This window comes from Enterobacter genomosp. O, assembly GCF_001022965.1.
Lineage (GTDB): Bacteria > Pseudomonadota > Gammaproteobacteria > Enterobacterales > Enterobacteriaceae > Enterobacter > Enterobacter cloacae_L.
In genome coordinates this window covers 1-115343 of the sequence record NZ_LECZ01000021.1, presented here as the reverse complement: position 1 = coordinate 115343, position 115343 = coordinate 1, and the positions used below count along the sequence as shown (strand labels likewise).

The following is a 115343-nucleotide window of genomic DNA, read 5'->3' as shown; positions in this document are numbered from 1 at the left end:
GCCCGAGCGCCTTGTAGGTGCCGCGCATCTCTTTGGGGATCGACGGGTGCAGGTACGTCAGCCCTTTGACGTGAGCTTCATAAATGACGGTATTTCCCCACGGCGTGCGCGGCGGGGCATCGTCTTCCCAGTCGTAGAGATCGTTCACCACCACGCTTTTTGGCACGACGGGCGCGCTGTCGCGGTGGTCAGGCTCGCCGTAGCCCACGTGGAACAGCAGGTCGTCTTTAAACTCGCCGTCCACGCGGTGCGCGCACGGGTCAATCAGCAGCTTCGCCGGGTTAAACCAGTGGCCCTGCGCGGGGTCCCAGGGACCGTGAACGCGAAAACCGTAGTGCATTCCCGGCCGTCCTCCGGCCAGGTAGCCGTGCCAGGTATCCCCCGTGCGCGCCGGTAAGTCGTAACGGTGCTCGTTACCTTCCCCGTCAAACACGCACAGTTCCACCCGCTCCGCGTGAGCGGAAAAGAGGGTGAAGTTCACCCCCTTTCCGTCAAAGCTCGCCCCGAGCGGTTCGGGTTTACCTGCCGTGAGCTGCGTCATTCTCCCTCCCGCACCAGCCAGATAGTGCTAAGCGGCGGCAGCGTCAGGCTCAGGGAGTTGGGCCGCCCGTGGCTTTCGACGGCATCGCTCTGTACCAGCCCGCCGTTACCGGCGTTGCTGCCGTGGTAATGCATGGAGTCGGTATTGAGGATTTCGCGCCATTTACCCGGCTGGTTAATGCCAAAGCGATAGTGCTGGCGCGGCACCGGCGTGAAGTTGCTGGCGACGATAATCTCGTTACCCGCTTTGTCACGACGCACAAAGACAAACACCGAGCGCTCGTGGTCATCCACCACCAGCCACTCAAAGCCGTACGGGTCGAAGTCCAGCTCGTGCAGCGCTTTGTGATGGCGATAGGTCAGGTTCAGGTCCCGGACCAGACGCTGCACCCCGTGGTGCCAGTTGTCGCCGCCTTCCAGCAGATGCCAGTCGAGGCTGGTGTCGTGGTTCCACTCGCGTCCCTGGGCGAACTCATTGCCCATAAACAGCAGTTTTTTGCCCGGGAAAGCAAACATCCAGCCGTAGTAGGCGCGCAGGTTGGCAAACTTCTGCCACGCGTCGCCCGGCATGCGGTCGAGTATGGATTTCTTGCCGTGCACCACTTCGTCGTGCGATAGCGGCAGCATGAAGTTTTCGGTGTAGTTATAGAGCAGCCCGAACGTAAGTTTGTCGTGATGGTACTGGCGATAAACCGGATCGAGCTTCATGTAGTCAAGCGTGTCGTGCATCCAGCCGAGGTTCCACTTGTACCAGAAGCCCAGTCCCCCCATTGACGGCGGACGGGAGACGCCCGGGAAATCAGTGGACTCTTCCGCCATGGTGACGGCACCGTCGACCTGCTCACCGATAATGCGGTTGGTGCTGCGCAGAAACTCAATCGCTTCCAGGTTTTCACGGCCGCCAAACTCGTTCGGGATCCACTCGCCCTCTTTGCGGCTGTAGTCGCGGTAGATCATCGACGCCACCGCATCGACGCGCAGGGCATCAATGCCGAAGCGCTCGATCCAGTACAGCGCGTTCCCGACCAGGTAGTTCGACACTTCACGGCGACCGTAGTTGTAGATCAGCGTATTCCAGTCCTGGTGATAGCCTTCGCGCGGGTCGCTGTGCTCGTACAGCTTCGTGCCGTCAAACTCTGCCAGCGCAAAATCATCCGACGGGAAGTGACCCGGCACCCAGTCGAGGATCACGTTCAGCCCGGCGGCGTGCGCGGCATCAATGAAGTAGCGGAAGTCATCGCGCGTGCCGAAGCGGCGCGTTGGCGCATACAGCCCGGTGGGCTGATAGCCCCAGCTGCCGTCGAACGGGTGTTCATTGACCGGCAGCAGCTCCAGGTGGGTAAAGCCCATCCATTTGGCGTACGGAACAAGCTGGTCGGCCAGCTCCCGGTAGCTCAGCCAGAAGTTGTTATCGGTGTGGCGACGCCATGAGCCGAGATGGACCTCATAAACGGAGATCGGCGCATCAAAGCGGTTGGCCTGCTTGCGTTCCTCCGTCTGGACGACTTTCTCCGGCAGGCCGCAGATTAGCGATGCGGTCTCCGGGCGCATCTGCGCTTCAAAGGCATAAGGGTCGGATTTAATGCGCAGCTTGCCGTTGGCGTCGATCATCTCGAACTTATAGAGCTGCCCGTTGTGCGCCCCGGGGATAAACAGCTCCCAGATGCCGGTTTCGCGGCGCAGGCGCATCGGGTGACGGCGCCCGTCCCAGTAGTTGAACTGTCCGACAACGGAGACGCGCTGGGCATTTGGCGCCCACACGGCAAACCGCGTGCCGGTGATACCGTCCATCGTGTCCGCATGGGCACCCAGCGTTTCATAAGGTCGCAGGTGGGTCCCTTCAGACAGCAGCCAGGCGTCCATCTCTTTTAAGAGCGGGCCAAAACTATAGGGGTCGTCAATCAGGTTCTGCTGGCCGTGCCAGATGACGGCGAGCTGGTAACGAAAGGGGTTTTTACGACGGGGCATTACCCCGGAGAAGAAGCCACGTGAATCGAGGCATTCCAGATTACCCACCTTGCGGCCGGTTTTGGGTTCAATGACCCACACTTCGGTGGCATCCGGTAACAATGCCCGAACTTCCAGACCAGCCTCAGTATGATGCATCCCAAGCACGGAAAAGGGGTCGGCAAAATGACCCGCAATAAGCGCATTAATCACGTCTCTATCCACACGATCGGACATGGTATTCATCCTGTTTTTTTATGTCGTCCTTTTATAGCGCCTGGGACGACTTTAATGTGACCTGAACGGGCATCCTGTCAGCCCGTCCTAACCTCAGGTAAGAAATGACTCTTCCTTAAAGCATAGCCAACGCTCTACACGACTCCTGATAAAAATAAGACATATGCGTTTTACTCCATGTAGTACGCAAAAAAAGGGGGTGAAAATCACCCCCTTGTCGTTAACAAATTATTACGCTAGCTGGCGCAGCATGCGGCGCAGCGGTTCTGCCGCGCCCCATAAGAGCTGGTCACCCACGGTGAACGCGGAGAGATACTCCGGCCCCATGTTCAGCTTACGCAGACGGCCAACCGGCGTGGTCAGCGTGCCGGTAACCGCCGCAGGCGTCAGTTCACGCATGGTGATATCGCGATCGTTTGGCACCACTTTCGCCCACGGGTTGTGCGCAGCCAGCAGCTCTTCCACGGTCGGAATAGACACATCTTTTTTCAGTTTAATGGTGAAGGCCTGGCTGTGGCAGCGCAGCGCGCCGATGCGCACGCACAGACCGTCAACCGGAATGGTGTTCGCGGTCGCGAGAATTTTGTTGGTCTCGGCCTGGCCCTTCCACTCTTCGCGGGTCTGGCCGTTATCCAGCTGTTTGTCGATCCACGGGATCAGGCCACCGGCCAGCGGTACGCCAAAGTTATCCACCGGCAGCTCGCCGCTGCGGGTCAGTTGAGTGACTTTACGTTCAATATCCAGAATCGCGGACGCCGGGTTTGCCAGCTCGGTCGCAACGCTCTGGTGCAGCTGGCCCATCTGGGTCAGCAGCTCGCGCATATGACGCGCGCCGCCGCCGGACGCCGCCTGGTAGGTCGCCACGGAGACCCACTCCACCAGGTCCTGCGCGAACAGGCCGCCGAGGGACATCAGCATCAGGCTAACGGTACAGTTGCCGCCAACAAAGGTTTTCACGCCGTTGTTCAGGCCATCGGTGATCACGCCCTGGTTAACCGGGTCGAGAATAATGATGGCATCGTCTTTCATACGCAGCGAAGAAGCCGCGTCAATCCAGTAGCCCTGCCAGCCGCTTTCACGCAGCTTTGGATAGATTTCGTTGGTATAATCGCCGCCCTGGCACGTGACAATAATGTCGAGTGCCTTCAGCGCTTCCAGATCGTAAGCATCCTGCAACGTGCCTGTGGTACCACCAAAGGACGGAGCAGCCTGGCCGAGCTGGGAAGTGGAGAAGAAGACCGGGCGGATAGCGTCGAAATCGCGCTCTTCAACCATGCGTTGCATGAGTACAGAGCCGACCATACCGCGCCAGCCGATAAAACCAACGTTTTTCATAGCATTTTTTTCCTGCTGAGGGTGTGTGCTGTTTGTGCAAGCCAGTATTGAACTGGGATATGCTTCACATTACAAAATGCTGCCAAAGTCGCAAGCGAAATTAATCGATGATTGCCGGGCAATCAGAAAAAGAGCTAATCATCATAATAACCATAGAGAGTTTCAGGGATAATTTACATGAGTGAAATCATTTCCGCCGCGGTTTTATTGATCCTGATAATGGATCCGCTGGGCAACCTGCCGATCTTCATGTCGGTGCTGAAGCACACCGAGCCGAAGCGACGCCGGGCGATCATGATCCGCGAGCTGCTTATCGCCCTGCTGGTGATGTTTATCTTCCTGTTTGCGGGAGAAAAAATCCTCGCGTTCCTGAACCTGCGCGCCGAAACCGTGTCGATTTCCGGCGGGATTATTCTGTTCCTAATTGCCATTAAGATGATTTTCCCGAGCGCGGAAGGCAGCAGCAGCGGCCTGCCTGCGGGTGAAGAGCCGTTTATTGTGCCGCTGGCGATTCCCCTCGTTGCCGGGCCAACTATTCTGGCCACGCTGATGCTGCTGTCGCATCAGTATCCGAATCAGATGAGCCATCTGGTGATTGCCCTGCTGATTGCCTGGGGCGGGACATTTATTATCCTGCTGCAGTCGTCGCTGTTCCTGCGCCTGCTGGGCGAAAAAGGGGTGAACGCGCTGGAGCGTCTGATGGGGCTGATTCTGGTGATGATGGCGACGCAGATGTTCCTGGACGGGATCAGGGCGTGGATGAAAGGCTAGGTAAACGCAAAACGGCAATCAAAGATTGCCGTTTTTAGTGTTTGCTCCCTCTCCCCGTGGGAGAGGGCCGGGGTGAGGGCATCAGGCCGCAGAGGACTAACCCTTACGAATCAAATACCGGTACGGCAGCGCGTCGGTTTGCTGGGCCACCAGCTCATGCTCCATAAAGGTACAAAAACCGGGGATATCGCGCGTGGTGGCCGGGTCGTCGGCGACGATCAGCAGCGTTTCACCGGTCTGCATGTTGCGCACGGTTTTACGTACCATCATTACCGGCTCCGGGCAGCGAAGGCCCTGGGCATCAAGGGTGTGGTCTGGGCTGGAAAACAGGTCGGTCATGATCTTCTCGGTCAGGTAAAAACGGCTGTAGTTTACGCCCCGTTGCAGTCAATGCAAACCAGGTTAACGATTGCGTAAAAACTAACCATTGCAATGTCCTGCCAAAGCAGTATCATGCTGCGGTTTTTATTGGGTTCCCTCACCCCAACGTATAAAAAGGTCACAATATGACGCAGTTTTCTGAATCGCAGCGCGTAAAAGCGTTGTTCTGGCTTTCCCTTTTTCACCTGCTGGTGATTACCTCCAGTAACTATCTGGTGCAGCTCCCCATCTCCATTTTTGGTTTTCACACCACCTGGGGCGCGTTCAGTTTTCCGTTTATTTTCCTCGCCACGGATTTAACCGTACGTATTTTTGGCGCACCGCTGGCCCGCCGCATTATTTTTGCCGTCATGCTTCCGGCGCTATTCATCTCGTACGTGGTGTCCTCCCTGTTTTATATGGGAAGCTGGCAGGGCTTTGAGGCATTAACCCACTTCAACCTGTTTGTTGCCCGTATCGCCGCGGCGAGCTTTATGGCCTACGCGCTGGGGCAGATCCTCGACGTGCACGTGTTTAACCGCCTGCGTCAGAATCATCGCTGGTGGATGGCGCCCACTGCCTCGACGCTGTTCGGTAACGTGAGCGATACGCTGGCCTTCTTCTTCATCGCCTTCTGGCGCAGCCCGGATGCGTTTATGGCCGAGCACTGGATGGAAATCGCGCTGGTGGACTACTGCTTCAAGGTGCTCATCAGCATTGTCTTCTTCCTGCCTATGTACGGCGTACTGCTGAATATGCTGCTGAAAAGGCTGGCAGATAAATCTGAAATCACGGCATTGCAGGCTGGTTAAGGGTTCGCTTTATCAGTTGTGATAAGATGATCGAATGAGCCGTTATGGCCGTTTATCGAAAGGAAGAAGTCAATGCGCAATCTGGTTAAATATGTCGGGATTGGCCTGCTGGTTGTGGGTCTTGCAGCCTGTGATAACAGCGACACGAAAACGCCTGCTCAGGGCGCATCCGCAGAGAGCAATGCGACCGGCCAGCCGGTGAATCTGATGGATGGCAAACTCAGCTTCTCTCTGCCAGCCGATATGACTGACCAGAGCGGCAAGCTGGGCACCCAGGCGAACAATATGCACGTTTACTCCGACGCAACCGGGCAGAAAGCGGTCATTGTGATTGTGGGCGACGACACCAGCGAAGACCTGGCCGTACTGTCCAAACGTCTGGAAGACCAGCAGCGCGGCCGCGATCCGCAGCTGCAGGTGGTTACCAATAAGTCCATCGAACTGAAAGGCCACACGCTGCAGCAGCTGGACAGCATCATCTCCGCTAAAGGCCAGACCGCCTACTCTTCCGTGGTGCTGGGCAAGGTTGATAACAAACTGCTGACCCTGCAGATCACCCTGCCTGCGGAAAACCAGCAGAAAGCGCAGACGGCTGCTGAAAATATCATTAACACCATCGTGATCCAGTAAGTCTTCACGATGATGACGTGGCCTCCGGTGCCTGCACCGGGGGCCATTTTTTTAGCCGCCACGTCAGCATCAGGGCGATAACCACCAGGCCCGCCGCAGCAAGATAGATAACCGGAACCCCTGCCCAGCTCATCACCAGCCCCGCCAGCGGGCCGGTAATCCCTAAAGACATATCCATAAAGACCGTATAGGTCGCCAGCGCCGCCCCCTGGTTCTGCTGCGGCACGGCTTTGACCGCCACCACGCCCAGCGCCGGGAAGACCAGTGAAAAACCCGCCCCCGCGAGGAATACGCCCACTTTCGCGACCCACGGCACCATGGCGATGCCGGTCAACAGCAGCCCGACGATTTCGACCGCAAAACAGATCATCGCCACATTCAGCCCGCCCAGGCGGTTGATACCGTTAGGGAAAAGTAAACGCGCGCCCACAAACGCGCAGCTGAACAGGGTTAGCGCAAAGGCTGCGCCGTCCCAGCCTTTGGCGTCATAGAACAGGGTAATGAAGGTCGCAATGACACCGAAGCCGGTGGTCGCCAGCGCCAGCGCCATGCCGTACGGCCAGACGCGCCCCAGCACCGCCCGAAACGGCAGCGGCTTGCCCTTGCTGGCCTTCACCTTCGGGCGCGGCAGCGCAAAGAGGATTGCCAGAAGTGCGACCGCCATAATGGTGATGGCCAGCCCGTACAGGCCGCCAAACGCATAGCAGGCCACGCCGAGCGGTGCACCGAGCGCCATCGCGCCGTAGGTAACAATACCGTTCCAGGAGATCACCCGGCCAATGTGCGGCGCGCCGACCACCCCCACTCCCCACAGCGTCGAGCCGGTTCCCGCCAGGCTTTGCCCAATGCCCAGGATAACGCGCCCTAGGCAGAGCAGCACCAGGCTGACCAGCGGCCAGTGGCTGGTTGTGGCAGCCAGCAGGTAGCTCAGGCCGCTCAGGAAACAGCCGCACAACCCGACCACCACGATGCTTTTTGGACCGAACGCGTCCGCGTAGCGCCCGGCATGCGGGCGGCTCAGGAGCGTAGCGAAATACTGCAGGCTAATCACCAGCCCCGCCCAGAAGGCGCTAAAGCCCATGACGTCATGGACATAGCCCGGCAGGACCGCCAGCGGCAGGCCAATGGTCAGATAGCTGGCAAAGTTGAAAATAACGACGGAAACGATGCGCAGATTGAGGCGCAGTCCGCTCAGTGCCGGTTCAGCGGCAGGTTCGGGCATGGGGTTCTACCTGATTTTTTGCAACAGTGTTTCACTATTACCACGCCACAATAAGAAAATCAGCACCGACTTTCAGATTAACGGATCCAGACGAAGCGAAGCCCGGGCACTACACTTACCGGGTCATCACACTAAGGAACGCGCATGACTCCTAATCCGTCCGACAAAGCAGGACTCCACATCTTATTAAAACTCGCCTGTCTGGTGGTTATCCTTGCGGGTATCCATTCTGCCGCCGACATTATTGTTCAGCTCCTGCTGGCGCTCTTTTTTGCCATTGTGCTTAATCCGCTGGTTACCTGGTTTTTACGCCGGGGCGTCAGCCGACCGGTGGCGATCACCATCGTAGTTATCGTCATGCTGATTGCCCTGACGGCGCTTTTCGGCGTACTGGCGGCCTCGCTGAGCGAGTTCTCAACGATGCTGCCGCAGTACAACAAAGAGCTGACGCGGAAGATCGTGGCGCTGCAGGAGATGGTACCTTTCCTTAATCTGCATATCTCACCCGAACGGATGCTGCGCCGGATGGATTCAGAGAAAGTCATGACCTACGCCACTACCTTGATGACAGGGCTTTCCGGCGCGATGGCCAGCATTCTGCTGCTGGTCATGACGGTGGTGTTTATGCTGTTCGAAGTGCGCCACGTTCCCTACAAGCTGCGCTTTGCGCTGAATAATCCTCAGATTCACATTGCCGGCTTGCACCGGGCGCTAAAGGGCGTCTCCAAATATCTGGCGCTGAAAACGCTCCTGAGCGTATGGACCGGGGTCATTGTCTGGCTGGGGCTGATGCTGATGGACGTGCAGTTCGCGCTGATGTGGGGCGTACTGGCCTTTCTGCTGAACTACGTGCCGAATATTGGCGCGGTGCTCTCTGCCGTACCGCCGATGATTCAGGCGTTTCTGTTTAACGGTTTCTACGAATGCATGCTAGTCGGCGCGCTGTTCCTCGTGGTGCACATGGTGCTGGGCAATATTCTTGAGCCGCGCATGATGGGGCACCGGCTCGGCATGTCGACGCTGGTGGTATTTTTATCCTTACTGGTTTGGGGATGGCTGCTGGGCCCGGTCGGCATGCTGCTCTCGGTCCCTCTGACAAGCGTGTGTAAGATCTGGATGGAGACCACCAAAGGCGGCAGCAAGCTGGCCATTCTGCTGGGGCCTGGCAGACCTAAAAGCCGGCTTCCGGGTTAAGCGTCTGGGGTAGAACGGAACATTACTCTACGGGAAATTTTTAGGAGAAACGTTATTCGCAAGCCTGCGACAACACTGTACGATGTACGCTGAAACATCGCGCTTGCGAAGAAAACATTACAGAAACAGGTTTATCGCGGACGCGCTTAGATGAAATTCACACTCTCTATTATCGACTGGCAGGCAAGAGCGCCAGGACTCAGCGATGCCGACGCATGGCAGGCATGGTCGCGCCAGTCCGAAGCCATCGATCCCGCCGCGCCGCTTGCGAAACCGACCGAACTGCCGATGATGACCGCCCGCCGCCTCAATTCTGGCAGCAAGCTGGCGGTCGATATCGGCCTTGCGATGCTTCGCAAACATCGTATTGATGCCGTGGTCTACAGCAGTCGCCATGGCGAACTTGAACGCAACTATCGTATTCTGCACGCGCTGGCGACGGAGCAGCCCGTCTCCCCCACCGATTTTGCGATGTCCGTCCACAATGCCGCGGTCGGCAACCTCACGATTACCGCGGGTCAGCCGATTGTCTCATCCTCGGTCTCCGCCGGTATGGACACTTTCCAGCAAAGTTTGTGCGAAGTGTTGAGTTTGCTCCACGCGGGCTACGCCCGCATTTTGCTGGTAGATTTTGACGGCGTACTGCCCGAGTTTTATCAAACCGCACTCCCGCCGCAGATGCCCGTCTGGCCTTACGCCCTTGCGCTGGTGATTGAAGCCGGAGACACGCTCTGCTGTGAAACCCGGCCCGCAAGCGCAGGTGAAGAGCCGGCGCTGCCGCAAAGCCTTCAGTTCCTGCGACATTATCTGAGCGACGCGCAGCGATTTGCCCTTGCGGGCGAACGTATGCAGTGGCAGTGGACGCGCTAATGAGCCGGTTCCTGTCCCGTCTCGATCGGTTATGGCGCATGCTGATGACCGGATTCTGCTTCGCGCTGTTTGGCCTCGGCGGGCTGCTGCTGTCGCTGGTCTGGTTTAACCTGCTGCTGGTTTTCCAGCGCGATCGCGCGAAGCGCCGCCGGCTGGCGCGACGCAGCATTTCCGCCAGCTTTCGGCTGTTCCTGGCGGTCGTTCGCGGGACTGGCGTACTGGATTACCGCTTTACCAACCTGGACGTTCTGCGCGCCGAGCGCGGCTGCCTGGTGATCGCGAACCACCCTTCGCTGCTGGACTATGTGATCCTCGCGTCGGTCATGAACGAAACCGACTGTCTGGTGAAAAGCGCGCTGCTGCGTAACCCCTTTGTCAGCGGCGTGATTCGCGCAGCCGACTACCTGATCAACAGCGAAGCAGAAACGCTGCTTCGTGCCAGCCAGCAGCGCCTGGCGCAAGGGGAGACTCTGCTTATCTTTCCGGAAGGCACCCGCACCCGCGTGGGCGAAGCCATTACCCTGCAGCGGGGAGCGGCGAATATCGCCGTTCGTTGCAACCGATCCCTGCGCGTGGTGGTGATCCACTGCAGCGAACGCATGCTGGATAAACAGAGTCGCTGGTACAATGTGCCGCCCAAAAAACCTGTTTTTACCGTGGATGTTCGTGAACGCATCAACATTCATGATTTTTACGATGCAAGCCAGCATGAACCTGCGCTGGCGGCAAGGCAGTTAAACCGGCATATGCAGCAGCAATTAACATCCGGTCTTCAATCTTTGTCAGGAATGAAAGATGCAAGCGCTCTACCTTGAAGTTAAGAATCTCATTATCTCTACGCTGAATCTGGAAGAACTTACCCCAGAGGATATCGATACCGACGCTCCGCTGTTTGGCGACGGGCTGGGTCTGGACTCTATTGATGCCCTGGAGCTGGGGCTGGCCGTGAAAAATCAGTACGGCGTAGTGCTTTCTGCCGAAAGTGACGAGATGCGTCAGCACTTCTATTCCGTTGCCACGCTCGCTGCTTTTATCCATCAACAACGCGCCTGAGAATGACCCGCTATGACAGAACAAGAAACGATTTATCAGGAAGTCTCTGCGCTTCTTATTAAGCTGTTTGAACTCAACCCTGAGGACATCACGCCACAAGCCCGTCTTTACGAAGATCTGGATCTCGACAGCATTGATGCCGTGGACATGGTGGTTAACCTGCAGAAGAAAACGGGTCATAAAATTAAACCTGAAACCTTCAAAGCGGTGCGTACCGTTCAGGACATCGTGGACGTTGTGGAACAACTCCAGCGCGAAGCCTGACGTGCCTTCCCTACCGCTCATCCCGATACTGACGGGCCTGATGCTGCTGGCATGGCCGTTTTTGATTGGCTATGGCCTTGCAAGCCACCGTTTGCAGTGGATATTGCCCGTCATGGTGCTGCTGTTATTGCTGCGTTTATATCAGGCGCGCCGGCATCGCGGTCCCCTGCGCTACGTGTTCCTGAGCGTGACCCTGGCCGGGGTGGTGCTGTGCATGGCGAGCGCGCTTCTGCACGCTCACCAGTGGGTACTGTTTTATCCGGTGGTCGTCAATCTGGTAATGCTGTTGGTGTTTGGGGGGTCACTATGGACAACCATGCCGATGGTAGAACGGCTGGCGCGGATACGTGAACCCCATCTGTCGCCGGCAGGGGTTCGCTACACGCGCAAGGTCACTCAAGTCTGGTGCGGCTTTTTTATCGGCAACGGGGCAATCGCGCTGTTTACCGTGCTGTACGCCGACATGCGCCTGTGGACGCTGTGGAACGGGGTCATTGCCTACATCCTGATGGGAACGCTGATGGCCTCCGAGTGGCTGGTGCGCCAGCGGGTGATGAAAAGAGAGAACGATGCGTAAACCCCTTCCTCTTAGCCAGTGGCTAAATGCCCCGCGTCCTGATGACGCGCCGATCGCCTGGCTCGACGAACGAGTCTGGACGCTCGGCGACCTGCGCCACGATGTGACGCGGCTGGTCGACATGCTGCGTCAGGAGGAGGGCGAGCGCTGGGCGCTCTGTTTTGAAAACGGCTATCTTTTTATCGTCGCCCTGCTGGCGACGCTGCATGCGGGTAAAACGCCCGTGCTCCCCGGCCACAGCCGGGCTGCGCAGCTCAATGAACAGCGGGCCATGTTCAGCGGCGTTCTGAGCGACACCACGCTCGACTTTTCGGGGCGACAGCGGCTGGTGGTTTCCACGCCGCGGACAGACAACGCCTTTTCTCCCCTGCCCGCCATTGACGATACGCGCGCTATCGAGCTTTTCACCTCTGGCTCCACCGGCTCGCCGCAGCGGGTCATTAAGCCGATTATCAGTCTGGATCGTGAAGCCTGTTTACTCGCTGAGCGGTTTGGCGAGCGGCTGGCGGGCTGTAGCGTCGTGGCTTCCGTGGTGCTCCATCACCTGTATGGCCTGACGTTTCGCGTCGTCTTACCCATGGCGCTCGGCCTGCCGGTGCATGCCCGCCTGCTCAACTATGCCGAGCAGCTCTCGGCCCTGCCCCACGGCAAACGCTATCTTTTCATCAGCAGCCCGGCGTTCCTCAGGCGGCTGGATACGACGCTGACGCCACCCCCTGTTGCCCTGCTCTTCTCCGCAGGGGGCGTGCTGCCCTGGCGGGATATCACCGCGTTTCAGGGCTGGCTCAACGTCTGGCCGGATGAAATCTACGGCAGCACCGAAACGGGAGTGATGGGCTGGCGTCACCGTCAGGAAGAGACGACGCTCTGGCAGCCGTTCCCCGGAGTGACGTTCCACGGCGATCGCGTGACGTCGCCGCTGATCCACGAGCCGGAGGGGGAAGTGCTAAATGATATTCTCCATTTCACGGCGGACGGGCAGTTTACCCTCGTCGGGCGCCGCGATCGGATAGTCAAAATTGAAGATAAACGCGTTTCGCTCGATGAGATTGAGCAGCGGCTGCTGGCGCTGGATGGCATCTGCGACGCCGTCGCGCTGGCGGTCACGCGCGGGGGACGCCAGAGTATTGGCGTGCTGCTGGTGCTCAGCGACGCGGCGCGTTTGCACAGAGATAACGTGGGTAAAAATGCGCAGGAATCCGCCTGGCGTCGCGCGCTTCGCCCCTGCCTTGAACCGGTTGCCGTGCCCCGCTACTGGCGGGTCGTCGATGAAATCCCGGTCAACAGCATGAACAAGCGTGTTTATGCTCAGCTACAGGAGTTGTTTCATGAAACCCCATGAAATTGAACGCCACCAGACCCATCCGGAGCATCTGGAGATAACCCTTTATCTCGATCCTGACCTGCTCTGGTTTAAGGGGCATTTTGCCGTCCAGCCGCTGCTTCCGGGCGTTGCACAACTCGACTGGGTGATGCATTACGCCACCACCCTGCTGGCACCGGGCTACCGCTTTCACAGCATCCAGAATGTGAAGTTTGCTGCCCCGCTTTTGCCGGACAACACGGTGACGCTGATCCTTGACTGGCTCCCCACCCGCCAGATGCTGAGCTTCAGCTACCAGCGCCATGCGGGCAGCGAGCGCCATACCGCCAGCAGCGGGAAGATTCGCCTATGTCAGTAACCTTCCGTCCCTGCGTGCTGATCCCGTGCTACAACCACGGTGCGATGATGGCCTCGGTGCTGGCGCGCCTCGCGCCCTTCGATCTACCCTGTCTGGTGGTGGACGACGGCAGCGATGAACCCACGCGCCACACGCTTGACGATCTCGCTGCGCGCCATCCACAGGTCACGCTGCTGCGGCTGGCAGAAAACAGCGGGAAAGGCGCGGCGGTGATGGCGGGACTGCAAGCCTGCGCAGGGCGCGGCTTCACCCATGCGATCCAGGTGGACGCCGATGGCCAGCACGCCATTGAAGATATCCCCCGCTTTCTGGCGCTGGCGCAGCGTCACCCTGATGCACTGATTTCCGGTCAGCCCGTTTACGATGACTCCATTCCACGCGCGCGCCTGTACGGACGCTGGATAACGCACGTCTGGGTCTGGATTGAAACCCTGTCCCTAGAGCTGAAAGACAGCATGTGCGGCTTTCGGGTCTACCCGATTGCGCCAGTCATGCAGCTTGCCGCACGGACGCCGCTCGGCAAGCGGATGGACTTTGATACGGAAGTGATGGTCCGTCTCTACTGGCAGGGCAATCCGAGCTATTTTCTGCCCACCCGCGTTACCTACCCGCCAGACGGTTTATCCCACTTCGATGCGCTAAAAGATAACGTGCGCATCTCGCTGATGCATACCCGCCTGTTCCTGGGGATGCTGCCGCGCATCCCTTCCCTACTGATGCGCCGTCACCCGCAGCACTGGGCGCAACAGCAGGAGGTCAAAGGACTGTGGGGAATGCGCCTGATGTTACGCGTCTGGCAGCTGCTTGGGCGCAGGGCCTTCACCCTCCTGCTGTGGCCGGTCACGGCCGTTTACTGGCTGACCGCCCGTTCGGCGCGTCAGGCGTCGCGGCAATGGCTGAGGCGCGTTAAGCAGGTTATGGCCCAGCGGCAGATCCCTCAGCCGCCCCGGCTGCACAGCTTTTTCCACTTCCAGCGTTTTGGCCAGGCCATGCTGAATAAAGTGGCCAGCTGGCGCGGGGAGATGCACCTTCATCGCGATCTGGCGTTTGCGCCGGGCGCCAGCGAGGCGCTGGGGCTGGACGATCCTCAGGGCAAACTGCTGCTGGCTTCGCATCTTGGCGACGTGGAAGCCTGCCGGGCGCTGGCCCAGCGTGAAGGGGGGAAAACTATCAACGCGCTGGTCTTTAGCGATAACGCCCAGCGCTTTAAGCAGATCATGGAGGAGATGGCTCCGCAGGCGGGCATTCACCTGATGCCCGTCACCGACATCGGCCCGGAGACCGCTATCCTGATCAAAGAAAAACTGGATCGCGGAGAGTGGGTAGCCATTGTGGGCGATCGTATTGCCGTCACGCCACAGCGCGGCGGCAGCTGGCGCGTGATCTGGAGCGATTTTATGGGCCAGCCCGCGCCGTTCCCGCAGGGGCCATTTATCCTGGCCTCCATTTTACGCTGTCCGGTGGTGCTGATTTTTGCCCTCAGCCAGCAGGGGAAGCTTACTCTGCACTGCGAACCGTTTGCCGACCCGCTGCTCCTGCCGCGCGGTGAACGCCAGCAGGCGCTGCAGCAGACCGTCGATCGCTACGCGCAGCGGCTGGAGCATTACGCCCTGCTGTCGCCGCTCGACTGGTTTAATTTTTTCGATTTCTGGCAGCTGCCCGAGATCGCCGAGAAGGAGTAAAGGGTGCTGACCGATCCCCGCTTTACGACGGAAGTTGAGTTAACCGTTCCGTTCCACGACGTCGACATGATGGGCGTGGTCTGGCACGGCAACTATTTCCGCTACTTTGAGATCGCCCGCGAGGCGCTGCTCAATCAGTTTGACTATGGCTATCGCCAGATGAAGGCCTCGGGCTACGTCTGGCCGGTTGTCGATACGCGTGTGAAATACCGCGATGCGGTGACGTTTGAGCAACGCATTCGCGTCCGCGCGCACGTTGAAGAGTATGAAAACCGCCTGCGCATTGCCTATCAAATTTTCGACGCGCAGACCGGTAAACGGACCACCACCGGCTACACCATCCAGGTGGCGGTAGATGAAGCCACCCGTGAGATGTGCTTCGTAAGCCCGGCAATACTGTTTGAACGAATGGGAGTGACGCCATGAAATGGTTGCTTTTGCTGGCTCTGACGATCAGCCCGCTGGTCAGCGCCGTAACGCTGAATGAACTACAGCAGCGGTTCACAGAGCAACCCGTGGTGCGCGCGCACTTCGAGCAGGTTCGCACCATTAAAGATATGCCGCAGCCGCTGCGTTCGCAGGGCGAGATGCTGATCGCCCGCGATAGCGGCCTGCTGTGGGATCAAAAAGCCCCGTTCCCCATGACGCTGCTGCTGGACGACAAACGGATGGTTCAGGCGATCAACGGCCAGCCACCGCAGACCATTACCGCCGACAATAATCCGCAGATGTTCCAGTTCAACCACCTGCTGCGGGCGTTATTCCAGGCCGACCGCAAGGTGCTGGAAGACAACTTCCGCATCGATTTTAAAGACCTGGGAGAAGGCCGCTGGTCGCTGGTGCTCACACCTAAAACGACGCCGCTGGACAAGATTTTCGCTACCCTCGATTTGGGCGGTGCAACGTATCTGGAATCTGTTCGTCTCAACGACAAGCAGGGCGACCGCACGGATATCACCCTCACCCGCCACCAGCTAACGCCCGCCAGCCTGACCGATGAAGAACGCCAACGCTTTGCCGCACCGTAAATCCCTCCGCCCGGCGCTGCTGTGGGCCACGGTATGCCTGATTCTGCTGGGCGTGCTGCTGTCGCTGCTGCCCGGCGCGCGCCTGAACAGCAGCGTGCTGGCCATGCTGCCGAAACATACGCTGGGGGCCATTCCTCCGGCGCTTAACGACGGATTTATGCAGCGGCTAGACCGCCAGCTGGTCTGGCTGGTCAGCCCCGGCAAAGATCCGGACCCGCGCGTGGCGCAGCAATGGCTGGAACTGCTGCAAAGTAGCGGCTCGCTCAGCGAGGTCAAAGGCCCGATGGACGCCGCCGGGCAAAAGGCCTGGGGAGAATTCTTCTGGCAGCACCGCAACGGCCTGATCGATCCGGCCACCCGCGCCCGCCTGCAAAACGGCGGCGAAGCGCAGGCGCAGTGGATTTTATCCCAGCTCTACTCGGCCTTTTCCGGCGTGAGCGGCAAGGAGCTGCAAAACGATCCGCTGATGCTGATGCGCGGCTCGCAGCTCGCCCTCGCGCAAAACGGCCAGAAAATGCGGCTGATGGACGGCTGGCTGGTCACTAAAGATGAGGCGGGGAACACCTGGTATCTGCTGCACGGCGAGCTGGCGGGCTCGTCGTTCGATATGCAGCAAACTCACCGGCTGGTAACCACCCTTAAGGCGCTGGAGGGGAAGCTAAAAGCGCGCTATCCGCAGGCGCAGCTGCTGTCTCGCGGCACCGTCTTTTACAGCGATTACGCCAGCCAGCAGGCCAAACGAGATATCTCAACGCTCGGCGTCACCACCCTTCTGGGCGTGCTCCTGCTAATTGTGGCGACGTTTCGCTCCCTTCGGCCGCTGCTGCTGTGCGCCATCTCGATTGCCGTCGGCGCGCTGGCGGGCACGGTCGCCACCCTGCTGCTGTATGGAGAGCTGCACCTGATGACGCTGGTGATGAGCATGAGCATCATCGGTATTTCGGCAGATTACACCCTCTACTACCTGACCGAGCGGATGGTGCACGGTCGCGAAAGTTCGCCGTGGCAAAGCCTGGACAAAGTGCGTCATGCCCTGCTGCTGGCGCTCCTGACGACCGTCGTGGCATACCTGATCATGATGCTCGCCCCCTTCCCTGGGATCCGCCAGATGGCGCTGTTTGCCGCCGTGGGGCTGAGCGCGTCCTGTCTGACGGTGATCTTCTGGCACCCCTGGCTGTGCCGCGGTTTGCCGGTGCGCCCGGTTCCGGCCAGGAGATTGATGTCGCGCTGGCTGGTCGCCTGGCAACGTAAAAAGACGCTGGCTGTTGGCCTGCCCATCACGCTGGCGCTCCTTTCCGCCGCAGGGATTAGCACCCTGAGGGTAGACGACGATATTGCCCAGCTACAGGCGCTCCCGAAAGCGATTCTGGCGCAGGAGAAGGCCATTACCGCCCTGACCGGCCAGAGCGTCGATCAGAAGTGGTTTGTGGTTTACGGCGCGTCGGCCCAGCAAACGCTGGAGCGGCTGGAGGCCTTCACCCCGGCGCTGGCGCAGGCGCAAAAAATGGGTGAGCTTGCAGGCTGGCGAACCCTGCCGCTGAACTCGCTGGCGCGTCAAAAAAGCGATCTTGCGCTGTTGCACAACGCCGCGCCTGCGGTCACGAACGTGCTGCGCAATGCGGGGCTTAATGCCGTCTCACCGAATCTGGATGCCATGCCGGTCAGCGTGGACGCATGGCTTGCCAGCCCTGCCAGCGAAGGCTGGCGTCTGCTCTGGCTGACCCTGCCAGGCGGGGAAAGTGGCGTGCTCGTCCCGGTGGACGGCGTCAAAAACAGCGCGGCACTCAGCGAGCTGGCCGCCCGCCATAACGGGGTTGTCTGGGTCGATCGCAAGGCCAGCTTTGACAGCCTGTTTGCCCTCTACCGCACCCTGCTGACGGGGCTACTGTGCGTGGCGCTGGCGGTGATTGCCTGCGGCGCGATAATTCGTCTTGGCTGGCGCCGGGGGCTTATTAGCCTCGTGCCCTCGGTGCTGTCGCTCAGCTGCGGGCTGGCGGCGCTGGCCGTCGCCGGGCATTCGGTTAATCTGTTTTCACTGCTGGCGCTGGTGCTAGTCCTCGGCATTGGCATCAACTACACGCTGTTTTTCAGCAACCCGCGCGGCACGCCGCTGACGTCGATGCTGGCCATCACCCTGGCGATGATGACCACGCTGCTGACGCTGGGCATGCTGGTGTTCAGCGCGACGCAGGCCATCAGCAGCTTTGGTATCGTGCTGGTAAGCGGTATTTTTACTGCCTTCCTGCTGGCTCCGCTGGCGATGCCGGTTAAGAACGAGAGAAAAGGATAATGAACGCTTTATACCGCGCCGCCGCGCTGGCCGCGACGCTGCTGCTGGCAGGCTGCAGCCATTCGACCGATACTGAAGGGACGCGCCCGCAGGCCTGGCTCCAGCCGGGAACCAAAGTCACGCTGCCGCCGCCCGGCATTACCCCGGCTATCCGCTCACAGCAGTTACTGACCGGCCGATTTAACGGTCAGACCCAGTCGCTGCTGGTTCTGCTGAACGCTGACGGGCAAAAGGTGACGCTGGCCGGGCTCTCCTCGGTTGGGATCCGTCTGTTCCTCGCGACCTATGACAGCACCGGGATCCATACCGAGCAGTCTGTCGCTATGCCGCAGCTGCCGCCAGCCAGCCAGGTGCTGGCGGATGTGATGCTCAGCCACTGGCCGCTCAGCGCCTGGCAGCCGCAGTTGCCGAAAGGCTGGACGCTAAACGATACTGACACCCGACGCGAACTGCGTAACCCCGACGGCAAGCTGGTGACCGAGATTGTCTATCTACAGCGCAAAGGGAAGCGCGAGCCGATCGGCATCGAGCAGCACGTTTTTAAATACCACATCACCATTCAATATCTGGGTGACTGAGATGATTTACATTTCCGCGGTTGGCATGGTCAACGCGCTGGGCAACTCGGCCGACGAGATTGCGGCAAACCTGAACGCCGGGGTAGCTCCCGGTATGCGTCCCCGCGCCGGGTGGCTACAGGGGATGCCCGACGCCGTGCTAGGCGGCGTTGAGGGTGAACTGCCGCCAATACCGGATAGCCTGTCAGCGCACCGCAGCCGTAACAATCAGCTTTTGCTGGCCGCGCTGGCGCAGATTCAGCCCGCCGTCGAGGCAGCCATTGCGCGCGTGGGGCGCGACCGTGTGGCGGTGGTGCTTGGCACCAGCACCTCGGGGCTGGATGAAGGCGATGAGTACGTGCGCCTTTCCCTGAACGGAGAACCCAGCCCACAATGGCAGTATCCGCAACAGGAGCTGGGTGACCCCTCCCGCTTCCTGGCCAACTGGCTGCAGCTGGACGGTCCGGCGTATACCATCTCGACAGCATGCTCCTCCAGCGCCCGGGCGATTATCAGCGGACAGCGTCTGATCGACGCCGGACTGGTGGACGTGGCGATTGTTGGCGGCGCAGATAGCTTAAGTCGGATGCCGGTCAACGGATTCAACAGCCTTGAGTCGCTCTCGCCCACGCGGTGCGAACCGTTTGGCCGCGACCGCCGGGGGATCACCATCGGTGAAGCGGCGGCGTTGATGGTGCTGACCCGCGAACCGGATCGGGTTGCGCTGCTGGGTGCGGGGGAATCGAGCGATGCTTACCATATCTCTGCCCCACATCCGCAGGGGGAAGGCGCCCTTCGCGCCATTACCCAGGCGCTGAATGAGGCGGGCATGACGGCGGATGACGTGGGCTATATCAACCTGCACGGCACCGCGACCCCTCTTAACGATCGGATAGAGGCGACCGTGATTAACGCCCTCTTTGGCGACCGGGTACCGTGCAGCTCCACCAAACATCTTACCGGCCATACGCTTGGCGCGGCCGGGATCACCGAAGCGGCGTTAAGCTGGCTAATCCTGACCCGCGACCTGCCGCTGCCGCCGCAGGATTTTGCCCGCTACGCGCCAGACGACACGCTGCCTCCCTGCGGCTTACTGCATAAGAGCGTCGCGCTGAAAAAGCCGGTGATTTTATCGAACTCATTCGCCTTCGGCGGTAACAACGCCAGCCTGCTGCTGGGGAGAGTGTCATGAGCTATTTATCCCCCAGCGACTACCTTCCTCACGACGCGCCGATGATGCTGCTGGAGCGCGTTGAGAATATTACCGACAGCGGCGCGGCGTGCAGCGTCACGGTCGACGGGCACGGTGTGCTTGCCCCCTTCCTGAACGCTGACGGCGATCTGCCTGGCTGGTTTGCGCTGGAACTGATGGCCCAGACCGTGGGCGTCTGGTCGGAATGGCAACGTCTGCAGAAAGGCCTGCCCCACAGCGCGCTTGGCATGGTGCTGGGTGCGCGCGAGCTGGTCTGCGGCGCAGGACGCTTTGCCGCAGGCACCACGTTAACCATTTCCATCGAACGCCTGATGCAGGATGAACGCTTTGGCAGCTTTGAATGCATCATCCAGGCAGATAACGTCCCTCTTGCCACGGGCCGCGTGAATACCTTCCAGCCCAGCGAGGAAGAATTAACCTCACTTTTCACTCAGGGAGCTCCATCATGACACGTTCCGTACTGGTCACCGGTGCCAGCAAAGGCATTGGCCGCGCCATCGCCCGTCAGCTTGCGGCCGACGGTTTCACCGTGGGCGTGCATTACCATCGTGATGCTGACGGCGCCAGGGAGACGCTGGATGATATTGTTCAGGCCGGTGGAACGGGCCGTTTGCTTACGTTTGACGTGGGCAATCGCGAGCAGTGCCGTGAGGTTCTGGAACAGGAAATCAGTACGTTTGGCGCGTGGTATGGCGTGGTCAGTAATGCCGGAATTACCCGCGATGGCGCGTTTCCGGCGCTCAGCGAAGAGGACTGGGATAGCGTCATCCATACCAACCTCGACAGTTTTTATAACGTCATTCACCCCTGCATTATGCCGATGATAAGAACCCGCAAAGGCGGGCGAATTATCACCCTGTCATCCGTTTCAGGCGTGATGGGCAACCGTGGCCAGGTGAACTACAGCGCCGCCAAAGCCGGTATTATCGGCGCCACCAAGGCCCTGGCCATTGAGCTAGCAAAGCGCAAAATCACCGTGAACTGCATCGCACCCGGGCTGATTGATACCGGCATGATCGAGATGGAAGAGGCCGCGCTGAAGGAGGCCATGTCCATGATCCCTATGCAACGCTTGGGCCAGGCCGACGAGGTGGCCGGGCTGGCGAGCTATCTGATGTCGGACCGGGCAGGCTACGTGACTCGCCAGGTTATCTCGATCAACGGAGGGATGCTATGACGCGTCGGGTGGTGATTACGGGGATGGGGGGCGTGACCGCCTTTGGCGAGCACTGGCTGACCATTTCACAGCGGCTGCTCGGCTACGAAAATGCCGTGCGCACCATGAATGAGTGGCGGGAGTATGACGGCCTGCAAACGCTGCTGGCTGCGCCCATCGAGGATTTCACCCTCCCGGCACACTATACCCGTAAGCGCATTCGCGCCATGGGCCGCGTGTCGCTGCTCTCAACCCGCGCCACCGAGCTGGCGCTTGAGCAGGCGGGATTGATCGATGACGCGGTGCTGACCCAGGGTCAAACCGGCATCGCCTACGGATCGTCGACGGGCAGCACGGGGCCGGTCAGCGACTTCGCCTCCATGCTTATGGAAAAACACACCAATAACATCACCGGCACCACCTATGTGCAGATGATGCCGCACACTACTGCGGTCAATACCGGGCTGTTCTTTGGTCTGCGGGGGCGCGTCATTCCCACGTCGAGCGCCTGTACCTCCGGCAGCCAGGCAATTGGTTACGCCTGGGAAGCCATTCGCCACGGCTATCAAACCGTCATGGTCGCCGGGGGAGCCGAGGAGCTTTGTCCGTCAGAAGCGGCGGTATTTGATACGTTGTTCGCCACCAGCCAGCGCAACGACGCGCCGAAAACCACGCCGTCACCGTTCGATACAGAGCGCGATGGCTTGGTCATCGGTGAAGGGGCCGGCACGCTGATTCTGGAAGAGCTGGAGCACGCCAAAGCGCGCGGGGCGACCATCTATGGCGAAATCGTGGGCTTTGCCACCAACTGCGATGCGGCGCATATCACCCAGCCACAGCGTGAAACCATGCAGATTTGCATGGAGCAATCGCTGGAGATGGCGGGCTTAAGCGCCACGGACATAGGGTATATTTCCGCCCATGGTACCGCCACCGATCGCGGCGATATTGCCGAAAGCCAGGCCACGGCAGCCATCTATGGCGACAGGGTGGCCATCTCTTCGCTGAAGAGCTATTTTGGCCACACGTTAGGGGCCTGCGGCGCGCTGGAAGCGTGGATGAGCGTGCAGATGATGCGTGAAGGCTGGTTTGCCCCGACGCTCAATTTAAAGCAACCGGATGAGCAATGCGGTGCTTTAGATTATATTATGGGAGAAGCCCGCCAGATCGACTGCGAGTATCTGCAAAGCAATAACTTCGCGTTTGGCGGCATCAACACCTCGATTATCATTAAACGCTGGGCGTAACTATGTACCAGTTTGTACTGGGAAAAATCTCCACCCTTTGCGCGGACCCGCTGGCGTCAACGCTCGCAGACAGAGCACCTCAGGGTGCCCGACGTGCCTCCTGGCTGGCGGGCAGGACGCTGCTCGCCAGAACGTTATCCCCTCTCCCGCTCCCCGACATCATCTACGGCGAGCAAGGAAAACCGGCCTTTGCGAAGGGGGATCCGCTGTGGTTTAACCTGAGCCACAGCGGTGACGATATCGCCTTACTGATGAGCGATGAAGGCGAAGTCGGTTGCGATATTGAAGTGATTCGTCCCCGGCAAAACTGGCAGGCGCTGGCGAATGCCGTTTTCAGCATGACAGAGCACGATGAGCTGGAGCGAGCCGCCCCGGAGGAACAGCTTTCCGCGTTCTGGCGTATCTGGACACGGAAAGAAGCGATTGTGAAGCAGCGTGGCGGCAGTGCCTGGCAGATTGTCAGCATTGACAGCACGGCGCAGACACACGCGGTCAGCCAGTTACAGGTAGGCTCGCTGAGCCTGGCCGTCTGTACGTCGACCCCTTATACCCTGACCACCGAGTCAATTATTCACTTTGGGACGTTCGGGGCAGAAAAATCACCAGCACACCCAGAATAATAAACCCGACGCCTACCAGCCCGTGCCAGGAGAAGCGCTCCCCCCAGCCTGGCAGCAGGATCGCGGCGCCCCACACCAGAATATAGCTGAGGCTCAGCAGGGCGTACGCTTTGCTGAGCGCCATTCGATGCAGCGCCAGATACCAGCAGCCCATCGAGGCCACATACCCCATCAACCCCAGCAGCAGCGCCCCGGTGCCGGACGAGAAGTGCCACAGTGCAGAGATAAACGCCAGGATATCGTTTACGGGCGGCAGTGCCTGCATGGCGCTTCGCAGCAGCAGCTGCGCGGCGCTGACTAACAGCACGCTGCATAACGCCCAGAACGCTCCTTTCACAGGCTCCCTCCCAGCACAATAATCCCAATGATGATGAACCCAACCCCCAGCCAGTGGTGCGGCGCGACGTTCTCACGCCAGAATGCCTTCGCCGCCAGCGTCACCCAGACAAAATTGAGGCTCAGCATAGGGTAGGCTATGCCAACGGGCAGGCGTTGCAGCACCACCAGCCAGACCAGCATCCCGCTGCCCAGCGCCAGCAGTGCGAGTCCAAGCCACAGCGCGATATGCGCGCCACGCCGCCCGGCTTTCGCCGGACGGGTGGCTTGCTTCTGGCACAGTTGCCCCGCGCAGCTCAGCAGGCTTGCCAGTATCAGCCAAATCCAGGTCATCACTTCGGCAGATACTGCAGGTAGGCCAGACGACCCTGGATATACAGGCTGTCCGGTTCAGGCAGATTCGCCCGCGAAAGGTCATCGCGTTTTGACAGCAGGATAACCAGCGATACGCGTCCCTGCTGACGATGCTCCGCCAGCCACTGCGCGAAGTCATCTTTACCGACAAAACGATCTTTCACATCGGGATAATCCAGCCCGTAGCGCAGTTCGCCACTCTGACCAAACAGCGTGATGTCATTACGCTTCAGCTCCCACGCCAGGCCAGCGGCCAGGCCAACGTTATTGGCCAGCACAAATCGGCTGTCCTGAAGCGGCTCGCGCACGGTATCGACCAGCGACTGCGGCTGTTTGGAATCCACCACCAGGTTAGGAATGGCAAAGCCAATCAGCAACGCCAGGCCCGCAGGACACAAGGCAGCCAGCCACCAGCGCTGCTGGCTCTGCCTGAACGTAAACCAGCCCACCGCGGCCCAGATGAGGAACGCCACCACCGCACAGAAGACTTTATACAGTTCCACCGACGTCCAGACCGGGTGCTTAGACAGTCCCCACGGCGAGACCACCAGCGCCGCTATCACGCCGATGACGCCAAACGCCAGGTTAATCCCGCCGTTAATGCGCAACGCTCTGGCGCCTTTTTCCGCCGCGAGGCAGGCATAGCGCGCCATCAGGATAGCCAGCGGGGCAAAGCACGGCAGGATATAGGTCGGCAGCTTGCCTTTGGCGATGCTGAAGAACAGCAGCGGCATCACCACCCATCCCAGCAGGTAGAACCCGCCACCGGCGTTTTGCCTGTCATTCCAGCCGAGACGAAACGCGCCGGGCAGCAGCGCCAGCCACGGCAGGCTGCCCGCAATCAGGAACGGCAGGTAATACCAGAACGGTGCTTTATGCTGCGCGTCGCTCTGGGCAAAACGCTGAATATGCTCAACCCAGAAGAAGTAACGCCAGAAGTCAGGCTCACGCTGCGCAATGGCCAGCGCCCACGGCAGGACAATCAGCACGCAGCTCAGGATCGCGAGCCAGCCAAATATCAGCACCTCTTTCCAGCGCTTCTGGGCAATCACCCACGGCAGCACGCCAATCACCGGTACCGCCAGTGCCAGGAAGCCTTTGGTCATCACCCCCATCCCGCACGCCAGCCCAAGCAGCACATAGCCACCCGCTTTTCCGGCAACGGTTTGGGCCTGTGAGGCCAGCCAGAAGCTGCACATCGCCGCCACCAGCCACAGGGTGATGATGGGATCCAGCACCGCATAGGTCCCAATGCCATACACCAGGAACAGGGTCAGGAAGATAAGGCCGGAGAAAATGGCCGTCCGCTTATCCCGCCAGAGACGCCAGGCCATCCAGATAACCAGCAGCGCCGTTAACCCGGTCGAGAATATGGACCCGGCGCGCACGGCAAGGTTCGTATGCCCAAACAGGAGTTGCCCGATACTGTTGATCCAGTAGCCGGCAATCGGTTTTTCAAAGTAACGCAGCCCCATAAAATGCGGGACCACCCAGTCTCCGGACGCCAGCATTTCGCGACTGATTTCCGCATAGCGCGTTTCATCAGGCTGCCACAGCAGGCGAATATCGACAGGAATAAGGTAGTAAACGATAAACAGTGCGAGAAGCGCTAAGCCATAACGGGCTGTTTTCATGGGGCCGAACTCACGGTTTGTTGATAGCCAAGCCAGCCTTCCCGGCCAGCCAGTTCATTACGTACCACCTTGCCCACGGGCAGGGTGCTGAGGTCGTCTGGCAGCAGCTCGCTCAACGGACAGAATTCAATACCCTCCTGAGCGGCCATCGTCAGCAGCGCATCAAAATCGTGCTGATACGCAATTCCTTCCACCTCTGCATGGATGGTATAGACCGGCGTACCGGCGTCACGATGGATGCAGTCCAGAATATAGCGATTGAAACCCTCAGCGTTCACCTCGCGCCCGACGACTTCATCCCAGGTAGGAAGCGTGACAGGAATTTGCACCGTACCGTAGCGATTGTCTCCTAAAAGCGGCAAAAAGGGTCCGGTTCCGCGGCAATCGCTGTTGTAGCGAAACGCGAACGCTTCTTTGGCTTTCACGACGCGTTGATCCGCACGCCATCCTGCCACGGCGGAGCAGCGCACGGGCTGGCCGGTAATGGCCTCCAGCTCAAGCATCCCGCGCTCGACCTCACGGGACAGGCGCGGGATGTCCCAGACGCCAGCCCAGGCCTGCCAGGCATGGTGATCCCAGGCATGCAGGCCAATCTCATGGTGCTGCGCCGCCTCACGGATAACGGCCTCATTACCCGCGCCGATGCGCCTGCCGGGCCATGCGGTGCCGGCCAGCAAAATATCCCAGCCGTAGAGGGATGCTGCGCGCGAGCGCAGCATTTTGAACAGAAACGCCGGTTTAACCAGACGCCATAAATGGCGTCCCATGTTGTCAGGCCCCACGCTGAAGAAAATGCTGGAACGCACACCGTGCTTGCTCAGCAGTTCCAGCAGTTTGGGTACGCCGTCACGCGTTCCCCTGAAGGTATCGACATCAATGCGTAAACCGACTTTTCTCATGAGGCCTGATCCGAGAGCTCCACGGTGCGCAGGAAGAAATCGAGCGTTTCATCAATGGTCTGCTCCATCTTCACCGTCGGCGTCCAGTTCAGGCAGCGCTTCGCATTGCGAATGCTTGGCTTACGGTGCTCAACGTCCTGATACCCTTTGCCGTAGTAGCTGCTGCTTTCCACTTCGCGGAAACCGGCAAACGGCGGGAACTTATCGCGCAGCGGATGGCGCTCAAAGCTGGCCAGCAGCATCTCTGCCAGCTCGCGAATGCTCGCTTCGTTTTCCGGGTTACCGATGTTGATGATTTCACCGTTGCAGCGGTTATCTTTGTTTTCGATGATGCGGAACAGGGCTTCGATACCATCGCTGATATCCGTAAAGCAGCGTTTCTGTTTACCGCCTTCGATAAGCTTAATAGGTGAGCCTTCTACCAGGTTCAGGATCAGCTGGGTGATTGCGCGGGAGCTACCGATACGCGCCGCGTTCAGGTTATCCAGACGTGGCCCCATCCAGTTGAACGGACGGAACAGGGTAAAGCGCAGCCCTTCTTTCTCGCCGTAGGCCCAAATCACGCGGTCCAGCAGCTGTTTGGAGACCGAGTAAATCCAGCGCTGTTTGTTGATCGGCCCGACCACCAGGTTGGAGGTGTCTTCATCGAAGTTTTTATCGGTACACATGCCGTACACTTCAGAGGTGGACGGGAAGATGATGCGCTTGTCGTATTTCACGCAGTCGCGGATGATCTTCAGGTTCTCTTCGAAGTCCAGCTCGAACACGCGCAGCGGGTTGCGGGTGTACTCGATTGGCGTCGCAATGGCGACCAGCGGCAGCACCACGTCACATTTTTTAATGTGGTACTCGATCCACTCTGAGTGGATGCTGATGTCCCCTTCCACGAAGTGGAAACGCGGGTTGTCGAGGAAACGGCTGATGGCATCCGCGCCGATATCCAGACCATAGATTTCATAGTTATCGTCTTTAAGCAGGCGTTCGGTCAGGTGGTTACCGATAAAGCCGTTCACGCCGAGGATCAGCACGCGGGTGCGGCGTTTGATGGCAACCACCGGCGCGCTGGTGATCAATGCCCCGGCCACCAGACCCAGAGACTGTGCCAGCTGGGTACCCTGAACGTACAGGCCGTTGTCGGTTTGCCCGGTGACGATCTCCAGCGCCTGCTCGCCGCAGCTCACAATCAGCGGAGAGACAGAGACGACGGTGCCCGGTTTAGCGGTCGGGATGTCATCACGCACGCGAGATTTCCAGACGATAAACTTGCTAACGCCCGCAAAGCTGTACGCGCCCGGCCACGGATCGGTCACGGCACGCACCAGGTTGTGCAGCTGGCGAGCCGGCTTGTTCCAGTCCAGACGGCCATCTTCCGGCGTGCGGCGGCCAAAGCAGCTTGCCTTGCTCTCATCCTGCGCGGCTTCGCTGAAGGTGCCGCTGAGGATGGAGGGAAGCGCATCACGCAGCAGCGTCTGCGCCGTCGCATTCAGCTTTTGATGCAGCTGCAGCGCGGTTTCGTCTGCCTCAATAGCGACCTTCTGCTGTGCCACGATAGCGCCCGCATCCGCGCGGCGCACCATGCGGTGCAACGTCACGCCCGTTTCCGCTTCACCGTTTACCAGCACCCAGTTCAGCGGGGCGCGGCCACGGTAGGCAGGCAGCAGAGAGCCATGAAGATTAAAGGCCCCTTTTGCGGCCAGACCTAAGATCTCGTCGGAAAGCAGGTTGCGATAGTAGAACGAGAAGATCACATCCGGCGCGAGCGCGCGGATGCGCTCCACCCACAGCGGGTGGTTGACGTCGTCCGGCGCATAAACCGGAATCCCGCGCTCGGCGGCGATACGCGCCACGGAGCCGAAAAAGTTATTTTCTCCGGCCGTGTCCGGATGGGTAAAGATTGCAGCAATATCATAGCCCGCTTCCAGCAGGGCCAGCGTGCCCGTGCACCCCATATCGTGATACGCAAATACGACAGCTTTCATGGGTGAATTTCCTCTTGAGATGCTTTGTGTTCCTGACGGACAACACGTTGAATAAAGTAGCGCGGACGCGCGCGAACATCGTTATAAATTCGGCCTATGTATTCACCGAGGAGCCCCATCCCGACAAACTGGGCGCCGATGAACATAAACAGCACGGCAAACAGCATAAAGACCCCTTCCGCCGCCCACTGCGGGCCAAAGACCAGTCGCAGCACGACCAGCAGGACGGACAGCGCAAACCCGGCCACGGCGATGATGCTGCCGAAAACGCTCAGCAGACGCAGCGGCGTGGTGGTCAGGCAGGTGATGAGGTCGTACATCAGGTTGATGAGACGCATAAAGCTGTACTTCGACTCCCCGTGCTCGCGCTCGGCGTGCAGAACCGGAATTTCCGTTGCCTTACGGGCAAAGGTGTTGGCGAGGATCGGAATAAAGGTGCTGCGTTCATGGCAGTGAAGCATGGCGTCGATAATATGGCGGCGGTAGGCGCGCAGCATGCAGCCGTAATCGCCCATCGCTTTACCGGTTGTACGCTGGATGAGTCGGTTGATGGTCCGCGAAGCCAGCTTACGGAACAGACTGTCCTGACGGTTTTGACGCACCGTGCCGACCACGTCGTAGCCTTCATCGGCTTTGGCAACCAGGCGCGGGATCTCTTCCGGCGGGTTTTGCAGGTCAGCGTCCAGGGTGATGACCAGATCGCCCGTGACGTGGCTAAAGCCCGCCATAATCGCCGAGTGTTGGCCGTAGTTACGGTTGAGCAGCACGGCAACAATATGGCTGCCTTCGGCCTGTGCGGCTTCGGTCAGCATCAGCGCAGAATCATCGCTGCTGCCGTCATCCACCAGCAGAATTTCGTAGGCCTTGCCCATCGTGTCGCAGGCGGCCGTAGTACGACGGATCAGTTCGGGCAGGCTCTCCTGCTCGTTATAAACCGGGATGACCACGGAAACTTTTTGTACGGGCGGTGCACTGAACATATCAATGTCCTGCAAGCTGATGGAGTGCGGTAATGACGCGGGTTGTGTCGTCATGAGTCATGTCCGGGAAAAGAGGGAGAGAACAAATACGCGCGCTATTCCATTCAGAATTCGGGAGCGATACATCAGGAAAACGCTCGCGGTAGTATTTTTGCGTGTGGGCCGCGCGGAAATGGAGGCCGGTGCCGATGCCTTTCTCTTTCAGGGCCGCCATCAGGCTGTCGCGGGAAATCCCACAACGAGCTTCATCCACGCGAATAATAAACAGGTGCCAGGCGTGAACGTGCGGCCATGACGGAATAGTCAGCGGCTGGAACGGCGTATCGGCAAGCTCACGCAGGTAGCGTTCAGCAATGTCCTGGCGGCGCTTGTTGGCCTCTTTCAGCTTGCCCAGCTGCACCAGCGCCAGCGCGGCATTGATATCCGCCAGGTTGTATTTATAGCCCGGCGCGATCACTTCCGCCTGCGGCGCACGACCGTGCGTCTGGCGGTCATAGGCATCCACGCCCAGACCGTGGAATTTCAGACTGCGGATCCGCGCAGCAAGCTCGGCATTATCCGTGACGACCAAGCCGCCTTCTGCGCAGGTCATATTTTTGATGGCGTGGAAGGAGAAAATCGCCGTCCCTTTCCAGCCCACATGACGGTTCTTGTAATACGTTCCGGCGGCATGAGCCGCATCTTCAATTACCGGAATGCCGTGACGTTCCCCGATGGCATGGATAGCGTCAATTTCACACGGCGCGCCGGCGTAATGAACGGGAATAATGGCTTTGGTACGTGGAGTAATAGCAGCTTCAACGGCTTGTGGCGTCACCATCAACGTATCTTTATCCACATCAATCATGACCGGCGTTGCGCCCAGCAAAACGATCATATTTAGCGTGGAGACCCAGGTTTGTGAGGGAGTAATGACTTCATCGCCCGGGCCAATATCCAGCGCCATCAGCGTGACGTGCATTCCCGCGGTGGCTGAACAGACGGCAATCGCGTGTTGATTCCCGGTAAGTTGACAGAATGCCTCTTCAAGTTCCTGATTCTTAGGCCCTGTGGTGATCCAGCCCGACATCAAAACGTCCTGAATGGCCGCAATTTCCTCAGCGCCCATCGACGGTCGCGAAAAAGGCAGAAAATCACTCATTATTAATTTCCTTGCAATAAAAATGGCACGTTTTTGATATTAACCAAATGCCAGCCCGTTTATTTCAACGAACCATAAACTCGTCTCAAAGTAGCTTTCTTTTCTTAGGAAAAAATTAAGACAACATTTACAACGTTATAAAACAACTAGCAGATAGTTTAAAAACAACAAGTTAAATAAATATGAAATTTTTTTAATGTGATCGTCAGCAACATTTTGAAATGAATTGATTTAAACCAACCATAAACAAACAAAAAAAATCCCGGCTATTCCAAAATAGTATGGAATAGCCGGGAACTTTTCTTTTTAGTTAATTGTCGCGCTTATTTTAAGTTATCTGGAAAGTTTTTTGGTAACTCGCTGGCCGCACAGGCGATGACGCTTTCATTATTTGCACCGCAGTCGCGTACAAAGGTGATTGTAGCAAATTCATCAATCACTTCCGTTGGATACGCAGGGCCTGCATCGCGATAGCTGTTCATCAGCGGAATGTGATCGTTCTGGAAGCACACGGTTTTTTCCGGGTTGTTCATGACCCAACGCGGGAAGAAGATGGTGCCGTGGAACAGTTTGTCGCCCAGGTTCACGATCAGGCTGACGTCGGTACCGGTTGGCTCGGTCCAGGAAATTTTATAGATGCTCTCACCCACGCGAACCATATACACCCGCTGATCTTTTACCCAACGATTCCCCACCAGCCCGCTGTGGATACGGTAGTCGATGGTGTTTTCGTTTTTGATATAAATCTCGTAGTTCCAGCCGTTATCGTAGGTATAAACAAGGTGTTTACCAATAAAGCCGCTTAAGTCGTGTTTGTCGAAGGTGTTCATAAAATGTCTCCTTTGTTTTGATGAGACGATCGTACCCCTTCAAAAAATGAATGAATAACGCTATGTTTTAATCAAATTCATCCAAATTTTAGATAGATTATGCATAAGACGACCCTTGAACAATGGTCTTTACTGGCGAAAGTAGTGGAGGCGGGCAGCTTCGCCAAAGCCGCGGAAGAGACCCACCGCAGCCAGTCCTCGGTCAGCTATAACCTGTCGCTGCTGCAGGAGCGGCTCGGCGTGGCGCTGCTGGTACCGGAGGGGCGACGAGCAGTATTAACGCCCGCCGGGGAGCTCCTTCTCAACCAGGTTAAACCGCTGCTGAAGGCGTTTTCATACGTCGAGACGCGCGCCGGGACCCTTCGCAACGGGATGCGCACCCGACTGGATCTGGTGGTAGACACGGTTTTCCCGCGTCGACGCCTGTTCGCCATTCTGCGTCAGTTCCAGCAGCGGTATCCGCAAACCCAGGTGCGTCTCACCGAAGTGCTGGAAACGTCCCGCGCCGATGCCATCAATGACGAAGCCGACGTAATGGTCTTAACCCGCCGCCAGGACGTGACCGGCCTCGGCGAATGGCTGATGAATATCGACTTTGTTGCCGTGGCGCATCACCAGCATCCCCTCTTTCAGCTCGACGCGCCGCTTAACGACGACATGCTGCGCCCGTGGCCGCTCATCCAGATTGCGGACAACCAGACCGCCGCGCGCGCGGCCGGCGAGTCGTGGACGTTTTCCACCATCGATGCCGCCATTGAAGCCGTCGTCTCTCAGGTCGGGTATGGCTGGCTGCCGGAGGAACGCATCCAGACCCTGCTGGATCAAGGCGTGCTGAAGCGGCTGCCGCTGAGCCACGGTGCGCGCAGGGCAACGCCGCTTCACCTCATCGTTAAGCGCTCCCTCGCCCCGCTGGATGAGCAGGTTGAGGCGCTGTTGCGGCTTTTTAGCCAGGAGCCCTCATCCTCACCTGCTACGCTTTAAGGTCCGAGCGTTAAAACGATAAGGAGCAGATGATGAAAATCGACTTTGCGGGAAAAGTGGCGCTGGTAACCGCCTCAACCGGCGGGATCGGCTTCGCCATTGCCAGAGGTCTGGCAGAGAGCGGTGCGGAAGTGATCGTCAATGGCCGCAGCACGGAATCGGTGAATAAGGGCATTCAACAGCTCCAGCAGGTGGTGCCCGGCGTGCAGGTGCGTGCCGCGATTGCCGATCTCGGTACGGCCGAAGGGGTCGAATCACTTCTGAAGGTCGCGAATAACGTCGATATCCTGGTCAACAACGCCGGGATTTACGGCCCGCAGGATTTCTATGCCACCGACGATGAAACCTGGGAACGTTACTGGCAGACCAACGTCATGTCCGGCGTGCGCCTCTCCCGCGCCCTGCTGCCGGGCATGGTGCAGAAAGGCTGGGGACGCGTGGTGTTTATCTCCTCCGAGTCGGCCTGCAATATCCCGGCGGATATGATCCACTACGGCGTGACCAAAACGGCGCAGCTCTCGCTGGCGCGCGGGCTGGCGAAGTTCGTGGCGGGAAGCGGGGTGACGGTCAACAGCGTATTGCCGGGGCCAACGATGTCTGACGGTTTCGCGGAAATGATGAAGGATGAAATCGAAAAAACCGGCAAATCGCTGGAGCAGCTGGCGAAAGAGTTTGTGATGGCCAACCGCCCCAGCTCGGTTATCCAGCGCGCGGCTACGGTTGAAGAGGTGGCCAATATGGTGATTTATGTCTGTTCAACCCAGGCCTCCGCCACCTCGGGCGCGGCGTTGCGCGTCGATGGCGGCGTCGTGGATGACATCATCTGATCCGTCAGGCTGCAGCGCCTGCTATGCGGCGGGCGGTGATGAAGCGTTCCTGCCAGTAGCTGTCAGTCAGGGTTGAAACCGTTACGCCCTGGCTGCTTGAGGCATGAATAAACTGGCTATCACCAATATACACGCCGACGTGCTTGCGGTTCGGACCGGTCTGGAAGAAGACCAGGTCTCCGGGCCTCAGGCGGTATTGTGCCACCTGCACACCGCGATGGATCTGCTCGCTCGTCGTGCGCGGTAAATCAAGGTGCGCCGCATCGCTGAACAGATGCTGCATGAGGGCGGAGCAGTCCACCCCACGTTGCGTGGTTCCGCCCCACTGGTACTGGGTTCCCTTCCATTTCTGGTATTGGTCAAGAATTCGGGAGCGTAGCGGACCCGTTTCCTGGTGCACCAGCGCAGACTTCGCCGGGGATACCGCCAGCTCGCTGTTCATCGATAGCATCGACGCAGGCAGTTGAAAACTTAATGCAGAGAACGAAGCAAAACTTAACGTGAGGATTGAAATAAGCGATCTGAACGTCATATCAAAAGAGAGTCTGTGAGTGAATTTATCCTTACCTGTGAGGGACAATGGCCCCTCTAAATATCTTGCGATGTGGCGATAATATAGACAGTTCATTTCTTCACCAATCTTTATCGGGACCAAAAATGGACTCACGTTGAGATCGCAAGATCGAGAAAAAAATGGTTGTGATGTAAGGACTGTCCAGGTAAAGCAGGTAAACTGATCCACAGAATGTGTATTTCAGCTAAGACGTATTTATGACCAACATGATTGCCGACGAGACGGTGGCGAAATCCAACGTGCTCTCTGTCTTTGACTTTGACGGGACATTAACCCACCACGACAGCTTTATCCCTTTCCTGCGTTTTGCCTTTGGTAAACGTTACTTCGCGGGTCGTCTGGTGCGTATGGCGCTGCCCACGCTCCACTGCGTGCGTCGCAAGCTGACGCGCGATGAGCTGAAGGAAGTGCTGATTAAAACGTTCCTGACGGGCGTGGATGAACACTGGCTACGCCAGCAGGCAGAGGCGTTTTGCGAAAAATACTGGGGCAAACTGATGCGTCCGGAGGGCGTGATGGCCGTCGCCGCAGAGGTGAATTCCGGTGCGGAAGTGACCATCTGCTCCGCGTCGCCTGCGCTGGTGCTCCAGCCGTGGGCCGACAAGCTGGGCATTAAGCTGATTGGCACGCAGCTGGAAGTGAAAGACGGCAAGCTGACGGGGCGCATTACGGGCAATAACTGCCGCTGCGCCCAGAAAGTGGCAAGACTGGAAAAGGTGTATGGCGATCTGAACGCCTATCACCTGCGCGCCTGGGGTGACACCCGCGGCGACCACGAACTGCTGGCAGCCGCGCAGGATCCACACTGGCGGCATTTCCATCACCCGCGCAAGCGCCGGAATTCGCCGATTAAGGGTTAGGTGCGCTCTGGTGCCCTCACCCCAACCCTCTCCCACAGGGAGAGGGAGAAAAGCGATGCATCAGGCAGTACGTTTCCCCGGGAACATCACGCTCGCAATAATCCCCAGCGCCAGCACGCCGAGCACGACAAACAGGCTTGCCGTGGCGCCAATGTTATAACCGTGATGCCAGAAGTGATCGGTGGCATTTAATCCCAGCTTGAACGCCACGAAGAACAGCAGCAGTACGACGGCTTTTTCGAGGTGCACCAGATACTGCTTCAGCGCTTCCAGAACGAAGTAGAGCGTACGCAGGCCGAGAATGGCGAACATCATGGCGCTGTAGATAATCAGCGGCTCGCGGCTCACGGCAATAATGGCCGGCACGGAGTCAAACGCGAACATCACATCAGAGAGCTCGACGACGGCCACGCAAAGCAGCAGCGGCGTGGCATAGCGCTTCGCCTTCTTAACGCGTCCCACCGTCACGTCCTGGTTTTCCGGTTTTTCGAGCTCCGCATCCACCTCTTTCTGCGTCAGAATAAAGGCATTGCTGCTGATTTTCGGCCAGACAGGATAGAAGCGCTTCACCAGGCGATAAGCGAGATGACCCGAGTAGTCTTCCACTTCGTCACTCTCTTCATTGCGTTTGAGCATCATCACCGCCGTCCAGCCGACGACCAGCGCGAAGATCACTTCTACGTAAGGCCCCAGACTCAACAGGCTTGTCCCAATCGCCACAAAGATGCCGCGGAACACTATCGCACCCAGCACCCCCCAGTAGAGCACGCGGTGGCGATACTTATCCGGCACGCCGAACCATGCAAAAATCGCCATCATCACAAACAGGTTATCGACGGAAAGCACCTCTTCCAGCGCGTAGCCGGTGAGGAACAGGCTCGCCATCTCTGCGCCGTGGTGAACATACAGGAACCCGGCGAACGCCATCGCCATCATGACCCAAAAGAGGGACCACATCGCGGCGCTTTTCAGCGAGATCGGTTTATCATGACGATGCATAAAGAGGTCGATAAACATCGCCCCAACGGCCATCACGACAAAGACAACAACGGTTTCAGTCGGGAAACCGAGATGAGCAGCAGACATACAAAACCCTTTTGGCAGACAAAACACAACACCATGCAAACTGGCGTAAACCAGGAACAGAAAAGGGTGGGCTGTTAATCAGCCTTTTCACCCTCAAAGCCGCAGCCCTGTCGGCTGCGTAAAGAGGAGTGTACTTTACCTTACCAGGCGGGGATCGCGCATCTGCCGTTTAGGCGCTCATGCCACGCAAACGCTGCAGCACCGCCACCAGAACCGCCACAGACCAGCCAACCATCAACGCGCCCACCAGCCCTTCCACCCCGCCGATAAGCCGCCAGTGCTGGGGTAACGTGACATCGCCGTATCCCACCGTGGCGTAACTGACCAGCGAAAAGTAGAAACTGGTGTTCCAGTCCTTAAACGCGTCAATGACAAAATAAAACGCAGCAAACAGCCCCGCCTCAAGGAGATGGGCGAAGATCATGGAGATAACGATGCCGACATTACGTAAAACAATACGAACCGCAGAATCGACTTCTAACGTAATGAATTTCAACACCCCGAACATCCACAGCGAATGAATCACCACGGTAAGGGTTAGCAAAATAATAATACTGAGTAGCTGCATGACGCGTGCTCTGACCAAAAGGGATATGGCCCCGCGAACGCGGCGGGGCACCTGGTCGAAGCTTAGTTGAGTGGAGAGGAAAAGTTGGTGCAATAATTGCGTTGCGTGATTATTCACTTAATAGGGTGTCCTGTTTGCGTGGCTGGGCAACAGCTGTAAGCAATATATCCGGAGCGCACTATCTGTGAGTCACCTCTTATTTACATCATTTAAACCTTCCATTAACTGGATAAAAATAACGCGCCGTCGCTATAGTGGTTTTGTTTAATAAAACACAGTTGTACCTGATAAAACCAAGAACAAACCCTGCGAGGACACAATGACAGAACATTTACGTAACGGCGCTACCGCCACCGAGGACATAGAAAGAGAGACAATGCGGAAGGTGATCTGGCGTATTCTCCCGTTTCTGATTGTCAGTTACCTGGTCTCCATTATCGATCGCGGGAATATCGGCATGGCTTCGCTGCAGATGAATGAGGATCTCGGCCTCAGCAAAGCGGCGTTTGGTTTCGCCAGTAGCCTCTATTTCGTGGCCTACTTTCTGTTTGAGGTACCGAGCAACCTGGCGATGCAGAAAGTGGGCGCCCGGCTGTGGATACCGCGCATTATGATCAGCTGGGGCATTGTGTCCATGTGTATGTCACTAGTACAGAACACCACCTCGCTCTATATCGTACGTTTTTTGCTGGGTGCCGCAGAGGCGGGATTCTTCCCGGGCGTCGTGCTGTATCTGACCTGGTGGATCCCGTCGCGCTATCGCGCACGCATTATTGCCTCATTCATGGTCGCGATCCCGCTGGCCAACTTTATTGGCTCTCCGCTGTCTGGCGTAATTCTGTCACTGGATGGCTGGCTGGGCCTGCGCGGCTGGCACCTCCTGTTTATCATTGAAGGCTTGCCGGCTGTGCTGCTGGGTATTGCCGCATGGTTTATTCTCCGCGACCGCCCTCATCAGGCAAACTGGCTCAGCGGCGAGCAGAAACACTGGCTGGAAACGACGCTCGAGAGTGAACGTCAGCAGCATAAAAGTATCGGCCACCAGACGACATGGCAGCTGCTGAAGCATCGTCAAATCTGGCTGATGGCGCTGATTTACGCGGGTGCATCTTCAGCGGGTACAACGATCAGCGTTTGGTCTCCTCAGCTGCTCAAAACGTTCCATCTCAATAATCTGGAGACAGGTCTGTTTAACGCCATCCCCTACGGCCTGGCCTCTGTCCTCATGATTGTCTGGGGACGGAGTTCTGACCGGACCAACGAACGCCGCTGGCATACCGCGCTGACGCTTTTCATGATTGCTGCGGGCGTAATTGCCGCGTTCGTGAGTGTATCGCTGTTCGCCACGATTGTGATCCTCAGTATCATTCTGATCGGGGCTTATTCAATGAAGGGACCGTTCTGGGCGTTGGCATCGGGCTGGATGAGCAGCACCTCAGCCGCCGCTGGCCTCGCCGCGATTGGGGCCATCGCCAACCTTATTGGCGGCGCGGTGATGGTCAATGCTTACGGCATTATTAATGAGCATACGGGCAGCAGTACCCTGGCCATGCTTCCTCTGGCCGGGCTGTGCGTAGCGGGTGGGATCGCGGTGCTGGTGATGGGGCGTCAGGCGCGCAACGCAGGACTCCATAAAAAGCAGGTTACGAACTAGTCAAAACCAGAGCGGGACGCCTGTCCCGCTTTGCTCGTCAGGCGTTCTCTTCCGCTGTATCGCTCGTTTCACCATAAAACTGCGAGCAAAAGGCTTTACTCGCCCCCATTTTCTGCGACAGACGGCTGGCAGTCGCCTTCATCAACTGGCCTATCTCCTTCTCACGACGATCTTCAGTCAGCCGTGAGATGGGACCGGTCAGGGCTAATGCCGCAACCAGCTTGTCGTGAACGCCGAAGACAGGCATCGCAAACGCAGCGGTGTGGGGATCGCGTGCGCCTGACGTGTAGAGAGGGAGTTCAGCTTCTCCCTCCGGCAGGCTCTCATTGAGCCCCCAATGGCGCAATACCTTACTGATGGCCGAATTATCGAGCGGGAACTGGCTGCCGGGAAGATTACTGTGTCGCAGGCCATGTGATGCTTCAGCGCGAAACAGGCAAAGGCGCTGCCCTCCCTCCAGCACATACCAGCTGGCGCTCTCCTGAGAAGCCAGAGATAAGGCCTGAAGTTCTGGCTGAACCACCCTGGAAAGATGGAAAGATTGTTCATACAGCTTGCCGAGGTAAAGCAGACGTGGACCAAGCGCATAATTGCCGTCTTCATGCCTGACGACATAGTTCATCCGTTCAAGAGAATTCATCAAGCGGTATACCGTGGTTTTGTGATAACCCGATAGCTGTGCCAGCGCGGTCAGCGTCAAGCTCTCATCTCCAGGACGGAAGCAATCCAGTAAAGCCAGCGCTTTTTCAACCGCTACAACGCCTTCATTCCCCATCATTATCTCCTTGTTAGCCCGGCAGTGAGTGTACCTCAAATTTTGTGAGTCACTTCGTGTTTACATCACAAACGCCACCTCGGGTCTGGCTAAAAGGAAAGCAACACCGCTATAGTTGTTTTGTATAGTACACCTGCATTGTACACAGTAAAACAATATGGAGGCATGCATGTCCATTTCTGAAAAAAACCCGATTAACCGTCAGTTCGAACGCGTTTCTGCCGAGGATGTTCGCCAGGCTGCCGAGTATCAGGCCGCCATTCTGGCCGACGTGGCCGGTCGCCGCGGTACGCTTCATGGTCGCATCAAACCACTGGCCCCACACATGTCCGTTGCGGGTCCGGCCATCACCGTTGAAGTCCGTCCAGGTGATAATCTGGCGATTCATGCTGCGATGGCGGTGGCGCAACCCGGTGATGTCCTGGTAGTCGATGGCAAAGGTGACCTGAGCTGCGCGCTGCTTGGAGAAATCATGGCCACTCAGGCTCAGGCGAGCGGCATTGCGGGCATCATTATTGACGGCGCTGTGCGTGATGCCGATACCCTCAGCAAAGGTCACTACCCCGTCTTTTCTGCCGGTCTGAACCCCTGCGGCCCGACAAAGTTAATTTCTGGCCGGGTGAATCATCCCATTTCAGTCGCCGGGGCGACGGTTCAGGCCGGGGATCTGGTTGTAGCGGATATCGACGGCGTGGTAGTGATCCCGCGCGATGAGGTTCAGGAGGTTATCGCTCTGGCAAAAGGAAAGCTGGAGATGGAGACCCGGCGTCTTGCCGCCATCCGTGAAGGCGATTTACGCCCACACTGGCTTGATGACGCGCTTCGTAAGGCAGGTATGTTAGCTGACGGGGAGACGCTGTGATGGGAGGCAAAGACGTAGTTCTGGTTACCGGAAGCGATCTGGCAGAGCAGGCCATGGTGATGTTGCAAGGCTTTGAGGTGGTGTTTGCGGGCCGTCAGCCCACAGAAGATGAACTGATCGCTCTGTGTAAACGACACAATCCTGTAGCAATTCTGGTGCGTTACGGCAAGATCACGGCGAAGGTCATGGATGCCGCCCCGGCTCTGAAGGTTATCTCCAAGCACGGAAGTGGGATCGATGTGATAGACCAGGCGGCAGCAGCCAAACGCCACATCGCCGTCCGTTCTGCGCCAGGCGCAAACGCGGCGGCCGTGGCTGAACATACCTGGGCGCTGATCCTCGCCTGCGCAAAGTCCGTGGTGCCTCTGGACAAGCGGCTGCGAGACGGGCACTGGGATAAGGCGACGCATAAATCCATTGAACTGGAGGGCTTAACGTTAGGGCTGATCGGATTGGGTGCCATCGGTTCGCGCGTGGCGAATATTGGTCACGCCTTCGGCATGAAGGTGCTGGCTTACGATCCCTATGCTAAGTCCATGCCTGCCCAATGCGAACGAGCAGAAACGCTGACAGGACTTCTTTCCCGTTCAGATGTCATCTCTTTGCACTGTCCGCTGACCGATGAGAACCGAGGGATGATCAATAGCCAGATGCTCGCACACTGCAGGCGAAACGCAATCCTGGTGAATACGGCACGCGGTGGACTGATCCATAATGAATCGTTACTGGCGGCGCTCAGGGATGGCACGCTGCACAGCGCTGCACTGGACAGTTTTACCCACGAGCCGCTGACGGCGCCGCACCTCTGGCAATCCCTGGAAAATGTGGTTATTTCACCGCATATTGGCGGCGTCACCGCAGCGTCATATATTAAAATGGGGACCGTGGCCGCGAGCAATATTCTGGCCGTGACTGACGTAACGACCGTCAGCCCATAAATCCAACCGTGATGAGTGGCAGCGAGCTTATGTCACTTGTCTTCTGCCAGCGCCTGTGCGCAGGCCCAGGCGCTTGCCCATGCCCACTGGAAGTTGTACCCGCCGAGCCAGCCGGTAACGTCCATCACTTCGCCAATAAAATAGAGCCCCGGCACGTTGCGGGCTTCCATGGTGCGGGAAGAGAGTTCATTCGTATCCACCCCACCCAGCGTCACTTCCGCCGTGCGGTAGCCTTCGGTGCCGTTTGGCTGCACGCGCCAGTTTGTCAGCGTCTCGACCAGCGTCTCCTGCTCGCGGCTGTTAAGCTGCTTGAGCGACACATCCGGGATCTGCCCCAGCGCCTGCAAACATTCCACCAGACGTTTCGGCAGCTGCATTGCCAGCGTGTTTTTCAGGCTTTGATTAGGGTGCGCCGCGCGCTGCTCGTTGAGAAACGCGTCCAGATCGCAATCGGGGAGCAGGTTAACCGTGACAAACTCCCCCGGCTGCCAGTAGCTGGAAATTTGCAGCACCGCCGGACCGGAGAGGCCGCGATGGGTAAAGAGCAGGTTTTCGCGGAACACCGTGCCGTCTTCGGCGGTAATGACTGACGGAACAGACACTCCGGAAAGCGTCTGGAGCTGTTCGAGCAGCGGTTTGTGCAGCGTAAATGGCACCAGTCCGGCGCGGGTCGGCAGAACCTTCAGGCCAAACTGTTCGGCAATCTTATAGCCGAACGGAGAAGCGCCCAGCCCCGGCATGGAAAGACCGCCGCTGGCGATCACCAGGTTATCGGCACTGACGCTTTCACCGTTGAGCTGCAGCGTGTAACCCTGTTCATCACGGGCAACCTCCAGCACCTCCGTGCGCAGGCGCATCACCACACCGCCCTTTTCGCACTCGGCCACCAGCATATCGACAATCTGCTGCGCGGAGTCGTCGCAGAACAGCTGGCCAAGCGTCTTCTCATGCCACGCGATGCCGTGCTTACCGACAAGATCGATAAAATCCCACTGGGTGTAACGCGCCAGCGCTGATTTGCAAAAATGACGGTTCTGGCTCAGATAGGCCGCGGGCTCAACATACAGGTTAGTAAAGTTGCAGCGCCCGCCGCCGGACATCAGGATCTTGCGGCCTGGCTTTTTACCGTTATCCAGCAACAGCACGCGACGACCCGCCTGTCCGGCCATCGCCGCACAAAACATACCCGCCGCACCGGCGCCAATTACCACGGCATCAAACCTTTCCACGTCAAAATCCTCTTTGTTAACTGCCGCGGATTGTAAAGTTTCCTCTGTGGTCACACCAGCGTAAAAAGATATTACAAAGCCATTCCATTGAAATTTAAAGAATAACCTTTCAGGCACTTTTCCCAAATCAGGTGGTATGTCAAAAAAAGTCTATATTTCACTTTGCCCGCCGTGCATTTGTCCTGGATAATGCGCCGCGTTCATGTCCTCAAAATGGCGTAACGTCCTATGCTACATTTGTTTGCCGGCCTGGATTTACATACCGGGCTTTTATTATTGCTTGCTCTGGTTTTTGTACTGTTTTACGAAGCGATCAACGGCTTCCACGACACTGCAAACGCAGTAGCAACGGTTATTTACACCCGCGCAATGCGATCGCAACTTGCGGTTGTTATGGCGGCGGTATTTAACTTTTTTGGTGTCCTCCTGGGCGGACTGAGCGTTGCGTATGCCATTGTGCATATGTTGCCAACGGATCTGCTGCTTAACGTTAGTTCTGGCCATGGCCTCGCTATGGTGTTCTCAATGCTGCTTGCTGCAATTATCTGGAACCTCGGTACCTGGTATTTCGGCCTGCCTGCATCCAGTTCTCACACTCTCATCGGCGCGATTATTGGTATCGGGTTAACAAACGCCCTGATGACCGGTACATCGGTTGTTGATGCGTTAAATATCCCGAAAGTACTGGGGATCTTTGCCTCACTCATCGTCTCCCCTATTGTGGGTCTGGTGGTGGCTGGCGGGCTGATCTTCATCCTGCGTCGTTACTGGAGCAACACCAAAAAACGCTCCCGTATTCACCTGACGCCAGCAGAGCGTGAAAAGAAAGACGGCAAGAAAAAGCCGCCATTCTGGACGCGTATTGCTCTGATCATTTCCGCTATCGGCGTGGCTTTCTCACACGGCGCGAATGATGGTCAGAAAGGCATTGGTCTGGTGATGCTGGTACTGATTGGCGTCGCACCGGCAGGATTCGTGGTCAACATGAATGCCTCTGGCTACGAAATCACCCGTACCCGTGATGCGGTGAACAACGTCGAAACCTACTTCCAGCAGCATCCCGAACTGCTGAAGAAGGCGACCGGCGTTGACCAGTTAATCCCTTCTCCGGAAGCGGGTGCCACGACTGCGCCAGGCGAGTTCCACTGCCATCCGGCAAACGCGATTAACGCGCTGGAACGTGCGAAAGGCATGCTGGGCAATATCGAAAGCTATGACAAACTGTCCGTTGAGCAGCGTGGCCAGCTGCGTCGCATTATGCTGTGCATCTCTGATGTGACGGATAAAGTGGCGAAACTGCCTGACGTAAATGCTGACGACCAGCGTCTCCTGAAGAAACTGAAAGGCGATATGCTCAACACCATTGAGTACGCGCCAATCTGGATCATCATGGCCGTCGCGCTGGCGCTGGGTATCGGTACGATGATTGGCTGGCGTCGCGTGGCGACCACCATCGGCGAGAAGATCGGTAAGAAAGGCATGACCTATGCGCAGGGTATGTCCGCGCAGATGACGGCGGCGGTGTCTATCGGTCTGGCAAGCTATACCGGTATGCCGGTCTCAACGACCCACGTACTCTCCTCGTCCGTGGCAGGTACCATGATTGTTGACGGTGGCGGCCTGCAGCGCAAAACCGTGACCAACATTCTGATGGCCTGGGTGTTCACCCTTCCGGCATCGATTCTGCTGTCTGGCGGTTTGTACTGGATCTCGCTGAAGCTGATCTAACCGGCTGAGTGCGACAAAAAAGCGGGTCAGGAAACTGACCCGCTTTTTTATGGCTGCTATTTGCCATGAAGTGTTTGATAACATGAGGATTTTCTGAACATTTTTTGTTCAATTTTAAGACGCAGAAAAAACTATCATGGCGGACAGAAGAAAAATCCAGACAAAGGAGAATGTATGGCTTCTGTCCCTATCTCAGGACCGGGTTCAATCGTTATAGCGAATAATATGCGTGAGGCACGCCTTAACGGAATGTCACGCAATATGGCCACGCCCTCAACGTATTATTGGTTCTACCAAAAAGTCCGAAATGGTGGTCCCTGGGATTATAAAAAATTCGACCCTTATTTTGCTGCATTTGGTAACTTCAACTTCGGAGCCGCAGGTACTGCGGCAGGGATCCCTGCAAACATCCTTCTTATGGGAGCAGGCTGGGCTCAAGGTCGGGCAGGTACCTCAAAACCGGAATGGGGAAAATGGTACGAAAAGCCGCCTTACGGAGACGACCCAACGGACCAGCGCAACATCAGAGAAGGAATAGAGTATGCCATTCAAAACGGCTATTAAATGGATTCATCGCCTTGTTACCGTTTCGCTTCTGGTTCTGGTCATTGGATTTCTCTGGTTAAACCATCGGCCCAATCAGCGAGATAGCGATGAGCTACAGCGCGTTTATAAATTATCCGATAGCGTCTGGCTCTATATGACCGTGAACAATCAGGGTGGCACAACCGTACCACCAATCTACCGTTACTATCTCTCGGGGGCGCTTGCAGGGAAAGACACTGATATTATCCATCAGCTTGCTATGAAGTATCCGGTCATCGAAGGTACTGGCACGATAACCTCAGCCAGTATTGATACAGGCGGGGAAGTGAACATTGCCTATAGCGGGAAGGTTATTTCTATCGAGAACAATATCTCCAGTCTCCGGTTCTCAGTTAAGCCCTGAGCCAGATGAAAGAAGGCGGGGCTTTCCCCGCCTGCTGTGATACTCAGTGCCAAATCATCAATGCAATCATACTGACCACGACCAGCCCGCACAGTGCGCTGGTCAAAATGAACTGACGACGCAGGCGCTCGCAACGACGGATAAACTCTTCATCGTGATGATCGCGGTAGCGCTGGTAGTAGATGTATCCCACCAGGCGCATCTGTTTGCTGGGCTGTCCATGCGAGGTGAAGAAACCTCCACCGTCCACATACTGATAAAGCAACGGATCGCAACCACGAAGTACCACTAACAGCGCACGTAACGATGAGAAGTAGCGCGCCATATTCACTATGCAAACTACGCATAACGCCCAAAACAATGCGACGGTGCTAATCATACATCCTCCCCGGCGTCCGCCCACGAAGCAAGGCTCCTGAGCTACCGCACCCCAATGCCCTGACAGACAGTTCAGTGAAAGAATGACCAAAAGTCGATCCGGTTCGCGTTTTAATATCCGAACGGCTCATTAAATAGTGTAGGAGATCCGTTAATTTTTTTGCCACAAGGTTAATCGTTATCAACACCAAAGCTTGAAAAATATGTTTAACTGGGCCGTAATGAATGTATCAGACGACGGCATTCGCATTTAGTCATCGATAACTTAAGGAAGGAGTAACACTATGGCTTACAAACACATTCTCATCGCGGTAGACCTCTCTCCGGAGAGCAAAGTGCTGGTTGATAAAGCGGTATCTATGGCACGCCCCTACAACGCGAAAGTTTCGCTGATCCACGTTGATGTGAATTACTCCGACCTCTATACCGGTCTGATTGACGTGAATCTTGGCGATATGCAGAAACGCATCTCCGAAGAGACGCACCACGCCCTGAGCGAGCTGTCCACCAACGCGGGTTACCCTATCACCGAAACCCTGAGCGGCAGCGGTGACCTGGGTCAGGTACTGGTTGATGCGATCAAGAAATACGATATGGACCTGGTGGTTTGCGGTCACCATCAGGACTTCTGGAGCAAGCTGATGTCTTCAGCGCGCCAGCTGATTAATACCGTTCACGTGGATATGCTGATTGTTCCACTGCGTGATGAAGAAGACGAATAAGTGCATTAAATTCCCCTCTCCCTCAGGGAGAGGGGGATAGATCGAGGACGTAGGCCGGGTAAGGCGAAGCCGCCACCCGGCTTTTTTTATTCCGGTGTACCCGAATAAATATCAAACCGGTGCCCTTTGGTGGTCACCGCATTGGTCGTGGCAACGTCCGCCAGCGGCGGCGCATAGTCAGGACGCTTCACCACCACCCGCTTTGTCGCGAGCTGACGAGCCGGCTCGAGCAGGCCGTCTGCATCTAAATCCGGCCCCACCAGCGACTGAAACACCCGCATCTCTTTTTTCACCAGCGCGCTTTTCTGCTTATGCGGGAACATCGGGTCGAGATAAACAACCTGCGGGCGCGGAGTGATATCGGTCAGCGCCGTCAGGCTGGACGCGTGGATCAGCTGCAATCTCTCCTGCAACCACGGGCCGATTTCCGGGTCCGCGTAGCCACGGGTCAGGCCATCATCCAACAGTGCAGCCACCACCGGGTTGCGCTCCAGCATCCGCACGCGGCAGCCGACAGACGCCAGCACAAACGCATCGCGCCCCAGCCCCGCCGTGGCATCGACCACGTCCGGAAGATAGCTCCCTTTGATGCCGACCGCTTTGGCTACAGCCTCACCGCGACCGCCGCCGAACTTGCGCCGGTGCGCCATCGCACCGCCGGCAAAATCGACAAAAATCCCGCCGAGCTTCGGTTCGTCGCGCTTGCGTAATTCGAGATGCGCTGTAGTCATCACCAGCGCCATCGGGTTTTCGTCATCGTGCTCCAGCCCCCAGCGGGCCGCCAGAACAGATAAGGCGCCGTCTCCGGCGCCTGTTTCATCTACTAAGCAGATCTTCACGTAACAATCAGCCTTTGATGCCGTAATGCTCAAGCATCGCGTCCAGCTGCGGCTCGCGTCCACGGAAGCGTTTGAACAGCACCATTGGCTCTTCAGAACCGCCCCGGGTCAGGATGTTGTCGAGGAACGACTGGCCGGTTTCGCGGTTGAAGATCCCCTCCTCTTCGAAGCGAGAGAAGGCATCTGCCGCCAGCACGTCGGCCCACAGATAGCTGTAGTAACCCGCCGCATAGCCGCCTGCAAAGATGTGGCTGAAGGCATGCGGGAAGCGGCCCCAGGTTGGCCCTGGAATAACCGCAACCTGCTTTTTAATCTCGGCCAGGGTTTCAAGGATTTTCGCGCCCTGCTCCGGGCTAAACTCGGCGTGCAGGCGGAAGTCAAACAGGCCGAACTCCAGCTGGCGCAGGATGAACATCGCCGCCTGGTAGTTCTTGGCCGCCAGCATTTTATCCAGCAGCTTTTTCGGCAACGGTTCGCCGGTCTCATAGTGACCGGAGATAAACGCCAGCGCGTCCGGCTCCCAGCACCAGTTTTCCATAAACTGGCTCGGCAGCTCGACCGCATCCCACGGCACACCGCTGATACCGGCTACGCCTGCGGTTTCGATGCGGGTCAGCATATGGTGCAGACCGTGACCGAACTCGTGGAACAGGGTGATCACTTCGTCGTGGGTGAACAGCGCCGGCTTGCCGCTGACCGGGCGGTTGAAGTTACAGGTCAGGTAAGCGACCGGCTTTTGCAGAGAACCGTCGGCTTTACGCATCTGGCCGACGCAGTCATCCATCCACGCCCCGCCGCGCTTGTTCTCACGCGCGTACAGGTCAAGGTAGAAGCTGCCGCGCAGCTCGTTTTTCTCGTCATACAGCTCGAAGAAGCGCACGTCCGGGTGCCAGACGTCGATATCGGTACGCTCTTTCGCGGTGATGCCATAGATGCGTTTTACCACTTCAAACAGACCGTTAACGGCTTTGTTTTCCGGGAAGTACGGGCGCAGCTGCTCGTCGCTGATGCTGTAGAGGTGCTGCTTCTGTTTTTCGCTGTAGTAAGCGATGTCCCACGGCTGCAGCTCGTCTACGCCGAACTCCGCTTTCGCGAAGGCACGCAGCTGGGCCAGCTCTTTTTCACCCTGCGGACGGGCGCGTTTCGCGAGATCCGTCAGGAAGTCGAGCACCTGCTGGGGGTTTTCCGCCATTTTGGTGGCGAGAGATTTATCGGCGTAGTTTTCAAAGCCCAGCAGCTGGGCCAGCTCGTGACGCAGCGCGAGGATTTCCGCCATCACCGGGCTGTTGTCCCACTTACCGGCATTCGGCCCCTGATCGGAAGCGCGGGTGCTGTACGCGCGGTACATCTCTTCGCGCAGCGCCTGGTTGTCGCAGTAGGTCATTACCGGCAGATAGCTCGGGATATCCAGCGTTAACAGGAAACCTTCCTGCTCTTTCGCTTCGGCCTGCGCTTTTGCCGCCGCCAGCGCGCTTTCCGGCATACCCGCCAGCTCCGCTTCGTCGGTAATCAGCTTCGTCCAGCCCATGGTGGCATCGAGCACGTTGTTGCTGTACTGGTTGCCCAGCTCGGAGAGACGTGCGGCAATTTCACCGTAGCGGGTCTGCTTCTCTTTTGGCAGGCCAATCCCGGAAAGCTCGAAATCACGCAGGGCGTTATCGACGGATTTTTTCTGCGCCGTGTTCAGTTCGGCATAGTGGTCGCCGTCGCGCAGGTCGCGATACGCCTTATAAAGCCCTTCGTGCTGGCCGACCCAGGTGCTGTACTCAGAGAGCAGCGGCAGGGTCTGTTCGTAGGCTTCGCGCAGTTCCGGGCTGTTTTTTACCGAATTCAGGTGGCTCACCGGGGAGAAAATACGCCCCAGCACGTCATCCACTTCGGCCAGCGGCTGACACAGATTTTCCCAGGTGTACGGCGCGCCCTGCGCGACCACGCTTTCTACCGCCGCACGGCAGTTGTCCAGCGATTGCGTAACGGCTGGAACCACATGCTCAGGGAGGATTTTAGAAAACGGTGGCAACGAAAAAGGCGTCAGTAATGGATTGGTCATAAACGCTGTCCTGTTGAATTTGATGAATGAAGCGCGCATCCGGCGCTGTGCATATGGGATCTAGAATGGGGTTAAGTGTAGAGGATTTCAATGGCCCCGCTTACCGGGCCTGCGGGTAATCTGTGCCGTTCTGCTGTAAACTGTGGCAAATCGTCAATTCAGCGGAAAATCATTACCCATGCTCAGTTATCGCCACAGCTTCCACGCAGGCAACCACGCCGACGTCCTTAAACACACCGTACAGAGCCTGATCATCGAATCGCTCAAAGAGAAAGAGAAGCCGTTTCTCTATCTGGACACCCACGCGGGCGCGGGCCGTTATCAGCTGAGCGGCGAGCATGCCGAGCGCACCGGTGAATATCTTGAAGGGATCGCCCGCATCTGGCAGCAGGACGACCTGCCTGCGGAGCTGGAGCCCTATATCGGCGTGGTGAACCACTTCAACCGCAACGGCCAGCTGCGCTACTACCCGGGCTCACCGCTGATTGCACGCCAGCTGCTGCGCGAGCAGGACAGCCTCCAGCTGACCGAGCTGCACCCGAGCGATTTCCCGCTGCTGCGTTCCGAATTCCAGAAAGACGGCCGCGCCCGCGTGGAAAAAGCCGACGGCTACCAGCAGTTGAAAGCCAAGCTGCCGCCGGTTTCACGTCGTGGTCTGGTGCTGATCGACCCGCCGTACGAAATTAAAACCGACTATCAGGCGGTGGTGACCGGCATCCACGAAGGCTACAAGCGCTTCGCCACCGGGACGTATGCCCTGTGGTATCCGGTGGTCCTGCGCGCGCAAATCAAGCGCATGATCAAAGACCTGGAAGCGACCGGCATCCGCAAAATCCTGCAGATCGAGCTGGCGGTACGCCCGGACAGCGACCAGCGCGGCATGACCGCCTCGGGCATGATCGTCATCAACCCGCCGTGGAAGCTTGAAGCGCAAATGAACAACGTGCTGCCGTGGCTGCATAAAAAGCTGGTGCCAGCCGGTACCGGCCACGCCACCGTCAGTTGGATCGTGCCGGAGTAATCGCAGCCATCGGTGGAAACTATTGATTTCAGGTATACAATCGCGGCAATTCACGATTAAGGATAACAGCTATGACTAAGCATTATGACTACATCGCAATCGGCGGCGGCAGCGGCGGCATCGCCTCCATCAACCGCGCGGCCATGTACGGCCAGAAGTGCGCGCTGATTGAAGCGAAAGCGCTGGGCGGCACCTGCGTGAACGTGGGTTGTGTACCGAAGAAAGTGATGTGGCATGCGGCGCAAATCCGTGAAGCTATCCATATGTATGGCCCGGACTACGGCTTTGACACCACCATCAACCACTTCGACTGGGACAAACTGATCGCCAGCCGTACCGCCTACATCGACCGTATCCACACCTCATACGACAACGTGCTGGGTAAAAATAACGTCGACGTTATCCACGGTTTCGCCCGTTTTGTGGACGCGAAAACGATCGAAGTGAACGGCGAGACGATCACCGCCGATCACATCCTGATCGCCACCGGCGGTCGTCCGAGCCACCCGAACATCCCGGGCGTGGAATACGGCATCGACTCCGACGGCTTCTTCGAACTGCCAGCCCTGCCAAAACGCGTTGCCGTTGTTGGCGCGGGCTACATTGCGGTAGAGCTAGCCGGCGTGATTAACGGCCTGGGGGCGGAAGCGCACCTGTTCGTACGTAAACACGCGCCGCTGCGCAGCTTTGACCCGCTGATCGTCGATACGCTGGTTGAAGTGATGAATGCCGAAGGCCCAACCCTGCACACTAACGCCGTGCCAAAAGCGGTCGTGAAAAATGCAGACGGCAGCCTGACCCTGGAGCTGGAAGATGGCCGCAGCCAGACCGTCGATTGCCTGATCTGGGCGATTGGCCGTGAACCTGCGAACGATAACTTCAACCTCGGCGTGACCGGCGTGAAAACCGACGAAAAAGGCTATATCGTCGTCGATAAATTCCAGAACACCAGCGTACCGGGCATTTACGCGGTCGGCGATAATACCGGTGCGGTTGAGCTGACCCCGGTCGCCGTTGCGGCGGGCCGTCGTCTCTCCGAGCGCCTGTTCAACAACAAGCCGGACGAGCATCTGGACTACAGCAACATCCCGACCGTGGTCTTCAGCCACCCGCCAATCGGCACCGTCGGCTTAACCGAGCCGCAGGCGCGCGAGCAGTATGGCGACGACCAGGTGAAAGTGTATAAATCAGCGTTCACCGCGATGTATACCGCCGTCACCTCTCACCGTCAGCCGTGCCGCATGAAGCTGGTGTGCGTCGGCCCGGACGAGAAGATTGTTGGTATCCACGGCATTGGCTTCGGCATGGACGAGATCCTGCAGGGCTTTGCCGTGGCGCTGAAGATGGGTGCAACGAAGAAAGACTTCGACAACACCGTGGCGATTCACCCGACGGCGGCGGAAGAGTTTGTGACCATGCGATAACATATCGCCTGTCACCAGGGCATTGCCGGGTGGGCGCGCTTACCCGGCCAACAACCTGCTGCATGACATTCACGCTACGCCAGCTTTTCCTGGATCGCTTTTTTGACGTCGCGGACAAATGCCTCAACCTGAGGCATTTTTTCTGCCCAGTCGACGGTGACCAACCCGAGATACTCTTCACGCGCCTCCCCCAGCAGTTTCGCATGGGCTGCGGGCAGCCGTGGCAGCAGCCATGCCGCCGCCTCGTCTTTAGCTGCGATCTTACCGGTCTCAACGCTGTACCAGATGCGCGCCAGCGTTAGGAGGATGTGCCTTTCATCACCTTCTAAATCATCAGCCTTATTCCACAACGCCAGCGTCTGGCGAAACGTCTCCAGCAGGTCATGCTCAGGAACAACATCGAAAAACAGGCTGGCTGCTTCTCCCCTCAGGGCGATGCTGTTCTGACGCACTTTGGTCAGTAAAATCGCCAGATCGGGGTCGGGCTGCGCCGGTTCGTATTCACCGTTTGTGATATCGTCCCGGAGCCATTCACCAAACTGCAGTTCGCGCAGCGGCGGAAAATGCCACGGCACAATTTGCGACCAGACGACAACCGTCACTTCCAGCGCCCGGTAAATCTCCGACGTCCCGGGCCAGGCCGAAATCGAAAGCAGCTTCTGCATTAAGGTATAGCGCTGCTCGTCCCGCAGCGGCGAACGCACCGTGACCAGCAGGTCAATATCGCTCAGCGGTTTCAGCCCGCCGTCAATCGCCGAGCCATAGAGGTGAATCGCCATCAGCTCGCGTCCCAGAATGTTTTCGAGAAGCGAGCAGGCCGCTTGTATCTGTTTTTGTGCGCAGGGAAGCACGTTCATCTTACCTCTCCGTCTGACGTCAACTGCTGGTTAAACCGGGCCATCTCTTCCAGCACGCGGTTGACGAGGAATTCAATCTCCTGCCAGCCGCGTTCTGCATGACAGGCTGTTTCCAGTTTTTCACAGGCTTGCTGCAGGGCTGTCATGTTCATCATCCGCGCCCCGCCGTTGATGCGGTGCGCCATCCTGCTCACCTTGTCGCGATTTTTCAGCGCGAGCCACTGCGCCAGCTGGCTGGCATCTTCTCTGTTGACCTCAACCATTTCAGCCTGCAGCGCCCGCGTGGCGTCGTTCACCAGGTCCTGTTTTACGCTGCTGAAGGTAAAATAACGATCCAGCAGCGTCTGGAGCTTCTCTGCCGTCAGCGGTTTTTCCAGATACTCATTCATCCCGGCCCCCATACAGCGCTCAGCCGCTTCTGCCCCGCTCATCGCCGTCAGGCCAAAGACCGGAATCGGCGACCATCCGTTAAGCTGCTCAGTATGGCGGACCTGCTGCGTCAGCTCATAGCCGTCCATCTCTGGCATCGTGCAATCGGTAACGATCGCATCGTAGCGTTCAGGGTTCCGCTGCCACATCGACAATGCCTCCGCGCCCTGCGTGGCTAACGACACCTGATGCCCCCATGACTCCAGACGCTGCTGCAGCGCGCGCCGTGCTGGCGGATAGTCATCCACCCCCAGAATATGCAGGCTGCGCGCGTGGTCAACAGGCGGCGGGGTTAACACTTTACCGGCGGCAGGCTCCGCATTGAAGTGAAGGCTCACCACACAGCCCTCATGCGGCTCACTGTCGATGCGCACTTCCGCGCCAGCGGCCTGCGCCATATACAGGCAGGCCGGCAGACTGAAGCCGGTATCGGTCCACTCGGATTTCAGCGTCACGTGGTGAGCGCGTCCGGCAATCTCCTCCAGCATATGCCTGTCAATCCCCTCGCCCCGATCGCAGACCTCAATGACCAGTGGGATCGTCACTGAAGACGGCTCTCTGCTACCCTCATAGACCTCAACGTCAATCTCCTGGCAATCCGAATGCTTGATGGCGTTACGCAGCAGGCTGGAGAGGATGCGAATAATCAACAGCGGGTCGGTGGTAAACCGCTCGGTAGAAAGCTCGATCAGTACGTTCAGGGTGATTCCTTTCACTTCAGCCTGTTGCCGATAGAGCGCCACCGTGCTGTGGATTAGCTGCGGCAGATGCGTGCTGCGCATCGTTCCATTCAGCTGCGGATTATCGGCACGGAAGACATCGAACATGTCACCGATGAGCGAAAGCAGATTGAGGGAGGATTCCCAAATCAGATTCAGGTTTTCATTATGCTCGTGCCGCGCATCCAGCGCCTGCAGCTCCATCTCCAGCAGACCGGTGATCACGCTGAGCGGGGTTCTCACTTCATGCCCCATGCTCTGCATAAAGGCGTTTTTACTGACGATCGCCTGCTCCAGGTTGCTTTTGGTCTCAGAGAGCTGAACGATCAGCTGCTCTTTTTCAGTGACGTCCAGCCAGCCGCCAATCAGGCCGCCAATCTCACCCTGACCGTCGTGCCACGGCACAATCCAGCCCTGCAGGAAGCGCGTCTGGCCGTTTAAGGTAAATCTTTCAGACCAGTTCTGCGGCTGACCATCCCGCAGCGCCTGCTGATAGTTGGCCTCTATGTTTTCCAGCACAGCTGGCTCCGCGATGCCGATTGCCGTGACCGGTTGTCCCTGCAATGTCTCGCCCGGCTGACCGATGGTATCTGCCCAGGCCTGGTTATAACGCAGCAGATGGCCGTTGCGATCGCGAACGTAAAGCGCTACCGGCGAGGCGTCGATCAGCGCCTGGGTAAAACGTAACTGTTCGGCAAGCTGCTGCTGCCAGACGTTGCCGCGACGCAGCGCGCGACGCAGATACTGTATCCACAGCCAACATCCGGTCACGACCAGAAGCAGCAGCACGCCCCAGATCAGCGAATTGAGTAACGTGTCTTGATCCCAGGCTTCGCTATTGTCGATGGCCGCCTGTCGCCAGTCGCCCGCCAGCTGCATCATCGCCTGCGGCTGCATATCCTCCAGCGCTTTATTGAGAATAGCGATCGGTGGGCTGGCGTCGGTTTGCGCGGCAATGACCACATCAACAGGGGACACGGGCACCGTCACCGCGAGATAAAAACGGGTGGGATGATGGCGCGTGACCAGGTAGTTGGCGATAAACTGCGGCGCAATCACACCGCGCACCTCGCCTTTTTTCAGCCGCGCGAGCGCGTCGTCCATTTGCGTTAACGGCACCAGTTTAATCGTGGGATACCAGGTTTCCAGCCAGGGCAGCAGTGGATCGTCAGCCATAATCGCCAGCTTTTCGCCCTTCAACTGGGAAAAATCGCCCGGTCGTTTGATATCCTGATCCATCACTACCACGGCGGGCGTGGTGAGCAAGGGTGGAGTCATCGCCCTGGTTGTGGCGTTTTTTTGCGCCACGTTGACCTGCTGCCTGAGCACCAGCGCATCCGGGTTTTTCCGCTTCAACGCATTCAGTTCGTCGTCGCTCCCCGCCATCATGATGGTGAAGTGAATGTCATACTGCTCGCTAAATTGATTGAGCAGATCAATCACCAGACCCGCAGGCGTTCCGTCTTCCAGAAACGACAGTGGCCGCTGGCGGTTATCAAGAATGACCTGAATCTGGCTATGCTCGCGCAGCCAGTTCTCTTCTTCCTGATCAAGGCCCAGCGGGTTCGTGGTGATCACGAAGCTGCGGTTGAGGCCCCAACTGGTGGTGATACGCAAACGGCTGGCTAACGGAATGTGTTTAAACACCGAGTCGATGGCTTCCGCCAGCTGCGGCAGCTGGCGATCCACCCCAAAGCTCATGTTCAGATTGGGCAGCGCCGGGCTATAGCGCCAGTGCAGTCCCTTTGCCTGATGGTACTGGGTAAGATATTCGGCGCTGGCGCGGTTAATCCACAGCGCGTCTATCTGCTTAAACGCCAGCGCGCTGACTGCCGAAGGATACCAGGTCTGGAAACGTAGCGTGCTGCCAGGATAGTGACGACGCAGCGCCGGGCTGGCGTTGGTATCAGACATCAGACCTAGCGTTTTTGGGCTCTCTTCAGGCGCATCATCGGCCCGGTCGCGGGCGGTCATTAAGACCGCCTTGTCCAGCAGCCATGGTGGCGTGGCGACCAGATCGGAGTTAGGCCACAGCTCCGGGTTCCACATCGCCACCATCTGAATTTCATGACGTCGCAGCGCCTGAAAAGCATCCCGACTCTGGCTGTAGTAGTGGAGCTTGAGGTTGACCTTGAGGCTATCTTCCAGCAGCGCCAGATAATCAGCCGCAATCCCGTTGAAAATGCCGTGCTCCATACCCTCGCTCAGGGGAGGATGTGGCTGTCCCCAGACGCCGACATGAAGCGTCTGATTGTTATTCAGCCATTGCTGCACGTCACCGCTGAACTGAACGTGCGGCGCATTGACCTGCACGCGGCGTTGCAGGGTCAGCTCCTGGGCCTGAATCTGCCCGATACTGCAAAGCAGTAAAAAAAGGCTAATTAACCGGGCAGATAAAAAACGCATCGTCGAGTCGTTCCCTGAAGAGAAAGAGAAAGGGGGAGCCAGTCATCAGGCTGACTTTATTTTAGCAACTGCGCGTCGTTCCGCATTGCCTGGTTACCCGTCATATTTTGAGGGGATTTTAGCAATACATGATGCCGTCCTGATTAAGGTCGGTCTTGTTTTTGCAAACGCTTTTTTTATAAGACCGACCTTATTGTTCCCTTGAAACGTAGCAGGTAAAAAAAATCGATAGATTTGCTATGAGAAAACAGGTTACTTAGAAATGAATAATAACAGCAACAACAATACTGAATCCCGCACGGATGAAGCGATTAATGCTCAATTTCCTGACCTGGTCGAGCTCACGCTCGGAGATATTTTTATTCAGGGTGAGGAGCGTCTTTTTATCGACGACAGCAGTAAGCAGCTCATGATAAAGGGCACGCCCGGGCAGCAGGTCAATCTTTCCTATCTGCTGCCCGCAGAGTCAGAGCCCGGAGAATGGATGAAAGCCAGAGGCTCCGTCACCGTGGATGGGGTGCAATACGAGGTGTATCACCATTCGGGTGTCGAGACGGAGCTGCTGGTGCAGACGGGAATAGACGTTGCTCCTCAGACATAGCCCGATTACGCGATCGCTTCAACCTTTACCTCGCCCGCGCGAAAACCGTCGGCGAGGAAGAAAGGAATGGGCAGTTGCCATTGTCCATTTTGCACTACCGCCGTGTAGTGATAGCTTACCCCCTCTATACGTAACGCAACGGCCTGTTTTTCGCCATCGGCTTTCTCACTTGCTCCCGCCAGCACGGTGAATCCGGCGTTACTGCCCACATGAAAATGCGCCGCATTCCAGCGAATTGGCGGGTGCGCAGGCCAGGGCTGGGCATGATGAAACGCAAAGATCTCATCATGGTTCAGAATGCTCTGCCGGACCGTAGGCCAGAGCGCCACTTTAAGGAAATACTGATCGGTAAAACGCGTGCTCCCCCGGTAGCCCGCCGTAAACTGACGCATCATCCCTTTCACATTCGGGATCGCGCCGCCGCAGCCGCCCCACATCCCCGCCAGCAGCAGTTCGGTATGGGTGAAGTAGTCGCGCATATGGTGAAAATAAAATGGCGAACGCAACCAGGCTTCCACGCAGACCTGCTCCCGCTCAGAGAGCAGGGAGTCGGCGTCACGCACTAAAAAACGCTCGACCTGCGGGTCATCCATCACCAGAAAACGCCACAGGGTTGGGTAGATGTGCTTTTCCTGGCGCATATCCACCAGCGCGGCTCCCGCCTGCGCCAGCCGCTGCCAGACGTGCTGCGGCACGGAATCATCCAGATAGACGCGGCAGCGCCAGGCCGGAAACAGCTCTGCGGCGGCCTCAATGTTTTTAATTAAGGTTTCGCAGTAGCGCGGCCGATCGCCATACAGACTGAACGCGATGATGTTCTTTTCCGGGCAATCTGCCCGGAAAGGCGGCGGTGGCGTCTGGGGCAGCGGCCAGACGGTTCCCTGACGGAAACGCTGGTCAGACAGGGTCAATGACTCCAGACCATAGGCGCGCATTTCATCCGTTTTGCCCATATGCCCGCACAGCTCCGCCAGACCATCGAGCCAGGTTTCTGACGCTTCATGGCGGCGGGGCGACTGATAAATCTTGCGATAGACTTTGTACGCCTTGTCATGCTTTCCCTCACGCATCAGGCTCAGGGCGTAATCGCTCTGTACCGACATATTGTGCGGCAGAACGGCCAGAGCGCGTTCGCAGCAGCGAGAGGCGGTCGCGTAATCCGCAACGGCCATAGCGTGTCGGTACTGCTCCGCCAGAGCAGCGAATTTCTGACGCATTGCGTTTTGGTTCGCAACAGAAGAGTGAGGATGAAGGGATCGGCGCATCGTACAGGCTCAGTAATGAAATAAACGTGCGTATTATTTTCCCATTCGCCTGTAAAGTAAGCGACAAGACCCGTCTTGATGTTCCCGGCAATCGATGGAGTACGTAAAATTTAAGCAGCATAAAGCAGGCGAAACCGCGCGCTTATATTAGTATTGAGGTGATAACGCTGAAATAATAACGTTGCTGACCAGACATTGCGCTTTTCGTTATTAACGATTGCCAGAATAATAACCAAGCCTTGTCTTATAACAATGCTTTCGCCCTTAAAGCAGAATATGACTCTCAGTACTTTATCCTCAGGAGCGTTATAAATAGTTATGCGCCACTACCTTCGTCGTTGTTTGCTGCTGGTTGTATTTTTACTCGTGATGCCATCGGCACACAGCGAAGAATATAAAATTCTGATGCGCACCCCTATTGAAGGCGTGAATCGCTTGCCGCTTAACGACGAGCAGGCAACGCTACTGAAGCATGTGCAACATTTGACGGTCGGCATTAATGCCTATGACGCTCCCCCTTTCGGCATGCGCAATATGCGACATGAGTATGAGGGGCTGAGCGCCGACTATCTCGGCCTGGTATCCTGGCAGCTTAATCTGCCTGTTAAGGTCATCCTGTACGATTCACCGGAAGAGCTGTGGCAGGCGCTGGCCCGTGGCGATATCGACCTTATTCCGTCGGTCTCCGCCTTTGAGGCAAATGACGCCTTTGTGTTCTCCACGCCCTATGCCAGCGACAAACCCGTGCTGGGTATTAATGACAGAGACACCCAGCCGCTGGCGGACGATCTTGCCAACACGGATGTGGCGATGGTCAGAGACTACCTGCCGCTTGCGCAAGTGAAAGCGGCTTATCCCAACGCGCGTTTTCGCCTGTTTGATAGTTATCAGGAAGCGCTCAGCGCCGTGGCCTTTGGGCAGTCCCGCGCCTATCTGGGTAACAGCTATTCGCTGAGCAGAAACTATTTAAACAATATTCACATCGAGCGCTTCTCTCGGCTGCCCAACCGTGAAGTCGGGTTCGCCCTGAGCCAGAATAACCCGCAGCTCAATACGTTAATTAATGCAACCATCCACGCCGTGCCCGAAGAGGAAAAGCTGGATCTCTATCGCCGCTGGCAGCCCGATCGTGTCGATATTGCCCAGGGGACCAAGTCCCTGGACTTTACCGACCAGGAGAAAGCGTGGATTGCCCGTCATCCCGAGGTAAACGTACTGATCTACAGCCAGGATAACGCCGCGCCGGTCTCCTTTATCGATAATAAGGGCGTGTTGCGCGGCGTGGTGGCGGATCTCTTCTCCGTGGTGTCGCTGCGAACCGGGTTGCGCTTTCGCTTTGAGACCGGCGATACCACAGATGACCTGATCGCGAAGGTAAACCATGGGCAGGCGGATATGCTCGCGTCGGTAACCCCGAGCGAAGCGCGCCAGGATCAGATCCTCTTCACGCGCCCCTACTTACGCAGCGCGTTTTCCCTCGCCACATCGACCTCGCGCAACGATATTCACGCACTGGCCGACCTGCGCGGGAAACGGCTGGCGCTGGTGAAAAATATTGGCATCGAACGGATGGTGCGCGAGCGTTACCCGGAAATTAAAATTGTGCATGTGGGCAATGAATCGCAGCTGCTCTCCAGCATCACCAATGGAGATGCCGACGCGGCGATAGGTATTCTGGTGATGACGGATTACCAGATCTACACCAACTTTCAGGATCAGCTGAAGGTGGTGTCGATCGTTGGCGAATCCCCCGCCTGGGTCTCCTTTGGCGTAGGGCTGGCAAGTCCGGAACTGCAGAGCATTCTGGATAAAGTTTTGCTGAGTATCTCCCCTATTGAACTGGAAAACGTGGCGAACCGCTGGCGTCCCAACGAGCTGGTGGTGGTCGACAGCTTCTGGTATCGCTATCGCGAGGTCCTGATCGCGACCGGCGTCTTCAGCGGAGTGCTGGTGCTGCTGGCGCTGGGCTGGGCGCTCTATTTACGTCGGCAGATTGTGCGTAAAGCGGCGCTGCGCAGGCAGCTGAACGAACAGCTCACCCAACTGCGCGAAATGCTCACCGAACGTGAGTCGCTGCTGGCGGAGCTGGGCGAGGCGAAAGATCGGGCGGAAGATTCCAACCGGGCAAAATCGGTTTTCCTGTCCACCATGAGCCATGAGATCCGCACCCCGATGAACGCGATTATCGGCATGCTGGATATCGTTCTGAAGAAAGGACGCCGTGGCGAGCACGATCTGCAGGCGCTGGAAGTGGCTTACGACTCGGCGGAAGGTCTGGTGGGGTTGATTGGCGATATTCTGGATATCTCCCGCATTGAGGGCGGGCATCTCGATTTCAACCCGGAGCCCGTACAGTTCGAGAAGCTCATCGACAATATGCTTCGGGTATTCCAGGGCGTGGCGATTGAAAAGAATATCCAGCTGAACAAAATCTTCCCAACAGGAGCGCTGTACGAGGTCTACGCCGACCCGCTGCGTATTAAGCAGGTGCTCTCCAACCTGCTGAGTAACGCCATTAAGTTTACCGATCGCGGCAGCGTGACGCTCACCCTACGGCAAGCTGAGGTGACCGGCACCGACAACGTGCAGTTCATTATTGAGGTACAGGATAGCGGCGTCGGGATTGATGCCAGCCAGCAGGCCGCGCTCTTCAAACCCTTCAGCCAGGCAGATAACCGCCGGGCAGGTACCGGGCTGGGGCTCTATATCAGCCGCACCATTTGTGAAAGCATGAACGGTACGCTCACGCTCGCCAGCGAAAAGCATGTGGGTACGACGGTCAGGGCGACCTTCTCTCTGCCTAAAGTCACCCGCGCCGTTACGTCCCGGGTTCAGCGTGATGAGGAAGATGAAAAGCTGCCGGCACTGAATGTGCTGGTGGTGGATGACAACCCGGCAAACCGCATCCTGCTGGCCAAACAGCTGGCCTGGCTGGGACAGCACGCGCATCTGGCTTCCGGCGGCGATGAGGCACTTAAAATCTGGGCAGATACCGCGTTTGATGTGGTCATCACCGACTGCAATATGCCGGGCATTAATGGCTATCAGCTAACGGGCATGATGCGTAACGCCGAGCGTGAGCAGGACCGGGCCCCCACCTGGATTATTGGGTTCACTGCCAATGCAATGCATGAGATTACGGAGCGGTGTTTGCAGGCGGGGATGAACGACTGTCTGTTTAAGCCATGCTCTATTAGCGACCTGGCAACGGCGCTGCGCAACAGGGAGCCCGCTGCGCGGGCCTACAAGGAACCGTAGGCCGGGTAAGCGCAGCGCCACCCGGCTCATTACAGCAGTTGGTCGTGCCAGAGGAACAGTTCCGGGTCGGTCTTCACGCCCAGCTTTTTCATCGCGGATTTCTTCTGGCCGCTGACCGTTTTGCGGCTACGGCTGAACTTCTCAGAGATTTGCAGCACCGACATACCAGAAAGGAACAGGCGTAATACCTCCAGTTCCCGCGCAGAAAGCTGATCCAGACGGCCAATACCGTCGATGACATGCTGTTCATCTTCCACGTCTCCGGGTGCAGACGGCTCGGAGATAAGATAAAACTCCTTCTCCATGCTTTCAGAGAGGCAGATATGACCTGCCGCTACGCGGCGCACCGCATCGACCACTTCCGAGGCGTCACGGCTTTTACCGATATGACCCCGGACGCCCGCTTTCAGCGCCATGCGGACAATGGCGGTATTTTCCAGCGTCGATGAGATTAAAATCTTCAGCCAGGGGAAATTGCTCATCAGCTGTTTAATCATCGGCAAACCGTCGATATCTTCATCACCGAGTAAATAGTCGAGGATCAGCACGTCAATTCGATTGGTACGTAAAAAATTAATCAGATCAATGCGGTTGGCAAAGCTGCCTTTCAGCTCGAAATCTGGCTCCTGGCTGAAAATAATCTCCAGCCCTTTGCGGACAATCGGATGATCGTCAAGCAAGGCGATATAAATTTTCTTTCCTGAATAGTGATTCATCTGCACTCTCTGTCTGTGCCTGCTGCGTGAGTCATTTAAACGTAGTTTAGCGACTGTCTCGCAACCACTGCCGCAATGTACCGGCGCTCGCATAGCTACGGAAAATGGCCGCGTAGCCGTCAAAGCGGTTAGTCACTTCTGCCACCTGGTTGCCGTAATAATCACTTTCGGCACTCAACACATCCAGCAGGGTTCGTCTGCCGAGGTGATACCACTGATCGAAGAAATCATGGCGAATACGATCGGATTCCAGCGCTAAGTCATGGTATAGCCCTGCGCGCTCCAGCATGCTGCGGGCATCCTGATCGGCCGCCCGGACGCGGTTATCCAGATCGCGTGATTGTTGTTCAATTGCCTCTCTGCTGGCATCCGCGCGACGTGCTGCCGAGAGTTCAGCAGCTCGCTGAGAACCGCCGCGAAAAATGGGCCAGCTAACGTTAACTCCCGTTTCCCAGGACTGTTCACGTCCCAGCTCATCGCGCCCCGTGCTTTTGCCAACGTTCCAGGTCACCGTCGGAAGCGACGCCGATCGCGCAGCGTCAGCATCAGCAAGTGCCGAGGCGGTTTCTGCCTGCGCCTGGCGAATCGTCGGATGGTTGTCGATGGCCGCCAGCTGTGTCGTCAATGCACCAGGTTTCAGATTCCAGGCGGTCGCTGTCGGCAGCGGTACCGTTTTGTCACCTAACAGACGCTTCAGGGTAATCTCCGTATCGCGGGCGCGGGAGACCGCCGTATCCAGGGAAGACTGCGCCTGTAAAAGACGCCCTCTCGCCTGAGTGAGCTCACTGCGACGCCCCTGATCGACCTTCACAATACCGTCTAACATCTCAACCAGCTCGTTCATGCGCGCCACGTACTGCTGGCTGAGGCTGATAATTTGATGCTGTTTGCTAAGCTCAACCAGCGCACTACTGACCTGCCAGGCGATATCTTCCGCCTGAGCATCAACGTTATTTTTCGCCGCATCATGCAGGGCTTCACGGCTTTTAATAGTGTTACTGGTGCGGCCAAAATCGAGCAGCGTGGTGGCCATGTTGACGGTCACCGCCGGTCGGCTGTCGCTGTATCGACGCTCTCCCCCACCAAACTGATAGCTTTTCGATCGCGTACCCACATCAATTTGCGGCCAGCGCTGACCTTTCGCTTCATCCACGTTGGCTTGCGCCGCCTCGGTATTAAAGTTGGCGCCGCGCACTTCCGGGCTAACGTTCAGTGCAGTATTCACCGCGTCATTAAACAATGCGCGAATATCCCCTTCGCTGGGTACCGGACCTGTGGCGCGTGGCGTGCCAGTATCGCGTGTTACCGCAGCAGGCCTTTGCTCCACTAACGGAGCGGCTGGCGCGGGCGGGGTGGAGGCCATCACCATGCGAGATTTTACCACAGGGGTGGCAGGCGAAAAGGCTAATAAACCATCACTACCGGCTGCACTTTTCGCCGATACCAGACAAGCCGCGGCCGTCAGCAGCGCCGCCAGGCGGCGCTGCATAAAGATTGAATCATTTTTCATATTAACGCTCGCGGAAGGCTTCCTTCGCTTTGAAGATGGGTTTCAACAGATAATCAAGAATGGTTTTTTCGCCGGTACGGATCTCCACCGTGGCGATCATCCCGGGGATAATCGGCAGGGATTTCCCGCCCGCCGTCAGCGTACTGCTGTCGGTTAACACCATCACCCGGTAGTAGGTATCATCAGGACGACCGGCAGCGGCTTTGGCGTCATCTTTCAGCGTGTCCGGGCTGACCAGCGACACGTGCCCTTTCAGGCCACCATAGATGCCGAAATCGTACGCGGTGATCTTCACCATCGCCGGTAAACCGGCATGCAGGAAGGCGACGTCTGACGGTTTGATTTTCCCTTCAACCAACAGCTGGTCTTCTAGCGGCACGATTTCCATAATGTGTTCACCGGGCTGGATCACGCCGCCGATGGTGGTGACGCGTACGTTTTTCACCGTGCCTTTCACCAGCGCGGTGATGGTCGTCCGGCTTACCACGTCGGCACGCCCGGTCAGGCTCTCTTCGGCCTGCACCAGATCCAGCTCCTGGCGAATCAGATCGGCGTTGGCATCCGCCTGGTAGCGATTGCGGCGCTCGACAATCTGCGATTGCAGATCGTTCGCCTGCCGACGCATGCGCAGCAGTTCCACTTCAGAGAGCAGGCCGCGAGCGGCCAGCGGTTCTGACATGGCGATTTCATTTTGTGCCAGGCGGTAGCTTTTCTCGAGCGAAGCTACGCCCTCTTCCAGCGCCTGTTTGCGGCTGTTGTAGGCGCGCGTTTCGAGATCCACCTCAGAAGGATATGCTTTCACGCGGTCGCTAAAGGTCAGCGGCAGGCCGTAGGCTTCTGCACGCAGGCGGTTAACGGTCGCTTCCAGCGCCACCACTTTACGCAGCGTCTCCTGATAGCTTGACTGGGCGCGGGTCGGGTCGATTTTCAGCAAGACCTGCCCCGGCTCGACAATGTCGCCCTCACGCACGTTCATCTCCTCCAGGATCCCGCCTTCCAGGCTCTGAATGACCTGCTCACGGCTTTTGGAGACAATTTTCGCGTCGCCTTTGGTGATCTCTTCCACTTTCGCGAAATGCGCCCAGATCAGAAAGCCGCAGAAGACAACGAGGATCAGCCACAGCACCAGCCGTGATTTTGGCGTGGTCTGGGAAAATAACGCCTCCTGAATGTCGCTCATCCAGGCGGCGTCGCGCGCCGACAGGTTTTTCTGTTTGCTGTTGCGTTTAAAGAATGTCATGCGCTCGCCTCCACGGGCTGTTTTCCTGTCGCGGCTTTCGCTGGGGGACTGTCGTTGGCAGGCGTACCGTTCAGCGCGGCCAGCACCTGCTGTTTAGGACCATCGGCCACAATTTTGCCGTCATCAATCACCACCAGGCGATCCACCAGCGCCAGCAGCGACGGGCGATGGGTCACCACCACCAGCGTATGTCCGGCGGTCGCAACTTTCAGGTGCTGTAAGAAAAGGGCTTCCGTCTGGGAATCCATCGCACTGGTGGGTTCATCCAGCAGCAGCAGATTCGGTCTCGCCAGCAGCGTACGGGCCAGTGACACCAGTTGACGCTGCCCCCCGGAAAGACTGTTCCCCTGCTCGCCTACAGGCATATGAATGCCGCGCGGATGGCGGGCAGCAATCTGATCCAGCCCGGTCAGGCGCAGCACGTGCAGGAATTCATCGGAAGAGGCGTTCTGGCGACCAATCATGATGTTTTCACGCAGGGTGCCGTAAAACAGGCGCGCTTCCTGGCCGACAAAGCCGACGTTGTTGCGCCAGTCAGACGGTTCAATCTGATTTACATCCAGGCCGCTGCTGAAAAGCTGCCCTTTCACAGGGGTATAAAGACGCGCAATGATGCGCAGCAGGGTTGATTTACCGCTGCCGATTTTGCCCACAATCGCCACGCGCTCGCCCGGTTTAATCGTCAGGTTGACGCCCTTCAGGATCTCCGGGTTAGGCTGCATCGGCGGTGCCGGGTAGGAAAAGGTCACGCCTTTCAGCTCAATGTCGCCATTCAGCTCAGGCTGTTTGATGTAATCAATGTCGCTGCTGCGATCGGTCGGGTGTGCCATCAGTCTGTTCAGCGACGACAGCGCGGCTTTCGCCTGCTGATAACGCACGGCCAGACCAATCACCTGGCTTAACGGCGCGGTCACGCGGCCGGCCAGCATCACGGTACCGATCAGCGCACCCTGGGTCAGATTACCGGCATCAATCAGGTATACCCCGGTGACAATCAGCATCACCGTCTGCAGCTGCTGTAAAAAACTCACGGAGTTCATGGCCAGCGTCGAATAGTGCTTCGAGGCTGCCGCGCTGCTGGACTGCATAGCGCTGAATTTCTGCCAGCGGCTCTGCATCCAGGATTCACCGCCGACTGATTTCAGGGTTTCCATACCTTCAATGGATTCAATCAGTACGCCCTGCTTCAACGAGGCTTCCTGCAGGCTGGCTTTCATTACCTTCGCCAGCGGCCACTGGATCAGCAGACTGACTATGAGAATCATCGGCAGCATCAGCATCGGAATAATGGCTAACGAACCGCCGATGGCAAAAATAATGCCGATAAACAGCAGCACAAAAGGTAAGTCTGCAATGGTCGCAAGCGTCGCGGAAGAGACGAAATCACGGACCGATTCAAACTCACGCAGCTGGTTGGCAAACGAGCCGGACGAGGCCGGTTTGTGCTCCATTTTGACCGCCAGAGACTGACGAAACAGAATGCTGCCGACGATCAAGTCCGCTTTTTTCCCGGCGTTATCCAGCAGATGTGCACGCACCGTACGGGTGATCGCTTCAAAGACCATCGCCACCAGCACGCCAATCGCCAGCGACCACAGCGTGGTAAACGCCTGGTTTGGGATAACGCGGTCATACACGTTCATGGTGAAGAACACGGTCGCCAGCGCGAGTACGTTAACCAGCACCGAGGCCAACGCGGCGCTGCGGTAGTAGCTGCGGTAGCGCCACAGCGTGCTAAACAGCCAATGGCCTTTCGGCGGTGGCGGAGCGATATCGCTTACCCGACTGTCAATGCGCGCTGTCGGTTTCGCCGCAATGGCATAGCCGACATACAGTTCGCTGAGCGCCTCGTGGTTCAGCTCAACCGGCTCGTTACCCACTTCCGGCATAACCAGGGAGTAGAACAGATCCCATTTATCGTCGGCATTTTTACGACGCTCCCGCGCGAGCAGCACCATTCCGCCCGCGCCTTTGCGCAGCAGAATCATGGGGAATACCTGCTCGGGCAATTCGGCGCTGTTACGCTTGATGAGCCCCCCGGTGATACCGGCGTTTTTGAGCGCATCAAGCGCTAAAGAGGGTGAGAGAGTTTGTTCAACGGGCAGACCAGCCAGCAGGACATCGTCGCTTTTACCCAGACCATAATGCTCCGACAGCCAGGCAATACTTCGGAGTAAGGAGTCATCATTCAGTCGGGTATCACGAGCGGTGGCTTGCAGCTGTTCCTCCTGGGTATTGGCCATTGAGGATTCCATAATTCGCGTGTTCCTGGTTATTAAAACTCATTAAAATCAAAAAGATGAATTAACTTTTTGCAGTGAATTAGGAATATTCTGTCACGCGGAATGGTCTTGCCTTAATGAGACCTGTCTCAATGGAACTGCTTATTTTTTGACACGAAAAAGGTTCAGGGAGGAATTTTTGCCCGGCGGCGCTGCGCTTGCACGGGCCTACAATAAAGGGGTTGAAGATTGTAGGCCGGGTAAGCGCAGCGCCACCCGGCAAGAATGGCTGAATGGAATATTATTTTTGAGCCTGCGCACTCACGTCCTGGTCGCCCGTTACGCGCACCACAACACGACGGTTAGGGGCATTGCAGGCAATCAGCTCTTTTTTACTGGATGCCGCACAGTCGTTCACCACGGGTTCACTGCTCCCCACGCTTGAGGCGCTCATCAGGCGAGCCGGAAGACCGTTTTCAGCCAGCATGGTGCGGACAGTCTGCGCGCGCTTCAGACCAAGGGCATAGTTGCTGCGATCGCTACCAATGGCGTCGGTGTGGCCGATCACCTGGATCTGCTTCAGTTCAACGTTTTCACGCTTGATTGTCGTCACCAGATCTTTTACGGCCTGGCGACCCTGAGCGGAAACGCCCTTCTCGCTGGATTGGCCAAAGCGGAACATCACATCACCAGACAGGGTGTAATCTTTGTACTGCGGTGCTGGCAGGTAATTACAGGCCTCAACGCTTGAGGCGCGGGACAGCACGTGAGTCTGTTCGCGCAGGCCTGCCAGGTCTTTCTCAGCCTGCTCACGGGTACGGGCTTCCGGCACCGCGTTCATCGTGTGGCTGACGCGCACAAAGTAGGTCTGGCCGCCGGTCATCTCTACGTTGTAGCCCTGCTCCTTGCCGCGATACTGTGGAGCATCGTTCTGGTACGCGCCCAGGTTGTGTTTACCCGGTGCCAGGCAGAATGCCGTAAATCCGCCAGGCAGCAGGGCATCATGAAACTCGTTATCAACATAAATATGCGCCGCGCCGCCTTCGGTATTGCTGGCGTCACGGTAATAGACCACCTGGGTCTGCGTCTGGCCGACAGGCGCAACGGGTTGATAAGTCTTACCAAAGTTCTCCGCCGCCAGCGCCGGAGTCATAACCAATGCGGAGGAGGTAAACAGCGCCGCGAATAAAGAGGTCTTGAAAAAAGTCATAAATCCTCCACAGGCCTCCCCGAAAGGAGGCCTGGAAAAGTTTAAATTAGTGATTATTCACGTTGACGGTCACACCGGTTTGCACCAGCAGTTCCACGTCATGGTTTTCCATGTGGTACACCTGGTATTCCACGCCGGAAACCTTGACGTTACCCGCATTGGTCCAGTTGCCCGGATCGCTGTTATCAGGTAGCAGATCGTTCAGGTTCACCACATCGCCTTTATTCCCCTGCACCATCAGCTGTTTGTTGCCATCAGCGATGAACAGGTCTTTCTCAGCGTGGGTCAGCACGTCGTTCAGGCTGATATTCAGCTTGTCTTGCTTGCCGTTGGTCAGATCAATCGTCTTGTCCTGAAGGTTATCCAGTTTGATTTCATGACCGTTCAGCGTGCTGACAATGTGGCTGTTATCGTCGTGCTGCTCTTCCGTATTCAGCATCATACTTCTTGACGCAGAGCGGGAGGTGTTCACGGTCCAGCGAACATCGTCAATCATGTACTGGTCGGTGTTAATCGTGTTACCACCGCCCGACAGACCGCTGCTTGCACCACGACCCATGCTAAAGACAATATTACCGATCTCACGTCCCGCAGGTGCCGTGGCGGTAAATGTCGCCTCACCTGAAGGCAGAAGCCCGGAGGAAATAACCTTTCCTGCAGTGTCGTAGACCGTGTAGGTTGACTTAACGACACTTGATTGCACGGAATCATTCGCACCTGAAATCTGCATGCTTACGGCATTTACACCATCGAAATGCATAGTGATATCGCCTGTCAGCGCCAGTTTGCGGCTATTCGATGCCCCCCACTGATAAATTGCCGCGCCGTATCCAGGGTAATATTTATCGTTTAACGTAAATTTCAGGCCGCTCGACAGCGTCACCAATCCTTTCCCGTAGTTTTGGATCGGGACGGCGTTGAAGTCTTCAAAGCCGCTGGTCTTCGGCGCTTCAACCGTCAGGCTACGCGAAACACCTGTACTCCTGTTCCCCGCCTGGTCAATGGAAAACACGCTGAAGGTATGGTTACCCAGCGGCAGTGCCGACGGCGTCACGCTCCAGCTACCGTTGGCCGCTGCGGTCGTGCTGTACGTCGTACCATTCACCGCAACGTAAACCGTGCTGCCCGCTTCTGCCGTACCGTTCAGGGTCGGCGTGTTGTCATCGGTTTTACCCGCGTTGGCAACATTGCCCGTCACTGGTCCAACGTTATCCATCACGCTGGTGATCACCGGTGCAGCGTTGACCGTATCCACCGTAATCGCGTACGGCGAAGAGTTCACTGAGCGGTTTCCGGCCGGGTCAATCGAGTAGGCCTGGAAGTTATACGTCACGTTATAGTTGGTGGTGACCGGGAAGGACCATTGCCCGTTCGCACCCGCCGTGGTCGAACCATAGACCGTGCCGTTGGCCGGGTTGGTGATATACACCACGCTGCCCGCTTCCGCCGTACCGCGCAAATCCAGCGTTCTGTCGTTGGTGACGCCGCCGTTACCCACCAGACCGTTATACACACCGCCCTGAACATCATCGTATGAACCCAGAATCACTGGCGCAGCGTTGACCGTATCCACGGTAATCGCATACGGCGAAGAGTTCACTGAGCGGTTTCCGGCCGGGTCAATGGAGTAGGCCTGGAAGTTATACGTCACGTTATAGTTGGTGGTGACCGGGAAGGACCATTGCCCGTTCGCACCCGCCGTGGTCGAACCATAGACCGTATTGTTGGCCGGGTTAGTGATATACACCACGCTGCCCGCTTCAGCCGTGCCGCGCAGATCCAGCGTTCTGTCGTTAGTGACGCCGCCGTTAGCCACCAGGCCGTTATACACGCCGCCCTGTACATCATCGTAAGAACCCAGAATCACCGGCGCGTTATTCACCGTATCCACGTTCAGTGAATAGGTCGCTGATTTACCGGAAACGTTGCCCAGATCGTCTTTCGCGATGGTGTAGAACATGTGCGGACGACCCGCAGCGGTGTTTGCTACTGCACGCTCCCAGCTCCAGTTACCGTTGGCATCGGCTCTGACCGTATCCAGCACCGCGTTGTTATACGCGTTGTAGATGTAGACGATGCTGTTCGCTTCTGCCGTACCGCGCAGTTCCATATTCGCGTCGTTGGACAGCCCACCGTCCGGTACCAGCCCTTTATAAATGCCGCCCTGCACGTCATCGTACGCGCCCAGAATGATTGGCGTAGCCGCTTTCGTGTCGACTTCCAGACCATAATGGTTGGATTCACCCGACACGTTCCCCGCCTTGTCCTGCGCCCTGACATAGAAATCGTGCTGCGCATCGGACAGCGCCGGAGAGGTCCATTTCCAGTTACCGTCCGCATCGGCATAAACAGAACCTACAGGCACATTGCTGCCCGGCACGTAAATTTTCACCAGGCTCTCTTTCTCAGCGGTACCGCGCAGCTCTGGCGTGGTGTCGCGCGAGCGGCTGCCGTCAGTAATCAGATGACCCGCGTCGTCGTACATGCCTTTGATGGCCGGGGCATCAGGTGCCTGGGTATCGATAGTCAGGTTCCACGGTGCCGTTGGCGCACTTTTCACGCCGGTCGGGCTCTGGAATACCGCCGTCAGGGACAGATCGGTTCCGTTGTTCTGCTGCGGCAGCGTAAAGTTCCAGGTGTTCGCTGGCCCTACGGTGACCGAGTCAATCAGTCGGGTACCGTCGTAAATAAACACAACGTCACCCGCCACACCGGTACCGTACAGCGTCGGCGTGGTGTCATCGGTCACTGCCGGGTTCGCCAGGTCACCCTGAACCAGGCCCACGTCATCCGCCACGCGGTCCAGAGAACCGGTGGGTACACGGGTGTCCAGCGTCAGCTCGAACGGAGCGGTTGGCGCGCTCTCACCTGCGCCCGCGTTTTCGGTCGCGGTAATTTTATAGAGTGCATCTGCGGTCAGCGCCGGGTTGACGGTGTACTGCCATTCACCGGTCACGGCGTCTGCCTGCACGCTACCCGTGAGTTTGCCGTCAACATACACGTTCACCACCGCGCCAGCCGTTGCGCGGCCCACAACCGTTGGGGTGGTGTCGTCGGTGTGGCTACCGCTGCCCAGATTACCCACGATGTCGCCCTGATCGTCCACAACGTGGCTGATGGAGACGCCGTTGTGGCTGGTATCCACGATAAAGTGGATCGGATCGGAAGCCGGACCCACGTTACCCGCTTTATCTTCGATAGCAACACGCCAGGTGTAGTCGCCGTCCGCCAGCGCAGGCGCCGGGGTGTAGCTCCAGTTACCTTTGCTGTCTACCGGTACGCGCACGGTGGTGCCGTTACCAAGATCGATAATCGCGGTGCCGTCAGGCTCACCCTTACCACGGTAGGTTGGGGTGTTGTCATCGGTGGTGTCGTCATTGGCGATAAGACCCGGCGTGCCGAAGTCGTCCCACAGTTCAATGTCGGTCGCGGCCAGCGGCTCGATGGAATCCACAATAATGACCCACTCGCCGGTTTCCGGGCTGCGGTTACCGGTGACATCCTGCGCAACGGCGCGGAAGCGGTGCTCGCCCTGGGCCAGATCGGTATCAAACTCAATGGTCCAGCGGCCGCCCGTCACCACGGCACTGCCGATTGGGTTCGGGTTTGTGCCATCGTACAGATAGACGGTGGTGCCGTTCTGCGCGGTCCCGGTGATAGTCGGACGCGCATCGTTCGTGATGCCGCCGTTCTGGATCGTACCGACATGCGCAGCAACGTCATCGATCACGTCAGTGATCGCCGGTGCCGTCGGGATACCGCCCGCCAGCAGGTCAAACGAGAACGCGTCAGACGGCTCAGAGCGCAGGCCCGCTTTGTCCTGCGCCACAACGGTTACGTCGTAATGACCGTTGGCCAGGCCCAGCGATGGCGTCCAGGTCCAGGTACCGGTGCTGTCAGCAGTCACAGAGTCAACCGTACGACCGTTCACAATGATAAACACCAGGCTGTTCTTCTCGGCAGTACCGGTGAAGTCCGGGGTGCTGTCGTCGGTAATGCCGCCGTTAGCGATATTGCCGGTTTGCTGGCCTGCATCATCAAATACGGTGTCGATCGTGGGTTTAGCCGGTGGCTGCGTATCCACAATAAAGCCGATTGGATCGGACGGTTCGCTGGAATTGCCCGCCGGATCGGTGATGACCACCACGGCTTCATGTGAACCGTCTTTCAGTGGGTTTTCCGGGGTCACTTCCCATTTACCGTCGTCACCGACGATCGCGGTGCCCACCACTTCGTCATCAACGATCAGCTCAACGGTTTCACCAGGCACGGCACCGCCGCCGCTGAAGACCGGTTGCGTATCATCAGTGGTGTCACCGTTGTGAATTGGGCCGACAACCGGCCCCTGATCGTCTTCCACATCACCAATGATCGGTTTGCCTGGCGCTTCGGTATCAATGACCAGCTTCCACGGTGCGCTCGGCGCACTTTCCACGCCGGTTGGGCCACGGAAGACGACGCTGACGTCCAGCGCGGTGCCGTTCGTCTGCTCCGGCAGGGTATATTCCCAGCTGCCGTCGGCGCGTACGGTGACAGAGTCAATGATGTCGCTGCCGTTGCGAACGAACACGATGTCCCCAGGACGACCGGTACCGTGCAGGGTTGGCGTGGTGTCATCGGTCACTGCCGGGTTGGCCAGATCGCCCTGATAGCGACCCACGTCATCCGATACGCGATCTAAGCTGCCCGTTGGCACAACGGTATCGATGGTCAGCAGGAACGGGCGCGTCGGCGGAGGGATCTCTCCCGGGCCGCTGTACTCACCCGCGGTGATTTCGTAGGTTTTACCGGATTCCAGAGCCGGGGTAACCTCAATGGCCCATGCTCCGGTTGTCGAATCGGCCATCATAGAACCGACGGCTTTACCGTCAACATACAACGTCACCAGAGAGCCCGGCGTCGCGGTACCCACGATGACAGGATTAACGTCATCCGTGCTGCTGCCGCTTGCCAGCGGGTTGGTCAGCGTGCCGGTATTATCTTCAGCGTGGCTGATGGAAACCGCGTTCCCTAAGGTATCTACGACGAAGCTAATTGGCGCGGTAGATGGGCCACGATTGCCCTGAGCATCTTCCAGTGCGACAGACCAAATATAAGAACCATCCGCCAGCGCAGGCGCAGGCGTCCAGCTCCAGCTACCGGTTGAATCGACCGGTACGCGGACGCTTTGGCCGCCGCCGAGGTCAATGACGGCAGTCATCCCGGGTTCACCCTTACCGCTGAAGGTTGGGGTGTTATCTTCGCTCGGATCGCCGTTATGGATTTCACGCGGGAACTGAAAGTCGTTCCACAATAAAACATCTGTCGGCAGCGGTGGCAGCGTATCATTGGCAGCTATGGCCGCGATATTAGGTTCAGTATTGTTGTTAGCAGTAATGGTCTTTTTCATACTATTTTCCAAATGAATTCTGTTTATGGTTTGGTCTAAAACATCCTGGAGGTTCCCCCGAGGGAACCTCCCTTTCCTGGCATCAATTAATGGTTCTGCAGCGTGACCGTGACTCCCATCTGAACGAGGATCTCGGTATTCAGGCTATCCATTTGGTAAGACTGATACTCCACTCCCCCAACACTCACTGTCCCGCCATCGGTCCAGTTACCCGGATCCATTCCGTTCGGCAGCAGGTCGCTCAGGTTCACCGTGTCACCCGCGTTGCCCTTCACCATCATTTGGTTGAAGTCGTTTGGGTGGAACAGGTTCTGTGTAGCGTTTTCCAGCACATCGCCCGCGCTCAGCGTCAGGGTGTTATTGCCTGTTCCCGTAATGTCGAACACTTCCATGGACTGGATGTTGTTGGTCAGCGTGCTCAGATCGAGATGCTGATCCGCCCCCAGCAGCTTCAGCGTATCGGTGCCTTCGCCACCCTGAATCACTGCGCTGCTCAGGCTGCCCACGTCAGCAACCTGGTACAGGTTGTCCGCCGCGTCGCCGAACCAGATATCGCCCTGGTTATCCGCCAGGAATTCACCTGGGGTGAGGGTTATCGCGGAACCGCTTACCACCAGGTTGTCGACACTGAAACCAAACCCGATGCTGCCCGACTGCTCCTGATGGTGGATCTCCATTCGGTAAACCGGCGTATCATCAGGACTGGTGAACGACACAGAGACGTTGCGGTTATTGCCAAAAGCAGTCACATTCTGAGAGCTAATTTCATTGCCGTTAATGTCGTAGAAAGTCACCACCGTCGATGGACCAGGAACCCTCGGGTTGAAAACAAAATCGACGGTGTGGGCACCGTACTGGAAGTCAACAAACATGCTGGCTGCCATTCCGGTATCGGCAGAGTTGCTGTACAAATACAAGCTATTGGTACTTCCAGTGCCAATGATCTGTCTGTCGAACTCATAATCAGCCGTGCCGGTATCCGCCGTGTGGGAGAAACGCATCCCGTGTACCCACGCACCTGCATTAATGGCCGCGAACTCCGTATCGCTTTCGAAGTTATTGGTACTGGTAAAATCACTGGTCCGGTAGCTCGAACTGTTCCCCGCCGCGTCAATAATTGCCGCCCCTACCGGAATATCGGTGTAGCCGCCCGCAGGCATGGTCAGGGTCACGTTGCCGCTGGCAATGTCTGCCGCCGTCAGGGTATGGGTGACGGTAATGTCGCCGCTCTTCACCAGCACCGTATCGCCTTCCACCACGCCACTGCCCGGCAGCGTGACGGTCACGTCGTTACCGCTGCGCACCACGTCAGTCGGCGCATCTGGCGCAACCTGATCCAGCACGACCTTCTGAGAGGATTCGGTGTAGTTCCCGGCGGCATCGACCACGCGAGTCTGGATGGTCCAGTCCGCGCTATGACCCTGCCCATCGACAAACGCCCACCGATTGCCGTCGACCAGCGCCTCTTGCCAGGTTGTGCCGCCATCAACGGAGACCAGCACACGCTCGCCCGCCTCCAGCGGCGCGGAGAGGTGGCCGCTGACCAGGCTACCGGCTTTACCACTGTTGGTGATGAAGTCGCTTCCGCTGACGCCGGAGTCCTGCGTGATCCCGTCAACCACCGCGTTACCGAGTGGTGCGTCGGTATCAATGATGAGTTTCCACTCCGCAGACGGCGCGCTTCTGACGCCGGTCGGGCTCTGGAATACCGTGGTCAACGCCAGCTCTGTGCCGTTGTTCTGCGCAGGCAGGGTGTAGTTCCAGGTGTTGCCCGGTCCGACGGTTACGGAGTCAATCAGCGTGGTGCCGTCATAAATAAAGACCACATCACCCGCCACGCCGGTCCCGTGCAGGGTTGGCGTGGTGTCATCGGTCACCGCCGGGTTTGCCAGGTCGCCCTGCACCAGGCCCACGTCATCCGATACGCTGTCGAACGTGCCTGCCGGTACGCGGGTATCCAGCGTTAAATCAAACGGTGCGGTCTGAGCGCTGTCGCCGGTGCCGGTGTTTTCACTGGCGGTGATCTGGTAAGTTCCGTCAGCTGACAGCGCCGGATTGATGGTGTATTTCCACTCACCGGTACGCGGGTCCGCAATCACGCTGCCAACCAGCGTACCGTCCAGGTAAACTTTGACCTCAGCGCCAGGCGTGGCATGGCCCACAACGGTTGGCGTCGTGTCGTCGGTGTGGCTGCCGCTGGCGAGATTGCCCTGCACCGCCCCTTCGTTATCTTCTACGTGGCCGATCGAGATCCCGTTACGGCTGGTGTCCACGGTAAAGTGAATCGGATCGGAAGCCGGACCGACGTTACCCGCTTTATCTTCAATCGAGACGCGCCAGGCATAATCGCCATCCGCCAGCGCAGGTGCCGGGGTATAGCTCCAGTTGCCGCTGCCATCGACCGGGACACGCACGGTGGTGCCATTACCCAGGTCGATGATTGCAGTGCCGCCAGGCTCACCCTGACCACGGTAGGTAGGGGTGTTGTCATCGGTGGTGTCGTTGTCCGCAATAATGCCCGGCGTACCGAAGTCATCCCACAGCTCAACGCCGGTCGCTGCGCCTGGCGCGATGGAGTCCACATTAATCACCCACTCACCCGTCTCCGGGCTGCGGTTGCCAACGGCGTTTTCCGCTACCGCGCGGAAGCGGTGCTCGCCCTGCGCCAGCGGCGTGGCGATATCAATGGTCCAGGTTCCGCCCGTCACCACCGCGCTGCCGATCGGGTTCGGGTTAGCGCCGTCGTACAGATAAACGGTAGTGCCATCCTGACCCGTACCGGTGATGGTCGGTTGGTCATCGTTCGTGATGCCGCCCTGCTGGATGGTACCGGTGTGCGATTCCACGTCGTCGATCACGTCAGTGATGGCGGGCGCCGTCGGAATACCGCCCGCCACAACGTCAAACGCGAACGCGTCGGACGGTTCAGAGCGAAGACCGGCCTTATCTTCAGCGACGACGCTGACGTCATAGTGACCATTGGTCAGCGCCGGAGAAGGTGTCCAGGTCCATTTCCCTGTCGCATCCGCAGTCACCGAGCCCACTTCACGGCCATTGACGATGATGTGCACAACGCTGTTTTTTTCTGCGGTACCGGTGAAGTCCGGAGTGCTGTCATCGGTGATATCGCCGTTTGCCAGGAAACCTGTTTTCAGGCCAGCATCATCAAATACGGTCTCAATTGTCGGTTTTGCCGGCGGCGTGGTATCAACAATAAAGCCGATCGGATCGGACGGTTCGCTGGCGTTACCGACAGGATCGACGATCACCACAACCGCTTCATGATCGCCATCGCCCAGTGGATTTTCCGGAGTAACTTCCCATTTGCCGTCATCGCCGACAATCGCCGTGCCCACGACGCCATCGTCAATAATCAGACGCACGGTGTCGCCGGGCGTGCCATTGTCGCCGCGGAATACCGGAAGGGTGTCGTCAGTGGTATCGCCATCGTGGATAGGGCCCACAACCGGTCCTACGTCATCTTCGACGTCACCAATAACAGGTTTGACCGGTGGCTCCAGATCAACAATAAATTTAAAGTCATCTGACGGTTCGCTGGCATTGCCTTCAGGATCGGCAATGATCACTTTCCCGGTGTGGCTGCCGCCATCCAGGGGATTTTCCGGCGTGACCGCCCACTTACCGTCGTCGCCAACGATCGCGGTACCCACCAGTTCGTCGTCCACGATCAGGCGTACGGTATCGCCAGGCGTAGCACCTTCGCCACGGAATGTCGGCTGTGTGTCGTCAGTTGCCCCACCGTTCTGAATCGGACCGACAACGGTACCGACGTCGTCTTCTACTTCGCCGATGATCGGTTTTTCCGGTACGACAATAAATTTAAAGTCATCAGACGGTTCGCTGTCGTTACCCGCCGGATCGGTGATGATCACCTTGCCTGAGTGGCTGCCGCCATCCAGAGGATTTTCCGGCGTCACTTCCCATTTGCCGTCTTCACCCACGATCGCCGTGCCGACCACTTCGTCGTCAACGATCAGGCGGACGGTATCGCCAGGCGTAGCGCCTTCGCCGCGGAAGACGGGCTGTTTGTCGTCGGTCGCATCACCGTTGTGAATAGGACCAGTTACGTCACCGACGTTATCTTCCACTTCGCCGATTCCCGGCTTAACAGGCGCTTCCAGATCAACGGTGAAGTCAAAAGAATCGCTCGGCGCGCTGGTGCGGCCGTCCGGGCCTTTACCGATCAGCACAATGCTATGATCGCCGTGAGACAACGGGGTTTCCGGCGTCCAGGTCCAGGAACCATCAGGATTAACGCGGGTTTCACCCAGCTTTTGGTTGTTTTCCCAGAATTCAACGATATCGCCCGGCTTACCGGTACCGCTGAAGGTTGGGGTCGCGTCATCGGTGACGCCGTTTTGGGGGATCGAGCCGGTTTTCGTGCCGTAGTCGTCGTGCACGTCTTTCAGTTCTGGGGTCGTTACAGGTGCAGGGGTAACAGTGCCTTTATTATTGTCTTTGTGGCCATCATCACGGTTATGACGAATAATCGCGCCCAGGCCCACCAGCGCACCAATCCCGGCTAACGCACCCAGCGCCAGCAGAGCAGGAGAAAACGCAGTGCCCGCGACGGCCAGACCGTCCAGGCCCGCAATAGCGCCCGCACCCAGCGCCTGAGCGGAGGATTCTCCATCCAGCAGGAAAGCGGCTTTGTCGTCGTCGTCGCCGTCAGTAGCAATGTACTCATGCCATTGGCCATCTTCGCCTTTACCGACCAGTTCACCCGGGTTGTCGAAATAGTCTTCAATAATCAGCTGTGGCTGATCCTCGTCAGTGCCTTCCAGCATGACGAACAGGTCTTTGCCTACGCGTTTCAGCGTAATGTTTTCTGGCGCGACGCCATTTTCCCCTTCAGCAAGAATGTATTTTGCATTCGGAATGGCTTTGATTTTGACAGCACTGCCAACCTTTTCACTGCGCAGAACGTCAGCTTTGACAATCGTCTCTTTATCAACGACTGCAATATTTACTGGCTTGAGAGTCATGTTTAAATTCTCGTGTAAATAATCGATCTGTGTCCGCGCAATGCGCCAGACGCACTTCCATACGGGATACATTCCCTGGCTGACGCTATCTTCCCGGCTGGCAAGTTTTGGCTTAATAAGACCTGTCGCAAACCGGTCTTATATGTCTTAGAGGAGGGAGAAAAGGAGGTAAGAGACGCTGTCACCTGATGGCATCTGAACGCAAGAAAATAATGGCAAAGATAAAGACAAGTCTTAGCCAACTTTTTTTAGCGCACAGGGAAAATGACATTTTTGTCACCCAATCAGGACAATCAGGAATGTCAGATAAAAAAGTCATTCTCATGGATGTCAGTTCCTTGCTCCGAACAGGCATCCAGGGTTTATTAGCAGAACACGGTTATCAGACTGCGGCACAATTCCTAACGATTGAGGCAATGCACAGCGCGTTGCCGGCGCTAGATGCTGACCTGATTATTATGGAGCATCTACAACAGAGCCCTGAGGTTTTCTCTCATCTGGTACAAATAAGAAAATCCTACCCTAATATAAAGGTTCTTATTTTGTCGTCGTCCTCCAGCGATTTTCATATTCAGTTGAGCAGACGGGCCGGTGTGTCAGGCTATATAAATAAAAACAGTTCCCTTGATAAAATTATTACCACCGTCAACAAGATCACCTCCGGGGGCTATTGCTATGGTTCTGAGTTGTGGCAGCACCACTACCGCTATCCCCGTGATGCATCGCTGTTATTATCGTTGTCGCACATTGATATCTGTATTTTGCGCTATATTTCTGCGGGCTACAGCAACCAGATTATCGCCTCACTGCTGAATATGAATAATAAAAAGGTAAGCGCGTATAAGCAGCGCATCATGGCAAAATTCAAGATGACACGTCTGGCGGAACTGGTTGACCTGGCAAAACGGAATTATCTGTACTGAGCGCCGGAAGATGCCCGGGCGACGGTCTGTTCGGGCTTGATGACATAAATCGTTGCAAAACGAATGCTCCGAAAATAGTGATCTACCGCACATATCCCTCCCCAACTACCGAAGCGAATGTCTACGCTTATAGGACGCCCGGATAAACCTGTCTTTTAGAACACACAACCGGAGGTCCTTATCACCATGTTCAACCAGAAACTACAGGCTACCGAGAACATCGAGTTCGAGATTGCAGAAGAGCTGCGCTACGAGACCGATCCCTGCGAGTTAAAACTGGATGAGATGATCGAGGCGGAGCCGGAACCGGAAATGATTGAAGGGCTGCCCGCGTCGGATGCGCTGACGCCCGCAGACCGCTACCTTGAACTGTTTGAACACGTGCAGTCGTCGCGGCTGTTTGCGGACAGCAAAACCTTCCCCGACTGCGCGCCCAAGATGGACCCGCTGGACATCCTGATTCGCTATCGCAAGGTCAGACGCCACCGGGATTTCGACCTGCGCCAGTTTGTGGAGAACCACTTCTGGATGCCGGAAACGTACAGCTCAGAATATGTCTCTGACCCGGGCCTGTCCCTGAAAGAGCACATTGATAATCTGTGGCCCGTGCTGACGCGCGAGCCGCAGGACCATATTCCCTGGTCTTCCCTGCTGGCGCTGCCGCAGGCCTATATCGTTCCCGGCGGGCGATTCAGCGAGACCTACTACTGGGATTCCTATTTCTCCATGCTGGGTCTGGCGGAGAGCGGGCGCAACGATCTGCTGAAGTGTATGGCGGATAACTTCGCGTGGCTTATCGAGCGCTACGGCCATATCCCCAACGGCAACCGCACCTATTACCTCAGCCGCTCTCAGCCGCCGGTCTTTGCGCTGATGGTGGAGCTGTTTGAGGAGGACGGCGTGCGCGGTGCGAAACGCTATCTGGATCACCTCAAAATGGAGTACGCCTTCTGGATGGATGGTGCGGAATCGCTGCTGCTTAACCAGGCTTACCGCAGCGCCGTGCGTATGCCGGACGGTTCATTGCTCAACCGCTACTGGGACGACCGTGACACCCCGCGCGACGAATCGTGGATTGAGGACGTGGAAACCGCCCGTCACTCTGGTCGTCCGCCCAATGAGGTGTATCGCGACCTGCGTGCGGGTGCGGCGTCAGGCTGGGATTACTCGTCCCGCTGGCTGCGCGATCCGTCGCGGCTCGCCAGCATCCGCACCACGCAGTTTATCCCCATCGATTTGAACGCCTTCCTGTTCAAGCTGGAAAGCGCGATCGCCAACATCTCGGCGTCAAAAGGGGATAAAGAGACGGCCGACCTGTTCCGCCAGAAAGCCAGCGATCGCCGCGCAGCGGTGAACCGCTATCTGTGGGATGAGGAGAGCGGCTGCTACCGCGATTACGACTGGCGACGCGAAGAGCTGGCGCTGTTTTCTGCCGCCAGCATTGTGCCGCTGTACGTTGGCATGGCGACCCATGAGCAGGCCGAGCGCCTGTCTGATGCGGTCAAAGCGCGGCTGCTGACGCCGGGCGGGATTCTGGCCACCGAATACGAAACCGGCGAGCAGTGGGATAAACCCAACGGCTGGGCGCCGCTGCAGTGGATGGCGATTCAGGGGTTCAAACAGTATGGCAATGACTCGCTGGGGGATGAGATCGCCTGGAGCTGGCTGCATACGGTGAACCATTTTTATAAGACGCACCATAAGCTGATTGAGAAGTACCATATCGCCAGCAGTACGCCGCGCGAAGGGGGCGGGGGTGAGTACCCGCTTCAGGATGGCTTCGGCTGGACTAACGGCGTGGTGCGCCGTCTGATTGGGTTGTATGGGGAGCCTTGAGTGGTGGGGTGCGGTCTGATCCCCTCACCCCGGCCCTCTCCCAATGGGAGAGGGAGAAAGATGCAGGCCCTCTTCCTGTGGGAGAGGGAGAAGCGATCAGCGGATCACCTCATAAATGGCAGTCTGAATAGACTGCCATTTTTTCGTGGCGGCATCCGGCTGCGACTGCGCGCGGCGCGTTGCCATGTCGAGATCGTGCTGCTGGCGTTTGACCACGGCAGGCACGGTGCAGAAGGCTTTAAGATACTCTTTACGTACTGAGGTCAGAGACTCGCCGTTCGACATGGCGTGGCTGAGCGTGTTGATGAAGCGGCGGCACGGCTTCTCTTCCACCATGTTCTGCCGGTAGCGCAACATCAGCTCCAGCACATCGTCATAGCCTGCCGACATCGCCTCTTCGGTCCAGGAAAGCTTCCAGTCCATCCCGCCCTGTAAAAAGAGCAGCGCCACGCGGGTATCGTTGCGGTTAATGGCCGATCGGAAGTTATTCTCGTCCCAGGTCACCCCCATCCGCGTTAGCGTCTCGCGCGAGGAAGGCGTTTCGCGCATTTCCTGTGGAGGAGGCGCTTCTGCTGCACTGACGGCCGCAGGCTGCGGCTTGCTGCTGGTCACCAGCCAGAAGCCCCCCGCCACGATGGCAATCACCATGACGCCAACCGCCCCCCATAACGCACCGGAAATGAGCTGCTCGCGTTGTTCGGGCGTGCGCGGCGCGCGCTGGGTCGGCTTTTCAATGGTGTCACGGACTTCAAACAGATCCCCGCCGGTGACCCGATCCATTTTCTGCGCCTTTTCCCAGAAAGTGTGTAACTCGCTGGCATCCACCGCCATGAATCCGGCCGGGTTGACGCGCGTTCTCCCCTCTTCAAACGCGCGTTGAACCGGCCGCGCGATCTGGGTGTAGTAGTTATCCAGCAGCTGAATTTGCGCCGAACTTAACGTTTTCTGAACGGTTATGTTGTTGCGAATTTGCCGAATGTCATCGAGGAAGGTTTGCAGGGTTTTACGCGGTTCAACCAGCAGCGTCAGCATGGACGGATCGCTGAACAGCGAAGCGTAATAGCGGCTGAACTCTTTTTTATCCACCAGCATCTGCGCCAGTTCACTGAACATCATGCCGCTCAGGACGTCGTTGATCTCGCCGAGCTTCAGCCAGCGTCTTACGCGGTCAGCGTTAAACAGGGTCTTCAGATGGTTGTTCAGCCGCACCTGATCGGGCCAGGCCTGCTGGATGAGCCCTTTGATCATCAGCTCTATCGCGCGGACCTGTTTTTGCGCCTGCTGCTGCTGAAGCTCGCTTCCCGGTGCAAGGTCCGTGCTGTAGGTCAACAGCGGCTGCTGCAGGCGGAGATGTTCCAGCGCGGTCACAAACCGCATCGCCGCAATAAGCTGGTTTTCACTCACATCCTGTCCGCTTTCATATTGCGGTACGCGCTGCTGCAGCAGGCGCAGCTGGAGCGTAAATTCCGACATCTCGGCATCATTCAGGTTGAGCTTCTTCGCAACGGCTCCCCAGCCCCCCAGGGCTAATCGCGCGCTGTCCAGCTGTTCCAGGAACCAGCGTGGATCTTTACCCTCAGAAGCATGTACATTCAGAAGAAGCAAAATTTCCACCGACGCATGGCGAATGACCGCCAGACAGTGTTCGAACTGTTCGCGAATATGATGTGATGTGCTGAGGGTCATTATTTACCTTAAGTGACAACGAAAACATCGAAATGGGCACGTGACGGCCGTTTTTCTTTTTATTTATACGAGGTTAACCATACCTGACTTTCTGTTGAAATAAAGTGACAACCCTAAAATCATTTAAAAAGTGTCAGGAGAATCTGAATGCCTGTTTTAATCACCCCTCGCCTTCACTGCTCGCCTCTGCAGGAACAGGACTGGCCCTTTTTTCTGGGATTGCAGCAGCACCCTGACGTCATGCGCTTTGTCGCGGAAGACCGTCCCGTTACCGCCATTCGCGAGGCGTTTGATGCTCGTCTGACACCCTGGACGCCAGGCAGCGCGCACTGGCTGTGTCTCGTCGTTCGTGATGCCCTCTCCCGTGCTCCGCTGGGGGTTACCGGGTATATTCATCGGGAGGAGGATTGCGCTGAGGTCGGTTTTCTTTTCGCACCCGAGGCGCAGGGAAAAGGCTACGGCTTCGAATCCCTGCAGGCGCTTTGCCGCTATGCCTTTGAAGAGGGGGGTATACGCCGACTCACCGCCACCGTCACGGCGGGGAATGTCGCCTCAAGACGTCTGCTGGAAAAAGCCCACTTTTGCCTGGAAGGGGAATTACGTGAGAGCTATTTCCTCGCGGGGCGCTGGCATAATGACTGGTTATTTGGTTTATTACGGCAGGAATACCTGAATAACAATTCCTGATCAACAGCCATTTGGCGGATATTTATCGTAAATCGTTTCCTCTACAGTGTCGCGACTTAAGAGGAAACGAATATGAAAGGTCATGCGCTGAAAATATCTTCTGCCGCCATTGCGTTAATTAAAAAACATCAGGGTCTTTCGCTGGAGAAATACCGTGACGAAAATGGATTGTGGGTTATCGGCTATGGACATGAGATCCGTGAAAGGGAAAAATTCTGCGGCCTTATTACCCCCCTGCAGGCGGAATATTTACTCCAGGAAGATATTCAACAGTGTGAGACGCTGCTGCGGGAAATGTATACACGCCCATTAACCCAACAGCAGCATGACGCGCTGGTAATGATGATATTCAGTTCTGGAGAGATACCTTCACTCCAGAACGCGAATGTTCAGGCCATCGCCCGGGTATAGAACATGGCAGCCTGCGTTCTGTTTTTCACGTCCAACCGCTGGAAAAGCGCTTCGAGGTGCGCTTTTACCGTGGCTGCACTGATGTTGAGATTGCGTCCAATCTCTTTGTTTGACTCCCCCGCCGCCAGCAGTTTCAGTACCTCGCGCTGGCGCTCGCTTAACGCTGATAGCGCCTGCGGCGACGAGGGCTGTCGGACCCACTCTCCCGGAAAACAGACCATCCCTCGGGACACTGAATCCAGCACGGCGGAAAAACGCTCAGGGCTGGCGTTTCGGGGAATAATGGCCATGACGTTTCGCTGCCGTAACTGTTCCACCCATCTGGCCTCTTTTTTCGCTAACACCATCACCACGCGGATCGCCGGAAAGCGATGCATGAGCGCTTCCAGCCACGCTGTCTCTTCATTCTGAATGACATTCCCGTCAATCAGGACGATAGCAGACGGCGAAGCGGATACCTGAGCCCATAAATCTTCTGCCTGACAGGTCCCTGTCATATTTATTTCCGGAATGAGCTTCTGCAGACTGTGTATCGCTCCATGAATAAATATTGACTGCCTGTCAAACATGATTACTCGCATCGTTTTTCTCCCTCTGAGAATAGCGAAGGGGGATTCTACAGAGGCATTTTTTAAGAAAAAACTCAACGAATGGAGACGTTACAAATCCCGCCGGGTTCTTTATATCTGTCAGTATTTAGACACATTCACCTTAAGGATTTCCTTAAGAGGATCCTTCCCCTTAAGCCCGGGCATCACAGGAACATACCACCTGACACCTCAATGCGTTGCGCGTTCATCCAGCCCAGCTTATCGCTGAGCAGCGCCGCAACGGCATCGCCAATATCGTCCGGCAGCCCCACTCGTCCCAGCGCCGTCTGCGCGGCCAGCATCTGATTCAGCTCCGCATTGTCGCGAACGCGTCCGCCGCCAAAGTCCGTTTCTATCGCACCGGGCGCGATGATATTGACGGCGATCCCGCGCGCGCCCAGCTCTTTCGCCTGGTAACGCGTCAGCACTTCCATTGCCCCCTTCATGGCCGCATAGGTCCCTGAGCCCGGCTGGGTAAAACGGGCCAGCCCACTGGAGACGTTGAGGATCCGCCCACCGTCGACCAGCAAGGGCAACAGGCGCTGCGTCAGGAAGAAAGGTCCCTTGAAATGGATGTTTAATGCCTCATCAAACTGCGCTTCCGTCGTGTCGGCATAGGGCGCGTATAGCCCCGTTCCGGCATTGTTTAATAAATAATCAAAGTTTTCACGCTGCCAGACCGTCTTCAGGGTTTCCTGAAGCTGCCGGGCAAAAGGGTCGAAACTGGCAACATCTCCGACGTTGAGCTGTAATGCCGCCGCGTTAACGCCTTTTGCCTGAATTTGTTGCACGACTTCCAGCGCTTCCTGCTGGCTACGGTTATAGGTGAGGACAATTCCCGTGCCGTCTGCCGCCAGCTTTAAAGCAGCGTTTTTACCCAGACCACGGCTACCACCCGTTACTAATGCGATACGTTCAGTCATCATAAACCTCGTTTTGGCTGTTATGGAGATTGAGAAAGAGCTTATTAGGTGATAGAAAATCAATAAAGAGGGGTTAAAACGCTTCACTGTTTCAGCAGAAACAACAATGAGCTTCGTCTATGGATAAAATTCACGCAATGCAGCTGTTTGTCCGCGTCGCGGAACTCGAGAGTTTTTCGCGCGCGGCAGAAACATTAACCCTGCCGAAGGGCAGCGTTTCACGGCAAATTCAGGCCCTGGAAAACCGGCTTGGCACCCAGCTCTTGCACCGCACCACGCGGCGCGTCAGCCTGACGCAGGACGGCATGGTCTATTACGAACGGGCAAAAGATCTGCTGGCAAACCTTGATGAACTCGACGGTATGTTTCAGCACGATCCCTCCAGCATCAGCGGACGGCTCCGCGTGGATATGCCCGTTGGCGTTGCTCGAAATTTAGTCATCCCCAAGCTGCCTGCTTTTTTGCAGCATTATCCGGGCATTGAGCTGGAGCTCAGCAGCAGCGATCGCCTGGTGGATGTTATCCGCGAAGGGTTTGACTGCGTGGTGCGCGTCGGCACGCTGAAGGATTCGGGGCTTATCGCCCGTCCGCTGGGCAAGCTGTCGGTGATTAACTGCGCCAGCCCGGACTATCTGGCGCGTTTTGGCTACCCGGAAACGCTGGACGATTTAGGCTCCCACGCCGTTATTCATTACGCCGCCACGCTGGGAAGCCGCCCGCAGGGCTTTGAATTTTATAACGGCAGTACGACACAGTGGATAAAAACGGGCGGGGTATTAACCGTTAACAGCACGGAAACCTACCATGCTGCCTGCCTTGCCGGGCTGGGCATCATTCAGGTTCCGCGGGTGGGGGTGCGTGATTCTCTGCGCGCGAAGAAACTGGTTGAGATCCTCCCGCAATATCGGGCAGAGCCGATGCCGGTTTCCCTGATTTATCCCCACCGCCGCAACCTCTCCCGCCGGGTACATCTGTTTATGGAGTGGCTTACTGAACTCACAAAAGCTTACGTGGACTAGTCGCAAGCTATAATTCAATAACATCCAGCCAAACGAAAAGGAAAAGACGCGTGACGCCGGAAAACAACCCGCAACGACCCACCCAACATTTAGAGTATGATCCCATCAAAAAGATGGAAACCGAGCCAGAAGAGGCCAAATCGCCAGGCACCGCCAGCAAAGCGCTGGGAACCGTCACCGGCATAGCCGAGAGAATTCAACAGTTTCCCATGGTGGCGCATCTGATCCGCGCAACCGAGCGCTTTAATGATCGCATGGGGAACCAGTTTGGCGCTGCAATTACCTATTTTTCCTTCCTGTCGATGATTCCGATCCTGATGGTGTCATTTGCGGCGGCCGGTTTTGTGCTCGCGTCCCACCCGACGCTGCTGCAGGATATCTTCACGAAGATCCTCAATAACGTCAGTGACCCGACCCTTGCCAGCACGCTCAAAAGCACCATTAATACCGCCGTTCAGCAGCGTACCACGGTCGGAATCGTCGGTTTGCTGATTGCCCTTTACTCCGGCGTTAACTGGATGGGTAACCTGCGCGAGGCCATTCGCGCCCAGTCGCGCGATGTCTGGGAGCGTAAGCCGCAGGACCAGGAGAAAATTTGGGTTAAGTATCTCCGCGACTTTATTTCGCTGATTGGCCTGCTGGTCGCCCTCATCGTGACGCTCTCCATTACCTCGGTGGCGGGCTCGGCGCAGCAGATGATTATCTCTGCGCTCTATCTTGATTACATCGAGTGGCTGAAGCCTGCCTGGCGCGGCATTGGGCTGGCCATTTCCATCTTCGCCAACTACCTGCTGTTCTTCTGGATCTTCTGGCGATTGCCCCGCCATCGCCCGCGTAAGAAGGCGCTGATCCGCGGCACGTTGATTGCGGCGATCGGCTTTGAAGTCATCAAAATCGTGATGACCTACACCCTGCCGTCACTGGTGAAATCCCCTTCCGGCGCGGCGTTTGGCTCGGTGCTGGGGCTGATGGCGTTCTTCTATTTCTTCGCGCGTCTGACCTTGTTCTGCGCGGCGTGGATTGCCACTGCCGAGTACAAAGATGACCCACGGATGCCGGGCAAAACGCACCGGTAACCCTTCTCTCGGGCTGAAATTTCAGCCCGATTCATCATTTCAGCATATAAATCCAGCCCGTAACTTTTATTTAACCGAAAACCAGTTTTATTGACTGATATTAGAAAACTGTGAAGCATTTCATAGACGAGTTTTGGCTGGCCTGAAAATTATCCGCTTTTTGTTGCTTTTATCGCCAGCGCGCGGCTTTGTTACAGATTGAAATGTCGCTTTTGCTGTGCGTAATATGGCCTTTCGTTCGACAAAAATAAGAAAATATTATGCAAGCAACAGCCACCACACTCGACTCGGGAACCGAAAACGTTCCGGTAAACTCGCGCAATAAAGTTGTCGTCGCATCGCTGATTGGCACCGCCATTGAGTTCTTCGACTTTTATATTTATGCCACCGCTGCGGTCATCGTCTTCCCGCATATCTTCTTCCCGCAGGGTGACCCGACGGCGGCCACGCTTCAGTCTCTGGCCACCTTTGCTATCGCGTTTGTGGCGCGTCCGATTGGTTCAGCGGTCTTTGGTCACTTTGGCGATCGCGTTGGCCGTAAAGTGACGCTGGTTGCTTCGCTGCTGACCATGGGAATTTCCACCGTGGCCATCGGCCTGCTGCCGACCTACGAAACCATCGGTATTCTGGCACCGGTCCTGCTGGCGCTGGCGCGTTTTGGTCAGGGTCTGGGTCTGGGCGGTGAATGGGGTGGCGCGGCGCTGCTGGCCACCGAGAACGCCCCGGCGCGCAAGCGCGCGCTGTATGGTTCATTCCCGCAGCTTGGCGCACCGATTGGCTTCTTCTTTGCGAACGGGACGTTCCTGCTGCTCTCCTGGCTGCTGACGGATGAACAGTTTATGAACTGGGGCTGGCGTATCCCGTTTGTCTTCTCAGCCGTGCTGGTGCTGATTGGCCTGTACGTCCGCGTTTCTCTGCATGAGACCCCTGTCTTCGCGAAAGTTGCCGCGGCGAACAAACAGGTGAAAGTGCCGCTGGGCACGCTGCTGACCAAACACGTCCGCGTGACCGTGCTGGGCACGTTTATCATGCTGGCAACCTACACGCTGTTCTACATCATGACGGTTTACTCCATGACCTTCAGTACCGCCGCCGCGCCGGTTGGGCTGGGGCTGCCGCGTAACGAAGTGCTGTGGATGCTGATGATGGCGGTGATTGGCTTTGGCGTGATGGTACCGATTGCGGGTCTGCTGGCGGATAAATTTGGCCGTCGCGCGAGCATGATTGTGATCACCACGCTCATCATTCTGTTTGCTCTGTTCGTCTTCCCACCGCTGCTGGGTTCAGGTAGCCCGGCGCTGGTCATGGCCTATCTGCTGATTGGCCTGAGCCTGATGGGGCTGACCTTCGGTCCGATGGGCGCGCTGCTGCCAGAGCTGTTCCCGACGGAAGTCCGTTATACGGGTGCCTCTTTCTCTTACAACGTCTCGTCTATCCTGGGCGCGTCCGTTGCGCCATATATCGCCACCTGGCTGCAGGCGAACTACGGTCTCTTCTATGTGGGCGTCTATCTGGCGGCCATGGCGGCGCTGACGCTGATTGCGCTGCTGCTGACGCACGAGACTAAGCACCAGGCTCTGTAATTCACTGCGGCCTGATGCCCTCACCCCGGCCCTCTCCCACAGGGAGAGGGAGCTACTTCTTCATCTGCGACAAAATATTCTGGCACTGATTCGCTTCGCCTTCTGACGGTGAAATCAACGCCAGCAGCGCTGCGGCCGGGGTGACCAGCGTGGCAAGAGCTGCTGCCACCGCGCCGCGAGCAATCAGCGGGCCAGGCTTCACGCCCGCCTGCGGATTTTTGAACGTTCCGCGCACGTAAAGCGGCGAGCGCAGGGTGATGATTCGGACACCCTTACTTTCCGGGTCAATCGTCAAATCAAGCTGCTCCGAAGCCATGCTGGCGGTACCGGTCACGTTAATGACCGCGTTTTCCGTGTCGAAGGCGAAAATCTGCGGACGCGCCACGCCGTTAACCAGATCCAGATTGGCTGCCGCACAGTTCACCCGCACCTCATCGTCACCGAAGATTTGCCCGATAACGTAGTTACCCACGTTCAGGCCCAGGATCTCCATCAGGTTGCGGCTCACCAGCCCGTCATTCATCAGCAGCTTCAGGTTGCCGTTACTGCTTCCCAGCAGGGCCGCTACGGAATTGCCCACGCCGCGAATGTCGGCATCGCCGTTCATTTCGCCGAGGGTTTTCTGCATCAGTTCCACGTTGGGCATCAGTTCTTTCAGCTTGAGCCTGCGGGCCTGAATTTCGGCTCGACCCTGCATTGGCTTCTTGTCGCCTTCGAGGTGAATGTTCGAGGAAATCGTTCCACCCGCCATGCCAAACTTCAGCGGCTGCAGGCGCAGGTCGGCATTTTTGAGGAGAATATGGGTCGAAAGATTGCTGATCGGCAGCGTACTGCCATGCTCAATTTTTCCGCCTTTGAAGCGCACGTCCGCGTCCATCACGTCCCACTTATCCGTCTCAAAGCGGTCATAGGGCAGCACTTTCCCGGCTGGCTGGAGATCTTTCTTCACCTCTTTTGACTTCGTACCTTTACCGGAATCGACGCCGATCAGCGGGCCCAGGTCGGCCAGCCGCAGCTGACGGGACTCGACATCCCCTTCCAGTTTCGGGCGCGGTTTTCCGGTGGTGTACGTCAGCGAGCCGTGGATGTCGCTGTCGCCGATGCGGCCGTTAAAACCCCGGTAGTCAAAAACGGAGGATTTTTCGGTGTTGATTTTGGCGACCAGATGCCCGTCCGTTTCGAACGGCGGGGTATCCGGCAGCAGTACACCGGTCAGATCGTACAGCTCGCCCAGCGAATCACCGGCAAATTTGAGCCGCAGGTCGACGCCGCCCATATTCATCGGGTCGTTGACCGTCCCCACGAACGCCACGCGGGTGTTCCCGGAACGGAAGTCTGCCTGCACCGGGAACGGCGTGCCTTCGCTCCGCAGCGCCAGCATGCCGCCCATTTTCCCTTTTCCGCTCAGCGGCTGGCCGTTGTAGCGCCCTTTTGCCGTCAGGCCGAAAACATAGTCACCTACGCTTGCCGCGTCGCCTTTCGCCTTCGTGCCCGTGACCTCGCTAAACGGCAGCGGCTTGCCCAGCGGATCGACCAGGATCTCTACATCCGCCTTGCTGACTTTGTCGTCGATAGCGATCCGTCCGCGATCGAACAGAATGTTGTCGAGACGGAATGACCAGGAGGAAGGCTGGGCATGCGGATCTTTTTCGCCGTCGCTGGCGAGGTTAAATGTCCAGTTGTTATTTTTTTCTGAGAGGCGGATCAGGCGCGCATCGGGCTTCTGAAGTTTGATCCACGGCAGATAGACCGTTTTGGTGAAGAGCGCGAGCGGGGCCAGCGTGGCTTCAACGCGAGGGAGGTGAACCATGGTCACTTCCGGGATATCCGGCGGGTTGCCGAGAATAATGTCGTCGGCATGAACGTGTGGCCAGGGGATCCAGCTTCGCCAGCCTCGCTCCTCTTTCTGGCGTTCCCATACCACCCCTAAATCACCGCGTATGGCGAAGGGACGATTCAGTTCGGTTGAGACTTTCTGGTTGATGGTCGGCTTAAGGCGGTTCCAGTCAAACGTCGCAATAATGATGACCACGATCGCGATCAACAACAAGAAAATCCCTGCTGTCCAGGAGATTACCCTGGTTGTTTTAGTCATTTTTATCCCCTTTCCTGATGACCTGTCCTGTAAAACTATAGTCCAGACAAAGGGAAGCGGGCTTATCAGAGCGTTGTTATCACGCTTTCGAGGCGATCCATGGGTACCGGGCGAGAGAGGAAATAGCCTTGCGCCGCCGCGGCGGGGGAGTTTTGCACATCACGCCACTCTTCCAGCGTTTCCACGCCTTCAACAATCACGCCCTGGCAATAGCGGTTCATCAGCTGTAATAGCAGCGTGAAGAGATTCCGCCCTTCAGGGGTTTGACGCAGCATAATGAACAGATCGCGGGCCACTTTAATGTAGTCGTAACGCACTTCACTCAGGGCGGAGAAGTTCGCCATGCCGGTGCCAAAGTCATCCAGCCACAGCGGGCCAAATTCGCACATCGACGCAAACGAAGAGTCCTGCGGCAGACGGACATGCTCCACCAGCTCAAAGCGCATCCACGGCAGGGTCGCGATCAGCTCCTGTAATTTCGCATTCTGGCGCAGCGCCAGCAGGGTTGGACCATCGACGTTGACCGAGGCGAGGATATCGTGCTGTTCGAAAAAGGGCTGCTTCGTCGCCAGCATACGGAGCTGCTCTTCCAGCACATCCAGACGCTGGCGAACGGCCACTTCGGCAAAGTAACGATCCGGCGCAATACGCTGAGAAGGGTTTGAAGGGTGCGTCACAACGGTCAAAATTTCGATGGCCATCAGTCGACCGTCTGTTCGGTAGATCGGCTGATAAGTGTATGCACGCTCACATTGCAGCCAGTAGCGATGCTCCTGCAAGTTCTCAATACTTGCCTCAGGCGTAGTGCTCAGCCGCTGGATAACCTGCTCTGACTTCATTTCAGATGTCCTGTTGTTGGGATAGCCTTTCTGGACTCGTCACAGGATTATCGGCGCGGCAATTGAGAACTTTATGTTCAATTCACCGTGAAAATGAAATTAAGATGACAGAAAGGGGCAGGAACACGCGCTGGCTCAAACAAAATAATGGAACGTTGTTTTAATATAGTTGACCAGTTAATTCACCCAGCGCACACTACCGAAAATTACTCTGTTCAGGTTCACGACTATGTCTAAAAAAATTGCCGTGATTGGCGAATGCATGATTGAGCTGTCACAAAAAGGCGCGGAAGTCAGCCGCGGATTTGGTGGCGATACGTTAAACACGTCCGTTTATATTGCCCGTCAGGTTGCGCCTGAGGCGCTCACCGTGAGCTACGTTACCGCCCTGGGCACGGACAGCTTCAGCCAGCAAATGCTCGAGGCCTGGCAGAGTGAACACGTTGAAACGTCGCTTATCCAGCGGATGGAAAACCGCCTCCCGGGGCTTTACTACATCGAAACCGACAGCACCGGCGAACGCACGTTTTATTACTGGCGTAACGAAGCAGCGGCCAAATTCTGGCTGGAGAGCGACGCTGCCGCTGCCATCTGCGAAACGCTGGCAACATTTGACTATCTCTATCTGAGCGGGATCAGCCTGGCGATCCTGAGCCCTACCAGCCGTGAAAAACTGCTCTCGCTGCTGCGCGAATGCCGCGCGAATGGCGGGAAGGTCATTTTCGATAATAACTACCGTCCACGCCTGTGGGCCAGCCGTGAAGAGACGCAGCAGGTCTATCAGCAGATGCTGCAATACACCGACATCGCGTTCCTGACGCTCGACGATGAAGACGCCCTGTGGGGTGAGAAGCCGGTTGATGAGGTGATTACGCGCACGCAGGCGGCTGGCGTAAGCGAAGTAGTGATTAAGCGCGGTGCAGACTCGTGCCTGGTTGCAGTGGCGGGTGAAGCGGTGGTTGACGTCCCGGCGGTGAAGCTTGCCAAAGAGAAAGTGATTGATACCACGGCGGCGGGTGATTCGTTCAGCGCGGGCTATCTGGCGGTACGCCTGACGGGAGGAACCCCGGAAGCGGCGGCACAGCGTGGGCACCTGACGGCCAGCACCGTTATTCAGTATCGCGGGGCGATTATTCCGCGTGAGGCGATGCCTGTTTAAGTAAGGTGTGGGCTGATGCCCTCACCCTAACCCTCTCCCACAGGGAGAGGGAATAGTGAAGCATTACTGCCCCTGCGGGATATCCGTCGCGTCCGGGTGTAAATCATCAGCCGTGGCGGCCTGCGCCGGCTGCGGCACGGTCGCCATAATGGAATCCCAGGTCGTCTGAAGTTCCTTCATGTCATATTCCGGCTCGCCCTTCGGTTGCAGGAGGATCAACGCCATCTCCTGCGACAGCTGCTGACGGAGGTCCTGATTGAGCATATCGACGGTCAGACCGTTCAGGAAGTCCTGACGAAGCTTCTGGTACTGTTCCGGCGCAATGTCCACCACCTGATTCTGCAGGGAGCGAATACGCTGGCTGATCAGAATGTCGGTATCGGCACGAGCGTAGGTCGCAAACAGCTTCTGCAGCTCGAGTTTTTTCTGAGCCAGAAGGGCGTTGAATTCCTCTTCGGAAAGCCCCTCTTTACGCACTTTTGCCAGCTCTTTCGCGACCACACCCAGATTCGCATTCAGCTTATCGCCCGGCGATTCAACGTTAATCGCGCATTGCGCACGCTGGAACAGCACGCGGCAGTCAAAGCCAAGCCCGATGTTCTTCATATTGTTCTTACTGAGCGTCTGCTGAACGTGCCAGAACAGCGCTTCACGGGCCAGATCGGCACGCCAGTAGCGCAACAGCGCCGCGGACTCACGAATTGGCTGCCATGCGGTATCCCACATCACGGAGAGTCGGTCCTGACGCACGGTGTCCGTCATAATGCTGACCGGCTCTGCACGCAGCGGGGAGAGCGTCGGGACAGGGGCTGGCGATTCACGCTTGCCTTTCAGATCGCCAAACGCTTTGTTGATCTGCTCAATTACCGCGCGGCTGTCCACGTTGCCCACCACGATCAGCGTCATTGCGTCCGGGGTGTACCATTTCTGGTAGTACGATTTTACCTGTTCGGCGTCCACAGGCTGTTTCAGCGGTTCGGCCGGATCGTGTCCCAGTAACGTCGAGCCTTTCAGGCGGTAGCGCCACCAGCCCTCTTTGGTGTCTCCAGGCCAGGTCGCCACCATGTCACTGTTGCTTAACGCATAGTTGACGGTATCCGGGGTAATCGCCAGGTTGCCAGAGGCATCGGAGAGATACGTCAGCGCTTCTTTAAGCAGATCGTTACGGTTATTAGGCAGGCTCAGGTTAAACATGGTGTAGTCATACGAGACAACAGCCGGTGGGAGTGGGCGTTTCGGATCGATGGCCTGTTGCCAAAGCGAACGCACCTGAACTGCTTGCAGGCTGCCGCTCTGAGTGAGCGCCAGCCGGGGAATAAAGTGGCTAAAACCGGTTTGCTGGGTGCTTTCCGTGAGGGAGCCGGTATTAACAGACAGACGGATTTCAATACGGTCGCTGGGACGTTGCGGAGTGGCTAACACCTGCCACTGAAAACCGTTCGCTAATGTCCCTTGTTGCCAGGCCGGGTCTGGCTGGAGCGCATCTGCCTGCACATAACTGGCTGCTGCCATCATCAGCAAACCGCCGGTTAAGAGTCGAATTTTTGTGCCCTGCATGTGAACCCCTGATCAACATTCCTGGTTAAAAAAGAGTGTCTCGCGACGCGCTTCACTCTTAAAGATGACGATGAAAACACGTCAATTAGACCGCGCGTTCGGCAAAACGTCACGGTCAGAAGTGAAATATACCCAAAAAAAATCTTGTCGAATTATGACAGGTACGAACAGTTATTATGCGCAGGAGCCCGCATCCCGACAAGGGAATACGGGCATTTGTGACAAGATTAAGAGGATAAACCAGGATTTTTGCTGTCAGTTGAACGATTATTCAGAGTATCGTCGAGCTTTTTGTGATCCAGCTCTTTCACCCATTTCGCCACCACCACCGTTGCCACGCCGTTACCCACCAGGTTGGTTAACGCACGCGCCTCGGACATGAAGCGGTCAATACCCAGAATCAGCGCCAGACCCGCCACCGGCAGGTGACCCACTGCAGAGATGGTAGCTGCCAGCACGATAAAGCCGCTGCCCGTCACGCCAGCCGCACCTTTAGAGGAGAGCAGGAGCACCACCAGCAGGGTAATCTGATGGAAAATATCCATATGGCTGTTGGTCGCCTGCGCGATAAACACGGCCGCCATCGTCAGGTAGATCGAGGTACCATCAAGGTTAAAGGAGTAGCCCGTCGGGATCACCAGCCCGACCACCGATTTACGGCACCCCAGCTTTTCCATTTTATCGAGCATGCGCGGCAGCGCCGATTCTGAAGAGGACGTCCCCAGAACAATCAGCAGCTCTTCGCGAATGTAGCGGATAAATTTGAAAATGTTGAAGCCTGTCGCGCGGGCAATGGAGCCCAGCACCACCACCACAAAGAGGATACAGGTGATATAGAAGCAGATAATCAGCTGACCCAGCTGCACCAGCGTACCGACGCCATACTTACCGATGGTGAAGGCCATCGCACCGAAGGCCCCAATCGGCGCCAGGCGCATGATCATATTGATGATGCCGAAGATCACCTGCGAGAAGCTTTCGATCACATTAAAGATAAGCTGGCCTTTGCTGCCCAGACGGTGCAGGGCAAAGCCAAACATCACGGCGAACAGCAGCACCTGCAGGATGTTACCGCTGGCGAACGCGCCAATGACGCTGCCCGGTATCACGTCCAGCAGGAAGGCCACCACGCCCTGATCCTTCGCCTGTTCGGCATAAACCGCAACCGCTTTGGCATCCAGCGTCGACGGGTCTACGTTCATACCCGCGCCCGGCTGCACCACGTTGACGATGATCAGACCGATAATCAGGGCCAGCGTACTGACCACTTCAAAATAGAGAAGCGCCACTGCACCGGTACGACCAACCGCCTTCATGCTTTCCATGCCAGCGATGCCCGTTACGACCGTACAGAAGATCACCGGGGCGATGACCATTTTAATGAGCTTAACGAACGCGTCGCCAAGCGGTTTCATTTGCGCGCCCAGCTCGGGGTAATAGTGACCCAGCAGAATACCGATGGCGATGGCTGTCAGGACCTGGAAGTAAAGACTTTTGAAGAGTGAGGTTTTCATAAGGTGTCCTTGGGAAGAAAAACCACAGGCTTTGTAAGGTTATGGTTAACCTGCGGCTTTAAAATAACACCCACATAACAGGACAGAAATAAACTCAGTTCAAATTTGAAACGCAAATGTTAAGAACTTTGAGCTGACTCGCACAAGCCAGCAACAAAATTACACATTTGCGCGATTGTCAGCGCCAGAAAGGTATCGTTCTTCAAAGACATCCGAAGGCACAGCAGGTGCAAAAAGGAAGCCCTGTCCGCTCTCCACGCCCGCCTCTGCCAGCCAGCTGCGCTGTGCTTCAGTTTCAATGCCCTCGGCAATAAGATGCAGGTTGAGGCTGCGCGCCATCTGGATAATCGCCTGCACCATGCTGCTGTCGCCCGGCAGGCCGTCTACAAACGCTTTATCGATTTTTAGCACATCTACCGGCAGGGTTTTCATGTGCTGAAGCTGGCGCAGTCCGGCGTATCCCATGCCAAAATCGTCCAGCGCAATGCGAATGCCGGCGTTACGCAGCGGCTTCAGAATCGCGACCGCTTCATTCGGGTCGTCAATGCGCCGGCTCTCTGTCACTTCCAGGGTCAATGTATCAGGCTTGATGCGGTAACGATGGATCAGCTCCAGCATCTCTGAAACCATGGTCGGGTGCATAAGCTGCAGGGCAGACAAATTGACCGACAGCGGCAGCGTTACGCCGCGTTCCTGCCAGGCGGCAAGCTGGCGGCAGGTCTCTTCCAGCACCCAGTAGCCGACGGTGACCATCAGACCGCAGGACTCGATGCGCTCGATCAGCCCCTCCGGCAGCTCCCATGAACCATCCGGCTGCTGCACGCGCAGCAGCGCTTCGGCGCTTTTCACCTCTCCCGTCAGCAAATTCACCTGCGGCTGTAGCCAGAGGGCAAACTGGCGGTTATCCAGCGCGGTCAGGATGTCGCTCTCTTCCGTCAGGCGCTGCTGCGCCTTTTCCATCTGCTCCGGGTCGAAGAACTGGATCTGATTTTTGCCTTTGCGCCGGGCGGTGAACGCCGCCGAGAACGCGCGATGATAAAGCTGCTCTGCCGTTAAATCGCCATAGTACATGGCAATACCGATACTGGCGCTCGGACGCAGTTGGATGCCCTGAATAGGCAGCCGCTCATTGATGACAGTGAGTACTTGCTGACCTAATGTGATCGCATGCCATGGCTCTTTCACGCCGTTGGCAATCACCACCAGGTCGTAACCGCTGACCTGGGTCAGCACCATGCGCGGGGCGAGGACAGACTTCACTTTTTCCACGAGGGTCAGCAGCAGCATTTCGCGCTGACTCTCCTTGAGCACGCCCGCCGTGTCCTGCAGGGTTTCACAGGCAATAACCATCAGCGCCGTGGTTTGCTGGCGGGCAACGGTCTGCTCCAGCATCGCCATCAGGAAGGCTTTATTCGGAAGCTCCGACACCGGAAAGCGCGTGGCGCTGCTGCTTAACTCATCCTGCTGACGCTGGATACGCTGCTGATTAAGGTTATAGCTGCGCACCAGCATGCCAATCTCATCATCATGATGAAGGCGCGGCAGCTTAAGCTGATGGCCCATCAGGTCCTGTGGTGAAAGCGTGTTCAGCTCCCGGGCAATATGGCGCAGGGGATGAACAATCAGTCGGTTAATACACCAGGTTAGCGCCACGCTGAGAATAAGCGTCATAAGTAAGCAAGTGGTCACTAACGTAACAACCCAACTCATGACGAATTTATACATGCGGTATGAGTCCGCCTGTAATACCAGGTAGGCCAGCGGCTGTGGATTAGCAGGACGTTCAAGCGAATAGACGGGAAGCGAAATTTGTACCGGCAGTTCAAACAGGCGCATCACCATCATCGGGACGGGACGCTCCGGGATAAAGCTCATCCGCAGCGCCTGAAACTGGTTGGGCAGTACGACGTCCGCCCGGCTAACAATACCGGCGGGTTGAATGCGTTTTAAAATGGTTTCCGCTTCGGGAATATCCCCTTTCAGGATAGAGGCAGAAAGCGGGCCGCGCACCGAGCGGGCGATACTTTCTAACTGCGAAGCCGTGTTATAGCGATTCTGCTGTACGGAATGAAACAGCAAAATTACGCAGAAGAGCAGTACAAACAGCATTGTGACGGCAGACACCATCGCCATCTGTTTGATCGTTAAAGAACGGCTGACACGCAAAATGACTCTCCACAAAACTCGAAGCGCAGGGGCGCACCAGGGTGTAAACCTGGCGCGCCTGAGTATACCCGATTGCTGCGCTATTAAGAGAGACTTACAAATGGATTAAGTAAAATCCGATTACCAGTCCGCGTAAGGGATAAGCGGCTGCGGCGGTAAGTCCATATCGCCCTGCCAGCCTGCGGCAGAGTAGCGTACATAGATCAGCGCATGGCTTGGGGTATAGTCCTTCGCTTCCTGAATATCCACGCCCATGCCGACAAACCAGTTAGACGTCACCCGACGTTCGATAATGGCTCGCGCGGTGTAACCGGTGCCTGAGGAACTGCTGCCGGTTTCCATCGCGCCGCGGTCGGTATAGCGGCCAGGTTCATCGGTCGGGATCAGGCTCTGGTCCGGATAGCGCAGCTCGTCTTTGGTTTTTGAATGAGACCAGGACACGGATCCCCCCAGCTCCCAGGACCAGTTCTCGGTGCGTTTACGCCAGGTCACCGGCAGTGCGAAGGAGACATACTCCTGCGGACTGTAATAGCCGCCCTGGCCCAGGGTATAACCGCTCAGGTCTTTGTCGTAGTGCCAGAGCATATTGGAGACGCCGACCGTCAGGCGCTCATTGTTTTTATTAATGAGCTTGTAGTAGTAACCCGTCATCCAGCGAACGCGCCAGTTATCCTCCACATTTTTACCCGTCAGCGTTTCCGCGTTCAGGCTTGACCAGACGCCGTGCGCCTCCCCTTTGTCGTAGCTCATGCTTACGCCGCCGCCGGTGGCGCGCACGCCGCCCCACGTGGTGCCGGTATTGGTATCTTTTTGCCCGGCGAAGGCCAGCAGAGAGCTGGAGATTGGCCGGCGATGGGCGTTAACGGTATAGCCGATGGGCCCCAGATCGCTGCTGTAGCTAACGCCCCCCACTACGTCGACGACGTCAAAGCCCATCGGCGTGGTGCCGATATCCCATGCCCAGGTTTTGTTCTGCCAGCCGACGGCAACGCTCGCGCCGTTGTCTGACTGATGGGTGTTGCCGCTACACGGTGTTGCAGAACAGGTGCCCCAGTTCGGATCGTACTTCCCATCTTTCGTCGCAAACGAACCGGCATCCATATTGACCAGATCGCTGCGGAAGAACATCCGTCCATCAGAGAGCGGCGCATCAACCTGCAACATGGTGGTATGCGCTTTCAGGTCAGAATACCCGCCTGTGCCGCTGGAGCCCCAGTAATCGTGCTGCAGCGTGACGTTAACATCCTGCTGACGGTACAGGTCGCCGGCGTCGCTGCGCACGCCGCGCTTCAGCCAGTCATCTTTTTCATCGTTACGCGTCAAACGGGTGAAACTGTCGTTGTCAGCCGGACGCGTCGTCGTAATGCCCGTCGATACCATCGCATCTTTATAGGTTTCCAGCGCCTGCTGGGGCTGGCCATTTTGCGCCTGGAAACGCGCGGCATCACGCAGCACCAGCGCGTTTTCCATGGAGGCGGGCTGCGATTTAGCCTGTGGAATAATTTTGTTGAAGGTCTGCTCTGCGGCGGCGGAATCGCCCAGGCCTGCCTGCGCCATCGCGATCCGGCGCTGCATATTGAGCGACAGCGGCTGGCCGTTTTGCGCGGAAGGCAGCTTCGCCAGCTCCGCGCGCGCGGCATCCTTGTTACCTTGCGCACTGTAGATTTCGGTCAGGCCGAGGATTGCGTCTTCGTTCTGCGGCTCGCGCTGCAGCACGGTGCTGTAGGCCGTTTTCGCCGCGTCCAGATCGCCACGCTGCTGTGCCCAGTCCGCCAGCGTGAGGTCGATACGGGTAGAGGCCGGCTGCTGGCGAAGGAGATTCTCCGCCTCCTGCTCTTTGCCGCTATCGCGCAGACGGTTGGCGGTTTCCAGCACCTGATTGCTTTGCAGGCGGTCGGCAAGCTCCTGGATATTGCCGTTCCACTGGCTGCGCGGCAGCGTGTCCAGATGCGCCAGCGCGGCCCGGTCCTGATCGTTACCGGAAAGATACAGCCCGTTGGCATAAACCTGATCCGGATCGGTTGGTTTCTGGCTGGCAAGCTGACGCATCAGGGTATCCGCCTGGCTGCGCTGGCCCGCGCTGTAGAGATCGCGCGAGAGGCGATACGTTATCCACACGTCGCCGGGAGAGAGCGCCAGACGACGACGCTGAATGTCAGCAGCCTGTGCGTATTTCCCCTGATTCTCCAGCTGTTCTGCCTGGGCGGACAGTTGCTCGTTGGTCAGGCTGCGTTCAATATCATCAATGCTGCGGCGCTGGCTGGCGGAAAGAGACTGGATAAACTGCGAGGCCTTCTCCGGCGACTGCGCGCGGTAAATCCCGGCCAGGCCGCGGACCGCATTGCTGTTGCCGCTGTCCATACGCAACGCCTGGCGGTAATAGCGTTCCGCCGCGTCGTTATCTTTGCGTGCCGCAGCGGCATCTCCCAGCCCCAGCACGGCATAGCTGTCGGTATTGTCGATATTGCGTGCCTGCTGATAGTAACGCTCCGCCTGGGCCGGATTATTCGCCTTCAGCGCCGCATCGCCCTGCTGGATCAGCAGCCAGTAACGGTTAACCTTCAGCAAACTGTCCCATTTTCCCCGGTTATCGCTCTGCGGATCGAGGGCAATCGCCTTTTCAAACTGTGCCACCGCGCGGGCGCGGTCGCCTTTCTGGGAATAAGCCTGTCCAAGGGCACCCACCGCTTCACTGTCGGCATGGTTGGCGCTGACGGCTTTTTGCAGCTCCGCCACCGCCTTGCTCCCCTGACCGGCATCCACCGCCGCCAGCCCTTCCGCTTTCGCGCGGAACGCCGGGTCAGCGAGCTGTTTTTGCTGCGCTTCAAGCTGGGCACGCGCCGCCGCAACGCTATCGCCGTCGCTGAACACGCTCAGGTATTTTTGCAGCGCGCTGACGCTGGCGCTGCTGGCAGGCTGGTCTTTGATTTGGTCATACCACATATCAGACGCCTGATTGCGGCCATTGGTGGACCGGGACATCTCCTGCAGCACCGCAAAGCCTTCATCACGGCGCCCGCTCTGGAACAGAAGCTGGGACAGCGTCGCCTGCAGCTGCGTGTTTCCGGGGCTGCTGGTATTTATTTTCTTGAGCTGGCCGATGGCCGCACTGCGGCGGGCAGGATCTTTCGCCACGACGTTCCAGTATTCCGTCGCCACATCGCCGCCCGGCGGGTTGCCGTCAAACAGCTTGTCGTAGGCGGCAATCGCCTCCTGCGTGTGTCCCGTTGTGGCGAGCAATCGCGCCTGCTGTAACTGCTGGCGGCCGTCCGGAGTGGAAAGCAGCATCGTGTTGCGCGAGGACTGGTACGCGCTCGAGCCCGGGGCGATGCCTTTCAGACGGTCCAGCTCTTTTTGCGCACCGGCGTTATCACCCTGACGCAGCAGATAGCGAAAGCGTGCGGCAATCACGTCAGGGTTGTTCGGGTCAATCAGCTCAAGGCGATAGAGCGACTGACGAACCAAATCCTCACGCTGTGTCGATTCACCCAGACGAACCTGCTCCAGCAGCTGTTTCTGCTGCGGAGAGTTGGCGGCCTGGGCCCACGGCATCAGTGCCAGGCCAAGCGATAAACTGAGTAGATTTACTGTGAACTTGCGCATTCCTGGCCCCAATCCGGTATTAATTCACCTTTAGCGGTGAAGCGAAAACGATGCTGATCCCATCCCTGACCAAAGAGAGTCAGTACGTAACTGTAATAGGCATTATTATCGGGAAAATGGTCTGCAACGCGCTGGCGCTGAACCGCCTGGGCATCGCGCTGTTGTAAAAAAGGCAGCATGGCGGCAGAGAAACCGACCGGGCCGTTACCCGTGTGTTTTCCACTCGCCACATCCATTTTCTCAGGCGGCACACCCCGTTTCATCGTCATTGCCGCCATGGGCTGGAAGCGTGCCAGCAGCGGGGCTTTCTGAGGATCTTTATCACTCATCATTCCCACCCAGAGATAAACGCGGATGGCGTCGTAGCCCCCCACCAGCGATTTATCCTGCTGTAACCGCCAGCCTCTGTTTTGCTGATACTGCACCCAGTCCGGCGAAAAACCTTTTGGCGCACTCTCCAGCAGCAGACGCAGATTGGTTTCACGAATCTGGGTCCACGGAGCACCAAAGCGCGTGAAATAACGCGCCAGCTGCGGAGGAAGATAGCTGGGATTAAAGCGCCAGGCGTGTTCATCGGCAAAACCGACTTTACCGGGAAGCAGCATTGCGCCGAGCCCCGGGACTTTCACCACTTCCTCACTGGCAATGCGTTTAAGCAGCGCCTTACCCGTGCGGGTATAGTCCGGATGTTTCCACAGCCGACCCGCTTCGAGCAGTGACCAGGCGATCCACACATCGGCGTCGGAGGCGGAGTTGGTATCAATCACCGCCCACGTTTCTTTGTCTTTCTGACCCCAGAGCCAGGCAGGCAGATGGTCGCTGAGGTTACCGCCGGCAAGATTATCACGCGTCCACGCCAGCAGCTGGTCAAACGCGTTGCGATCGTTCGCTGCCAGGGCAAAGAACAAGGCGTAGCTTTGCCCTTCAGAGGTCGTTATTTTGCGCGTGTCGCTGGGATCGATGACGCGCCCGCCCTCACTGATGTAATCCTTTTTAAACTGCTCCCAGGCAGGCCAGGTACAGGCGGCGCGAAGAGGGAGCGCCGCCAGCATCAACGCTGCTAATGCACACCAGCGAAAGGCTTTCATCACATCTTACTCATCCGGGTTCAGACGACGACGGCTGATGATTCGCAGCAGACGCCACAGTACCCATGCCAGCAAGACCACACTGACTGCCGCCAGGATAGCCAGTAGAACCGGATGGTTAGACAGCGCATACCACAGGCGTTCGAACCACGGCAGATGGCCGACGTAGTACACATCGCCCACGCGCAGGCTATTGACGCCGGACTCGCGGATCACCGACACAGAGCCAAACATCGCGGCACGTTTACCGCTGTCGTTCATGGCCGTATTAAGCAGTTCGTACCCGCGCGGGCTGTCCGCAAGGAGAGCCACCACGCTGCGCTGGTCGTTGTAAGGGGACTGGAAGCCCACCACCGCAGCCATTGCCCCCTGAGACGTTACGGTCGTCTGCGCGCTGGCCTGACGATCGTTCACATCCGGCATGATGCTCGGGAACTCGGTCTGGCGCAGCGGCGTGTTAACCCAGGACTGGGCCGCTTTCACCAGCAGATCGATGCGTTTGTCATCCTTCAGCTTGTCCGGGATGCTACCGATCACCAGAATATCAGCGTCTTTGTTCTGAATCTGGCTGCCATCGTCCGTCAACGTGACGTTAATTGCCGGCAAGCCTGTCTGCCCGCCAACGGTCGCCATGGTGTCCAGCAGGGTTGTCACCTGCCCTTCGCCTGGCGCTTTTGGCATCACAACGATGGACTCAGAGAGATCGGCCATACGGCTGAACGGGAAGCCCGCATTGGCAAAGGCGCGCAGATCCGGCATCGCCAGGAAGTGGTAGTACTTCGAGAAGTCGATGGTCGACTCATCGCCAATCACGACGTGGTTCTGCACCGGCTGGAAGGTGATGCAGTTTTCCGCCGAACCGCCAGGCATCGGGTTCATGTACTGGAAGTCAAAGCGCAGCTGGTTTATCGCGCCAAGCTTCAGAGCCGGGATAGAGACATCCGTTTTACCGTCCAGCAGACCCTGCAACACCGGCAGGCGAAGCATCAGGCGGTTAGTATCCTGCGTGCTTTGCAGGCTGAACGACTGCAGGAACTGGTTGTTCAGGCTGATATCCATGCGCGAGCTGTCTTTGGTGGCTGGCGCGGTATAACGGTAGTTCAGGTTGATATCAATGCCGTTGGTGCGCAGCAGGTAGAGATCCGGCGGCAGATTCAGCGACAGGCTAATCGGCGCGGGCTCGAGACCCGTCGCCTGCAGCTGTTCCTCATAGGTTTTCAGCTCGCCAAATGTCACCGCACGGTCGGTACGCACCCAGTTTGGCGCATCGTAAGGTTTACGGGCCAGCAGCGGCTTGACCTCATCCACCACGACGCTGTTGCCGCGGAAAAGGACGTTGCCCTGGGCAATCGCTTTTGCGGCCTGCACCAGATCTTTATCGTCACGACCAAAGACCACCAGCAGCTTCACGTACGGGTTTTCCGGGTGGCTTATCATTTCCACAGTTGGCGCTTTGACGTCCGGATGATCGCGCAGGAAGGCCGGGCGCTTCGCGTTAGTCGCAAACACAATGGCATTTCTGTCCGGCAGTTTGTCGTACATCGCCGGGAAGCTCTGACCACGCCAGCCGGCGCGTGAACCAAACCAGGAGGCCACAATGGTGGCCGCCAGCTGCTCGGTCACGTCCGGGGACGACGCAAACACCATCGGCAGAGTAAGCGGACGGTTATCACGTGGGTCGAAGAACGGAACCGGGAAGGCCGAGAGATCGTTTTTCAGCGCCAGCGACTGGTAGGTCATCTGCAGCGAGGAGTTACGCCCAACGTCCATCCACAGCGTGTTGCTGGCAGGGTTTTCGCAGACATCGCGGTAATGACCGACAAACTCCAGGCGGATACGGTTAAAGTCGGTGATGAACAGCGGGTTGATCGGCACCTGCGCCTGCGTTTTCTTACCGAGCTGCTCTTTCGTGACCGGCAGAACGTCCATCAGCTCGTCATTCAGGTAAACCTTCAGCTGAGACTGCGTCGGCAGCAGCGATGGCGACGGGGTGTATTCAAGGTTCAGCATCGCATTAGAGACGACCTCATCGCTGCGCATGCCAAATTCAATGCCGCCGTTAGGGTTGATACCACGCAGCACCATGCTGCCCGGAGGCGGTGCAATTTGCGCGAAGGTCAGCTTCACGTCCCGCGACGGCGCGTTGTCCGCGACGACGGGCGCATTCGCGCCCCGAACACCCGGCATCACCTGCCCGACGACCTGGCTGTCTGCCGGCAGGGTGTTCCCCTCCGTTGGCTGGTTCGGCATGATGTTTTCTGTTTGACCAGGTGCCGCAGTGACAACCGGATCGGTTGCTTGCGCGACGACAGGTACCGTTGGCGCAGGCGTTGCCGCTGCGTTATCAGGTGCTGCGTTAGCCATTGTTGCGGGGAACGCATTCATCCCCATTGCCACTGCACATAACCAGGAAAGTTTTGTTTTCATCGCGTTATCATCATTGTTGAGCCATAACCGGGTCCGCCTGCTTCGCCTCATCTCGCTCAGGACGACGAGGAATGAACGACACGACCCAGGAAACCAGCGAAGTAAGTGACCGGAAAATTAATTTCACCGACGACGGGGCAAATTCTGCAAGGTGACGATAGCCACGGAACCCCAGCTTCAGAATATCCAGCAGGCTTTCCAGTGGTTTATCTTCCGGGAAGCTGTCCTGCCAGAGAGCCCACGTGTCCGCGCGGGCAAACGTACACTGCACAAAATCAATATGTTGCTTTTTGGTCAACGGCATCAGCTGCAGACCAACTTCATTGCCCGCCACACGAACGACCTGCGTCGGGAAGACATACTCCTGCTGACCGCGCTTAAGCAGCAGGTTCACTTTCTGCCCTTCCAGCACCTTCGCCTGGCCGTTGATTTTGATCCCCAGACCGCCGTCAGAGAAGTCGTGTACGGTACAGGAGAAGAGATGTCCATCTTCACGGGCAATCGCCGCAGGCATGCAGATTTCAACGCGATGCGCGCGACGAACCTGTTTGCTCTCCACCGATACCGCCACCGCGCCACCGAGGATAATCAGGTTGTAGAAGACCCAGGCCATACTCACGAATACGGTCAGGATCTCGTTTTCCGGGCCGTAGAAGTAACGCCAGATACCGGCGATGACGCCTACAATATTCAGCAGTACCAGGAAGATATACGGACGGGAGATCACCCAGTCGACGTACTCCTCTTCTACCAGACCGCCCTTCGCGGTGACGTTAAATTTACCTTTGTGCGGGTTAATCAGCGCCACCATCGTCGGCGGCGCGATGTACCAGGCCAGCACCGTTTCGTAGATTTCACTCCAGAAAGAGTGGCGGTATTTACCCTGAATCTTCGAGTTCGTCAGGCTCGCGTGGATCATGTGCGGCAGAACAAACAGCGCAATCATCAGCGCCGGGGCGTAAATGATATAGGCGTGAAGGAGCAGGAACGCCAGCGGCGCGGTCAGGAAGATCAGCCGCGGGATACCGGATAAAAAGTGGAACATGGCGTTGACGTAGCAAAGACGCTGCGCCAGCTTGAGCCCTTTCCCTATCAGCGGGTTATCGAGACGGAAAATCTGCACCATTCCGCGCGCCCAGCGAATACGCTGACCAATGTGCGCCGACAGTGACTCCGTTGCCAGACCGGCGGCCTGAGGAATACGCATATAGGCGGAGGTATAGCCACGACGGTGCAGGCGCAGAGAGGTATGCGCATCTTCCGTCACCGTTTCAACGGCAATACCGCCAATTTCATCCAGCGGTTTACGGCGGATAACCGCACAGGAGCCGCAGAAGAAGGTGGCATCCCACATGTCGTTACCGTCCTGCACCAGGCCGTAGAACAGCGTGCCTTCGTTCGGGGTTTTACGGAAACGACCAAGGTTACGTTCAAACGGATCCGGCGAGAAGAAGTGGTGCGGCGTCTGCATCATCGCCAGCTCTTTCTCTTTCAGGAACCAGCCCATGGTCATCTGCAGGAACGAGCGCGTCGGCACGTGGTCGCAGTCAAAGATCGAGACAAACTCCCCTTTGGCATACTTCAGCGCGTTGTTGATGTTCCCGGCTTTAGCATGCTCGTGAGTCGGACGGGCGATGTACTCGACGCCAACTTCCTCTGCGAACTGGCGAAACGCCGGTCGGTTGCCGTCATCCAGGATCCAGACTTTAAGCTTATCCTTTGGCCAGTCGATGCCCAGCGCGGCATAGATGGTGTTCTTTACCACGCTCAGGTCTTCGTTGTAGGTCGGCACGAAGAGATCGACGGTTGGCCACTGCGTGGTGTCTTTTGGCAGCGGAACCGGCTGGCGGTTGAGCGGCCAAATCACCTGGAAATAGCCCAGTACCAGCACAATCCAGGCGTAGGTTTCAGCAAACAGCAGCACCAGGCCGCACACCAGGCTGACCGGATCGTCCCAGTTCAGGGTGGAGGTATAACGCCACCAGATATAGCGACAGGAAACGGTCAACGACAGTACGATCAGCATCAGCGCCGAGAAGCGGCCCGGAATACGGCGAACCAGCAGCGCCACGCCCCACAGCAGGATCAGGAAGGTGAACTGCGCCAGAGGGTTAAAGGGTTGCGTAATACAGACCAGCGCCAGGATGAGCGAGAACACGACGATGACGCCGAGAATAAAACGCCGCAAGCCCGGGTGGAGATGCCCGAGCTCTTTATGGTTATCCAGATGGCTGGTTTTATCGCTTACGCTGCTGGGCAGCCTGTCCAGCCACTGATGGTAGCGTTCACGTAGCTGCTGCACGCGGGAGAAGCTGCGCCAGTGCGGCGTTTTTTTCTCCGAGCGGGAGGAAGTGGTCACCAGCCAGATGGCCTGAATGAGATAGCGCGCCGGATCCAAAGGCCGCGGCCGGTCGGGATTAATGTGCGGATATAATTCACTGTGCCGTGCACGTATGTGCTGCCAGCGTGGGTGTTCGAGTGGAATGAACATCCAGGCCAGAATCATCCAGAAACAGCCGAGCGCGGCGCTAAATGCCGAAGCACCATGCCGGCGGAAATGCCGGTAACGTTCGCTCAAGCGCGAACTGACCGGTGGGATGAGTAACCAGCTGGCGAGACGACTCATACAGCGCTCCCTGCACGCTCCGCCCCGTTGGCGAAGTTCAGCAGACACCAGTTAGCCAGCGTCAGGATCTCTTCCGCAGCCAGTGAGTCGCTGCGGTATTCGCCGAGCGGTTGCTTAGACGCAAGGCATTCAGCCATGCCCTCATCACGATGAATGACAACAGGAAGCAGGCGGCGCTGGCTTTGCAGCCACACCTGATACAGATCGTCCTGGATCTGGCTGCCAATGCGTAAATCGTTAATCAGGATATGGCCGTTTTGCGGTAATCCCTGCTGATGCAGGCGGATATGGCAGTTTGCATCGACGTTGACGATCGAGAGGACATGGTCGCACTGTGCGATAAGCTGTCGGGTCAGCGTGCCGGCGCCGTGCGGCAGATCCAGCAGGATCCATTTGTACTGCCCCTTTTCTTTCAGGCTTTGCAGCGCAAGCGTGAACTGCGAAAACAAGCGCTGATATGCGGCTTCATTCTCACGTTCTGAGGTGGACAGTTGGCCAAACGGCAGTAGATCAAGCTGGGAGGTATAACGCATACCGGCATCCCGCCAGTCTTTATCATCAAGCAGCGCGCGGGCCCAGCCCTCTTCGCGGGTAAAGTCGACATTAAACGACATACGCAGCAAATTATCGGCGCAGGCGTCAATAACCAGCACCGATTCACCTAAAAGCTGTAATGACCACGCCAGCGCCGCGGTAACAGATGTGGTACCCACACCGCCACGGACGCCCTGTAATCCGAGTATGGCCATCAATGGCTCCCTTATTGTTGATGAGCGAATTCAGCTAATAACGGCCAGCGTTTAATAGCCGCGGCCAACTGTTCCCTCTGGGAAATATCGGTGTAATCTATTTCAGGTAAAGAAAAGGCCTGCGTCAGCGCCAGAAAATCATTTTGGAATGTATAGCCCAGGGTCGAGTCGACTGGGGTTCCGGGTTCGTTATTATCCATTCTTTTTCCATCCCTTTGAGGAAAATCGCACGCTAAAGAAGTTGCGGGGCTTCCTGCCCTGACAAATTTCATTTACATGCTAAATCTGATGTTCTTTAATTTCAATGTTAGGTTTATTTCTACGCTTTCGCTAGTAAACTGAGATACAGATAAATTAGACGAAAAGAGGGACACCGTGGACTCCATATTTTCTATTGGCATCCAGTCATTATGGGACGAATTGAGCCACATGCCAGTCGGAGGAGTCTGGTGGATTAATACGGACCGCAATGAAGATGCTATCAGTCTGGTAAACGAGACAATTGCTGCTCAGGATAAGGATTCCCGCGTGGCCGTCATTAGCATGGGTGAAGATCCGAAGAAAATTATCACGCTTGAAAGTGACCGCGGCCCCCAGACGGTGCGATTATTTTCCATGACATCGGAAGCCGATAGTCTATACTTTTTGTCCCGCGATGTTCAGTGCACTATTGATCCGGATCACTATCTAGTGATCCTGAAATGTGCAAATAACGTTCTGCAAAATATCCCTGCGGAAAAACTGTTGCCGTGGCTGGAAAAAATCAATAAATGGGCAAAATTTCAAAATTGCACGCTATTGATAGTCAATCCCGGCAGTAATAATGACAAGCTGTTTTCACTTTTAATGGGCGAATATCGCTCCCTGTTCGGTCTGGCAAGTGTTCGTGACCAGGTGGGCAGCTATCTCTACGATATTGCGTTCTGGTGTAATGAAAAAGGCGTAAGTGCCAGGCAACAGCTTACGCTGAAACATATTGAGGGCGAGTGGCACCTGGCGCAGCAGGAAGAAACCGTGGTGCAACCGCGCAGTGATGAAAAACGCATCCTGAGCCATATTGCAGTGTTAGAGGGCGCGCCCGCCCTGTCGGAAAACTGGTCACTGTTTGACACTAACGAAGCCCTCTTCCATGAAGCCCGCACAACCCAGGCGGCAACGCTTATTTTCTCGTTGATGCAGAATAACCAGATTGAGACGCTGGCAAGGCAAATCCACACCTTACGCCGCCAGCGCGGTAGCGCGTTAAAAATTATCGTGCGCGAAAATAATACCAGCCTGCGCGCCACCGATGAGCGCCTGCTTCTGGGCTGCGGTGCAAATATGGTTATTCCTTGGAATGCTCCGCTGTCGCGCTGCCTGACGCTTATCGAAAGCGTTCAGGGCCAGCAGTTTAGCCGCCACGTACCGGAAGATATTTCCACACTGCTCTCCATGACGCAGCCGATGAAGCTGCGCGGATACCAAAAATGGGATACCTTCTGCGACGCCGTTGGGAACATGATGAACAACACGCTCCTTCCCGCTGACGGAAAAGGGGTTATGGTTGCCCTGCGACCTGTACCGGGTATTCGCGTTGAACAGGCTCTCACCCTATGTCGCCCGAACCGTACCGGGGACATCATGACCATTGGCGACAATCGGCTGGTGCTGTTTTTGTCCTTCTGCCGGGTGAACGATCTCGATACGGCGCTTAACCACATCTTCCCCCTGCCTACCGGGGATATTTTCTCGAACCGCATGATTTGGTTTGAAGATAATTCTATCAGCGCGGAGCTGGTGCAGATGCGCGCGCTCCAGCCTGAACAATGGGCTAAACCGCTTACGATGACGAGCGATGCCAAACCGATCCTCAATGCCAGACATGATGGACACGTCTGGCGTCGGGTGCCGGAGCCCCTTCGCTTATTAACAGACAACGCGGAGAACGCACCATCATGAATATCAGCGATATCATTCAACTGGTTATCTTCTGTGCGCTGATCTTTTTCCCGCTTGGCTACTATGCACGCCATTCCATACGCCGTATCCGCGATACGGCCAGAGTGCTGTTTGTAAAACCTCGCTACGTGAAACCAGCCGGAACTCTGACACGGGCATCACACGTCAAGGCAGACCGTAAACATGACTAATTCTACCTATACCGCTTCGTCACCCTCGCCGCTCTGGCAATACTGGCGCGGCCTTTCCGGCTGGAACTTCTACTTTCTGGTGAAGTTTGGTCTGCTGTGGGCAGGCTATCTGAATTTCCATCCCCTTCTCAACCTGGTGTTTATGGCATTCTTGCTGATGCCTCTGCCGAATATCAGGCTGCATCGCTTACGCCACTGGGTTGCCATCCCTCTCGGCTTTGCGCTGTTCTGGCATGATACCTGGCTACCGGGGCCGGACAGCATTATGAGCCAGGGCTCGCAGGTGGCAGGCTTCAGTGCAGACTATATGCTTGACCTGGCTGAGCGCTTTATTAACTGGCAGATGATAGGCGCGGTCTTTGTGCTGCTGGTTGCCTGGTTGTTCCTGTCACAGTGGATCCGCGTCACGGTGTTTGTCGTCGCGATTATGATCTGGCTTAACGTGCTGACGCTGGCGGGACCAAACTTTTCGCTGTGGCCTGCCGGTCAGCCGACCAGCACGGTGACCACCACCGGGGGAAGCGCAGCGGCAACCGTTACGACGGCAGGCGATACGCCCGTGGTGGGCGATATCCCAACTCAAACTGCACCGCCGACTTCAACAAACCTGAACGCCTGGCTCTCCAGTTTCTACGCCGCGGAAGACAAGCGACAGACGAAATTCCCGGACGCGCTGCCGGCGGATGCTCAGCCGTTTGAACTGCTGGTGATTAACATCTGCTCCCTCTCCTGGGCCGACGTGGACGCCGCCGGGTTAATGTCGCACCCGCTGTGGTCTCATTTCGACATTCAGTTTAAAGATTTCAACTCTGCCACCTCGTACAGCGGCCCGGCGGCGATTCGCCTGCTGCGTGCAAGCTGCGGTCAGCCATCGCACAAGAATTTGTATCAGCCCGCCGGCAACCAGTGTTATCTGTTCGATAACCTCTCAAAGCTGGGCTTTACGCAGCATCTGATGCTGGGGCATAACGGCCAGTTCGGTAACTTCCTGAAAGAGGTGCGCGAACAGGGTGGCATGCAGGCGCCGCTGATGGATCAAACCGGGCTGCCGGTCTCTCTGCTGGGCTTCGACGGCTCGCCCGTTTACGACGATACCGCCGTACTGCAGCGCTGGCTGCAGACCATCGAAAAAGACAATAATCCGCGCAGCGCGACGTTCTTTAACACCCTGCCTCTTCACGACGGTAACCACTTCCCGGGCGTGAGCAAGACAGCGGATTATAAAGTGCGTGCGCAGAAGCTCTTTGACGAGCTGGACGCATTCTTCACGGAGCTGGAAAAATCAGGCCGTAAAGTGATGGTGGTTGTGGTACCTGAGCACGGTGGCGCGCTCAAAGGCGACAGAATGCAGGTTTCAGGCCTGCGTGATATCCCAAGCCCGTCGATTACCAACGTGCCTGCGGGCATTAAATTCTTTGGTATGAAAGCACCGCATCAGGGCGCACCGATTGAGATCGCTCAGCCAACCAGCTATCTGGCGATTTCAGAATTGGTTGCCCGTGCCGTAGACGGAAAGCTGTTTGTAGAAGACAGCGTGAACTGGGATGAACTCACCAGCAAACTGCCGCAGACGGCAGAAGTCTCCGAGAACGCCAACGCGGTGGTGATTCAGTATCAGAATAAACCGTACGTTCGCCTGAACGGCGGGGATTGGGTACCGTATCCGCAGTAACTGATTTCCTCTCACCCTAACCCTCTCCCCATTGGGGAGAGGGAATAGTCAGTGCGTTATTATTGCGCTGAAATCCACACCAGCATTTTCAAACTTGCCGAGTAGTAGTCGTCCTTAGACGTGATCTCGGGTTCTCCGGAAGACTTTCCCATCGTTAAATCGCGTACCGCCAGCAGGCCGCCTTCCATCATGTAGGGAGCATATTCGTTGGTCGTGACGTTAACCCAGGCGGGCGTTTGTTCCCGGGGGAACTGACCGAACCAGGCTTTCCACGGCGTCAGCAACGGGCTTTGTTTATCAGACCAGGCCACGTACAACGGAATACGAATCGCGTCGTAGCTCATCCTCGGTGGCCAGCCTGTGGCCGGCGCCAGCTTGCCGCCTGATGTCAGTGAAACCCAGTCAGCGGGCAGATTAGCTTTGCCCGAGCCCATTTTGCCCAGCAGGCGTTTCCCGTCCTTAATCAACTCATGCCAGACCGGTAAATGACTGCGCCCGGCAAAGGCCTGCCAGGCCGGAAAAACGAAATAGGAAGGATTAAGGACTACTTCACCCTCAAGCTTAAATCCCTCGACGCCAGGCAGCATCACGCGGTAACCCGCATAGCGGATCACGCTGTGGTCAATCAGGGCTTTTGTAATCGCATCCGATTCGGCGCTGTAGCGTTTGTCATGCCAGCGGGCATCGGCTTTTAACAATGCCCAGGCGATCAGCACATCGCCATCTGCGGCGTTGTTTTTGTCGGCGACCGGGTTGGTCTCTGCGGGGTTATAACGCCAGTAAAAGAGACCGTTCTCTTTGTTCTTCAGCTGACTGTCTGTCCATTGCCAGAGCTTATCGAACGTGGCTTTATCGTCATTGGCCACCGCCATCAGCATGGCAAAACCCTGACCTTCCGTATGTGAAACGCCGCCATTGCCGGTATCGACAATGCGGCCTTCCGGTTTGAAAAAGCGTGCCTTGTAACTTTCCCAGGCCTGACCCGCCTGCGAGAGAGGAGAAAACAGCACGCTCATCACCACAGCCAGCGTCGCGCAGACGGGTTTTCGCATCATTCACTCAATCCGGTTATTCGGCACTTCGCAGTGAAATCTCACCGCCCACCCAGGGTTTTATCATGCCATCCTGCTCCAGAAGCAGCGCGCCCTGAGCGTCAATACCGCGGGAAGTCCCGTAGATCTCTTTATCACCAATCAGCAATTTCACCGGACGGTTAATAAAGTTATCCAGCTTTTCCCAACGAGACAGGAACGGCGCCAGCCCTTCCTGTTCAAAAAGCGTGAGCGAGCTGCGCAACTCTTTAATCATACGTACGGCGAGGGTGTTACGATCGATGACAATGCCCGCCTCCTGAAGGTTAGTCCAGGCTTGATTCACCACATCATTTTGGACATTGCGCATGACCATATTGAGGCCCGCGCCAATGACGATTTGCGCCGCATCACCGGTTTTTCCCGTCAGTTCGACAAGAATACCGGCAAGTTTACGATCGTTCAGGTACAGATCGTTCGGCCATTTTACGCGCACTTTATCCGCACCCAGGTCGTGTAGCACTTCCGCCATGACAATGCCGATGACCAGGCTCAAGCCAATGGCAGCGGCCGGGCCCTGATCGAGTCGCCAGTACATGGAAAGATAAAGGTTAGCGCCAAAGGGCGAGAACCATTTGCGGCCGCGACGGCCACGCCCGGCCTGCTGATATTCAGCAACACAGGCATCGCCGGATTTCAGCTCAGGTAAGCGATCCAGTAGATACTGGTTCGTCGAATCAATCACAGGCAGCACCGCAACATTGCCGTGTCCAATCTGGCTGCGGATCGCTTCTTCATTCAGCAATTGAATAGGTTCCGGCAGGCTGTACCCTTTTCCGGGTACCGTAAACACATCGACACCCCAGTCGCGGAGCGTCTGAATATGTTTATTGATGCCGGCGCGGCTCATGCCCAGCTGCTCACCCAACTGCTCGCCAGAATGAAACTCACCGTCAGCGAGGATGCTAATCAGTGTTAAGGGGATGGTATTGTCTTTCACGCGATGGCCTCCACGGCATTGACTTCACCAGTGCGGCCAATGAAGCGGACTTCCGGCTCCAGCCAGACGTCAAACTTTTCGCCCACGCGCTGGCGAACATCATGTGCCAGCTGTACAACATCATCGCTGGTCGCATCGCGCTGATTAATCAGTACCAGGGCCTGCTGTTGATGAACGGCGGCACCTCCGACTGACGTGCCTTTTAGCTGACATTGATCGATAAGCCAGCCCGCAGCCAGCTTCACGCTGCCATCCGCCTGAGGGTAATGTGGCGCAGTTGGCCATCCTTCAAGAAGGACTTTTGCATTTTCGCTGCTGATAACCGGGTTTTTGAAGAAGCTTCCTGCATTTCCATTGATTTTTGGATCGGGAAGCTTGGTCATCCGCATATGGCAAACTGAGTCAAAAACGTCGCGGGGGGTCACGGTAGCCGGATCGAGACGCGTTAAATCACCGTAGGTCAGAACGGGCTGCCAGTTCTTTGACAGACGCAGCCCCACGGAGACGATCGCGTAGCGATCCTGATATTCATGTTTGAAGATACTGTCACGATAGCCAAAACGGCACTGTTCAGCTGTTAAACGCTTAGCTGTTCCGGTCGCCAGTTCGATGCAGTCGACATATTCACAGACGTGTTTCAGTTCGATGCCGTAGGCACCGATGTTTTGAATAGGTGACGATCCGGCGCAGCCAGGAATAAGTGCGAGATTTTCCAGCCCCGGCATCCCTTTTTCGAGGGTAAATTGCACCAGATGATGCCAGTTTTCTCCGGCCCCCACGTGCAGGTGCCAGCTATTAGTACGCTCTTCTACATCAATTCCCATGATGCGGTTAACGATCACCGTTCCCGAAAAATCTTCAAGAAACAGGACATTACTTCCTTCGCCCAGAATCAGTACAGGTTCATTATTTTCTGTTGCGCTTTGCCATGCGTTCAGCAACTGCTGTGCGGTTTCGGCACGTACAATGTTCTTAGCATTCCGTTGAATGCCAAAGGTATTCCAGGGCTTAAGGGAGTGGTTCATAGACGCTATCCTGATGCAAAAACGCAGGTAGTTTACCGTATAAGCAGGGGATTGGGGGATTAGTTTGTGCAGCGTAGAAACGCAAAAAGGCCATCCTTGCGGATGGCCTCTTCACTTAATTGATGCCTGGCAGTTCCCTACTCTCACATGGGGAGACCCCACACTACCATCGGCGCTACGGCGTTTCACTTCTGAG

Annotated in this window: 94 protein-coding genes (1 of these 94 running past the window's edge); 46 read left to right on the top strand and 48 right to left on the bottom strand. The window is 57.1% G+C overall.

All coding sequences use genetic code 11. The features are described from left to right. The 3 genes from glgX to asd form a co-directional block, all read right to left on the bottom strand. Window positions 1–541, bottom strand: partial view of a glycogen debranching protein GlgX gene (gene glgX / locus ABR39_RS03050; protein WP_047345725.1) — the 5' end (the start) only. 1433 nt of this gene lie to the left of the window's left edge; the window shows 541 of its 1974 coding nt (coding positions 1–541); its start codon is at window positions 539–541; the stop codon falls past the left edge of the window. After that, on the bottom strand, window positions 538–2724 hold the full coding sequence (gene glgB / locus ABR39_RS03045; protein ID WP_047345724.1) for a 1,4-alpha-glucan branching enzyme: 2187 nt from the start codon (window positions 2722–2724) through the stop codon (window positions 538–540). The genes glgX and glgB overlap by 4 nt, the downstream gene beginning before the upstream one ends. Window positions 2725–2955: 231 nt before the next feature. After that, window positions 2956–4059: an aspartate-semialdehyde dehydrogenase gene (gene asd, locus ABR39_RS03040; RefSeq protein WP_033146834.1), complete on the bottom strand. Its 1104-nt coding sequence runs from the start codon at window positions 4057–4059 to the stop codon at window positions 2956–2958. 177 nt (window positions 4060–4236) lie between these two features. On the opposite strand from asd, the gene yhgN reads away from it, so the two are divergent. Then, window positions 4237–4830, top strand: coding sequence for an NAAT family transporter YhgN (gene yhgN / locus ABR39_RS03035; protein ID WP_003861574.1), 594 nt, complete (start codon window positions 4237–4239; stop codon window positions 4828–4830). Window positions 4831–4926: 96 nt separating this feature from the next. On the opposite strand, the gene tusA is transcribed toward yhgN, so the two are convergent. Next, window positions 4927–5169 (bottom strand): sulfurtransferase TusA, encoded by a 243-nt coding sequence (gene tusA / locus ABR39_RS03030; protein ID WP_025759645.1) that lies wholly within the window; start codon window positions 5167–5169, stop codon window positions 4927–4929. A 167-nt stretch (window positions 5170–5336) separates the two neighbouring features. Here tusA and ABR39_RS03025 point away from each other — a divergent pair, with 167 nt between their 5' ends. Together ABR39_RS03025 and ABR39_RS03020 are read left to right on the top strand one after the other, a co-directional pair. Then, a complete protein-coding gene (locus ABR39_RS03025; protein WP_047345723.1) occupies window positions 5337–6002 on the top strand; it encodes a 7-cyano-7-deazaguanine/7-aminomethyl-7-deazaguanine transporter in 666 nt (221 codons plus the stop codon). 72 nt (window positions 6003–6074) lie between these two features. Beyond that, the gene (locus ABR39_RS03020; protein WP_047345722.1) at window positions 6075–6632 is read left to right on the top strand and encodes a DcrB family lipoprotein; all 558 of its coding nucleotides are present in this window, start codon (window positions 6075–6077) and stop codon (window positions 6630–6632) included. A 4-nt stretch (window positions 6633–6636) separates the two neighbouring features. Here ABR39_RS03020 and ABR39_RS03015 read toward each other — a convergent pair whose 3' ends face one another. Then, window positions 6637–7854, bottom strand: a complete 1218-nt coding sequence (locus tag ABR39_RS03015; protein ID WP_047345721.1) for an MFS transporter — start codon at window positions 7852–7854, stop codon at window positions 6637–6639. A 144-nt stretch (window positions 7855–7998) separates the two neighbouring features. On the opposite strand from ABR39_RS03015, the gene ABR39_RS03010 reads away from it, so the two are divergent. From ABR39_RS03010 to acpT, 18 genes are all read left to right on the top strand, one after another. Next, window positions 7999–9048 (top strand): AI-2E family transporter, encoded by a 1050-nt coding sequence (locus ABR39_RS03010; RefSeq protein ID WP_047345720.1) that lies wholly within the window; start codon window positions 7999–8001, stop codon window positions 9046–9048. A gap of 150 nt (window positions 9049–9198) precedes the next feature. Further along, window positions 9199–9918, top strand: coding sequence for a beta-ketoacyl synthase chain length factor (locus tag ABR39_RS03005; protein WP_047345719.1), 720 nt, complete (start codon window positions 9199–9201; stop codon window positions 9916–9918). After that, window positions 9918–10733, top strand: a complete 816-nt coding sequence (locus tag ABR39_RS03000) for a lysophospholipid acyltransferase family protein (RefSeq protein WP_047345718.1) — start codon at window positions 9918–9920, stop codon at window positions 10731–10733. The genes ABR39_RS03005 and ABR39_RS03000 overlap by 1 nt, the downstream gene beginning before the upstream one ends. Next, complete coding sequence (locus ABR39_RS02995) at window positions 10714–10971, top strand: phosphopantetheine-binding protein (protein WP_047345717.1); 258 nt, start codon at window positions 10714–10716, stop codon at window positions 10969–10971. The genes ABR39_RS03000 and ABR39_RS02995 overlap by 20 nt, the downstream gene beginning before the upstream one ends. Before the next feature lie 12 nt (window positions 10972–10983). Next, window positions 10984–11235, top strand: coding sequence for an acyl carrier protein (locus tag ABR39_RS02990; RefSeq protein ID WP_047345716.1), 252 nt, complete (start codon window positions 10984–10986; stop codon window positions 11233–11235). Then, the gene (locus tag ABR39_RS02985) at window positions 11207–11812 is read left to right on the top strand and encodes a hypothetical protein (protein WP_082132618.1); all 606 of its coding nucleotides are present in this window, start codon (window positions 11207–11209) and stop codon (window positions 11810–11812) included. Before ABR39_RS02990 ends, ABR39_RS02985 begins: the two co-directional genes overlap by 29 nt. After that, complete coding sequence (locus tag ABR39_RS02980; RefSeq protein ID WP_047345715.1) at window positions 11805–13154, top strand: AMP-binding protein; 1350 nt, start codon at window positions 11805–11807, stop codon at window positions 13152–13154. The genes ABR39_RS02985 and ABR39_RS02980 overlap by 8 nt, the downstream gene beginning before the upstream one ends. Further along, window positions 13141–13494 (top strand): hydroxymyristoyl-ACP dehydratase, encoded by a 354-nt coding sequence (locus ABR39_RS02975; RefSeq protein ID WP_047345714.1) that lies wholly within the window; start codon window positions 13141–13143, stop codon window positions 13492–13494. The genes ABR39_RS02980 and ABR39_RS02975 overlap by 14 nt, the downstream gene beginning before the upstream one ends. Next, window positions 13485–15176, top strand: a complete 1692-nt coding sequence (locus tag ABR39_RS02970) for a glycosyltransferase family 2 protein (protein ID WP_047345713.1) — start codon at window positions 13485–13487, stop codon at window positions 15174–15176. Before ABR39_RS02975 ends, ABR39_RS02970 begins: the two co-directional genes overlap by 10 nt. A gap of 3 nt (window positions 15177–15179) precedes the next feature. Continuing rightward, on the top strand, window positions 15180–15602 hold the full coding sequence (locus ABR39_RS02965; RefSeq protein WP_047345712.1) for an acyl-CoA thioesterase: 423 nt from the start codon (window positions 15180–15182) through the stop codon (window positions 15600–15602). Continuing rightward, entirely contained in the window at window positions 15599–16204 is a 606-nt protein-coding gene (locus ABR39_RS02960) for a LolA family protein (RefSeq protein ID WP_047345711.1), read from the top strand. Before ABR39_RS02965 ends, ABR39_RS02960 begins: the two co-directional genes overlap by 4 nt. Then, window positions 16173–18494, top strand: a complete 2322-nt coding sequence (locus ABR39_RS02955; protein WP_047345710.1) for an MMPL family transporter — start codon at window positions 16173–16175, stop codon at window positions 18492–18494. The genes ABR39_RS02960 and ABR39_RS02955 overlap by 32 nt, the downstream gene beginning before the upstream one ends. Continuing rightward, window positions 18494–19072 carry a DUF3261 domain-containing protein gene (locus ABR39_RS02950; protein ID WP_047345709.1) on the top strand — a complete coding sequence of 193 codons (579 nt, stop codon included), beginning with the start codon at window positions 18494–18496 and terminating at the stop codon, window positions 19070–19072. Before ABR39_RS02955 ends, ABR39_RS02950 begins: the two co-directional genes overlap by 1 nt. A 1-nt stretch (window position 19073) precedes the next feature. Then, window positions 19074–20243 carry a beta-ketoacyl-[acyl-carrier-protein] synthase family protein gene (locus ABR39_RS02945; protein WP_047345708.1) on the top strand — a complete coding sequence of 390 codons (1170 nt, stop codon included), beginning with the start codon at window positions 19074–19076 and terminating at the stop codon, window positions 20241–20243. Continuing rightward, entirely contained in the window at window positions 20240–20713 is a 474-nt protein-coding gene (locus ABR39_RS02940; RefSeq protein ID WP_047345707.1) for a 3-hydroxy-fatty acyl-ACP dehydratase, read from the top strand. Before ABR39_RS02945 ends, ABR39_RS02940 begins: the two co-directional genes overlap by 4 nt. Further along, a complete protein-coding gene (locus ABR39_RS02935) occupies window positions 20710–21441 on the top strand; it encodes a 3-ketoacyl-ACP reductase FabG2 (RefSeq protein WP_047345706.1) in 732 nt (243 codons plus the stop codon). Before ABR39_RS02940 ends, ABR39_RS02935 begins: the two co-directional genes overlap by 4 nt. Further along, window positions 21438–22667 carry a beta-ketoacyl-ACP synthase gene (locus ABR39_RS02930; protein WP_047345705.1) on the top strand — a complete coding sequence of 410 codons (1230 nt, stop codon included), beginning with the start codon at window positions 21438–21440 and terminating at the stop codon, window positions 22665–22667. The genes ABR39_RS02935 and ABR39_RS02930 overlap by 4 nt, the downstream gene beginning before the upstream one ends. 2 nt (window positions 22668–22669) lie before the next feature. Beyond that, complete coding sequence (gene acpT, locus ABR39_RS02925; protein WP_047345704.1) at window positions 22670–23287, top strand: 4'-phosphopantetheinyl transferase AcpT; 618 nt, start codon at window positions 22670–22672, stop codon at window positions 23285–23287. Here the strand turns inward: acpT and arnF are convergent. From arnF to ABR39_RS02885, 8 genes are all read right to left on the bottom strand, one after another. After that, a complete protein-coding gene (arnF, locus tag ABR39_RS02920; RefSeq protein WP_047345703.1) occupies window positions 23235–23624 on the bottom strand; it encodes a 4-amino-4-deoxy-L-arabinose-phosphoundecaprenol flippase subunit ArnF in 390 nt (129 codons plus the stop codon). The genes acpT and arnF overlap by 53 nt on opposite strands. Beyond that, window positions 23621–23956 carry a 4-amino-4-deoxy-L-arabinose-phosphoundecaprenol flippase subunit ArnE gene (arnE, locus tag ABR39_RS02915; RefSeq protein ID WP_047345702.1) on the bottom strand — a complete coding sequence of 112 codons (336 nt, stop codon included), beginning with the start codon at window positions 23954–23956 and terminating at the stop codon, window positions 23621–23623. Before arnE ends, arnF begins: the two co-directional genes overlap by 4 nt. Beyond that, on the bottom strand, window positions 23956–25611 hold the full coding sequence (gene arnT, locus ABR39_RS02910) for a lipid IV(A) 4-amino-4-deoxy-L-arabinosyltransferase (RefSeq protein ID WP_047345701.1): 1656 nt from the start codon (window positions 25609–25611) through the stop codon (window positions 23956–23958). The genes arnE and arnT overlap by 1 nt, the downstream gene beginning before the upstream one ends. Beyond that, complete coding sequence (gene arnD / locus ABR39_RS02905; RefSeq protein WP_047345700.1) at window positions 25608–26510, bottom strand: 4-deoxy-4-formamido-L-arabinose-phosphoundecaprenol deformylase; 903 nt, start codon at window positions 26508–26510, stop codon at window positions 25608–25610. Before arnD ends, arnT begins: the two co-directional genes overlap by 4 nt. After that, the gene (arnA, locus tag ABR39_RS02900) at window positions 26507–28489 is read right to left on the bottom strand and encodes a bifunctional UDP-4-amino-4-deoxy-L-arabinose formyltransferase/UDP-glucuronic acid oxidase ArnA (protein WP_047345699.1); all 1983 of its coding nucleotides are present in this window, start codon (window positions 28487–28489) and stop codon (window positions 26507–26509) included. Before arnA ends, arnD begins: the two co-directional genes overlap by 4 nt. Beyond that, entirely contained in the window at window positions 28486–29469 is a 984-nt protein-coding gene (gene arnC / locus ABR39_RS02895) for an undecaprenyl-phosphate 4-deoxy-4-formamido-L-arabinose transferase (protein WP_047345698.1), read from the bottom strand. The genes arnA and arnC overlap by 4 nt, the downstream gene beginning before the upstream one ends. A gap of 1 nt (window position 29470) precedes the next feature. Further along, complete coding sequence (gene arnB / locus ABR39_RS02890) at window positions 29471–30610, bottom strand: UDP-4-amino-4-deoxy-L-arabinose aminotransferase (protein ID WP_047345697.1); 1140 nt, start codon at window positions 30608–30610, stop codon at window positions 29471–29473. Window positions 30611–30933: 323 nt separating this feature from the next. After that, complete coding sequence (locus ABR39_RS02885) at window positions 30934–31440, bottom strand: phenolic acid decarboxylase (protein ID WP_047345696.1); 507 nt, start codon at window positions 31438–31440, stop codon at window positions 30934–30936. A 99-nt stretch (window positions 31441–31539) separates the two neighbouring features. On the opposite strand from ABR39_RS02885, the gene ABR39_RS02880 reads away from it, so the two are divergent. Next, window positions 31540–32421 carry a LysR family transcriptional regulator gene (locus ABR39_RS02880; protein ID WP_047345695.1) on the top strand — a complete coding sequence of 294 codons (882 nt, stop codon included), beginning with the start codon at window positions 31540–31542 and terminating at the stop codon, window positions 32419–32421. Window positions 32422–32453: 32 nt separating this feature from the next. Next, the gene (locus ABR39_RS02875; RefSeq protein ID WP_047345694.1) at window positions 32454–33248 is read left to right on the top strand and encodes an SDR family NAD(P)-dependent oxidoreductase; all 795 of its coding nucleotides are present in this window, start codon (window positions 32454–32456) and stop codon (window positions 33246–33248) included. A gap of 4 nt (window positions 33249–33252) precedes the next feature. Here ABR39_RS02875 and ABR39_RS02870 read toward each other — a convergent pair whose 3' ends face one another. Continuing rightward, window positions 33253–33780: an NlpC/P60 family protein gene (locus tag ABR39_RS02870; protein WP_047345693.1), complete on the bottom strand. Its 528-nt coding sequence runs from the start codon at window positions 33778–33780 to the stop codon at window positions 33253–33255. 239 nt (window positions 33781–34019) lie between these two features. Here ABR39_RS02870 and ABR39_RS02865 point away from each other — a divergent pair, with 239 nt between their 5' ends. After that, window positions 34020–34682 (top strand): HAD family hydrolase, encoded by a 663-nt coding sequence (locus tag ABR39_RS02865; RefSeq protein WP_082132617.1) that lies wholly within the window; start codon window positions 34020–34022, stop codon window positions 34680–34682. A gap of 60 nt (window positions 34683–34742) precedes the next feature. On the opposite strand, the gene ABR39_RS02860 is transcribed toward ABR39_RS02865, so the two are convergent. Then, window positions 34743–35768 carry a TerC/Alx family metal homeostasis membrane protein gene (locus ABR39_RS02860; protein ID WP_047345692.1) on the bottom strand — a complete coding sequence of 342 codons (1026 nt, stop codon included), beginning with the start codon at window positions 35766–35768 and terminating at the stop codon, window positions 34743–34745. Between the two features lie 169 nt (window positions 35769–35937). Beyond that, window positions 35938–36336 (bottom strand): potassium channel family protein, encoded by a 399-nt coding sequence (locus ABR39_RS02855; protein ID WP_047345691.1) that lies wholly within the window; start codon window positions 36334–36336, stop codon window positions 35938–35940. A gap of 319 nt (window positions 36337–36655) precedes the next feature. Between ABR39_RS02855 and ABR39_RS02850 the strand changes: the two genes are divergently transcribed. Further along, a complete protein-coding gene (locus ABR39_RS02850) occupies window positions 36656–37990 on the top strand; it encodes an MFS transporter (protein ID WP_047345690.1) in 1335 nt (444 codons plus the stop codon). A 37-nt stretch (window positions 37991–38027) separates the two neighbouring features. On the opposite strand, the gene ABR39_RS02845 is transcribed toward ABR39_RS02850, so the two are convergent. Then, the gene (locus ABR39_RS02845; RefSeq protein ID WP_047345689.1) at window positions 38028–38765 is read right to left on the bottom strand and encodes an IclR family transcriptional regulator; all 738 of its coding nucleotides are present in this window, start codon (window positions 38763–38765) and stop codon (window positions 38028–38030) included. 169 nt (window positions 38766–38934) lie between these two features. Here ABR39_RS02845 and ABR39_RS02840 point away from each other — a divergent pair, with 169 nt between their 5' ends. Both ABR39_RS02840 and ABR39_RS02835 read left to right on the top strand, forming a co-directional pair. Beyond that, window positions 38935–39627, top strand: a complete 693-nt coding sequence (locus ABR39_RS02840; protein WP_047345688.1) for an RraA family protein — start codon at window positions 38935–38937, stop codon at window positions 39625–39627. Beyond that, window positions 39627–40565 carry an NAD(P)-dependent oxidoreductase gene (locus ABR39_RS02835; protein WP_047345687.1) on the top strand — a complete coding sequence of 313 codons (939 nt, stop codon included), beginning with the start codon at window positions 39627–39629 and terminating at the stop codon, window positions 40563–40565. Before ABR39_RS02840 ends, ABR39_RS02835 begins: the two co-directional genes overlap by 1 nt. A gap of 32 nt (window positions 40566–40597) precedes the next feature. Here ABR39_RS02835 and ABR39_RS02830 read toward each other — a convergent pair whose 3' ends face one another. Beyond that, window positions 40598–41794: an NAD(P)/FAD-dependent oxidoreductase gene (locus ABR39_RS02830; protein WP_047345781.1), complete on the bottom strand. Its 1197-nt coding sequence runs from the start codon at window positions 41792–41794 to the stop codon at window positions 40598–40600. A gap of 228 nt (window positions 41795–42022) precedes the next feature. Here ABR39_RS02830 and pitA point away from each other — a divergent pair, with 228 nt between their 5' ends. The 3 genes from pitA (at window position 42023) to ABR39_RS02815 (ending at window position 44471) form a co-directional block, all read left to right on the top strand. Next, the gene (pitA, locus tag ABR39_RS02825) at window positions 42023–43522 is read left to right on the top strand and encodes an inorganic phosphate transporter PitA (RefSeq protein ID WP_047345686.1); all 1500 of its coding nucleotides are present in this window, start codon (window positions 42023–42025) and stop codon (window positions 43520–43522) included. 174 nt (window positions 43523–43696) lie between these two features. Beyond that, a complete protein-coding gene (locus ABR39_RS02820; RefSeq protein WP_029740249.1) occupies window positions 43697–44086 on the top strand; it encodes a polymorphic toxin type 44 domain-containing protein in 390 nt (129 codons plus the stop codon). After that, the gene (locus tag ABR39_RS02815; RefSeq protein WP_047345685.1) at window positions 44064–44471 is read left to right on the top strand and encodes a hypothetical protein; all 408 of its coding nucleotides are present in this window, start codon (window positions 44064–44066) and stop codon (window positions 44469–44471) included. Before ABR39_RS02820 ends, ABR39_RS02815 begins: the two co-directional genes overlap by 23 nt. Before the next feature lie 43 nt (window positions 44472–44514). On the opposite strand, the gene uspB is transcribed toward ABR39_RS02815, so the two are convergent. Continuing rightward, window positions 44515–44850 (bottom strand): universal stress protein UspB, encoded by a 336-nt coding sequence (gene uspB, locus ABR39_RS02810; protein WP_003861224.1) that lies wholly within the window; start codon window positions 44848–44850, stop codon window positions 44515–44517. A gap of 283 nt (window positions 44851–45133) precedes the next feature. On the opposite strand from uspB, the gene uspA reads away from it, so the two are divergent. Then, entirely contained in the window at window positions 45134–45571 is a 438-nt protein-coding gene (uspA, locus tag ABR39_RS02805; RefSeq protein WP_003861223.1) for a universal stress protein UspA, read from the top strand. 86 nt (window positions 45572–45657) lie between these two features. Here the strand turns inward: uspA and rsmJ are convergent, their stop codons facing one another. Next, on the bottom strand, window positions 45658–46410 hold the full coding sequence (gene rsmJ, locus ABR39_RS02800) for a 16S rRNA (guanine(1516)-N(2))-methyltransferase RsmJ (protein WP_047345684.1): 753 nt from the start codon (window positions 46408–46410) through the stop codon (window positions 45658–45660). 7 nt (window positions 46411–46417) lie between these two features. Continuing rightward, window positions 46418–48460 carry an oligopeptidase A gene (prlC, locus tag ABR39_RS02795; protein WP_047345683.1) on the bottom strand — a complete coding sequence of 681 codons (2043 nt, stop codon included), beginning with the start codon at window positions 48458–48460 and terminating at the stop codon, window positions 46418–46420. 178 nt (window positions 48461–48638) lie between these two features. Here prlC and ABR39_RS02790 point away from each other — a divergent pair, with 178 nt between their 5' ends. Beyond that, a complete protein-coding gene (locus tag ABR39_RS02790) occupies window positions 48639–49481 on the top strand; it encodes a 23S rRNA (adenine(2030)-N(6))-methyltransferase RlmJ (protein ID WP_047345682.1) in 843 nt (280 codons plus the stop codon). 71 nt (window positions 49482–49552) lie between these two features. Beyond that, window positions 49553–50905, top strand: coding sequence for a glutathione-disulfide reductase (gene gorA / locus ABR39_RS02785; RefSeq protein WP_047345681.1), 1353 nt, complete (start codon window positions 49553–49555; stop codon window positions 50903–50905). 74 nt (window positions 50906–50979) lie between these two features. Here the strand turns inward: gorA and ABR39_RS02780 are convergent, their stop codons facing one another. Both ABR39_RS02780 and ABR39_RS02775 read right to left on the bottom strand, forming a co-directional pair. Next, window positions 50980–51762, bottom strand: coding sequence for an aminoglycoside adenylyltransferase family protein (locus tag ABR39_RS02780; RefSeq protein ID WP_047345680.1), 783 nt, complete (start codon window positions 51760–51762; stop codon window positions 50980–50982). Then, on the bottom strand, window positions 51759–55316 hold the full coding sequence (locus ABR39_RS02775; protein ID WP_047345679.1) for a response regulator: 3558 nt from the start codon (window positions 55314–55316) through the stop codon (window positions 51759–51761). The genes ABR39_RS02780 and ABR39_RS02775 overlap by 4 nt, the downstream gene beginning before the upstream one ends. A 262-nt stretch (window positions 55317–55578) precedes the next feature. Here ABR39_RS02775 and ABR39_RS02770 point away from each other — a divergent pair, with 262 nt between their 5' ends. Next, window positions 55579–55917 (top strand): hypothetical protein, encoded by a 339-nt coding sequence (locus tag ABR39_RS02770; RefSeq protein WP_047345678.1) that lies wholly within the window; start codon window positions 55579–55581, stop codon window positions 55915–55917. A gap of 5 nt (window positions 55918–55922) precedes the next feature. On the opposite strand, the gene ABR39_RS02765 is transcribed toward ABR39_RS02770, so the two are convergent. Continuing rightward, a complete protein-coding gene (locus ABR39_RS02765) occupies window positions 55923–57134 on the bottom strand; it encodes a tetratricopeptide repeat protein (protein ID WP_123156764.1) in 1212 nt (403 codons plus the stop codon). A 366-nt stretch (window positions 57135–57500) separates the two neighbouring features. Here ABR39_RS02765 and ABR39_RS02760 point away from each other — a divergent pair, with 366 nt between their 5' ends. Next, complete coding sequence (locus ABR39_RS02760) at window positions 57501–60440, top strand: transporter substrate-binding domain-containing protein (RefSeq protein ID WP_047345676.1); 2940 nt, start codon at window positions 57501–57503, stop codon at window positions 60438–60440. A 29-nt stretch (window positions 60441–60469) separates the two neighbouring features. Here the strand turns inward: ABR39_RS02760 and ABR39_RS02755 are convergent, their stop codons facing one another. The 7 genes from ABR39_RS02755 to ABR39_RS02725 all read right to left on the bottom strand — a co-directional run bounded on the left by ABR39_RS02755 (window position 60470) and on the right by ABR39_RS02725 (window position 77733). Continuing rightward, window positions 60470–61156 carry a response regulator transcription factor gene (locus ABR39_RS02755; protein WP_047345675.1) on the bottom strand — a complete coding sequence of 229 codons (687 nt, stop codon included), beginning with the start codon at window positions 61154–61156 and terminating at the stop codon, window positions 60470–60472. Window positions 61157–61202: 46 nt separating this feature from the next. After that, window positions 61203–62666, bottom strand: coding sequence for a TolC family protein (locus ABR39_RS02750; RefSeq protein ID WP_047345674.1), 1464 nt, complete (start codon window positions 62664–62666; stop codon window positions 61203–61205). A gap of 1 nt (window position 62667) precedes the next feature. Beyond that, complete coding sequence (locus ABR39_RS02745; RefSeq protein WP_047345673.1) at window positions 62668–63906, bottom strand: HlyD family type I secretion periplasmic adaptor subunit; 1239 nt, start codon at window positions 63904–63906, stop codon at window positions 62668–62670. Continuing rightward, window positions 63903–66161 (bottom strand): type I secretion system permease/ATPase, encoded by a 2259-nt coding sequence (locus ABR39_RS02740; protein WP_047345672.1) that lies wholly within the window; start codon window positions 66159–66161, stop codon window positions 63903–63905. Before ABR39_RS02740 ends, ABR39_RS02745 begins: the two co-directional genes overlap by 4 nt. Before the next feature lie 268 nt (window positions 66162–66429). Then, a complete protein-coding gene (locus tag ABR39_RS02735) occupies window positions 66430–67338 on the bottom strand; it encodes an OmpA family protein (protein ID WP_047345671.1) in 909 nt (302 codons plus the stop codon). 46 nt (window positions 67339–67384) lie between these two features. Further along, window positions 67385–72727 carry an Ig-like domain-containing protein gene (locus ABR39_RS02730; protein WP_047345670.1) on the bottom strand — a complete coding sequence of 1781 codons (5343 nt, stop codon included), beginning with the start codon at window positions 72725–72727 and terminating at the stop codon, window positions 67385–67387. Between the two features lie 86 nt (window positions 72728–72813). Beyond that, window positions 72814–77733, bottom strand: coding sequence for an Ig-like domain-containing protein (locus ABR39_RS02725; RefSeq protein WP_240477049.1), 4920 nt, complete (start codon window positions 77731–77733; stop codon window positions 72814–72816). Window positions 77734–77921: 188 nt separating this feature from the next. On the opposite strand from ABR39_RS02725, the gene ABR39_RS02720 reads away from it, so the two are divergent. After that, the gene (locus ABR39_RS02720) at window positions 77922–78656 is read left to right on the top strand and encodes a response regulator transcription factor (protein ID WP_240477048.1); all 735 of its coding nucleotides are present in this window, start codon (window positions 77922–77924) and stop codon (window positions 78654–78656) included. Window positions 78657–78842: 186 nt separating this feature from the next. Further along, window positions 78843–80492, top strand: a complete 1650-nt coding sequence (locus ABR39_RS02715; protein WP_047345668.1) for an alpha,alpha-trehalase — start codon at window positions 78843–78845, stop codon at window positions 80490–80492. A 96-nt stretch (window positions 80493–80588) separates the two neighbouring features. Here ABR39_RS02715 and ABR39_RS02710 read toward each other — a convergent pair whose 3' ends face one another. Continuing rightward, window positions 80589–82178, bottom strand: a complete 1590-nt coding sequence (locus tag ABR39_RS02710) for an STY4199 family HEPN domain-containing protein (protein WP_047345667.1) — start codon at window positions 82176–82178, stop codon at window positions 80589–80591. Window positions 82179–82325: 147 nt separating this feature from the next. Here ABR39_RS02710 and ABR39_RS02705 point away from each other — a divergent pair, with 147 nt between their 5' ends. Then, window positions 82326–82865: a GNAT family N-acetyltransferase gene (locus ABR39_RS02705; RefSeq protein ID WP_047345666.1), complete on the top strand. Its 540-nt coding sequence runs from the start codon at window positions 82326–82328 to the stop codon at window positions 82863–82865. A gap of 72 nt (window positions 82866–82937) precedes the next feature. Continuing rightward, window positions 82938–83276: a lysozyme gene (locus ABR39_RS02700; RefSeq protein WP_047345665.1), complete on the top strand. Its 339-nt coding sequence runs from the start codon at window positions 82938–82940 to the stop codon at window positions 83274–83276. Here the strand turns inward: ABR39_RS02700 and ABR39_RS02695 are convergent. Both ABR39_RS02695 and ABR39_RS02690 read right to left on the bottom strand, forming a co-directional pair. Further along, window positions 83255–83857 carry a helix-turn-helix transcriptional regulator gene (locus ABR39_RS02695; protein WP_047345664.1) on the bottom strand — a complete coding sequence of 201 codons (603 nt, stop codon included), beginning with the start codon at window positions 83855–83857 and terminating at the stop codon, window positions 83255–83257. The genes ABR39_RS02700 and ABR39_RS02695 overlap by 22 nt on opposite strands. A 173-nt stretch (window positions 83858–84030) precedes the next feature. Continuing rightward, on the bottom strand, window positions 84031–84789 hold the full coding sequence (locus tag ABR39_RS02690) for an SDR family NAD(P)-dependent oxidoreductase (protein ID WP_047345663.1): 759 nt from the start codon (window positions 84787–84789) through the stop codon (window positions 84031–84033). 119 nt (window positions 84790–84908) lie between these two features. Here ABR39_RS02690 and ABR39_RS02685 point away from each other — a divergent pair, with 119 nt between their 5' ends. From ABR39_RS02685 to ABR39_RS02675, 3 genes are all read left to right on the top strand, one after another. Beyond that, window positions 84909–85808 (top strand): LysR family transcriptional regulator, encoded by a 900-nt coding sequence (locus tag ABR39_RS02685; RefSeq protein ID WP_047345662.1) that lies wholly within the window; start codon window positions 84909–84911, stop codon window positions 85806–85808. Window positions 85809–85858: 50 nt separating this feature from the next. Next, window positions 85859–86884, top strand: coding sequence for an inner membrane protein YhjD (gene yhjD / locus ABR39_RS02680; protein ID WP_047345661.1), 1026 nt, complete (start codon window positions 85859–85861; stop codon window positions 86882–86884). 260 nt (window positions 86885–87144) lie between these two features. Beyond that, window positions 87145–88467, top strand: a complete 1323-nt coding sequence (locus ABR39_RS02675) for an MFS transporter (RefSeq protein ID WP_047345660.1) — start codon at window positions 87145–87147, stop codon at window positions 88465–88467. A 52-nt stretch (window positions 88468–88519) separates the two neighbouring features. Here ABR39_RS02675 and ABR39_RS02670 read toward each other — a convergent pair whose 3' ends face one another. Together ABR39_RS02670 and pdeH are read right to left on the bottom strand one after the other, a co-directional pair. Continuing rightward, window positions 88520–90562 carry an AsmA family protein gene (locus tag ABR39_RS02670; RefSeq protein WP_047345659.1) on the bottom strand — a complete coding sequence of 681 codons (2043 nt, stop codon included), beginning with the start codon at window positions 90560–90562 and terminating at the stop codon, window positions 88520–88522. Between the two features lie 65 nt (window positions 90563–90627). Beyond that, window positions 90628–91401, bottom strand: coding sequence for a cyclic-guanylate-specific phosphodiesterase (pdeH, locus tag ABR39_RS02665; RefSeq protein WP_047345658.1), 774 nt, complete (start codon window positions 91399–91401; stop codon window positions 90628–90630). Between the two features lie 229 nt (window positions 91402–91630). Here pdeH and ABR39_RS02660 point away from each other — a divergent pair, with 229 nt between their 5' ends. Beyond that, a complete protein-coding gene (locus ABR39_RS02660) occupies window positions 91631–92560 on the top strand; it encodes a sugar kinase (RefSeq protein ID WP_047345657.1) in 930 nt (309 codons plus the stop codon). Window positions 92561–92623: 63 nt separating this feature from the next. Here the strand turns inward: ABR39_RS02660 and ABR39_RS02655 are convergent, their stop codons facing one another. The 9 genes from ABR39_RS02655 to bcsR all read right to left on the bottom strand — a co-directional run bounded on the left by ABR39_RS02655 (window position 92624) and on the right by bcsR (window position 108490). Continuing rightward, complete coding sequence (locus ABR39_RS02655) at window positions 92624–94117, bottom strand: M16 family metallopeptidase (RefSeq protein ID WP_047345656.1); 1494 nt, start codon at window positions 94115–94117, stop codon at window positions 92624–92626. 227 nt (window positions 94118–94344) lie between these two features. Continuing rightward, window positions 94345–95631: a dicarboxylate/amino acid:cation symporter gene (locus ABR39_RS02650; protein ID WP_032662127.1), complete on the bottom strand. Its 1287-nt coding sequence runs from the start codon at window positions 95629–95631 to the stop codon at window positions 94345–94347. Between the two features lie 159 nt (window positions 95632–95790). Continuing rightward, entirely contained in the window at window positions 95791–97797 is a 2007-nt protein-coding gene (gene hmsP / locus ABR39_RS02645; protein ID WP_047345655.1) for a biofilm formation regulator HmsP, read from the bottom strand. A 120-nt stretch (window positions 97798–97917) separates the two neighbouring features. Then, the gene (gene bcsC, locus ABR39_RS02640) at window positions 97918–101400 is read right to left on the bottom strand and encodes a cellulose synthase complex outer membrane protein BcsC (protein ID WP_047345654.1); all 3483 of its coding nucleotides are present in this window, start codon (window positions 101398–101400) and stop codon (window positions 97918–97920) included. After that, window positions 101382–102488: a cellulose synthase complex periplasmic endoglucanase BcsZ gene (bcsZ, locus tag ABR39_RS02635; protein WP_047345653.1), complete on the bottom strand. Its 1107-nt coding sequence runs from the start codon at window positions 102486–102488 to the stop codon at window positions 101382–101384. The genes bcsC and bcsZ overlap by 19 nt, the downstream gene beginning before the upstream one ends. Window positions 102489–102494: 6 nt before the next feature. Next, complete coding sequence (gene bcsB, locus ABR39_RS02630) at window positions 102495–104915, bottom strand: cellulose biosynthesis cyclic di-GMP-binding regulatory protein BcsB (RefSeq protein WP_047345652.1); 2421 nt, start codon at window positions 104913–104915, stop codon at window positions 102495–102497. A 10-nt stretch (window positions 104916–104925) separates the two neighbouring features. After that, the gene (bcsA, locus tag ABR39_RS02625) at window positions 104926–107541 is read right to left on the bottom strand and encodes a UDP-forming cellulose synthase catalytic subunit (protein WP_047345651.1); all 2616 of its coding nucleotides are present in this window, start codon (window positions 107539–107541) and stop codon (window positions 104926–104928) included. Further along, window positions 107538–108290 (bottom strand): cellulose biosynthesis protein BcsQ, encoded by a 753-nt coding sequence (gene bcsQ, locus ABR39_RS02620; RefSeq protein WP_047345650.1) that lies wholly within the window; start codon window positions 108288–108290, stop codon window positions 107538–107540. Before bcsQ ends, bcsA begins: the two co-directional genes overlap by 4 nt. A gap of 11 nt (window positions 108291–108301) precedes the next feature. Beyond that, window positions 108302–108490: a cellulose biosynthesis protein BcsR gene (bcsR, locus tag ABR39_RS02615; protein WP_008503237.1), complete on the bottom strand. Its 189-nt coding sequence runs from the start codon at window positions 108488–108490 to the stop codon at window positions 108302–108304. Window positions 108491–108665: 175 nt separating this feature from the next. On the opposite strand from bcsR, the gene bcsE reads away from it, so the two are divergent. From bcsE to bcsG, 3 genes are read left to right on the top strand one after another with little or no spacing between them, the layout of a single operon-like run. After that, window positions 108666–110228 (top strand): cellulose biosynthesis c-di-GMP-binding protein BcsE, encoded by a 1563-nt coding sequence (gene bcsE / locus ABR39_RS02610; RefSeq protein ID WP_047345649.1) that lies wholly within the window; start codon window positions 108666–108668, stop codon window positions 110226–110228. Continuing rightward, a complete protein-coding gene (gene bcsF, locus ABR39_RS02605; RefSeq protein WP_047345648.1) occupies window positions 110222–110419 on the top strand; it encodes a cellulose biosynthesis protein BcsF in 198 nt (65 codons plus the stop codon). Before bcsE ends, bcsF begins: the two co-directional genes overlap by 7 nt. Continuing rightward, window positions 110412–112091: a cellulose biosynthesis protein BcsG gene (gene bcsG, locus ABR39_RS02600; protein ID WP_047345647.1), complete on the top strand. Its 1680-nt coding sequence runs from the start codon at window positions 110412–110414 to the stop codon at window positions 112089–112091. Before bcsF ends, bcsG begins: the two co-directional genes overlap by 8 nt. Before the next feature lie 59 nt (window positions 112092–112150). Here bcsG and ABR39_RS02595 read toward each other — a convergent pair whose 3' ends face one another. The 3 genes from ABR39_RS02595 to murB are packed head-to-tail and all read right to left on the bottom strand — an operon-like array spanning window position 112151 to window position 115147. Next, the gene (locus ABR39_RS02595) at window positions 112151–113143 is read right to left on the bottom strand and encodes a glycosyl hydrolase family 8 (RefSeq protein ID WP_047345779.1); all 993 of its coding nucleotides are present in this window, start codon (window positions 113141–113143) and stop codon (window positions 112151–112153) included. Window positions 113144–113159: 16 nt separating this feature from the next. Further along, window positions 113160–114122 (bottom strand): bifunctional biotin--[acetyl-CoA-carboxylase] ligase/biotin operon repressor BirA, encoded by a 963-nt coding sequence (birA, locus tag ABR39_RS02590; protein WP_047345646.1) that lies wholly within the window; start codon window positions 114120–114122, stop codon window positions 113160–113162. After that, window positions 114119–115147 carry a UDP-N-acetylmuramate dehydrogenase gene (gene murB / locus ABR39_RS02585; RefSeq protein ID WP_047345645.1) on the bottom strand — a complete coding sequence of 343 codons (1029 nt, stop codon included), beginning with the start codon at window positions 115145–115147 and terminating at the stop codon, window positions 114119–114121. Before murB ends, birA begins: the two co-directional genes overlap by 4 nt. Between the last annotated feature and the right edge of the window lie 196 nt (window positions 115148–115343).

Bases quoted from the DNA above. Each gene is read 5' to 3' on its own strand.
- arnD (WP_047345700.1), bottom strand. From the start codon at position 26,510: ATGAGAAAAGTCGGTTTACGCATTGATGTCGATACCTTCAGGGGAACG.
- uspB (WP_003861224.1), bottom strand. From the start codon at position 44,850: ATGATTAGCACCGTCGCATTGTTTTGGGCGTTATGCGTAGTTTGCATA.
- ABR39_RS02660 (WP_047345657.1), top strand. From the start codon at position 91,631: ATGTCTAAAAAAATTGCCGTGATTGGCGAATGCATGATTGAGCTGTCA.
- ABR39_RS02870 (WP_047345693.1), bottom strand. From the start codon at position 33,780: ATGACGTTCAGATCGCTTATTTCAATCCTCACGTTAAGTTTTGCTTCG.
- ABR39_RS02990 (WP_047345716.1), top strand. From the start codon at position 10,984: ATGACAGAACAAGAAACGATTTATCAGGAAGTCTCTGCGCTTCTTATT.
- bcsG (WP_047345647.1), top strand. From the start codon at position 110,412: ATGACTAATTCTACCTATACCGCTTCGTCACCCTCGCCGCTCTGGCAA.
- ABR39_RS02765 (WP_123156764.1), bottom strand. From the start codon at position 57,134: ATGCGTCAGAAATTCGCTGCTCTGGCGGAGCAGTACCGACACGCTATG.
- bcsB (WP_047345652.1), bottom strand. From the start codon at position 104,915: ATGAAAACAAAACTTTCCTGGTTATGTGCAGTGGCAATGGGGATGAAT.
- murB (WP_047345645.1), bottom strand. From the start codon at position 115,147: ATGAACCACTCCCTTAAGCCCTGGAATACCTTTGGCATTCAACGGAAT.
- ABR39_RS02685 (WP_047345662.1), top strand. From the start codon at position 84,909: ATGGATAAAATTCACGCAATGCAGCTGTTTGTCCGCGTCGCGGAACTC.
- ABR39_RS02855 (WP_047345691.1), bottom strand. From the start codon at position 36,336: ATGCAGCTACTCAGTATTATTATTTTGCTAACCCTTACCGTGGTGATT.
- ABR39_RS02710 (WP_047345667.1), bottom strand. From the start codon at position 82,178: ATGACCCTCAGCACATCACATCATATTCGCGAACAGTTCGAACACTGT.
- ABR39_RS02690 (WP_047345663.1), bottom strand. From the start codon at position 84,789: ATGACTGAACGTATCGCATTAGTAACGGGTGGTAGCCGTGGTCTGGGT.
- ABR39_RS03000 (WP_047345718.1), top strand. From the start codon at position 9,918: ATGAGCCGGTTCCTGTCCCGTCTCGATCGGTTATGGCGCATGCTGATG.
- uspA (WP_003861223.1), top strand. From the start codon at position 45,134: ATGGCTTACAAACACATTCTCATCGCGGTAGACCTCTCTCCGGAGAGC.
- bcsA (WP_047345651.1), bottom strand. From the start codon at position 107,541: ATGAGTCGTCTCGCCAGCTGGTTACTCATCCCACCGGTCAGTTCGCGC.
- bcsZ (WP_047345653.1), bottom strand. From the start codon at position 102,488: ATGAAAGCCTTTCGCTGGTGTGCATTAGCAGCGTTGATGCTGGCGGCG.
- ABR39_RS02865 (WP_082132617.1), top strand. From the start codon at position 34,020: ATGACCAACATGATTGCCGACGAGACGGTGGCGAAATCCAACGTGCTC.
- ABR39_RS02730 (WP_047345670.1), bottom strand. From the start codon at position 72,727: ATGAAAAAGACCATTACTGCTAACAACAATACTGAACCTAATATCGCG.
- ABR39_RS02980 (WP_047345715.1), top strand. From the start codon at position 11,805: ATGCGTAAACCCCTTCCTCTTAGCCAGTGGCTAAATGCCCCGCGTCCT.
- ABR39_RS02860 (WP_047345692.1), bottom strand. From the start codon at position 35,768: ATGTCTGCTGCTCATCTCGGTTTCCCGACTGAAACCGTTGTTGTCTTT.
- arnC (WP_047345698.1), bottom strand. From the start codon at position 29,469: ATGTTCAGTGCACCGCCCGTACAAAAAGTTTCCGTGGTCATCCCGGTT.
- ABR39_RS02655 (WP_047345656.1), bottom strand. From the start codon at position 94,117: ATGCAGGGCACAAAAATTCGACTCTTAACCGGCGGTTTGCTGATGATG.
- ABR39_RS02815 (WP_047345685.1), top strand. From the start codon at position 44,064: ATGCCATTCAAAACGGCTATTAAATGGATTCATCGCCTTGTTACCGTT.
- arnE (WP_047345702.1), bottom strand. From the start codon at position 23,956: ATGACCTGGATTTGGCTGATACTGGCAAGCCTGCTGAGCTGCGCGGGG.
- ABR39_RS02740 (WP_047345672.1), bottom strand. From the start codon at position 66,161: ATGGAATCCTCAATGGCCAATACCCAGGAGGAACAGCTGCAAGCCACC.
- ABR39_RS02835 (WP_047345687.1), top strand. From the start codon at position 39,627: ATGGGAGGCAAAGACGTAGTTCTGGTTACCGGAAGCGATCTGGCAGAG.
- ABR39_RS02970 (WP_047345713.1), top strand. From the start codon at position 13,485: ATGTCAGTAACCTTCCGTCCCTGCGTGCTGATCCCGTGCTACAACCAC.
- ABR39_RS02935 (WP_047345706.1), top strand. From the start codon at position 20,710: ATGACACGTTCCGTACTGGTCACCGGTGCCAGCAAAGGCATTGGCCGC.
- ABR39_RS02940 (WP_047345707.1), top strand. From the start codon at position 20,240: ATGAGCTATTTATCCCCCAGCGACTACCTTCCTCACGACGCGCCGATG.
- pdeH (WP_047345658.1), bottom strand. From the start codon at position 91,401: ATGAAGTCAGAGCAGGTTATCCAGCGGCTGAGCACTACGCCTGAGGCA.
- ABR39_RS02715 (WP_047345668.1), top strand. From the start codon at position 78,843: ATGTTCAACCAGAAACTACAGGCTACCGAGAACATCGAGTTCGAGATT.
- ABR39_RS02820 (WP_029740249.1), top strand. From the start codon at position 43,697: ATGGCTTCTGTCCCTATCTCAGGACCGGGTTCAATCGTTATAGCGAAT.
- ABR39_RS02675 (WP_047345660.1), top strand. From the start codon at position 87,145: ATGCAAGCAACAGCCACCACACTCGACTCGGGAACCGAAAACGTTCCG.
- ABR39_RS02760 (WP_047345676.1), top strand. From the start codon at position 57,501: ATGCGCCACTACCTTCGTCGTTGTTTGCTGCTGGTTGTATTTTTACTC.
- ABR39_RS03025 (WP_047345723.1), top strand. From the start codon at position 5,337: ATGACGCAGTTTTCTGAATCGCAGCGCGTAAAAGCGTTGTTCTGGCTT.
- ABR39_RS02850 (WP_047345690.1), top strand. From the start codon at position 36,656: ATGACAGAACATTTACGTAACGGCGCTACCGCCACCGAGGACATAGAA.
- ABR39_RS02770 (WP_047345678.1), top strand. From the start codon at position 55,579: ATGAATAATAACAGCAACAACAATACTGAATCCCGCACGGATGAAGCG.
- ABR39_RS02955 (WP_047345710.1), top strand. From the start codon at position 16,173: ATGAAGAACGCCAACGCTTTGCCGCACCGTAAATCCCTCCGCCCGGCG.
- tusA (WP_025759645.1), bottom strand. From the start codon at position 5,169: ATGACCGACCTGTTTTCCAGCCCAGACCACACCCTTGATGCCCAGGGC.
- ABR39_RS02995 (WP_047345717.1), top strand. From the start codon at position 10,714: ATGCAAGCGCTCTACCTTGAAGTTAAGAATCTCATTATCTCTACGCTG.
- ABR39_RS02945 (WP_047345708.1), top strand. From the start codon at position 19,074: ATGATTTACATTTCCGCGGTTGGCATGGTCAACGCGCTGGGCAACTCG.
- arnT (WP_047345701.1), bottom strand. From the start codon at position 25,611: ATGAAAACAGCCCGTTATGGCTTAGCGCTTCTCGCACTGTTTATCGTT.
- ABR39_RS02960 (WP_047345711.1), top strand. From the start codon at position 15,599: ATGAAATGGTTGCTTTTGCTGGCTCTGACGATCAGCCCGCTGGTCAGC.
- ABR39_RS02845 (WP_047345689.1), bottom strand. From the start codon at position 38,765: ATGGGGAATGAAGGCGTTGTAGCGGTTGAAAAAGCGCTGGCTTTACTG.
- ABR39_RS02735 (WP_047345671.1), bottom strand. From the start codon at position 67,338: ATGACTTTTTTCAAGACCTCTTTATTCGCGGCGCTGTTTACCTCCTCC.
- ABR39_RS02670 (WP_047345659.1), bottom strand. From the start codon at position 90,562: ATGACTAAAACAACCAGGGTAATCTCCTGGACAGCAGGGATTTTCTTG.
- ABR39_RS02745 (WP_047345673.1), bottom strand. From the start codon at position 63,906: ATGACATTCTTTAAACGCAACAGCAAACAGAAAAACCTGTCGGCGCGC.
- ABR39_RS02790 (WP_047345682.1), top strand. From the start codon at position 48,639: ATGCTCAGTTATCGCCACAGCTTCCACGCAGGCAACCACGCCGACGTC.
- ABR39_RS02930 (WP_047345705.1), top strand. From the start codon at position 21,438: ATGACGCGTCGGGTGGTGATTACGGGGATGGGGGGCGTGACCGCCTTT.
- ABR39_RS02880 (WP_047345695.1), top strand. From the start codon at position 31,540: ATGCATAAGACGACCCTTGAACAATGGTCTTTACTGGCGAAAGTAGTG.
- ABR39_RS02840 (WP_047345688.1), top strand. From the start codon at position 38,935: ATGTCCATTTCTGAAAAAAACCCGATTAACCGTCAGTTCGAACGCGTT.
- ABR39_RS02975 (WP_047345714.1), top strand. From the start codon at position 13,141: ATGAAACCCCATGAAATTGAACGCCACCAGACCCATCCGGAGCATCTG.
- ABR39_RS02875 (WP_047345694.1), top strand. From the start codon at position 32,454: ATGAAAATCGACTTTGCGGGAAAAGTGGCGCTGGTAACCGCCTCAACC.
- prlC (WP_047345683.1), bottom strand. From the start codon at position 48,460: ATGACCAATCCATTACTGACGCCTTTTTCGTTGCCACCGTTTTCTAAA.
- ABR39_RS02700 (WP_047345665.1), top strand. From the start codon at position 82,938: ATGAAAGGTCATGCGCTGAAAATATCTTCTGCCGCCATTGCGTTAATT.
- pitA (WP_047345686.1), top strand. From the start codon at position 42,023: ATGCTACATTTGTTTGCCGGCCTGGATTTACATACCGGGCTTTTATTA.
- bcsQ (WP_047345650.1), bottom strand. From the start codon at position 108,290: ATGGCCATACTCGGATTACAGGGCGTCCGTGGCGGTGTGGGTACCACA.
- glgB (WP_047345724.1), bottom strand. From the start codon at position 2,724: ATGTCCGATCGTGTGGATAGAGACGTGATTAATGCGCTTATTGCGGGT.
- ABR39_RS02705 (WP_047345666.1), top strand. From the start codon at position 82,326: ATGCCTGTTTTAATCACCCCTCGCCTTCACTGCTCGCCTCTGCAGGAA.
- arnB (WP_047345697.1), bottom strand. From the start codon at position 30,610: ATGAGTGATTTTCTGCCTTTTTCGCGACCGTCGATGGGCGCTGAGGAA.
- ABR39_RS02725 (WP_240477049.1), bottom strand. From the start codon at position 77,733: ATGACTCTCAAGCCAGTAAATATTGCAGTCGTTGATAAAGAGACGATT.
- bcsC (WP_047345654.1), bottom strand. From the start codon at position 101,400: ATGCGCAAGTTCACAGTAAATCTACTCAGTTTATCGCTTGGCCTGGCA.
- bcsR (WP_008503237.1), bottom strand. From the start codon at position 108,490: ATGGATAATAACGAACCCGGAACCCCAGTCGACTCGACCCTGGGCTAT.
- ABR39_RS03005 (WP_047345719.1), top strand. From the start codon at position 9,199: ATGAAATTCACACTCTCTATTATCGACTGGCAGGCAAGAGCGCCAGGA.
- arnA (WP_047345699.1), bottom strand. From the start codon at position 28,489: ATGAAAGCTGTCGTATTTGCGTATCACGATATGGGGTGCACGGGCACG.
- ABR39_RS02775 (WP_047345679.1), bottom strand. From the start codon at position 55,316: ATGCGTTTTTTATCTGCCCGGTTAATTAGCCTTTTTTTACTGCTTTGC.
- yhgN (WP_003861574.1), top strand. From the start codon at position 4,237: ATGAGTGAAATCATTTCCGCCGCGGTTTTATTGATCCTGATAATGGAT.
- acpT (WP_047345704.1), top strand. From the start codon at position 22,670: ATGTACCAGTTTGTACTGGGAAAAATCTCCACCCTTTGCGCGGACCCG.
- ABR39_RS02695 (WP_047345664.1), bottom strand. From the start codon at position 83,857: ATGCGAGTAATCATGTTTGACAGGCAGTCAATATTTATTCATGGAGCG.
- ABR39_RS03010 (WP_047345720.1), top strand. From the start codon at position 7,999: ATGACTCCTAATCCGTCCGACAAAGCAGGACTCCACATCTTATTAAAA.
- ABR39_RS03020 (WP_047345722.1), top strand. From the start codon at position 6,075: ATGCGCAATCTGGTTAAATATGTCGGGATTGGCCTGCTGGTTGTGGGT.
- ABR39_RS02650 (WP_032662127.1), bottom strand. From the start codon at position 95,631: ATGAAAACCTCACTCTTCAAAAGTCTTTACTTCCAGGTCCTGACAGCC.
- ABR39_RS03015 (WP_047345721.1), bottom strand. From the start codon at position 7,854: ATGCCCGAACCTGCCGCTGAACCGGCACTGAGCGGACTGCGCCTCAAT.
- asd (WP_033146834.1), bottom strand. From the start codon at position 4,059: ATGAAAAACGTTGGTTTTATCGGCTGGCGCGGTATGGTCGGCTCTGTA.
- ABR39_RS02780 (WP_047345680.1), bottom strand. From the start codon at position 51,762: ATGAACGTGCTTCCCTGCGCACAAAAACAGATACAAGCGGCCTGCTCG.
- gorA (WP_047345681.1), top strand. From the start codon at position 49,553: ATGACTAAGCATTATGACTACATCGCAATCGGCGGCGGCAGCGGCGGC.
- ABR39_RS02885 (WP_047345696.1), bottom strand. From the start codon at position 31,440: ATGAACACCTTCGACAAACACGACTTAAGCGGCTTTATTGGTAAACAC.
- ABR39_RS02595 (WP_047345779.1), bottom strand. From the start codon at position 113,143: ATGCGAAAACCCGTCTGCGCGACGCTGGCTGTGGTGATGAGCGTGCTG.
- ABR39_RS02950 (WP_047345709.1), top strand. From the start codon at position 18,494: ATGAACGCTTTATACCGCGCCGCCGCGCTGGCCGCGACGCTGCTGCTG.
- ABR39_RS02750 (WP_047345674.1), bottom strand. From the start codon at position 62,666: ATGAAAAATGATTCAATCTTTATGCAGCGCCGCCTGGCGGCGCTGCTG.
- ABR39_RS02755 (WP_047345675.1), bottom strand. From the start codon at position 61,156: ATGAATCACTATTCAGGAAAGAAAATTTATATCGCCTTGCTTGACGAT.
- ABR39_RS02720 (WP_240477048.1), top strand. From the start codon at position 77,922: ATGGCATCTGAACGCAAGAAAATAATGGCAAAGATAAAGACAAGTCTT.